The 114570-nt window shown below is 61.5% G+C and carries 104 protein-coding genes, 4 tRNA genes and 1 pseudogene (2 of these 109 cut by a window edge); 52 read left to right on the plus strand and 57 right to left on the minus strand.

The window, feature by feature from the left end; genetic code table 11:
• A protein-coding gene (locus CAF80_RS15495; RefSeq protein ID WP_085667514.1) for an MFS transporter crosses the window boundary here: on the plus strand, window positions 1–1004 show its 3' portion. 205 nt of this gene lie to the left of the window's left edge; the window shows 1004 of its 1209 coding nt (coding positions 206–1209); its start codon lies off the left edge, out of view; the stop codon is at window positions 1002–1004.
• 7 nt (window positions 1005–1011) lie between these two features.
• On the opposite strand, the gene CAF80_RS15500 is transcribed toward CAF80_RS15495, so the two are convergent.
• On the minus strand, window positions 1012–1557 hold the full coding sequence (locus CAF80_RS15500; protein ID WP_011335009.1) for a cytochrome b: 546 nt from the start codon (window positions 1555–1557) through the stop codon (window positions 1012–1014).
• Window positions 1554–2648 (minus strand): catalase family peroxidase, encoded by a 1095-nt coding sequence (locus CAF80_RS15505; RefSeq protein WP_074689016.1) that lies wholly within the window; start codon window positions 2646–2648, stop codon window positions 1554–1556. The genes CAF80_RS15500 and CAF80_RS15505 overlap by 4 nt, the downstream gene beginning before the upstream one ends.
• 157 nt (window positions 2649–2805) lie before the next feature.
• On the opposite strand from CAF80_RS15505, the gene CAF80_RS15510 reads away from it, so the two are divergent.
• Window positions 2806–3312 carry an RNA polymerase sigma factor gene (locus tag CAF80_RS15510; protein ID WP_085667513.1) on the plus strand — a complete coding sequence of 169 codons (507 nt, stop codon included), beginning with the start codon at window positions 2806–2808 and terminating at the stop codon, window positions 3310–3312.
• Window positions 3309–4061: an anti-sigma factor gene (locus CAF80_RS15515; RefSeq protein WP_085667512.1), complete on the plus strand. Its 753-nt coding sequence runs from the start codon at window positions 3309–3311 to the stop codon at window positions 4059–4061. The genes CAF80_RS15510 and CAF80_RS15515 overlap by 4 nt, the downstream gene beginning before the upstream one ends.
• Window positions 4062–4066: 5 nt before the next feature.
• Here the strand turns inward: CAF80_RS15515 and CAF80_RS15520 are convergent, their stop codons facing one another.
• The 7 genes from CAF80_RS15520 to CAF80_RS15550 form a co-directional block, all read right to left on the minus strand.
• The gene (locus CAF80_RS15520) at window positions 4067–5038 is read right to left on the minus strand and encodes a spore coat U domain-containing protein (protein WP_085667511.1); all 972 of its coding nucleotides are present in this window, start codon (window positions 5036–5038) and stop codon (window positions 4067–4069) included.
• Window positions 5035–7392 (minus strand): fimbria/pilus outer membrane usher protein, encoded by a 2358-nt coding sequence (locus CAF80_RS15525; RefSeq protein WP_085667510.1) that lies wholly within the window; start codon window positions 7390–7392, stop codon window positions 5035–5037. Before CAF80_RS15525 ends, CAF80_RS15520 begins: the two co-directional genes overlap by 4 nt.
• Window positions 7393–7476: 84 nt before the next feature.
• Window positions 7477–8259: a molecular chaperone gene (locus CAF80_RS15530; RefSeq protein WP_039767533.1), complete on the minus strand. Its 783-nt coding sequence runs from the start codon at window positions 8257–8259 to the stop codon at window positions 7477–7479.
• Window positions 8260–8283: 24 nt separating this feature from the next.
• A complete protein-coding gene (locus tag CAF80_RS15535; RefSeq protein WP_074689022.1) occupies window positions 8284–8784 on the minus strand; it encodes a spore coat U domain-containing protein in 501 nt (166 codons plus the stop codon).
• A gap of 4 nt (window positions 8785–8788) precedes the next feature.
• Complete coding sequence (locus CAF80_RS15540; protein ID WP_039767536.1) at window positions 8789–9325, minus strand: spore coat protein U domain-containing protein; 537 nt, start codon at window positions 9323–9325, stop codon at window positions 8789–8791.
• A gap of 20 nt (window positions 9326–9345) precedes the next feature.
• Window positions 9346–9879, minus strand: coding sequence for a spore coat U domain-containing protein (locus tag CAF80_RS15545; protein WP_039767539.1), 534 nt, complete (start codon window positions 9877–9879; stop codon window positions 9346–9348).
• Window positions 9880–9980: 101 nt separating this feature from the next.
• Window positions 9981–10490: a spore coat U domain-containing protein gene (locus CAF80_RS15550; RefSeq protein ID WP_039767541.1), complete on the minus strand. Its 510-nt coding sequence runs from the start codon at window positions 10488–10490 to the stop codon at window positions 9981–9983.
• A gap of 287 nt (window positions 10491–10777) precedes the next feature.
• Between CAF80_RS15550 and zapE the strand changes: the two genes are divergently transcribed.
• Entirely contained in the window at window positions 10778–11911 is a 1134-nt protein-coding gene (gene zapE, locus CAF80_RS15555; RefSeq protein WP_085667509.1) for a cell division protein ZapE, read from the plus strand.
• A 62-nt stretch (window positions 11912–11973) separates the two neighbouring features.
• Window positions 11974–13287, plus strand: a complete 1314-nt coding sequence (locus CAF80_RS15560) for a leucine-rich repeat-containing protein kinase family protein (protein ID WP_085667508.1) — start codon at window positions 11974–11976, stop codon at window positions 13285–13287.
• A gap of 38 nt (window positions 13288–13325) precedes the next feature.
• Here CAF80_RS15560 and CAF80_RS15565 read toward each other — a convergent pair whose 3' ends face one another.
• Complete coding sequence (locus CAF80_RS15565) at window positions 13326–14030, minus strand: YebC/PmpR family DNA-binding transcriptional regulator (protein ID WP_011335021.1); 705 nt, start codon at window positions 14028–14030, stop codon at window positions 13326–13328.
• Between the two features lie 220 nt (window positions 14031–14250).
• On the opposite strand from CAF80_RS15565, the gene CAF80_RS15570 reads away from it, so the two are divergent.
• Window positions 14251–15657 carry a type VI secretion system Vgr family protein gene (locus tag CAF80_RS15570; protein ID WP_074689030.1) on the plus strand — a complete coding sequence of 469 codons (1407 nt, stop codon included), beginning with the start codon at window positions 14251–14253 and terminating at the stop codon, window positions 15655–15657.
• 3 nt (window positions 15658–15660) lie between these two features.
• Here CAF80_RS15570 and CAF80_RS15575 read toward each other — a convergent pair whose 3' ends face one another.
• A complete protein-coding gene (locus CAF80_RS15575; protein ID WP_170928287.1) occupies window positions 15661–17058 on the minus strand; it encodes an FAD-dependent oxidoreductase in 1398 nt (465 codons plus the stop codon).
• Between the two features lie 66 nt (window positions 17059–17124).
• Window positions 17125–18450: an MFS transporter gene (locus CAF80_RS15580; protein ID WP_039767549.1), complete on the minus strand. Its 1326-nt coding sequence runs from the start codon at window positions 18448–18450 to the stop codon at window positions 17125–17127.
• Window positions 18451–18720: 270 nt separating this feature from the next.
• Between CAF80_RS15580 and CAF80_RS15585 the strand changes: the two genes are divergently transcribed.
• Entirely contained in the window at window positions 18721–19593 is an 873-nt protein-coding gene (locus tag CAF80_RS15585; protein WP_074689036.1) for a LysR family transcriptional regulator, read from the plus strand.
• Window positions 19594–19742: 149 nt separating this feature from the next.
• Here CAF80_RS15585 and CAF80_RS15590 read toward each other — a convergent pair whose 3' ends face one another.
• Window positions 19743–20603: a LysR substrate-binding domain-containing protein gene (locus CAF80_RS15590; protein WP_085667506.1), complete on the minus strand. Its 861-nt coding sequence runs from the start codon at window positions 20601–20603 to the stop codon at window positions 19743–19745.
• Between the two features lie 113 nt (window positions 20604–20716).
• Between CAF80_RS15590 and CAF80_RS15595 the strand changes: the two genes are divergently transcribed.
• The 3 genes from CAF80_RS15595 (at window position 20717) to CAF80_RS15605 (ending at window position 23462) form a co-directional block, all read left to right on the plus strand.
• Window positions 20717–21826 carry a 2-aminoethylphosphonate--pyruvate transaminase gene (locus CAF80_RS15595; protein WP_039767555.1) on the plus strand — a complete coding sequence of 370 codons (1110 nt, stop codon included), beginning with the start codon at window positions 20717–20719 and terminating at the stop codon, window positions 21824–21826.
• A gap of 57 nt (window positions 21827–21883) precedes the next feature.
• Window positions 21884–22711, plus strand: a complete 828-nt coding sequence (gene phnX, locus CAF80_RS15600; protein WP_085667505.1) for a phosphonoacetaldehyde hydrolase — start codon at window positions 21884–21886, stop codon at window positions 22709–22711.
• A gap of 196 nt (window positions 22712–22907) precedes the next feature.
• Window positions 22908–23462 carry a cytochrome b gene (locus CAF80_RS15605; protein ID WP_085667504.1) on the plus strand — a complete coding sequence of 185 codons (555 nt, stop codon included), beginning with the start codon at window positions 22908–22910 and terminating at the stop codon, window positions 23460–23462.
• Here CAF80_RS15605 and CAF80_RS15610 read toward each other — a convergent pair.
• Window positions 23459–24367 carry a 1-aminocyclopropane-1-carboxylate deaminase/D-cysteine desulfhydrase gene (locus CAF80_RS15610; protein ID WP_085667503.1) on the minus strand — a complete coding sequence of 303 codons (909 nt, stop codon included), beginning with the start codon at window positions 24365–24367 and terminating at the stop codon, window positions 23459–23461. The two genes, CAF80_RS15605 and CAF80_RS15610, sit on opposite strands and share 4 nt — an antisense overlap.
• Window positions 24368–24408: 41 nt before the next feature.
• Window positions 24409–26448 carry an FAD-dependent oxidoreductase gene (locus CAF80_RS15615; protein WP_074689045.1) on the minus strand — a complete coding sequence of 680 codons (2040 nt, stop codon included), beginning with the start codon at window positions 26446–26448 and terminating at the stop codon, window positions 24409–24411.
• A gap of 205 nt (window positions 26449–26653) precedes the next feature.
• Between CAF80_RS15615 and CAF80_RS15620 the strand changes: the two genes are divergently transcribed.
• Together CAF80_RS15620 and CAF80_RS15625 are read left to right on the plus strand one after the other, a co-directional pair.
• A complete protein-coding gene (locus CAF80_RS15620) occupies window positions 26654–27784 on the plus strand; it encodes a nitrilase-related carbon-nitrogen hydrolase (RefSeq protein ID WP_074689314.1) in 1131 nt (376 codons plus the stop codon).
• Between the two features lie 3 nt (window positions 27785–27787).
• On the plus strand, window positions 27788–28828 hold the full coding sequence (locus tag CAF80_RS15625) for an AraC family transcriptional regulator (RefSeq protein WP_074689047.1): 1041 nt from the start codon (window positions 27788–27790) through the stop codon (window positions 28826–28828).
• 320 nt (window positions 28829–29148) lie between these two features.
• Here CAF80_RS15625 and CAF80_RS15630 read toward each other — a convergent pair whose 3' ends face one another.
• Window positions 29149–30006 carry a DUF2242 domain-containing protein gene (locus tag CAF80_RS15630; protein WP_039767568.1) on the minus strand — a complete coding sequence of 286 codons (858 nt, stop codon included), beginning with the start codon at window positions 30004–30006 and terminating at the stop codon, window positions 29149–29151.
• Window positions 30007–30098: 92 nt separating this feature from the next.
• A complete protein-coding gene (locus CAF80_RS15635; protein WP_074689049.1) occupies window positions 30099–30998 on the minus strand; it encodes a LysR family transcriptional regulator in 900 nt (299 codons plus the stop codon).
• Window positions 30999–31120: 122 nt separating this feature from the next.
• On the opposite strand from CAF80_RS15635, the gene CAF80_RS15640 reads away from it, so the two are divergent.
• A complete protein-coding gene (locus tag CAF80_RS15640) occupies window positions 31121–32326 on the plus strand; it encodes an MFS transporter (RefSeq protein WP_074689052.1) in 1206 nt (401 codons plus the stop codon).
• A 60-nt stretch (window positions 32327–32386) separates the two neighbouring features.
• On the opposite strand, the gene CAF80_RS15645 is transcribed toward CAF80_RS15640, so the two are convergent.
• From CAF80_RS15645 to CAF80_RS15690, 10 genes are all read right to left on the minus strand, one after another.
• Window positions 32387–34258 carry a SurA N-terminal domain-containing protein gene (locus tag CAF80_RS15645; RefSeq protein ID WP_074689054.1) on the minus strand — a complete coding sequence of 624 codons (1872 nt, stop codon included), beginning with the start codon at window positions 34256–34258 and terminating at the stop codon, window positions 32387–32389.
• A 231-nt stretch (window positions 34259–34489) separates the two neighbouring features.
• On the minus strand, window positions 34490–34762 hold the full coding sequence (locus CAF80_RS15650; protein ID WP_002552737.1) for an HU family DNA-binding protein: 273 nt from the start codon (window positions 34760–34762) through the stop codon (window positions 34490–34492).
• A 148-nt stretch (window positions 34763–34910) separates the two neighbouring features.
• Entirely contained in the window at window positions 34911–37307 is a 2397-nt protein-coding gene (gene lon / locus CAF80_RS15655; protein ID WP_039767614.1) for an endopeptidase La, read from the minus strand.
• Between the two features lie 162 nt (window positions 37308–37469).
• Window positions 37470–38753 carry an ATP-dependent Clp protease ATP-binding subunit ClpX gene (gene clpX, locus CAF80_RS15660; RefSeq protein ID WP_007951558.1) on the minus strand — a complete coding sequence of 428 codons (1284 nt, stop codon included), beginning with the start codon at window positions 38751–38753 and terminating at the stop codon, window positions 37470–37472.
• Window positions 38754–38866: 113 nt separating this feature from the next.
• Window positions 38867–39502, minus strand: coding sequence for an ATP-dependent Clp endopeptidase proteolytic subunit ClpP (gene clpP / locus CAF80_RS15665; protein WP_007951559.1), 636 nt, complete (start codon window positions 39500–39502; stop codon window positions 38867–38869).
• A 92-nt stretch (window positions 39503–39594) separates the two neighbouring features.
• Window positions 39595–40905: a trigger factor gene (gene tig, locus CAF80_RS15670; RefSeq protein ID WP_074689056.1), complete on the minus strand. Its 1311-nt coding sequence runs from the start codon at window positions 40903–40905 to the stop codon at window positions 39595–39597.
• Window positions 40906–41304: 399 nt separating this feature from the next.
• Window positions 41305–41380, minus strand: a tRNA-His gene (locus CAF80_RS15675).
• Window positions 41381–41456: 76 nt separating this feature from the next.
• Window positions 41457–41541 (minus strand) — tRNA-Leu (locus tag CAF80_RS15680).
• Between the two features lie 57 nt (window positions 41542–41598).
• Window positions 41599–41674: transfer RNA gene (locus tag CAF80_RS15685), tRNA-His, on the minus strand.
• A gap of 32 nt (window positions 41675–41706) precedes the next feature.
• Window positions 41707–41783, minus strand: a tRNA-Arg gene (locus tag CAF80_RS15690).
• A gap of 274 nt (window positions 41784–42057) precedes the next feature.
• Here CAF80_RS15690 and folD point away from each other — a divergent pair.
• Window positions 42058–42912, plus strand: coding sequence for a bifunctional methylenetetrahydrofolate dehydrogenase/methenyltetrahydrofolate cyclohydrolase FolD (gene folD, locus CAF80_RS15695; RefSeq protein ID WP_085667502.1), 855 nt, complete (start codon window positions 42058–42060; stop codon window positions 42910–42912).
• Between the two features lie 229 nt (window positions 42913–43141).
• A complete protein-coding gene (gene pbpG / locus CAF80_RS15700) occupies window positions 43142–44080 on the plus strand; it encodes a D-alanyl-D-alanine endopeptidase (RefSeq protein WP_011335039.1) in 939 nt (312 codons plus the stop codon).
• Window positions 44081–44132: 52 nt separating this feature from the next.
• Here pbpG and CAF80_RS15705 read toward each other — a convergent pair whose 3' ends face one another.
• The 3 genes from CAF80_RS15705 to CAF80_RS15715 all read right to left on the minus strand — a co-directional run bounded on the left by CAF80_RS15705 (window position 44133) and on the right by CAF80_RS15715 (window position 45323).
• Window positions 44133–44339, minus strand: a complete 207-nt coding sequence (locus tag CAF80_RS15705) for a hypothetical protein (protein ID WP_085667501.1) — start codon at window positions 44337–44339, stop codon at window positions 44133–44135.
• 12 nt (window positions 44340–44351) lie between these two features.
• The gene (locus CAF80_RS15710; RefSeq protein ID WP_085667500.1) at window positions 44352–44558 is read right to left on the minus strand and encodes a DUF6021 family protein; all 207 of its coding nucleotides are present in this window, start codon (window positions 44556–44558) and stop codon (window positions 44352–44354) included.
• 93 nt (window positions 44559–44651) lie between these two features.
• On the minus strand, window positions 44652–45323 hold the full coding sequence (locus tag CAF80_RS15715) for a peptidase C39 family protein (protein WP_085667499.1): 672 nt from the start codon (window positions 45321–45323) through the stop codon (window positions 44652–44654).
• Between the two features lie 231 nt (window positions 45324–45554).
• On the opposite strand from CAF80_RS15715, the gene CAF80_RS28895 reads away from it, so the two are divergent.
• Window positions 45555–45722 (plus strand): hypothetical protein, encoded by a 168-nt coding sequence (locus CAF80_RS28895; RefSeq protein WP_170928285.1) that lies wholly within the window; start codon window positions 45555–45557, stop codon window positions 45720–45722.
• 74 nt (window positions 45723–45796) lie between these two features.
• On the opposite strand, the gene CAF80_RS15720 is transcribed toward CAF80_RS28895, so the two are convergent.
• Complete coding sequence (locus CAF80_RS15720; protein ID WP_039767626.1) at window positions 45797–46546, minus strand: TerC family protein; 750 nt, start codon at window positions 46544–46546, stop codon at window positions 45797–45799.
• A gap of 29 nt (window positions 46547–46575) precedes the next feature.
• The gene (locus CAF80_RS15725; protein ID WP_039767627.1) at window positions 46576–46815 is read right to left on the minus strand and encodes a hypothetical protein; all 240 of its coding nucleotides are present in this window, start codon (window positions 46813–46815) and stop codon (window positions 46576–46578) included.
• Window positions 46816–46961: 146 nt separating this feature from the next.
• On the opposite strand from CAF80_RS15725, the gene nhaR reads away from it, so the two are divergent.
• Window positions 46962–47861 (plus strand): transcriptional activator NhaR, encoded by a 900-nt coding sequence (gene nhaR, locus CAF80_RS15730; protein ID WP_007951569.1) that lies wholly within the window; start codon window positions 46962–46964, stop codon window positions 47859–47861.
• On the opposite strand, the gene CAF80_RS15735 is transcribed toward nhaR, so the two are convergent.
• The gene (locus tag CAF80_RS15735) at window positions 47858–49018 is read right to left on the minus strand and encodes an MFS transporter (protein ID WP_007951570.1); all 1161 of its coding nucleotides are present in this window, start codon (window positions 49016–49018) and stop codon (window positions 47858–47860) included. The genes nhaR and CAF80_RS15735 overlap by 4 nt on opposite strands.
• Window positions 49019–49355: 337 nt before the next feature.
• Here CAF80_RS15735 and sstT point away from each other — a divergent pair, with 337 nt between their 5' ends.
• Window positions 49356–50588 carry a serine/threonine transporter SstT gene (gene sstT, locus CAF80_RS15740; RefSeq protein ID WP_064600897.1) on the plus strand — a complete coding sequence of 411 codons (1233 nt, stop codon included), beginning with the start codon at window positions 49356–49358 and terminating at the stop codon, window positions 50586–50588.
• Window positions 50589–50653: 65 nt separating this feature from the next.
• Here sstT and CAF80_RS15745 read toward each other — a convergent pair whose 3' ends face one another.
• Window positions 50654–51163 carry a DUF1993 family protein gene (locus tag CAF80_RS15745; RefSeq protein WP_007951572.1) on the minus strand — a complete coding sequence of 170 codons (510 nt, stop codon included), beginning with the start codon at window positions 51161–51163 and terminating at the stop codon, window positions 50654–50656.
• A gap of 126 nt (window positions 51164–51289) precedes the next feature.
• Here CAF80_RS15745 and CAF80_RS15750 point away from each other — a divergent pair, with 126 nt between their 5' ends.
• Window positions 51290–51940 (plus strand): YceH family protein, encoded by a 651-nt coding sequence (locus tag CAF80_RS15750; RefSeq protein WP_085667498.1) that lies wholly within the window; start codon window positions 51290–51292, stop codon window positions 51938–51940.
• Window positions 51941–51957: 17 nt separating this feature from the next.
• On the opposite strand, the gene CAF80_RS15755 is transcribed toward CAF80_RS15750, so the two are convergent.
• Both CAF80_RS15755 and CAF80_RS15760 read right to left on the minus strand, forming a co-directional pair.
• Entirely contained in the window at window positions 51958–52476 is a 519-nt protein-coding gene (locus tag CAF80_RS15755; protein ID WP_085667497.1) for a cupin domain-containing protein, read from the minus strand.
• Window positions 52477–52572: 96 nt separating this feature from the next.
• Window positions 52573–53391 carry a shikimate 5-dehydrogenase gene (locus tag CAF80_RS15760; RefSeq protein ID WP_039767633.1) on the minus strand — a complete coding sequence of 273 codons (819 nt, stop codon included), beginning with the start codon at window positions 53389–53391 and terminating at the stop codon, window positions 52573–52575.
• Between the two features lie 254 nt (window positions 53392–53645).
• On the opposite strand from CAF80_RS15760, the gene CAF80_RS15765 reads away from it, so the two are divergent.
• The 3 genes from CAF80_RS15765 to CAF80_RS15775 all read left to right on the plus strand — a co-directional run bounded on the left by CAF80_RS15765 (window position 53646) and on the right by CAF80_RS15775 (window position 54720).
• Window positions 53646–53996: a hypothetical protein gene (locus CAF80_RS15765; protein WP_007951578.1), complete on the plus strand. Its 351-nt coding sequence runs from the start codon at window positions 53646–53648 to the stop codon at window positions 53994–53996.
• Window positions 53997–54240: 244 nt separating this feature from the next.
• Window positions 54241–54435, plus strand: coding sequence for a hypothetical protein (locus tag CAF80_RS15770; RefSeq protein WP_007951579.1), 195 nt, complete (start codon window positions 54241–54243; stop codon window positions 54433–54435).
• A gap of 102 nt (window positions 54436–54537) precedes the next feature.
• A complete protein-coding gene (locus CAF80_RS15775; RefSeq protein WP_007951581.1) occupies window positions 54538–54720 on the plus strand; it encodes a hypothetical protein in 183 nt (60 codons plus the stop codon).
• Here CAF80_RS15775 and CAF80_RS15780 read toward each other — a convergent pair.
• Complete coding sequence (locus tag CAF80_RS15780) at window positions 54717–55778, minus strand: AI-2E family transporter (RefSeq protein ID WP_085667496.1); 1062 nt, start codon at window positions 55776–55778, stop codon at window positions 54717–54719. The two genes, CAF80_RS15775 and CAF80_RS15780, sit on opposite strands and share 4 nt — an antisense overlap.
• 156 nt (window positions 55779–55934) lie before the next feature.
• Here CAF80_RS15780 and yegQ point away from each other — a divergent pair, with 156 nt between their 5' ends.
• Window positions 55935–57263, plus strand: coding sequence for a tRNA 5-hydroxyuridine modification protein YegQ (yegQ, locus tag CAF80_RS15785; protein ID WP_074689066.1), 1329 nt, complete (start codon window positions 55935–55937; stop codon window positions 57261–57263).
• Between the two features lie 38 nt (window positions 57264–57301).
• On the opposite strand, the gene CAF80_RS15790 is transcribed toward yegQ, so the two are convergent.
• Both CAF80_RS15790 and CAF80_RS15795 read right to left on the minus strand, forming a co-directional pair.
• Window positions 57302–57532: a hypothetical protein gene (locus tag CAF80_RS15790; RefSeq protein ID WP_039767638.1), complete on the minus strand. Its 231-nt coding sequence runs from the start codon at window positions 57530–57532 to the stop codon at window positions 57302–57304.
• Between the two features lie 94 nt (window positions 57533–57626).
• Window positions 57627–58340 (minus strand): FadR/GntR family transcriptional regulator, encoded by a 714-nt coding sequence (locus CAF80_RS15795; protein ID WP_074689068.1) that lies wholly within the window; start codon window positions 58338–58340, stop codon window positions 57627–57629.
• Window positions 58341–58705: 365 nt separating this feature from the next.
• Between CAF80_RS15795 and CAF80_RS15805 the strand changes: the two genes are divergently transcribed.
• Window positions 58706–60052 carry an MFS transporter gene (locus CAF80_RS15805; RefSeq protein ID WP_011335053.1) on the plus strand — a complete coding sequence of 449 codons (1347 nt, stop codon included), beginning with the start codon at window positions 58706–58708 and terminating at the stop codon, window positions 60050–60052.
• Between the two features lie 24 nt (window positions 60053–60076).
• Window positions 60077–61420, plus strand: a complete 1344-nt coding sequence (gudD, locus tag CAF80_RS15810) for a glucarate dehydratase (RefSeq protein WP_085667495.1) — start codon at window positions 60077–60079, stop codon at window positions 61418–61420.
• Here gudD and CAF80_RS15815 read toward each other — a convergent pair.
• Window positions 61417–62292, minus strand: coding sequence for a LysR family transcriptional regulator (locus CAF80_RS15815; RefSeq protein WP_074689074.1), 876 nt, complete (start codon window positions 62290–62292; stop codon window positions 61417–61419). The two genes, gudD and CAF80_RS15815, sit on opposite strands and share 4 nt — an antisense overlap.
• 160 nt (window positions 62293–62452) lie before the next feature.
• Between CAF80_RS15815 and ampC the strand changes: the two genes are divergently transcribed.
• Window positions 62453–63619 (plus strand): class C beta-lactamase, encoded by a 1167-nt coding sequence (ampC, locus tag CAF80_RS15820; protein WP_085667494.1) that lies wholly within the window; start codon window positions 62453–62455, stop codon window positions 63617–63619.
• 73 nt (window positions 63620–63692) lie between these two features.
• Here ampC and CAF80_RS15825 read toward each other — a convergent pair whose 3' ends face one another.
• The 3 genes from CAF80_RS15825 to CAF80_RS15835 form a co-directional block, all read right to left on the minus strand.
• A complete protein-coding gene (locus CAF80_RS15825) occupies window positions 63693–64259 on the minus strand; it encodes a DUF4174 domain-containing protein (RefSeq protein ID WP_039767647.1) in 567 nt (188 codons plus the stop codon).
• Between the two features lie 210 nt (window positions 64260–64469).
• Window positions 64470–65255, minus strand: coding sequence for a sulfite exporter TauE/SafE family protein (locus tag CAF80_RS15830; RefSeq protein WP_039767649.1), 786 nt, complete (start codon window positions 65253–65255; stop codon window positions 64470–64472).
• A gap of 96 nt (window positions 65256–65351) precedes the next feature.
• A complete protein-coding gene (locus CAF80_RS15835; RefSeq protein WP_085667615.1) occupies window positions 65352–66101 on the minus strand; it encodes a hypothetical protein in 750 nt (249 codons plus the stop codon).
• A 247-nt stretch (window positions 66102–66348) separates the two neighbouring features.
• On the opposite strand from CAF80_RS15835, the gene CAF80_RS15840 reads away from it, so the two are divergent.
• The 3 genes from CAF80_RS15840 to CAF80_RS15850 all read left to right on the plus strand — a co-directional run bounded on the left by CAF80_RS15840 (window position 66349) and on the right by CAF80_RS15850 (window position 68909).
• Window positions 66349–67497, plus strand: a complete 1149-nt coding sequence (locus CAF80_RS15840; protein ID WP_085667493.1) for an aldose epimerase family protein — start codon at window positions 66349–66351, stop codon at window positions 67495–67497.
• A gap of 90 nt (window positions 67498–67587) precedes the next feature.
• Window positions 67588–68409, plus strand: a complete 822-nt coding sequence (locus CAF80_RS15845) for an aldo/keto reductase (protein ID WP_085667492.1) — start codon at window positions 67588–67590, stop codon at window positions 68407–68409.
• Window positions 68410–68438: 29 nt separating this feature from the next.
• Window positions 68439–68909 carry a DUF1810 domain-containing protein gene (locus CAF80_RS15850; protein WP_085667491.1) on the plus strand — a complete coding sequence of 157 codons (471 nt, stop codon included), beginning with the start codon at window positions 68439–68441 and terminating at the stop codon, window positions 68907–68909.
• Here the strand turns inward: CAF80_RS15850 and CAF80_RS15855 are convergent.
• The gene (locus CAF80_RS15855; RefSeq protein ID WP_166742323.1) at window positions 68874–71234 is read right to left on the minus strand and encodes a DNA polymerase II; all 2361 of its coding nucleotides are present in this window, start codon (window positions 71232–71234) and stop codon (window positions 68874–68876) included. The genes CAF80_RS15850 and CAF80_RS15855 overlap by 36 nt on opposite strands.
• Window positions 71235–71423: 189 nt before the next feature.
• Here CAF80_RS15855 and CAF80_RS15860 point away from each other — a divergent pair, with 189 nt between their 5' ends.
• Window positions 71424–71864: a CBS domain-containing protein gene (locus tag CAF80_RS15860; protein ID WP_011335068.1), complete on the plus strand. Its 441-nt coding sequence runs from the start codon at window positions 71424–71426 to the stop codon at window positions 71862–71864.
• A 141-nt stretch (window positions 71865–72005) separates the two neighbouring features.
• On the opposite strand, the gene CAF80_RS15865 is transcribed toward CAF80_RS15860, so the two are convergent.
• Window positions 72006–72629, minus strand: a complete 624-nt coding sequence (locus CAF80_RS15865; protein WP_011335069.1) for a glutathione S-transferase N-terminal domain-containing protein — start codon at window positions 72627–72629, stop codon at window positions 72006–72008.
• A gap of 1090 nt (window positions 72630–73719) precedes the next feature.
• On the opposite strand from CAF80_RS15865, the gene CAF80_RS15870 reads away from it, so the two are divergent.
• The 12 genes and pseudogenes from CAF80_RS15870 to CAF80_RS15925 form a co-directional block, all read left to right on the plus strand.
• Window positions 73720–74538, plus strand: coding sequence for a TonB family protein (locus tag CAF80_RS15870; protein ID WP_085667489.1), 819 nt, complete (start codon window positions 73720–73722; stop codon window positions 74536–74538).
• A gap of 49 nt (window positions 74539–74587) precedes the next feature.
• Window positions 74588–75292, plus strand: a complete 705-nt coding sequence (locus CAF80_RS15875) for a MotA/TolQ/ExbB proton channel family protein (protein WP_085667488.1) — start codon at window positions 74588–74590, stop codon at window positions 75290–75292.
• Window positions 75292–75693 (plus strand): biopolymer transporter ExbD, encoded by a 402-nt coding sequence (locus CAF80_RS15880; RefSeq protein WP_011335072.1) that lies wholly within the window; start codon window positions 75292–75294, stop codon window positions 75691–75693. The genes CAF80_RS15875 and CAF80_RS15880 overlap by 1 nt, the downstream gene beginning before the upstream one ends.
• A 208-nt stretch (window positions 75694–75901) precedes the next feature.
• Window positions 75902–78607 carry a TonB-dependent receptor gene (locus tag CAF80_RS15885; RefSeq protein WP_085667487.1) on the plus strand — a complete coding sequence of 902 codons (2706 nt, stop codon included), beginning with the start codon at window positions 75902–75904 and terminating at the stop codon, window positions 78605–78607.
• 110 nt (window positions 78608–78717) lie between these two features.
• Window positions 78718–80589: an extracellular solute-binding protein gene (locus CAF80_RS15890; RefSeq protein ID WP_085667486.1), complete on the plus strand. Its 1872-nt coding sequence runs from the start codon at window positions 78718–78720 to the stop codon at window positions 80587–80589.
• Between the two features lies 1 nt (window position 80590).
• Window positions 80591–81655, plus strand: coding sequence for a microcin C ABC transporter permease YejB (locus CAF80_RS15895; protein ID WP_085667485.1), 1065 nt, complete (start codon window positions 80591–80593; stop codon window positions 81653–81655).
• Window positions 81655–82677: an ABC transporter permease gene (locus CAF80_RS15900; protein ID WP_039770214.1), complete on the plus strand. Its 1023-nt coding sequence runs from the start codon at window positions 81655–81657 to the stop codon at window positions 82675–82677. The genes CAF80_RS15895 and CAF80_RS15900 overlap by 1 nt, the downstream gene beginning before the upstream one ends.
• Before the next feature lie 14 nt (window positions 82678–82691).
• On the plus strand, window positions 82692–84305 hold the full coding sequence (locus CAF80_RS15905) for an ABC transporter ATP-binding protein (protein ID WP_085667484.1): 1614 nt from the start codon (window positions 82692–82694) through the stop codon (window positions 84303–84305).
• 119 nt (window positions 84306–84424) lie between these two features.
• The gene (locus CAF80_RS15910; RefSeq protein WP_085667483.1) at window positions 84425–84946 is read left to right on the plus strand and encodes a DUF3455 domain-containing protein; all 522 of its coding nucleotides are present in this window, start codon (window positions 84425–84427) and stop codon (window positions 84944–84946) included.
• 42 nt (window positions 84947–84988) lie between these two features.
• A complete protein-coding gene (locus CAF80_RS15915; protein WP_170844904.1) occupies window positions 84989–85522 on the plus strand; it encodes a sigma-70 family RNA polymerase sigma factor in 534 nt (177 codons plus the stop codon).
• On the plus strand, window positions 85519–86214 hold the full coding sequence (locus tag CAF80_RS15920; RefSeq protein WP_074689111.1) for an anti-sigma factor domain-containing protein: 696 nt from the start codon (window positions 85519–85521) through the stop codon (window positions 86212–86214). The genes CAF80_RS15915 and CAF80_RS15920 overlap by 4 nt, the downstream gene beginning before the upstream one ends.
• 113 nt (window positions 86215–86327) lie before the next feature.
• Window positions 86328–86765 (plus strand): annotated as a pseudogene (locus CAF80_RS15925) (phage infection protein); the annotation flags it as partial.
• A 276-nt stretch (window positions 86766–87041) separates the two neighbouring features.
• On the opposite strand, the gene CAF80_RS15930 reads toward CAF80_RS15925, so the two are convergent.
• Complete coding sequence (locus tag CAF80_RS15930) at window positions 87042–88130, minus strand: DUF1615 domain-containing protein (protein WP_074689115.1); 1089 nt, start codon at window positions 88128–88130, stop codon at window positions 87042–87044.
• A gap of 194 nt (window positions 88131–88324) precedes the next feature.
• Here CAF80_RS15930 and CAF80_RS15935 point away from each other — a divergent pair, with 194 nt between their 5' ends.
• From CAF80_RS15935 to CAF80_RS15950, 4 genes are all read left to right on the plus strand, one after another.
• The gene (locus CAF80_RS15935; RefSeq protein WP_085667481.1) at window positions 88325–89860 is read left to right on the plus strand and encodes an FAD-dependent oxidoreductase; all 1536 of its coding nucleotides are present in this window, start codon (window positions 88325–88327) and stop codon (window positions 89858–89860) included.
• A 108-nt stretch (window positions 89861–89968) separates the two neighbouring features.
• Window positions 89969–90580, plus strand: a complete 612-nt coding sequence (locus tag CAF80_RS28650; RefSeq protein ID WP_134333863.1) for a DUF5343 domain-containing protein — start codon at window positions 89969–89971, stop codon at window positions 90578–90580.
• The gene (locus CAF80_RS15945; RefSeq protein WP_092163884.1) at window positions 90577–91158 is read left to right on the plus strand and encodes a Swt1 family HEPN domain-containing protein; all 582 of its coding nucleotides are present in this window, start codon (window positions 90577–90579) and stop codon (window positions 91156–91158) included. The genes CAF80_RS28650 and CAF80_RS15945 overlap by 4 nt, the downstream gene beginning before the upstream one ends.
• Before the next feature lie 39 nt (window positions 91159–91197).
• Complete coding sequence (locus CAF80_RS15950) at window positions 91198–92040, plus strand: putative phage abortive infection protein (RefSeq protein WP_166742322.1); 843 nt, start codon at window positions 91198–91200, stop codon at window positions 92038–92040.
• An 86-nt stretch (window positions 92041–92126) separates the two neighbouring features.
• Here the strand turns inward: CAF80_RS15950 and hemB are convergent, their stop codons facing one another.
• Window positions 92127–93101: a porphobilinogen synthase gene (gene hemB / locus CAF80_RS15955; protein WP_039770229.1), complete on the minus strand. Its 975-nt coding sequence runs from the start codon at window positions 93099–93101 to the stop codon at window positions 92127–92129.
• Between the two features lie 142 nt (window positions 93102–93243).
• Window positions 93244–93942 (minus strand): glutathione S-transferase family protein, encoded by a 699-nt coding sequence (locus tag CAF80_RS15960; protein WP_039770231.1) that lies wholly within the window; start codon window positions 93940–93942, stop codon window positions 93244–93246.
• A 295-nt stretch (window positions 93943–94237) separates the two neighbouring features.
• Between CAF80_RS15960 and CAF80_RS15965 the strand changes: the two genes are divergently transcribed.
• Window positions 94238–94912 carry a histidine phosphatase family protein gene (locus CAF80_RS15965; RefSeq protein WP_074689123.1) on the plus strand — a complete coding sequence of 225 codons (675 nt, stop codon included), beginning with the start codon at window positions 94238–94240 and terminating at the stop codon, window positions 94910–94912.
• A 27-nt stretch (window positions 94913–94939) separates the two neighbouring features.
• On the opposite strand, the gene mnmH is transcribed toward CAF80_RS15965, so the two are convergent.
• From mnmH to CAF80_RS15980, 3 genes are all read right to left on the minus strand, one after another.
• Window positions 94940–96043 (minus strand): tRNA 2-selenouridine(34) synthase MnmH, encoded by a 1104-nt coding sequence (gene mnmH / locus CAF80_RS15970; protein WP_074689125.1) that lies wholly within the window; start codon window positions 96041–96043, stop codon window positions 94940–94942.
• Complete coding sequence (selD, locus tag CAF80_RS15975) at window positions 96043–97077, minus strand: selenide, water dikinase SelD (protein ID WP_085667480.1); 1035 nt, start codon at window positions 97075–97077, stop codon at window positions 96043–96045. The genes mnmH and selD overlap by 1 nt, the downstream gene beginning before the upstream one ends.
• Window positions 97078–97183: 106 nt before the next feature.
• Window positions 97184–107707 (minus strand): autotransporter-associated beta strand repeat-containing protein, encoded by a 10524-nt coding sequence (locus CAF80_RS15980; RefSeq protein ID WP_085667479.1) that lies wholly within the window; start codon window positions 107705–107707, stop codon window positions 97184–97186.
• Between the two features lie 409 nt (window positions 107708–108116).
• On the opposite strand from CAF80_RS15980, the gene CAF80_RS15985 reads away from it, so the two are divergent.
• Together CAF80_RS15985 and CAF80_RS15990 are read left to right on the plus strand one after the other, a co-directional pair.
• Window positions 108117–109076, plus strand: coding sequence for a nucleoside-specific channel-forming protein Tsx (locus CAF80_RS15985; protein WP_074689137.1), 960 nt, complete (start codon window positions 108117–108119; stop codon window positions 109074–109076).
• A 487-nt stretch (window positions 109077–109563) separates the two neighbouring features.
• Window positions 109564–109941 (plus strand): DUF6124 family protein, encoded by a 378-nt coding sequence (locus CAF80_RS15990; RefSeq protein WP_039770242.1) that lies wholly within the window; start codon window positions 109564–109566, stop codon window positions 109939–109941.
• Between the two features lie 139 nt (window positions 109942–110080).
• Here CAF80_RS15990 and CAF80_RS15995 read toward each other — a convergent pair whose 3' ends face one another.
• The 3 genes from CAF80_RS15995 to CAF80_RS16005 form a co-directional block, all read right to left on the minus strand.
• Window positions 110081–111037 carry a zinc-binding alcohol dehydrogenase family protein gene (locus CAF80_RS15995; protein WP_085667478.1) on the minus strand — a complete coding sequence of 319 codons (957 nt, stop codon included), beginning with the start codon at window positions 111035–111037 and terminating at the stop codon, window positions 110081–110083.
• Window positions 111038–111068: 31 nt separating this feature from the next.
• On the minus strand, window positions 111069–111242 hold the full coding sequence (locus CAF80_RS16000; protein ID WP_074689141.1) for a DUF1427 family protein: 174 nt from the start codon (window positions 111240–111242) through the stop codon (window positions 111069–111071).
• An 88-nt stretch (window positions 111243–111330) separates the two neighbouring features.
• Window positions 111331–112110, minus strand: coding sequence for a helix-turn-helix domain-containing protein (locus CAF80_RS16005; RefSeq protein ID WP_170928286.1), 780 nt, complete (start codon window positions 112108–112110; stop codon window positions 111331–111333).
• A 145-nt stretch (window positions 112111–112255) separates the two neighbouring features.
• Here CAF80_RS16005 and CAF80_RS16010 point away from each other — a divergent pair, with 145 nt between their 5' ends.
• The gene (locus CAF80_RS16010) at window positions 112256–112483 is read left to right on the plus strand and encodes a DUF6555 family protein (RefSeq protein ID WP_011335095.1); all 228 of its coding nucleotides are present in this window, start codon (window positions 112256–112258) and stop codon (window positions 112481–112483) included.
• A gap of 39 nt (window positions 112484–112522) precedes the next feature.
• The gene (locus CAF80_RS16015) at window positions 112523–112795 is read left to right on the plus strand and encodes a hypothetical protein (RefSeq protein WP_085667477.1); all 273 of its coding nucleotides are present in this window, start codon (window positions 112523–112525) and stop codon (window positions 112793–112795) included.
• 24 nt (window positions 112796–112819) lie between these two features.
• On the opposite strand, the gene CAF80_RS16020 is transcribed toward CAF80_RS16015, so the two are convergent.
• The 3 genes from CAF80_RS16020 to CAF80_RS16030 all read right to left on the minus strand — a co-directional run bounded on the left by CAF80_RS16020 (window position 112820) and on the right by CAF80_RS16030 (window position 114426).
• Window positions 112820–112987 carry a metallothionein gene (locus CAF80_RS16020; protein ID WP_074689145.1) on the minus strand — a complete coding sequence of 56 codons (168 nt, stop codon included), beginning with the start codon at window positions 112985–112987 and terminating at the stop codon, window positions 112820–112822.
• Window positions 112988–113478: 491 nt separating this feature from the next.
• Window positions 113479–113937 (minus strand): DMT family transporter, encoded by a 459-nt coding sequence (locus tag CAF80_RS16025; RefSeq protein WP_170844903.1) that lies wholly within the window; start codon window positions 113935–113937, stop codon window positions 113479–113481.
• Complete coding sequence (locus tag CAF80_RS16030) at window positions 113938–114426, minus strand: DMT family transporter (RefSeq protein WP_039770247.1); 489 nt, start codon at window positions 114424–114426, stop codon at window positions 113938–113940. It lies immediately after the preceding gene.
• Between the two features lie 111 nt (window positions 114427–114537).
• Here CAF80_RS16030 and CAF80_RS16035 point away from each other — a divergent pair, with 111 nt between their 5' ends.
• Window positions 114538–114570: the 5' portion of a LysR family transcriptional regulator gene (locus CAF80_RS16035; RefSeq protein WP_085667476.1), read on the plus strand. The gene runs 903 nt beyond the window's last position; 33 of the gene's 936 nt are visible here — the first part of the coding sequence; the start codon lies at window positions 114538–114540; the stop codon falls past the right edge of the window.

Here is a 114570-nt window from a genome sequence, read left to right on the forward strand (position 1 = left end):
ACCTGCTCAACCGCCGCCGGCTGATCGTCATGCAAACACTGTTGTCCGCCGCGGCCCTGCTGATGATCGCCTTGGCCTCGAACAGCGCCTGGCTGCTGATCGGCGTCACTTTGACCGGCCTGCTGGCCGTGGTCACCCAGGTGCTGGTCGCCTACGCCGCGACTCTGGCCGTCCCGGCACAACGGGGAAAGGTTGTGGGCGTGATCACCAGCGGCATCGTCGTCGGCATTCTGCTGGCGCGCACGGTGGCCGGCGGCATGGCTGATCTGGCCGGCTGGCGCTCGATCTATCTGCTGTCGGCGGGGTTGACGCTGGTGATGGCCGCGCTGCTGTTTCGGGTGTTGCCCAAAGATGAAGACGCACGGCCGACCACACGTTACGTGGCATTGATCGCCTCAGTGTTCAGCCTCTTTCGTGAGGAACCGGTGTTGCGCCAACGAGCAATCCTCGCCCTGCTCACCTTCGCCAGCGCCATGGTGCTGTGGACGCCGATGGTGTTGCCGCTGGCCGCCCCGCCGCTGTCGCTTTCCCACAGGGAGATCGGATTGTTCGGACTCGCCGGCGCGGCGGGTGCACTCGCCGCCGCCAGAGCCGGACATCTGGCGGATCGAGGATGGGGGCAATGGGTCAGCGGTCTGTCGCTGCTGCTGATGCTGGGCTCGTGGCTGCCGATCGCACTGACCCAGTCTTCGTTGTGGGCGCTGCTGCTTGGCGTCATCACCCTGGATCTGGGCTTGCAGGCCGTGCACGTCACCAGCCAGAGCATGATCTACATCGTCCGCCCGGAGGCGCAGAGCCGACTGACCGCCGGCTACATGCTGTTTTATTCAATTGGCAGCGCTTTGGGCTCAATCGCCTCGACGGCCATGTACGCCTGGGCAGGATGGCCGGGCGTCTGCTGGCTGGGTGCCGCAATCAACATGGTCGCGTTGCTGTACTGGTGGCGAACGCTGGCCACCCGGAAACGTGGCGAGGCGGCTTGCGCCCTCGCCACGTCGGACTGACACACGATCAACCGCGATTGCGTCCCCGCAGCATGCTGTCGAGCACCTCGTCGCGGCGCACCCAGCCATGGAACAGCGCCGCCGCCAGGTGCAGCAGCACGGTGAGGAACAGCAGATACGCCAGATACCCGTGAGCCTTGCGCAGCAACGCGAACACCTGCGCATCCGCCGGCACGATCGACGGCAATTGCAGGGACGTGCCGAGCATCACCGGATCCCCCGCCGCGCTGATCATCGCCCAGCCGAGCAGCGGCAATACCAGCATCAGCGCGTACAGCAACAGATGAGAGGCCTTGGCCGCCATCACTTGCCAGCCCGGCAGATCCGCCGGCAGCGGCGGCTGACGGGTGCCCAGTCGCACCAGAATGCGCACGATCACCAAAGCGAGTATCGCGATGCCCAACGGTTTATGCAGGTTGATCAACCATTCATGCCGCGCCGACACCGAGGTCACCATACCGGCGCCGATGAACAACATCGCGATGATCATCAACGCCATCAACCAGTGCAGCAACCGCGCCAGCGGATTGAAATGAGTCGGTTGCGTGCTCATGGGCGAGCCTCCTTTTTGCCGGTTGGCAGTTGGCTGACTTCGCTGGTGCGACGCAGGTAGGAATCGGCGTAACCGGCCGAGCGCGCGGCCAGCAGCGGATCGTCGGAACCCTGAATGCCGGCCGGCAGCACCAGCGGATCGTAGTTGATGTCACGGCATTCGCCGCTGAGCTGCGGCTGGGTCTTTTCCAGCACCAGGGTGCCGGCGTTCAACATCTTGCGGCCGGCGGGCCAGGTCTTGCTCGCATCGTTCACCGGATCGTCGGCGTTGGCCAAGGTGATGTTCAACTGAAAGCGCAACGGCCCTTCCGCCAGGCGCTGCACCAGGTCTTTTTCAAGGAAATCGCTACCTTCAGGCGCGGTCGCACCGGCAGCGTCCTGGGCCAGAGGCGTCATGCTCCAGCGCACCGCCTGCTTCTTGCCGCTGGCATCCACCAGATAGAACGCGTTGACGCTGTTGTAGGTTTCCGTCGCGTAACTGGCCGAGGGTTTGGCGGTTTTTATCCAGGTCAGAAACGGCACGGCCTCCGGGTGTGCGGCAAAAAATGCCGGCACCTTGGTCGGGTCCGGTTTACCGGTGGCGGGATCCGGCGATTGCGCCTGCTGCAACTGATAGAACGCCTCGGGCGTGCCAACCGGGAACACCGGCATGCTGTTCATCCCGGTGCGCCACTGCTGGCCGTTGGCCTGAGTGAAACGCAGCGCCAGACTGCGGATCGGTACGGCGCTGTCCGGCGCATACGGACTGCCGGCTGGCAACGCAAAGCGCCCGACCACCGGAGTGCGCGGCTCGTTGAACACTTGCGCGACAGAATACGAGCGAGCCTCGCCGCTGCTCTCGAAATGTCCGATCACGCACACACCTTTGGCGTGATTGCGGCGAAAGCCCGGATGCACGCCGTTGTTCTTTTCCAGCACATCGACCAGCGCTTTTGGCGTCAGGCGTTGTGGGTCAAATGAACCATGAACGTAGGCAAACGCCCCGGCCAGGGCTGCGACTACCACGGCGATTCCGCCAAGACGCAACACCAGGCTCGCGGCACTCAGTGGCGGGCGTTGTGGCCCGCCGGGCGATGAACTGCGATCAACCATGAAGCACTCCAGGGCCATCGGCCACAAGTAGGAAGAATCAGCAAGACGCACGCCATCGGGATTTATTCCACGGCCCGGTATTTATTTTTCAGAACGTGGAATAACCTCCAATGCCGGGCGTCTTCCTAGTCCACAGCGTAGCGACTAGCAGAACTTCATGAGCGAATTCGACGAACAACTGCGAGAAATAATCCCCAGATTGCGGCGTTTTGCCGTGTCGCTGACACGCAACAGCAGCAGCGCCGACGACCTGGTACAGGCCAGTCTGGAGCGCGCGCTGTCGGGTTGGGGCGACAAACGCGCCGACGGCGATCTGCGCGCCTGGCTGTTTTCGATCCTGTACCGGCAGTTTCTCGATGCGCATCGGCGTTCGCGGCGGTATGCGCGGATGCTCGAATTCTTCACCGGCCGCGATGACGCCGAGCCCTCGGTGGAACGCACCGTGATTGCCCAATCGACCTTGCAGGCCTTTGACCGACTGCCCACCGAACAGCGCGCGCTGCTGCTGATGGTGTCGGTCGAAGGCCTGACTTATAAGGAGGTCGCCGAGATTCTCGACGTCCCCACCGGCACCGTGATGTCGCGCCTGTCCCGTGCTCGCCAGGCCCTGCGCCAGCTCAGCGACGGGGAAATCAGCAGCCCTTCCTTGCGGATACTCAAATGATCAGTCTGCCCCCCAACGAACGTGACCTGCACGCCTACGTCGACCACCAGCTCAGCGAGGCCGACCGGCATGTGCTGGAAACCTGGCTCGCCAGTCACCCGGACGAAGCGGCGCAGGTTCGCGCCTGGCAACAGGGCGCCCAGCACCTGCGTGCCGCCCTCGGCGGCGCCTTGCAACAGCCGGCCAATCCCGACCTTGATCCGGCGCTGATCCGTCAGCGCCTCAAACGCCAATCGCGCCGCCAGTGGGCCAGCGCGGCGGTGTTGCTGATTGCCGTCAGCCTCGGCGGTGTCGGTGGCTGGAAGGCCCGGGACATGACCGTGTTTCATCCTCCGGCGCCGATGACGGATGCCTTGCAGGCGTACCGTTTGATCGCCCAGCAAGGGCTTCTGCCGGCGGACTACAAGGTCGATGGCGACGGTGACATCCAGCGCTGGCTCGACCGTTATTTCACTCAGGCCAATCGTCTGCCGGACCTGACGGCAGCCGGGTTTGCACCGGTCAGCGGTCGTCTGCTGAGCACCGATGAAGGCCCGGCGGCGATGGTGATGTATGAAGACCAGAGCGGGCACAAGGTCAGTTTCTATGTGCGTCCACCGGGACCGAAAAATACCTTCCTGCCACGGGGCAGCCGCCAGGACGGGGATCTGCAGGCCGAGTACTGGTCCGGCAAGGGCTACAACTACGCGATGGTCAGCCCGACCGATACCCCGGCGGCGAAAATGCTCAAGCAATCGCTGAGCTTCTAGCCGGTTCAGAACCCGACATCCAGCACCACATTGTCCAGGTAGGTTCCGGCGGGCGGCGTGGTCTGGTCGGTGTAGATTTTCGCGTTGTAATTGAAGATCTGGCTACCGGTGCCCAGGCCGTTGCCGGGATTGACCTCGGCATCGCTGCTGGCCCGACGAGCCGCGCCGACACTGCCCCAACGGGTGGTCCCGGCACTCTTGAAAATGTCGTAGGCCAGATAGTTGCTGCCGGAAATCATCCGCCGTCGTCCGCCGACGCTCAGCGCATTCTGCCCGTCATTCAGCCCTACGGTATAGGCACTGCCCTTGGTGCAGGCGAGGTTGATGGTTTGCCCCGTAACCTGGGTGAACGCACTGACCACCGGCGCGCTGCCGAAAGCGATGTTCGGCGCGGTGATGGTGCAATCGTTGGACACCGTCAGGTTGACCGTCAGTGTCGTGGTACCGCTGTTGATGTCGCGGCCCAGGCAAAGCCCGCCGACACCGATGCCCGAACAATAATTCCAGTTCCAGAAAATGCTCAGGGTCTCGGTATACACCCCGGCCGCCACGTTGCTGCCGATGGTGGTGCCGAAGTAGAGCGGAACGGTTTTCGGCACCGTACCGCTGAGCAAACCGAGGGCGTCGATGATGCCGTTGCGGGCGAAGTCATAGGCGGTGCCTCGGGTCAGCGGGTAACTGGTACTGTTGTTGGCGTAGATCGTGTAACCGATCACGTCGCCGGAGGGCCCGAGCAAACCGCTCTGGGTCGAGGTGACGGTGGCCCAGAAATGATCATTGTTGGTCAACAGCGACAGCAGCGAACCGGTGCAACTCAAGCCTCCGTTCAGGGTAGAACTGGGTTGCGAGGTGGTGCGCACGGCGATCGAACTGATGTTCCCGAACCCGGCCGGTGTGGTGGTGACCACCGAACACAACGCCTGCGCCAGTCCCGGCAACAGCAACAGCAGCCACAAAACAAACCGCGCCCGGATCATTGGCACACCAACGGGCCGATCAGCGGCACTTCGTTCTGCTGCAGATCGACGCTGAATTGCGCCTGGCAGCTCTTGCCATCCGCGAGAGTCACCCGCAGCGAATTCTGTGCCTGGAGATTTTCCAGATAGACCAGCCCGTCCCAGCCGACCACCGTTCGCGTGCCGCTCTGCTCGTGCTGCACGCCACTGCCCAGCGGCAACTCCTTCTGCTGCGCATCCACCAGCACGATGCTCGCGGCGATCACCCGACTCAGCGGAAACTCCAGCAGATAGCCACTGCCCCGGCGTACGGCGACACGTTGCTCGACATTCGGGCTGCGCACGTTGGCCGGCAGGTTCAGCGGATCGATTTCGTACTTGCCGCGGTAATAGGCGCTGCTCCACGGCACCAGCAAGTGGCCGTTGCGGTCGGTCTGGCCGACTTGCTGGTTCTCGTAACGCACCGGAATGTCCGCGTAGCCGTCGGTGCTGACCACCACGAACGCATCGTCGATGCGGTTGGCGGCGAACACTTGATCATCCATCCACACCAGCGAGCCGCTGGCATCGGCCCAACGGGTTTCGGCGTCGGACGTCCCGTAGACGCCGGCCTGCAGTTGCACCGATTGCAGGCGCCAGGTCACATCGGCCTGGCGGTAATCGGCGCCGTCGCCCTTGGCGTAGCCGAGATTGAAGCCCACTCCGCCCTCGGACGGCACAGCGCGGCTGTAGTTGACCCGCTGCTGCGTCTGCCCGGTCTTGCTGCGTTCGCTGCTGATGGCCAGGCTGCCGCGCAGGTCGAACGGAATCACCAGTTGCGCCTGCACCGCCCAGTTGCTGTCACCGATTTCGCGGTTGGCCGACAGGTAGAAACTGCTGTTGCGCCACAGCGGTTTGCTCCAGCTCAGGTTGAGCAGCCGCGTACGGGTTTCGTCCGCCGCACGAATATCGAAATACCCGACGCCGAGACTGCCCCAGCGTTCAAGGTTGAGGCTCAGGGTCGCCTGTTCACTGCGCCGGCTCAGTGTGGTGTAGGGACTGTCCACGACCGTCAGGTCGGCATAGCGATTGCGGCGTTGCAGACGCTGATAGGAAAAGCTGTAGCGCTGGCCGCTGTATTGATAACCGAGGCTGAGTTGCTGACCGCCGTCGCCGTCGAAACGACTCTGGCTGATCGCACTGTTGAGAACCCCGAAATTGCCCAGCCGCAGGTTGCCACCCAGTCCCCCTAGGGTCAGGGAATCCGCCGCTTCGGCGTGACTCTCCAGGGTAAAGGTGTCGCTGACGCCGTAGCGCAGACTGCCCGAAGTCACGCCCGGCCCGTAGCTGAAATCCTTCAGGCCGTAATCCCGGCGCAACGTACCGGCAGCCACCGAAAAATCGCTCAGACCCTTTTGCAACAGGCTGCTGGTGACGTAGAACGGCACCGTGGTCGACACCTGCCGGCCCAGCGCATCGGTAGTCACCACCACCGCTTCGCCAGCGCCGTTGATGAACGGAATGTTGGTCAGGGTGTACGGGCCCGGCTGCAGGTCGGTGCTGCTGGACTTGTAGCCGTTGATGAACAGATCCACCGAGGACGGCACCGCCGCTTCCCCGGCGAACTGCGGCAGCGGATAGGTCACCAGATCCGGACGCACCGCAAAATCCCGTGAGAACTGCACGCCGCCCAGCCGCACCGAACTGCTCCAGGGCAAGGCGCCGCTGACCACGTCCCCGGCCTCGTAGGTCAACATCCGTTCATCATCGGAGTAGCGCCAGGTGGTGTCGTAACGCAGATAGCCGTTGTCCAGCGTGCTGACCGCATCTCCCGACAACGTACGGCGATATTGTCCGGTGTTCGATAACGTGCCCCAACTGTCGAACAGCCGCACCTCGTTCCACGCCGCCAGGTAAGTGCCGGCGTCGTCGGTGTCATTAAGGTAAAGGTCATAGTTGAACAACGCGCCGAAACTGCTCAGCGCCGGGGTGCGCGGATAGACTTCGCGGTTGCCGATAAACTGCTCCGGCAGCCAGTCCGGCGGCACGTCGAGCAGCAAGCGTTGGCTGACGCTGTCGTAATCGCTGTGCAGGCCCGGCAGGCCGTCTAGATCGACTTCGGCACCGGCCTCTTCCGGCAGCTTCATGCCGGTGTCGCGCAATACGCTGGCCGGCAGGAACAGGCGCCCGCCGCGCTGCTCCACCGCCACCACCCGACCGGTATTCATCTGGTTGACCACCAGTTCCAGAAACAACTGTGCATCACTCACGGCCTCCATGCCGCTGGGAGGCGGCGGCAGTTCACCGGCCCCGGATGGATGAATGAACATCAGGCACCACGCGCCGGTCATGAGCCACAACGGACGCTGAATACGGCGAGCCCATCCCGGACTCATTAGCGTGTTACGTCCGTCAATGGACTGATTCCTCCTGAAACCGCTGGCGCCGAAGCCTGAACACTTCGACATGGCTCACTACGGCTATCGCGCCGGCGGAATGCTCTGCACCTTGGCCGCGCCATTGATACGTCCCGCCAGCTCTCCCGCCACCGGCCCCGGTGCCGGCCAGCGCATCACCGCGCCGGGCAATACGTAACCGAGCAGACCCTCGGCCAACGGTTTGCTTTGGCCACCCTGCTTGATGGCGACATCGGTCAGCCGCGCATGAACCGCGCCCTGATTGCGCACTTCCACATAAGGACGGCCCTCCACCGCCACCGTGCGCCAGCTCAATTGCGGCAGGCCGATGCCCTTGGGATCACGCTGGCGGGCGCTGTCCTCCTTGCTCCACAAACCCGCGCCATAGGCGAACAGCGGTACCGAGTAGCGCATCTGGAAGCGGATCGCCGCAGCGGTCTTGCCGTCTTCGGCGACGGGCGGCTGGGCCGAGGGGATTTCATCGATGATGATCCGGTACGCCAGCTCCTGGCCTGGCGGCACGTCCTTGGTACGGGTCAGGCGCACCAGTTGCTTCTGACCCGGCTCGATCTTCGCCACCGGCGGACTGCCGATCACCTCGCGTTGATTGCGGTATTGCTCTTCGAAACCGCTCTGGCTCCAGCCAAACACGCGGATCTGCAGGTTGGCGGTTTCCGTGCCGCGATTTTCCAGCCACAGCGCACTGGCCTGCTGATCGGCCTCCAACACCGGATCGATCGGCCAGATCAGCACCGAACTGGCGGCCTGGGCCTTGAGCGTCCCGAACATGACCAGCGCCAGCACGGCGCAACACGCGAACGAATAGCGTGACGTGAAAAACCCCATAAACCTGCTCCTTGTCATTTCACATCACCACGACAGCTGCACCTGCAACACATCGCTGTATGTCCCCCCGGGTTGATTGCCCGGCAATTGCACCTGCCCGTAGATCGGCAGACTGATGTTGTTCGCGTCGCTGTAGGCCACCGCCACACTCTGGCCGATGCCCAGGCTCTGGCTGTACGCCGCATCGCGAAACAGCGCATACGCTACCTTCGCGCTGCCTCCGCTGATCTGCATGCGTCGTCCGCCGCTGTTGTATTGGCCGCCATCGACCGTCATGTTCAGCGCCACCCCCGGCGTGCATTGCAGAGTCACGCCACCGGTCAACGCGACCTGTACCGTGCCGGTAGCCAGCGCCGACCGCGAACCGAAATTCAGCCCGCCATAGTTCGATACGCCCCCCACCACCAGACAGCCCGGCGTCACCGTGGCACTGACCTGAAAACTCTGACTGGTGACCGCCGCCAACGGCAGCGGCAAGCTGCCCGCACACAGCAGGAGCAGCGAAGCACAGCCATGCCGGCCCATGGCGCTAGAACGTCAGTTCAACGGAAATCGTGTCGGTATAAGTACCCGCCGGCAGCCCGGCCTTGCCCACCGCCTGACCGTAGATGTTCACGGTCTGCGCCACACCGGTGCTGGCCGCGAGGTTGATCACCCCGTCGATGGCGAGCAATTGCGAGTGCCCGGCGTCGGTGTACAGGTCATACGGCACGTAATTGGCCACTCCGTCATACAACGCGCGAGTGCCACCCGGCGAGAGCCCGTCATGGGCGCCGGCCCGGACCTTGACCGTCGGCGTGGTGCCGGCCGAGCACAGGATCGACAGGGCCCCGCCCCCGCCGCCCAACACCTGCCCGGTGGCCGTGGTGAACAGGCTGTTGGCGGTGCCGAAGTTCAACGCACCGAAGTTCAGCCCGGTAGAACCGCCGGAACCGTTGACCTGGCAACTGCTGATCAGGGTCAGGCTGGAAGTGATCTGGCCGGTGACCGTGGTGGCGGCATTGACGCTGGAAGCGAGCGTCAGGCCGAGCAACGACAAACCTATCCTTGATGCAATCGTACGCATGGTGTCCGTCCTCTACGGGGTTACCAGTCGAGCGTCACCGTCAGGGTGTCGGTATAGACACCGGCCGGTACCGCACGGGTGTTCGCCACCACCGAACCAAATACCGGAATGGGTATCTGTGCGCCGCTGGTGACAGCGAAATTGTGTTGTTGACCAATGCTGTAGCTCTGGCTGCCGGAGGCATCGAGAAACAGCTGATAGGGAAGTGTCTGGCGCCCGTTGCTCAGGCGGCGTGTGGTGCCGTCGCCATGGGTGCCGCCGTCGATGGTCACGGTGAACCCGGTGACCGAAGGGTTGCAGGCGACATTCAGCTGGCCACTGCCTGCTTCACTGAGGCTGGCCTTGATCGGTGCGTTCCAGGTCGGGCCCTGCTGGCCGAAATCGAGAGAGCCCAGCCCATCCACCGGGCTGGCGGGGCTGGAGGCGTTGGTCACTTCGCAGCCGGCGATCAACGTCAGCCGCGCGACGATCTGCCCACTGACTGCCGCTGGCGCGACCTCGGCGAACATAAGCAGCGTGGCTATGGCGATGACCCGCCCGTGTCTGCCCATCATTGAGCGCCTACTCCTTCAGGATCACTCGAACATTGCGCTCATCACTGAACGCCCTTCCCTGCGCCACCCGGATCCAGCGGATGGCTGAAAAAACGCCGCGATCACCAAGTGACCGTCACCTTCACCAGATCCGAATACCGGCTGACCCGTGGCACTTCTGCCATCCGTTCGATCCGCCCGTATAGCGGCAAGTCCACCGTGCCGCTGTCCGGCACCCGGCCACTGACCGGCACATCCACCACCAGCGGCACCCGCCGCGCAGCGTCCTGATACAGGCGATAAGGAATCGGCTTGCTGCCGGCCTCCCCCACCATATAGCGCACCTCACCGACGCCACCGTGCAGGCCGCCATCGACACGCAACTGGTACGGGGTGTCCGGGTTGCATTCCAGACGCGGCAGGCGCGAATTCGTCAGCGCCGCTCCGAGTGGCCCGTCCCGGTCGCCGAGCCGCGCCGTGGTGCCGAAGTCGAGTACGCCCAGTTGTTCGATACCGGCTTCACGTTGCTGGCCAACCAACTGGCAACCGCGCTGCACATCGACCCGCACCTCGACCTGAAGATCGGCGGCGTGGACCGGTGCCGCGAGCCCGCCCAGCAATGCCCAGACCATCCCTGCTTTCACCGCCCGCTCCCTGATCGCGACGGCGTATCTGCCGTTACAGTGTTTCAGGTTAGCAACGGACACCGATTGCGCCAGTCGATTGGATCCAGTCACCCGCCGGGAATTGTTTCGAAAGGTTGGCAACAGGTCGATTCATAATGTTGAAAAAACCTGTACACACCGCAGATTACTGTCTGGAAAAACGATAAAGCGCAGTGGAAGCAAAACTACCCGTCTGGTTACACTACGCCGCCGCGCTCGCGGGGAGCCGGCCCGATGATGACGGAGTGATTGCAGTGCCCGCCCGACCGACCGAACGTTCGCGTCTGACCCATCGCTGGTCAGCCTTGCGCCGCCTCTTCGGCAAACGCTCCAGTACCGCGGCGGGCCAATGCGCTGCCAGCGCGCAATCGGTGCGTGACTATTTCCGGCAAAAGGCCCACGGCCAGGGCTACACCCTCAGCCACAGCCAGCAGCGGGTCATCGACTGCATGGCGCAGCAGGCCGGCCTGTTGTTCGGCACCCCTGCGCAAACCCCGCCCAGCCTGTATCTGCACGGGGCGGTCGGGCGCGGCAAAAGCTGGCTGCTGGACGGATTCTTCGAGGCGTTGCCGATCGCGCAAAAGCGCCGTCTGCACTTCCATGGGTTCTTCGCCCAGTTGCACCAAGGCATGTTCGAGCATCGTGACTGCGACGATGCCTTGGCCGTTACTCTCGATGCGTTGCTGATGGACTGTCGGGTGCTGTGTTTCGATGAATTTCATGTGCATGACATCGGCGATGCAATGCTCATCACCCGCTTGTTCAAGGCGCTGTCCAGGCGCGGAATCCTGCTGTTGGTGACCTCCAACTACCCGCCCGAAGGCTTGCTGCCCAACCCGCTGTACCACGCGCGGTTCAAACCGGTGATCGACCTGATCAACGCGCGCATGCAGGTCATGGAAGTCGGCGGCCCGCACGATTACCGCAGCCAGGCGCGTCGGCATGCGCATCAGGTGTTCACCCAAGGCTATTACGTCTGGCCGGCCACCCCGGCCCAGCGCCAGGCTTTGAAGCTGCCGCCACTCGGCACCACGCCGTTGCCATTGGCAGTCGGCAGCCGCCATTTGCAGGCGCGACTGTGCGAAGACCGACGCGTCGGTTTCACTTTCAGCGACCTCTGCGAACAGCCCACCGCCGTGATGGATTATCTGGAACTGTGCCGGCGCTTCGACCACTGGATCATCGATGAGCTGCCGGAGTTGGGCGAATGTTCGATCGCAGCCCAGCAGCGCTTCATCAACCTGATCGACGTGCTCTACGATCAGGACAAGCACCTGACCCTGCTCGGCCGGCTCCCGTTGCGTGAAAGCCTCGGCGGCCAGGCGATCGATCTGGCCCGCACCCGCAGCCGGCTCGGGCAATTGCGCGAAGTGCACGAACCGGGCTGATTTGCCGTTATCATGCCGCCCATTTCCGGCGCTCGGGCGCCTTCCAGATAGCGATCCTTTTCATGCACACCCTTGCACAACTGCGCGCCGGCGAACTGTCGGGCATCACCCGGCTGGATCTGGCTGAAGGCTTGAGCGAATTTCCACCGGAGATTTTCAACCTGGCCGACACGCTGGAAGTGCTCAACCTCAGCGGCAATGCCCTGAGCAGTCTGCCGGACGACTTGCATCGTCTGACGCGCCTGCGCGTGCTGTTCTGCTCGGACAATCAGTTCACCCGGTTGCCGGCGTGCCTGGGCCAGTGTCAGACGCTGACGATGATCGGTTTCAAGGCCAACCGGATCACTCAGGTGCCCGGCGCGGCGCTGCCGCCGCAGTTGCGCTGGCTGATCCTGACCGACAACGCCATCGAAACCCTGCCCACGGAACTGGGCGAGCGTCCGCTGTTGCAAAAGCTCATGCTCGCCGGCAATCGCCTGCGCACGCTGCCGCCGTCACTGAGCCAGTGCCATCGGCTGGAACTGATCCGTATTGCCGCCAACCAGTTGACCGAGCTGCCGCAATGGCTGCTGACCTTGCCGAGCCTGACCTGGCTGGCCTACGCCGGCAATCCGCTGGAAACCGAAGCCGATGCCGACGCGCTCAACAACGCGCCCCTGATCGACTGGTCGGCGCTGCAGCTGGAGCAACGGCTGGGCGAAGGCGCTTCCGGGGTGATTTACCGGGCACAGTGGCAGCCTGCGAATCAGCCGGCCACGCCCGTGGCGGTCAAGTTGTACAAGGGCGAGATGACCAGCGACGGCTCGCCGCTGCATGAAATGAACGCGTGCATCACCGCCGGGCTGCACCCGAACCTGATCCGCGTTGAAGGCCGAATCGACCAGCATCCCGATGGCCAGCAAGGTCTGGTGATGCAGTTGATTGATCCGAGCTACCGCAACCTGGCCGGGCTGCCGAGCCTGGCGTCCTGTTCACGGGATGTGTATGCCGAGGATTGCCGCTTCAGTGCCGACGTCGCCCTGCGTATTGCCCGGGGCATCGCCTCGGTCGCCGGGCATCTGCACCGTCACGGCATCACCCATGGCGATCTCTACGGACACAACATTCTGTTGAACGATCAGGGCGATTGTCTGCTGGGGGATTTTGGCGCGGCGTCATTCCATGCCACGGCGGACACGCCTGAAACCCGTGCGCTGCAACGCCTCGAAGTGCGGGCATTCGGGATTCTGCTGGGGGAACTGCTGGCGCGCATCGACTCGGGGTTGAGTGATGAACAACGTCAGGCGCTGGAGGCCCTGGAACAGCAGTGCTGTCAGCCGGACGTGCTGGCGCGGCCGGGGTTCGGCGAGATCAGCCAGGCGTTACAGCACGCCTGAAAAAAATCGCAGCCCGAGGGCTGCGATTTTTTGGGTTGTCAGCCGGCCAGACCGACGAACATGTCCTGCACGTCGTCATGGTTGTCCAGGCCTTCGAGGAACGCCTCGACTTCAGCCATCTGCTCGTCGCTCAGACCGCTGACCGGGTTCTTCGGCTGGTAGCCGAGTTTGGCCGACAGCACGGTGAAGCCTTGTTCCGGCAGGGCTTTCTGCACGGCATCGAGGTCGGTCGGATCGGTCAGGAACAGGGTCGCACCCTCTTCGCCCGCTTCGAAATCCTGCGCGCCGGCTTCGATCGCGGCCATTTCCGGATCGGCGTCCGGGGTGTCCGGCGACGCTTCGATCATGCCGACATGGTTGAAGTCCCAGGCAACGGAACCGGAAGCACCCAGTTGACCCTTGCGGAACGCCACGCGGATTTCCGCCACGGTGCGGTTGATGTTGTCGGTGACGCACTCGACAATCAGCGGCACCTGATGCGGCGCGAAGCCTTCGTAGGTCACGCGATGGTACTGAACGGTTTCGCCCAGCAGGCCTGCGCCCTTCTTGATGGCGCGGTCCAGGGTTTCCTTGGGCATCGAGGCTTTCTTGGCCTGTTCGACCACCAGACGCAGGTGTGCGTTGGTGGCGGTATCGGCACCGTTACGCGCAGCAATGGTGATTTCCTTCACCAGTTTGCCGAAGATCTTGCCCTTGGCATTGGCTGCCGCTTCTTTGTGTTTAACCTTCCACTGTGCGCCCATTACTCACTCTCTTGATCTGTGGCGCCGAGACATCTATTGGCCGACGCATGGCGGCAAGTTTATACGGCCTAAAGTCGGCAATCGACCAAAAAATCCGCTGCGGATCGACATCTTCTACGCGCCTTGTAGGGCGATTCTGAAAAACCGGTTTGCCACGTCCAATCAACGTCGCGTTTTCGTACCCTCTTTCGCCCGTATTGCCTGACAGAGCCCGACCCACATGCTCAATGACAAGGAAAGTCCGTTTTCGCTGACCCTGGCCGAAGGCGGAATTAGCCTGCCGGTCCTGCGCTTCAGCGGTCATGAAGCGTTGAATCAGCCCTATCGGTTCGAGATCGAGGTCATGGGCCTGGCGCCCGCCTGGTCACCCGGCACGTTGCTGCATCAGACGGCGTTTCTGCATCTGGACGACGACCACGGAGTTCACGGCATCATTCAAAGTGCCAGCTGCGAACATCGCGCAACGCACCGGATCGCCTACCAACTGGTGCTGATGCCGCATCTGCAAACGCTGGAGCAACATCCCGTACGCCGGGTATTCACGCAACTGAGCGTGCCGGCCATCCTTGAGCAACTGCTCAGCGAACATCACCTGCCTGCCCACAGCTACCGGATCGAGATGACCGTCGGCCACTATCCGCCGCGTCCGTTCTGCATTCAGTACGACGAAACCGATTTGGCCCTGTTGCAACGGCTTTGCGAAGAGGAAGGCATTCACTACCACTTCGAACATCAGCCGGACGGCCATGTGGTGGTGTTCGCCGATGACAGCCTGAGCCTGCCACAGCAACTGACGGCGATTCCTTTCAACACCCAACTCGATGCGCCAACCAGCGGCCTCAGCAGCCTGTCCCAGCGGCATGAGGCGATATTGCCTCCGATGCCTGCCGGCGTACGAGAGCGAGGGCAACCGATCAAGGGTCAGGAGGCCGCCAATCACACGCTGGGCAGTGCCGTCGCCCCACAGGAGTCTCTGCCAACTGCGCAACGTCACGCCACCCAGCGCAGTCGCCGTCTACTCGAGCGCCAACGCTGCCGGTCGCGCTCGATTCAGGGCCGCAGCGATTGTCTGCGCCTGCTCAGCGGACGCCTGTTGCAAGTCACGGAGCACCCGGTGAACGCCTTCAACGAGCAGTGGCTGATCACCGAATTGCGTCATCAGGGCCAGCAACCTTCGATTCTCGATCCGGTACCCACGGTTCGCCGGTATCACAACGACTTCTCGGCGCTGCCCTGGTCGACCCCGTTTCGCCCGCCGCCGAAACAACCGCGTCCGCGCATTCCGGGGTATCACCCGGCGCAATTGCTTGGTGCACCGGGGCAACCGGCGCAGGTGGACGATCAGGGACGCATGGCCGTCCGGTTATGGCCGGAACATTCACCTGACGGCGCAAGCGAAGGGTTGTGGCTGCCGTTGGTCATGCCCCATGCCGACGCCTGCGTACCTCGGGAAAATCTTCCCTGCGCCGGCAGCGAAGTCTGGGTCAGTTTTCTCGACAGCGATCCCGACCGACCGATCCTCTGCCTCGACGCCTGCCGCCCCCGAGCGTCGCAGCCCACGGAAGCCGAGCCCGACGACGACCTCTTGCTCGACTGGCTGCTCAACCGCTCCGCCCCACCGCGCTGACGCTCAAGCCTTGTCGGCCTTGCCCGCCGCCGCTGCGAATTTCGCCAGACGCACATCAAGATGCCGGGGCCGCCGACCGTGATCCTCGGCGCGCTCCTTGCGGCGAATGGCGTTGCGCACCATCAGCGAGCCGAGGTAGCGGATCGGCTCCGGCGGAAAGTAACCCAGCGGCCCGTTGACCAGTGGCGAACGCGTCCACGGGTTGTCGAGGCCCTGCACCAGCGAGGCGAGAATCTGCCCGCCCATGTGGCACGGCCCGACACCGCTGCCGGAATAACCGAAACCGTAGAACACATTCCCGCTGGCACTCATCCGGCCGAAGAACGGCAGGCCGGTGACCGAGCGATCCGAGGGGCCGTTCCAGGTTGCGTCGACTTTCACATCGGCAAAGGCCGGGAAGAAGTCGTCGAGGCTGCGCTTGAGCAACCCGGTATAGGGCGAGGGCTGGTCGAAAACCGGCAACATCCGCCCGCCGTAAGCGAAGGTATTGCCGCCCTTGCCGAGCATGATCCGACCGTCCGGGGTGTTGTGGTAGTAGTGCACGAAAATCCGCGAATCGAGCACGGTCACGCCGCTGGTCAAACCGATTTCCTGCAACAGATCCGGACGCGGTTCGGTGATCAACATGTCGCTGGAGACGATCGCCACACTGCGCTCGAACTGCGGGAACGCGCGGGCCATCCACGCGTTCATCGCCAGCACCACGCGGTCGGCGGTCACCCGGCCGCTCGCCGTGTGAAGGCGCGCCGGCCGGCCCTCCTCCAGCCCGGTCATCGCCGTGCCTTCATGAATCCGCACGCCCAGTTGCAACGCCACCCGGCGCAAGCCGCGCACCAGTTTGCCCGGCTGCACGCTGGCGGCGGCCGGCGAGAACCAGCCTTCCAGATGTTTTTCCGATCCGGCCATGCGCTGTACATCGGCGACCGGCCGCTGGGTAAACGAGTTGATGCCATTGCGCTCCAGCGCCGCAATCACCGCATCGGTCGAGCCGCATTGTGCGCGGTTGGTGGCGGTGTAAAGCGTGCCGTCGAGGCGGTAATCGGCGTCGATGCCGTACTGCTCGCAGAACTCGCCGATGGCGTGGATGCTGCGCTCGGATTCCTTGACCAGCCGCACCGCCTCCTCGACGCCGAACAGTCGTTCCAGAGTGAAGTACTTCGCCGACCACGACAGCGCACAACCGCCGTTGCGCCCACTGGCGCCGGCGCCGCAAATGTCGGCTTCGATCAGCAACACATCGAGCTCGGGGTTCTGCTGCTTGAGCATGATCGCCGTCCACAACCCGGTGTAACCGCCGCCGACGATACACACGTCGGTGCGCACCTCGCCTTGCAGCGGCGGGCATGGTTCGGACGTGTCGAGCTGCAAAGCCTGCTCCAGCCAAAACGGTCTCATGAAAATTCTCCAGTCAGTCGGCCACGGCACAGCCTGCCGCGAGTGCCGCAGCAGGCCGCGAGGCGAGGGTTTTCAGTTACGCAGGGGTTTGATCGTCAGGGCGCGGTTGGGCACGTAGGCACGTGGTTCCATGACGCCGACCGGGCGGCTGTTCCAGTGCGGAATCAGCACCAGCGCCGAAAACAGCGCGCAACCGGCGAACACGATGAACACCGTCACCGAGTCGAAGTAACCCGGCAGCAAACCACCGAGCACAGCACCGACCGAGCCGCAGCCGTTGACGAATCCCGCCGCCGTGGCACCAGCCTTGGCCTTGCCGAAATCGATGGCGGCCGCGCCGCTGATCATCGAGTCCGGGCCGTACAGGGTCAGGCCCATCACGAACAACAATGCGACCACCAGCATCACGCTGCCGGTGTGCAAGGCGCCCATGAACAGCGCGAGGGTCACGGTCAGCGCCAGCAGACTCAACACGCAGGCCGGCATGCGGCGGGCGCCGAACAGTTTGTCCGAGGCCAGGCCGATCATGATCGGACCCAGCAGGCCCGCCAGTTCAAATGCCGTTGGAATGATCGCCGCACCGACCTTGCCGACCGAAGGCATCTGCTCGAACACAATCACCGGGCCCCACAGCAGAATCGCGTAACGCGCCGGTTTCAGCAGGAAATACGCCAGACCCAGCACCAGCACCGTGCGGTTACGGAGGATTTCCTTGAGCGGCTCCCAGACGCTGAGTTTGCTGTTGGCCTCGGCTTCTTCGGTGCTGATCACCGGCTCCGGTTCCACGGCGGGCAGGCCGACGTCTTCCGGTTTGTCGCGCTGGAAGATAAAGAACAAAACCGCCACCACCGCGACCACCGCCGCGCTGGAAATGAACGCCGCGTGCCACGAACCGATCAGCGTGTACGCCCACCAACCGGCGAACGGCGAGGCCACCAGACCGCCAAATGCATAACAGGAACTCCACAACCCGAGCACACGCCCGCGTTGTTCGGAAGGGAAGAAACTGCCGAGGTTCTTGCACAACCCCGACCAACCGGTGGACTGCGCCAGCCCCTGAATGAGCATGCAGGTGGCGAAAATCGGCAAGGTCGCAAAACTGCCCATCACCAGCGCCGCCGCAGCGGAAATCAGCAACCCGCCAAGCACCACGACCCGTGGGCCGAAGCGGTCGGCGAGCATGCCCCAGGTGAACTGGCCGATGGCGTAGGCCGCCAGGTAAATCGCGTCGAGGTTGGCCATGGCCATTTTGTCGAGGGTGAAACTCGGGTCTTCGGCGATGCCCAGTTTGGCCACCGAAAAGGCTTTTCGGGTGAAATAGAACGCGGCGTAAGCGAGCCAGGTGACAGCGAAGATCTGCATGCGCCAACGCGCAATGGTGCCGATGTGCTTGTTCATTGTGGTTCTGACCTCAGGGTGTGAGTGTGCCGGCAGAATCGATGAGTAAACGCCTGTGTTTTTATTGTTGAGCACTGCGATATCACCCCGTCCCTTTGGCGACACCGGTCAGATGAGTCCTGGTTTTGCACGCACAGGCTCATGGCCAGCATCGCTGCCCGACCGGGCAGTCAGCGTTGGCGTGAGCCGATCAAAGCAATTACTGTTTAATAAATAAAATCGATTTATCGTATTTCACACATAAGCTCAGCTTGTTACTGGAGTCAGAACATGTCGGTTTCACACGCACAGCTCAAAGCCTTTCACGCCGTGGCCGTGCACGGAAGCTTCACCAAGGCCGCCGAGCGGCTTTATCTGACGCAGCCGGCGATTTCCGACCAGGTGCGCAAGCTGGAAGAACGCTTCGGTGTGTTGCTGTTCCATCGCAACAAACGCTCGGTGCGCCTGACCGATTTGGGCGAACGCTTGCTGGCGATCACCCAGCGTCTGTTTGTGGTCGAGGCCGAAGCTCAGGAGTTGTTGCAGGAGTCTCAGGCCTTGCGGACCGGCAGCCTGATTCTGGCGGTGGATGCGCCGGTGCATGTGTTGCCGCAGATCGCCCGGTTCTGCGAACGCTACCCGGGGATCAGCGTAAAGATCGAGACCGGTAACACCGATGAATCGCTGTTCCGACTGTTCAACTATCAGGCCGATCTGGCGTTGCTGGGTCGCGATGTCAGCGATGAACGCCTGCTGTGTGTGCCGCTGCGCAACGACCCGATGGTGGCGTTCGTCTCGCGCCATCATCCGTGGGCCGAGCGTGAATCGATCTGCCTGGAAGATCTGGACGACACGCCGCTGGTGCTGCGCGAACACGGCTCGGTGACCCGCCAGACCCTGGAAGAAGAAATGGCCCGCGCCGGCTTCCGCATCCGCCCGGCGATTCAGGTCGAGGGCCGGGAAGCGGCGCGAGAGGCGGTGGTGGTGGGGATTGGCGTGGGGGTGGTGTCGGCGGCGGAGTTTGGTGCGGACTCACGGGTTTGCGCGCTGCCGATCACCGATTGCACCCGGCGGTTGACCGAGACACTGGTGTGCCTGCGCGAGCAGAGTTCGCGGCGGGTGGTGGCGACGTTTCTCGAAATGGTGCGCGAAAGCCTCCTGTAGATCGTTCCTACGTCGATCGTTCCCACGTCGAGGCGTCGAACCGTCCGCGTGGGAATGCAGCCCGGGACGCTCCGCGTCCCTTCCAAAGCCGAACGCGGAGCGTCCGTTGAGGCATTCCCACGCAGAGCGTGGGAACGATCTGGTGGGTATCAGGTGGGGGCCAATCCGAAAAACGCCTGAATCAAGCGCAACTCCCGCCGTCGCTCCACGCAGCCAATCATGTGCCGGTTCACCAACCCTTCTCCCGCAATGGGAATCGCGACGACACGGGGGTCATGGCTGACCTCAACCGACGACACCACCCCTACCCCCAACTCAGCCGCCACCGCCTCTGTCACCGCCTCGCGGCTGTCCAGTTCCAGCAACACCCGTGGGCTGACCGACGCCTGGGCACAGGCCTGATCAAAGGTGCGCCGGGTAATCGAACTGGGCTCGCGCAAGACCATTATCACCTGATCCAGCTCCTTGAGCCTGACCTCACCGCTGCGAGCCGCCCACGGATGTCCCGCCGGCACCAGCGCGCAGATCCGCGATTCACTCAATGCTTGCAGATGCAGCCCTTTGCGCGGTTCCACCTCGGTCAGCACCGCCACATCGGCATGCTCGGACAACAACGCCGCCAACGTTTCCTGAGCATTGCCCAACCGCAGATTCACCGTGATCCCCGGATAGCGCGCCCTCAGGCTGGCGAGCATCGGCATGACCATGTGCGGGCCGTCCGCCGCCACCTCAAGGCGTCCGGTCAGCAACTGCCGATTGGCTTCGAGCAGCGCCTGCGCCTCTTCGGCCAGGCCGAACATCGCCCGGGTGATCGCCGCCAGTTTGGTGCCCTCCTCGGTCAACTCGACCCGGCGCGCCGTGCGTCGCAACAGGGTGATCTGGTAATGCTCCTCCAGCGCCTTGATGTGCCCGGTGACCGCCGGCTGGCTGATGAACAACCGGGCAGCGGCACGGGTAAAGCTGCCTTCCCGGGCCACGGCGTCGAAGGCGCGGAGCTGGAACAGGTTCATGAATAACCCTCACTGATGGCTGGCATAACAACAAACAATTTGATTGATGATCCGGCGAATTGCAACGTAGGCCCCGTAGCTTCATCCCACAGCGCTATCGCGAGGACACACGAATGAGTACTGCCGCACCCATCCTGCTCACTCCCGGCCCGTTGACCACCTCGGCCCGCACCCGCCAGGCGATGATGGTCGACTGGGGTTCATGGGATGACCGCTTCAACCAATTGACCGCCAGCCTGTGCGAGCAACTGCTGGCCATCCTCAACGGCGCCGACAGCCACCACTGCGTACCGTTGCAGGGCAGCGGCACCTTCGCCGTCGAAGCCGCGATCGGCACCCTCGTCCCCCGCGACGGCAAGGTGCTGGTGCTGATCAACGGCGCCTACGGCAAGCGTCTGGCGAAAATCTGCGAAGTGCTCGGCCGCTCGTTCAGCACCTTTGAAACCGCTGAAGACGAACCGACCACCGCCGCCGACGTCGACCGCCTGCTGCGCGCCGACGGCGACATTACCCACGTCGCGCTGATCCACTGCGAAACCAGCACCGGTATTCTCAATCCGCTGCCGGAAATCGCTCAGGTCGTCGAACAACACGGTAAACGCCTGATCATCGACGCCATGAGTTCCTTCGGCGCCTTACCGGTGGATGCACAAAAAATCCCGTTCGATGCGCTGATCGCCGCCTCCGGCAAATGCCTGGAAGGCGTGCCGGGCATGGGCTTCGTGTTTGCCCGCAAGGAATCTTTGGCCGCAGCCGCTGGCAATTCGCATTCGCTGGCGATGGACCTGTTCGACCAGCACAGCTACATGCAGAAGACCGGCCAATGGCGCTTCACCCCGCCGACCCACGTAGTCGCGGCGCTGCACGAAGCGCTGCTGCAATACAACGAAGAAGGCGGCCTGCCGGCACGGCATGCGCGTTACGCCGCCAACTGCCAGGCATTGATGGAAGAGATGGGCAAACTCGGCTTGCGCAGCTTCCTGCCTGCCGCGATTCAGGCGCCGATCATCGCGACCTTCCACGCACCGAAAGATCCGCGCTACCAGTTCAAGGACTTCTACGAACGGGTCAAAGCCAAGGGTTACATCCTCTACCCCGGCAAGCTGACCCAGGTCGAAACCTTCCGCGTCGGCTGCATCGGCCACGTCACCCCGGCGCAGATGCGCGAAGCCGTCGCGGCGGTGGGTGAAGTGCTGTGCGAGATGGAAGTGCTCGACATCTGATTCACCCGGCCCGCTCCCTTATTTGAATTGCATCGCCCACACAGGATTCTGACCAACATGAACTACAACAACCCAACCCAGCTGCAAGCCGCCATCCTCGACTGGGCCGGCACCGTGGTCGACTTCGGTTCTTTCGCTCCGACCCAGATCTTCGTCGAAGCCTTCGCCGAGTTCGACGTCCAGGTCTCCATCGAAGAGGCCCGTGGCCCGATGGGCATGGGCAAGTGGGATCACATCCGCACCCTGTGCGATCAGCCGCAGGTTGCCGAGCGCTATCGCAAGGTGTTCGGTCGCACCCCGACCGACGATGACGTCACCGCGATCTACAACCGCTTCATGCCGCTGCAGATCGAGAAAATCGCCGAGCATTCGGCGCTGATTCCCGGCGCGCTGGAGACCATCGCCCACCTGCGTCAGCAAGGCATCAAGATCGGCTCCTGCTCCGGTTATCCAAAGCAGGTGATGGACAAAGTCGTGGCACTGGCCGCCACCAACGGCTACATCGCCGACCACGTCGTCGCCACCGACGAAGTGCCGAACGGCCGCCCATGGCCGGCCCAAGCACTGGCCAACGTGATTGCACTGGGCATCGACGATGTCGCCGCCTGCGTCAAGATCGACGACACCGTGCCGGGGATTCTCGAAGGCCGTCGCGCCGGGATGTGGACCGTGGCGCTGATCTGCTCCGGCAATGCGCTGGGCCTGGATTACGCAGGCTACCGCGCACTGGGCAGCGATGCGCTGGCCAGCGAGCGCAAGCGCATTCATGCGCTGTTCGAAGGTTCGCGCCCGCACTACATGATCGACACCATCAGCGATCTGCCGGAAGTGATCGCCGACATCAACAAGCGCCTGGCCAACGGCGAGATGCCGCAAAGCAGCTGATTGCATCCATCGCGGCAAACAAAAACGCCAGTGTCTGCTCGACACTGGCGTTTTTTCATGGGCGTTTTCAGTCAAATCGCTGACTCAGCTCAGTGAAAGCTTTTTTAGCCTCGGGCAAACGCGCCAAAGGGGATTACAGTTAAGGCATGCCGTCGCAGAACGGCACGCTTGAGCCCTGAACCGTGAGGAACGCCGTATGCCGTGGACAAATTCCGAATCCCGTTACAGCACCGTGTCGATCCTGTTGCACTGGCTGATGCTGGTGCTGTTGGTGCTGGTGTACGCCAGCATGGAATTGCGCGGGCTGTTTCCCAAGGGCAGTGGCGGTCGCACGCTGATCCGAGAAGTGCATTACATGCTCGGGCTGACCGTGTTCGTGCTGGTCTGGTTTCGCCTGTTCGCCCGCAGCCTGGGCCCTGCGCCGAAAATCTTCCCGGCTTCGCCACAGTGGCAAACCATCCTCGCACGCTTGATGCACTGGGCCTTGTACCTGTTCATGATCAGCATGCCGATCCTCGGCTGGCTGATCACCAGCGCCGAAGGTCATCAGGTGATGTTCTACGGTTTCGACCTGCCGTTGCTGGTGAGTGAAGACAAGGTGTTCGCCAAAGACGTTGAACACTGGCATGTGCTGATCAGCACCATCGGCTACTGGCTGATCGGTCTGCATGCGCTGGCGGGGATCTATCACCATTACGTGGTGCGCGATAACACGTTGCTGCGGATGATGCCCAAGCGCAGCCAGGGTTAACCGTCGAATCCGCGCCGGCCCTGCAAGCCGCCGGTGTGGATGAAGATCAAGCATGAACCCCGGGCAAAGCGACCCGCCTCGATCTGTTGTTTGAGCGCCAGCAAGGCTTTGCCGGTGTACAGCGGTTCGAGGGGAATGCCGCTGGCCTGTTCGGTTTGCGCGATAAATTCAAGCAACGCCGGATCGACCTTGGCGAAACCGCCACGGCTGGCGTCGATCAGCTCGTAGCCTCCCATCTCACCGACAACTGCCTCGACATTGGCCGCGACGCCGTGATCATCGGGCACGGCCATTGCGCCGTACACCGCATGTTGTCCTGCCTCGGCCAACACCAATCCCGCGAGCGTGGTGCCCGTGCCACAGGCCAGCCACCAACCGTGGTAGTCGTCCCAGCCAAGTTTGCCGAGTTGTTCACTGACCTGATCCTTCAGCGCCTCGCACCCCAGCGCCCCCGGCAAACCGCCGCCCCCTTCGGGCACCGGATGCAGCGTCGGATATTGCGCCAGCCACGGTTGCCAGAACCCCGGCTCGTGTCGCGCCCGATAGCCGCCGTAACCAAGCCAGTGCAGTTGCATGCCGAAATCCTGCAGATCCCTGACCGTCGGCGTGTCCTGCGGATGCCCGCGCAATAACCCGACGGTTGTGAATCCCAGGCGTTTGCCCGCAGCCGCCAGCGCATGCAGATGATTGGAGTGCGCACCGCCCAGGCTGATGATGCCTTCGGCACCCGCACGGTCGGCGGCGTTGAGATGTTCGACAAGTTTGAACCACTTGTTGCCGCTGATCAGCGGATCGATACGGTCCAGGCGCAGGACCGCGACTTCAATGCCGGCGGCGGTGAGCCAGTCCAGATGAAAGGGATCGAGGGGGGCTTGAGGTAGCCAGTCGGTGGGAGGCAGAAACATGAAGGCCGGCTCTGTGCAAAGAGCCGGCATTCTAGGGTGGATCAGAGCTCGGCGGCCAGACGCGAGCCCTGATTGATCGCACGTTTGGCATCCAGCTCGGCCGCCACATCGGCGCCGCCGATCAGGTGCACGTTCTGCCCGGCTTCGACCAGACCGTCGTGCAGCTCGCGCAGCGGATCCTGGCCGGCGCAGATGACGATGTTGTCCACCGGCAGCACTTGCGGCTCGCCGGTTTCGCCGATGCGGATGTGCAGGCCTTCGTCGTCGATTTTCAGGTATTCGACGCTGTTGAGCATCTGCACCTGCTTGTTCTTCAGACCGGTGCGGTGAATCCAGCCGGTGGTCTTGCCCAGACCGTCGCCGACCTTGGATTTCTTGCGTTGCAGCAGGAACACGTCGCGCGCCGGTGCGTGCGGTGCAGCCTTGATCCCGGCCACGCCACCACGGGCTTCCAGATGCGTGTCGATGCCCCACTCTTTCCAGAAAGCGGCGCGATCCTGACTGGTGGCCACGCCTTCATGGACGAGGAATTCCGACACGTCGAAACCGATACCGCCGGCGCCGATCACCGCCACACGCTTGCCGACCGGTTTGCGCTCGAGCAGCACATCCAGGTAGCTCAGCACTTTGGCGTTCTCGACACCCGGAATCGCCGGAAGACGCGGCGCAATGCCGGTCGCCAGAATGACTTCGTCGTAACCGCCCTCGACCAGTTTTGCCACGTCGACGCGGGTGTTCAGGCACACCTCGACGTTGGTGGTCTGCAGTTTACGTTTGAAGTAACGCAGGGTTTCGTAAAACTCTTCCTTGCCCGGCACACGTTTGGCGACGTTGAACTGGCCACCGATTTCGCTGGCCGAATCGAACAAGGTCACTTGATGCCCACGCTCGGCGGCCACGGTGGCGGCGGACAGACCGGCAGGACCGGCACCGACCACGGCGATCTTCTTGATCTGCTTGACCGGCAGGTAGTTGAGTTCGGTCTCGTGGCAGGCACGCGGGTTGACCAGGCAACTGGTGAGCTTGCCGCCGAAGGTGTGATCGAGGCAGGCCTGGTTGCAACCAATGCAGGTGTTGATTTCGTCGGCGCGGCCTTCAGCTGCCTTGTTGACGAAGTCCGGATCGGCGAGGAACGGCCGCGCCATCGAGACCATGTCGGCATCGCCTTCAGCAAGGATCTGCTCGGCAATTTCCGGGGTGTTGATGCGGTTGGTGGTGATCAGCGGAATTTTCACCGAGCCACGCAGCTTGGCCGTGACCTTGCTGAACGCCGCACGCGGCACTTTGGTGGCGATGGTCGGAATCCGCGCTTCGTGCCAGCCGATGCCGGTGTTGATGAGGGTCGCACCGGCCTGCTCGATGGCTTTGGCCAGGGTGACGATTTCTTCCCATGTGCTACCGCCTTCCACCAGATCGAGCATCGACAGACGGAAGATGATGATGAAGTTCGGGCCGACCGCTTCACGTACGCGGCGTACGATTTCCACCGGCAGGCGCATGCGGTTTTCGTAGCTGCCGCCCCAACGGTCGGTGCGGTGGTTGGTGTGGGCGGCGAGGAACTGGTTAATGAAATAACCTTCCGAGCCCATGATTTCCACGCCATCGTACTCGGCGGTCTGGGCCAGTACCGAACAGGTGACGAAATCGCTGATCTGCTTCTCGATGCCTTCCTCGTCCAGCTCTTTGGGCTTGAATGGGTTGATCGGCGCCTGAATGGCGCTCGGTGCGACCTGTTTCGGGCTGTAGGCATAACGGCCGGCGTGGAGGATCTGCATGCAGATCTTGCCGCCCGCATCATGCACGGCACGGGTGACGATGCGGTGCTTGAGCGCTTCTTCCTCGGTGGTCAGCTTGGCCGCGCCGGAATACACACCGCCCTCGTCGTTCGGGCCGATGCCGCCGGTGACCATCAGGCCGACGCCGCCGCGGGCACGCTCGGCGAAATACGCCGCCATGCGTTCGAAACCACCCGGCTTCTCTTCAAGGCCGGTGTGCATCGAACCCATCAGGGTGCGGTTGCGCAACGTGGTGAATCCCAGGTCCAGCGGGGCCAACAGGTGCGGGTATTGAGTGGCGGTCATCGTTAACTCCACAGCAAGCAATCACGGAAAATGCGGGAGCTCTGCGTCCCCCGTCAGTCATGCTCGACAGATTAGGAGTCGCATCGCTGTCACTCAATGACCGTAACTGACAAGTTATTGATCCAAATGCGCAGCGCCCCTTGGCAAGCCGGGGCTGGCGCCCTACCCTGTCCGCACACCCTGTACCCGGTTGCTGTTGGATTTCATGCGCAAACTTCTGTACCTGACTTTTTCCATGGCGCTCATCGCCGCGCTCACCTTCTACGCCATGTGGGCGGCTGACCGTCCGGCCGGTCATTACCTGTCAGACCTGCGGATCAAACTCGCGGTCGATCAGGGCACCCCAGCCGATCGCGGCAACCTGCTGGGCATCCAGCCCGAGCTGTTCCCCACCGACTACCAAAGCCCCGAACGCCTGCACCGCAAGCTCGCCGCCTATTTGCAGCAGGCGCAGGATCAAGGCCTGTTGAATGAAAAAACCGTGGTCATCCTGCCGGAGCATGTCGGCACCTGGCTGATGATCAGCGGCGAGAAAGATGAGCTGTACCAGGCCGCCACCCTCGCCGAAGCAATGAACTGGCTGGCGGCGAGCAACCCGGTGCAGTTTGCTCGCGCCTGGCTCACCGCCAAGGGCAGCAGCCGTCTAGATGACGCGCACCTGCGCATGAAGTCCCGGGACATGGCCAAGGACTATCAGGCACTGTTCGGTGGCCTGGCCAAGGAATTCCACGTCACCCTGGTGGCCGGCTCGATCGTGCTGCCTGAACCGAATATCACCAACGGCCGACTCAAGGCCGGCAGTGGCGCGCTGTACAACAGCACGGTGGTCTTCGGTCGCGATGGCGCCCCGCTCGGCCAGCCACAGCGGCAGATGCGCCCGATCTTCGATCAGGACGAACCATCCGGCACTCGCGCAGCTTCCCGAATCAATGTGATCGACACCCCGGCCGGACGCCTCGGCGTGTTGATCGGCAGCGACAGTTGGTATCCGGACAACTACCGCAAACTCGACGAGCAAGGCGCGCAGCTGATCGCGGTGCCCGCGTTCGTCGTCGGTCATGGCGTCTGGGATCAACCGTGGAAGGGTTACAAGGGCTTGAGCGTGCCGGACTCGGTCAGCCTGAAACCGGGAGCCGTCAGTGAAGGCCAGGCCTGGCACCAACTGACCCTGAGCGCGCAACCGCCGGCCAGCAAGGCACTGGCCGGCATGAGTGTGTTCCTGCGCGGGCAGTTCTGGGACAAACCGAGTTCCGGGCAAAGCTTCCTCAGCAGCAACGGCCAGCAATTCGCCGACAGCGAAGCCCGCGGCGCGCGCCTGCTGAACCTCTGGTTGTAACCCGTGAAACCGCTGCCGATGCGCCTCGGGGATCTGTCGGTGGGCTTCGTCCACAGCCTGGCCGACGCCGTGCGCAGCCATGACGTCGATCCGCTGCCATTGCTCGAACAGTACGGTTTGGACACCGCACGACTGGCCGAAGCCGGCGCCCGCCTGTCGATCCCGCGCTACATGCGCCTGGGGCATGGCGCGATCCAGCTGACCGGCGATCCGGCATTGGGTTTGCGCATGGGCCGGCTCAGTCGCCTGAGTCAGGCCGGGCTGGCCGGTGTGACCGCCGCGCAGGCGCCGACGGTGCGCGAAGCCGCTCGCTGCCTGACTCGCTTCGAACCGTTGTACGGCTCCAACTATCGTGGCCAGTCGAGTTTCCACGAGGACGCCAGCGGTGCGTGGCTGCGCTTCTACTCGATCAGCCCGTACAACGCCTACAACCGCTTTGTGGTGGATTCGATCATTGCCGGCTGGCTGCATCAGCTGTCGAGCGTCAGCCCCGAGCCCATGCGCGCCGAACGGATCGAGATCGAATTCGACAGCCCGGATTATCGCGACGCCTATGCGGTGCTCGGCGAATGCCCGATCCAGTTCGGCGCTGAACACAATCAACTGCGCCTGAGCCTCACCAGCCTGGCCCAACGCAACCCGGAGCATTGCCCCAGCACCTGGAAACATTTGCTCGGTCTGTGTGAACGGGAACTCGAGCAATTGACCCGCACCCGCAGCCTGCGCGAACGCATCACGCAATTGCTCGGGCCGTTGCTCAATGGTGGCCGGGAACCCGACCTGGAAGAAGTGGCGGCACGCCTGAAGCTGCCGACCTGGACGTTACGGCGAAAGCTGGCCGAGGAAGGCACGCAGTTTCGCGCGATCCTCAATGACACCCGCCGTGATCTGGCAATGACCTACATCCGCGACACCGAACTGGCATTCGGTGAAATTGCCTACCTGCTGGGCTTTGCCTCGGCCGAAGCTTTCCAGCGCGCCTTCAAGCGCTGGAACGGCCAGACACCGGGCGAATTTCGCCGCAGTCACCGCAAGACAGGCTGACGCCTTACAGCTCGGTGGCGTCTTCCGCAGGCTCTGGTGAATCCAGCTCAAAGGCCTGGAATTCAAGCAGTTCTTCTTGATAGTCATCCATTGCGTAATCCCCCTACTACTTGCTTGAAATGGCCTGGAACAAATGACCAGTGCCTCGAGCATAAAGTGCCCGTGTGAAGGAAAAATGAAACACGGCCTTCATGAAATAAACGTAGCAGGCGGTCAGGAATTTATCGCGGGAAATTTTTCGACGGGGCTTGCAGGAAGAAGCTCAAGGGAGACAACAAAACGCCACGCGTCCGACAGGGGTCGGAGGCGTGGCGTGAAGTTCACTGCCCGGAGGCAGGCATGGCCGGGATCGGCTCGGAGGGCGGCGGTATATCCGTCGGATTGGCCGGTGGCGTGATGGTTTCCGTGGCGGGCGCAGGCTCGGTAACCGGTGCCGGGGTAATCGGCGCCGCTTCCGCTGGCGGCGCTACCGGCTCGGAACTGGCAGGGGTCGCTTCTGCAGGCGCTGGCGTCGGTGCTGCAGCGGGCTCGGCGGCCGGTGCTGGGGCCGGTTCAGCCGCTGGGGCTGGAGCCAACGGAGCCGGTGCCGCTTTAGCCTCCGGCACACCCAGGTCGGTCTTCGGTTTTTCGGTGATGTGCGCGGCCTTCTTCGCGTCAGCCGGCAGGAACAGCTCGACCAGCGTGAAGAAACGCTCGTAGAACTTCTGCGACGACACGGTTTCGCTGGCCACCTTGACCATCGAATCGTCAGACGAGCCGATCGGCATCGAGACCGAGCCCAACACGCCAACCCCGAGGCTGGCCGAGTTGTTGGTCTTCTTCAGCGCGTAGCGGTCCTGCAGGGCGTTGGCGAACACGGTGGCGTGATGGCCGGCGCTGCCATCATCGGCGCATACCACGTTGAAGCTGATCTCCAGGTGGGTTTCACCGGTCTGCTGGAAGCTCTTGTGCCCACTGACCAGTTTCGGGTCATTGCTGGTAATGATGTAGCCCTGGCTGAGCAACGCTCGGCGGGCCGCTTCGCAACTGGCGGTGTCGGTCACCGGGTAATTGCGCGAAAAGGTGCCGGAGTCGTCGAAATTCTCATGCTCGTAGATGGGCTTGTCCTTGGAGCAGCCGGCAGCGGCGGTCAGCAACAACGCCAACCCGATGAAACGCACGGGAATAGAATTCAACATTAAACATCCTGAGGGAAAACGGTCCGGGGCGTATTGTGCAACAGATCGCTGCCCCGCGGCGTATGGATTAGTGTCTTAAAACAGTTACAACTCTATCGACCTTCAGTGGCAGGAAAAAGTCGCGCCGATAAATGATCGATGAACACCCGCAACTTGGCGGTTGCATGCCGGCTCGACGGCCACAGCACCCAGAACTGTCCGACGTGCTCCAGATGCTCATCCAGCACGCGCTGCAGGCGGCCTTGCTGCTGCGCCTCGAAGATCATGAAGTCCGGCAGACAAGCGATGCCCATGCCCGCCAGCGCTGCATGCCGCACGGCTTCGATCGACGTACTGACCAGGCGTGTCGGCAAGGTCGGTTCGGGCGCGCCCTCCTCGCGTTTGAGCGGCCAGGGCTCCAGTTTGCCGGTGGCGTGAAACGTATGGCGCAGGCAGGCGTGCTCCGCCAGATCGGCCGGGGTCAGCGGTTCGCCGCGCTCGCGCAGGTACGCGGGGCAGGCCACCAGCACCATATGAAACTCGCCCAACGGTCGTGCCATCAGTCGCGAGTCTCGCGGTTTCCCCGTTCGAATCACTGCGTCGAAACCTTCTTCAACCACATCAACCATGCGATCGGTCAGGTCCAGATCCAGTTCGATCTGCGGGTACAGCGCCATGAACTCGTTCATGACCGGCATCACCAGGTCATGCACCTGGGGCAGGCTGACCCGTAACTTGCCGTGAGGCGCCGCTGCGGCATCGCACAGTTCAAATTCCGCCGCCTCCACTTCGGCGAGGATCTTGCGGCAACGTTCAAGAAACAGCGCGCCTTCACTGGTCAGCGTGATGCTGCGAGTGGTGCGGTGAAACAACCGCACATTGAGTCGTGCCTCCAGTCGGGCAATGCTTTTGCCGACCGCCGACGAAGACACGCCCTGCAGGCGGCCGGCCTCGGTAAAGCTGCGGGTTTCCGCCACCTGCACAAACACTGAAATACTGCCCAGGCTGTCCATTCATCCCTCCCTGATTCACGACATTCTTGTCCGAGATGTTCGGAACCCTAACCTGTTTTTCCCGAATGTGCAGCGCCCTACCCTATGGCCTTCGTCTCCTTTGGCAAAATGGAAACCCGCCCATGAACGATGCGCCACTCACTTCCTCCACGCTCGCCGGCACCGTCGAACCCGCAGAACGATTACCGCTGGGCGCACTGCTCGCACTGGCCACCGCCGGGTTCATCACCGTGTTGACCGAGGCGATGCCTGCCGGCCTGCTGCCGCAGATGAGCGCAGGGCTCGATGTTTCTCAGGCACTGATCGGGCAACTGGTCACGCTGTACGCGATCGGTTCGATGCTGGCGGCGATTCCGCTCACCATTGCCACCCGAGGGTGGCGTCGACGCCCGCTGCTGCTGGCGGCCATTGGTGGGTTTGCCATCGCCAACAGCATCACCGCGCTGTCGGAGCTGTACTGGCTGACACTGATTGCACGTTTGATCGCAGGCGTGTTCGCCGGGCTGCTGTGGGCTTTGCTGGCGGGGTACGCGAGTCGGATGGTGGCACCCCACTTACAAGGCCGGGCGATTACGGTGGCCATGCTCGGGGCGCCGCTTGCGCTGTCGCTGGGCATTCCGGCCGGGACGCTGCTGGGTACGGCAGTCGGCTGGCGCCTGAGCTTCGCGATCATGACCGGGCTGACCGTGCTGCTGGTGATCTGGGTGCGCTGGCAAGTGCCGGACTTTGCCGGTGAGCGCGCCGGTAAACGCCTGCCACTGCGTCAGGTGTTTACCTTGCCGGGCGTGCGATCCGTGCTGTTCGTGACCCTGTCCTACGTCGTCGCGCACAACCTGTTGTATACCTATATCGCACCCTTTCTGCAGCCTTCGGGGCTTGGCGGAGAAATCGACCGAGTGTTGTTGGTGTTTGGCTTGGCGTCGGTACTGAGCCTATGGATCGTCGGCAGCCTGATTGATCGCTGGCTGCGTCAGCTGGTATTGGTCAGCGGCTTGTTGTTCCTGCTGTCGGCGATCGTACTGGGCTTGTGGCGCGAATGGCCGGGCGTGGTCTACACCGCCACCGCCGTCTGGGGGCTGGCATTCGGCGCGATGCCCTCGCTGTTGCAGACGGCCCTGGCGAAAACCGCCAGGGAGGCTGCCGACACCGCGCAATCAATGCTGGTGACGCTGTGGAATGTCGGCATTGCCGGTGGCGGACTTGTCGGAGGCCTGCTGCTGAACAACCTGGGCGTCGGAAGTTACCCATGGATTGTCGCGGGTCTGTTGCTGCTGACCCTTTATGCGACCGTCAATGCCCGAAGCCATGGTTTCCCGAACGCCGGATAACGCGCACAAAAAAGCCCCGGATTTTCATCCGGGGCTCGGGTCTTGCGGCTCAGCCAGGCATCAGAAACGCTTGATGTCGGCTTCGGCTTCCAGCTGCTTGCGATACGCCGCGAAGTCCTGCTGCCCCACACGCGAGGCGAGGAAGCGACGATATTGCGCTTTCTCTTCATCGGTCGGAGCCGCCGCTTCGTTCACGCCATTAAGGCGCACGATGGTCAGGCTACCGTCCGCCAGCGTCACGCTGGTGAAGGTCGGCTTGTCCTTGGCGGCCGGTTTCGGCATGCGGAACAACGCTTGCAGCACCGCTGGATCAACGCCTTCCTGAGCGCGGTTCGCCGCTTCAGTGACTTTCCAGCTCTGACCGTCCACCGCCTTGTCCAGCGGGGTCTTGCCATCACGCAGACTGGCGATCAGTTGCTCCGCCTTGGTTTTGGCAGCCGCGCTGGCGTGCTCTTTGGTCAACTGGGTGCGAATGGCAGCGGCCACGCTTTCCAGCGGCAATTGAGTCGGCTTGAGGTGCTCCTTGGCGCGCAGCACGATCACGGTTTCCGGATCCAGCTCGATGGCGGTGCTGTTGGCACCCTCTTCCAGCACCTCAGTGCTGAACGCGGCAGTCACCACGGCACGGTTGGCTGCAACGCCTTCGCCACCTTCACGGCCGAACGGCTTGGAGGTGTGCACGGTCAGCTTCAGATCCTGCGCCGGCTGGGCCAGGTCGGATGCTTCGAACGAAGAGTCTTCCAGTTGCTTGGTCGCCTCGACGAAACGCTGCTCGACTTGCTGGGTTTTCAGCTCGCGGGTCAGCTTGTCCTTCAGGCTGGCCAGAGTCGGCACTTCAGGCGCCTCGACACCCAGCAGCTTGATCAGATGGAAACCGAAGTCGGTGCGAACCGGCTCGGAAACCTGATCCTTGTTCAGCGAATACAGGGCTTTCTCAAAGGCTGGATCGTAAACGCCAGGACCGGCATAACCGAGGTCACCGCCGTTGTTGGCCGAACCCGGATCCTGCGAGAACTCCTTGGCCAGCGCTTCGAATTTCTCGCCCTTGGCCAGACGCGCCTGGACTTCTTCGATCTTCGCCTTGGCCTGGGCTTCGGTGGTTTTGTCGTTGACTTCGATCAAAATGTGCGCCGCACGACGCTGTTCCGACAGGTTGGCGATCTCTTTCTGATACGCCGCCTGCAGGTCTTCGTCCTTTACGGCGACCTGATCGAAGAACGATGCCTTCTTCAACTCCAGGTAATCGATGACCACTTGATCCGGGGTCATGAACTCCTTGGCGTGCTCGTCGTAGTAAGCCTTGACCTCGTCATCGGTCAGCTTCACGGCCGAAGGGTCAGCCTTGATGTTCAGCGTGGCGAAGTCGCGGGTCTGTTTTTCCAGACGGGCGAAGGCCAGCACCTGAGCATCGGTCACGAAACCGCTGCCCGCCACACCGGCGCGCAGTTGGCCGATCAGCATTTCCTGAGCCAGCATCTGGCGGAACTGCATGCGGCTGTAGCCCAGTTGACGGATCACCTGATCGAAACGGTCGGAGCTGAACTTGCCGTCGACCTGGAATTCAGGCGTCTGCAGGATCACTTGGTCCAGGGCCGCTTCGGAGAAAGCGAATTTCGATTGTTCCGCGCCTTGCAGCAGCAGCTTGCGATCGATCAGACCCTTGAGGGCCGATTCGCGCAGCATTTTTTCGTCCAGCAAGGAAGCGTCGAAGTCCTTGCCCAGTTGTTGCATCAGCTGACGGCGTTGCATATCCACCGCCTGGCTCAGCTCGTTCTGGCTGATTTCTTCACCGTTGACCTTGGCCGCCTCATTCTTGTGAGTCGTGGCCTGGAAAATGGCGTCGAAACCGGTCAGAGCCATCAGTGCAACGATGACCCCGATAATGGTCTTGGCAATCCAGCCTTGTGAATTGTCCCTGATATTCTGCAGCATGCGTCCCCCAGAAACGGTTGAACTTCAAAATTAGGCAACCGTGGAGCGTGGGTAGAATCCGGATAGAAGAAAGGCGCATCCGAGGATGCGCCTTCTCGTAACTGGCGGAGCGGACAGGGCTCGAACCCTCGATCCCGGTGTGACAGGCAGCTATTCCCACCGCCTGCTCTACCGCTCCGCTGCCAAGTCAGGCATAACCCCGACCCGGATGGGTAAAAACCTGAATCAAACTTAGTTGACGGCTTCTTTCAGGGCTTTACCGGCTTTGAAACCTGGTTTTTTGGCTGCCGCGATTTCCAGAGTCTTGCCGGTCTGTGGGTTACGACCGATGCGAGCTGGACGATCAGTCACGGAGAAAGTACCGAAACCAACCAGAACAACGGAGTCGCCAGCCTTGAGAGCGCCAGTGACGGATTCGATTACAGCGTCCAGCGCACGGCCAGCAGCAGCTTTCGGGATATCAGCGGATGCAGCGATAGCATCAATCAGTTCCGACTTGTTCACTCTAAGTCCCCTTATATCTATTTGAGTATGATTCTAAGTTTTTTGGTGAAAGCAAAAACGAGTGCTGAATGGCCTACAGACACTTAAGAGCCGCTTTATAACAAGGGCTCTAAAAAGCTGTCAAGGAAGCCCCCCAGGCAAAAGCGTATTAATGCGTGCTAATTCTTTCCTTAGAGTCAGACTCACGTTTTTCGTCCTTGGCAACTATCTCCGGAGCCACATCCGGCAAGGGCTCCGGCGCGTATTGCAGCGCAATTTGCAGGACTTCGTCAATCCATTTAACCGGTTTGATCTGCAGATCCTGCTTGATATTGTCAGGAATCTCCTTCAGATCACGCACGTTCTCTTCCGGAATAATCACTGTCTTGATTCCGCCACGGTGAGCGGCCAGCAGTTTTTCCTTCAGACCGCCAATGGCGAGAACTTGACCACGCAGGGTGATCTCGCCGGTCATGGCGACATCGGCGCGCACAGGAATACCCGTCAAAGCCGACACCAGTGCGGTACACATGCCTACACCAGCGCTCGGGCCGTCTTTCGGCGTAGCGCCTTCCGGCATGTGGATGTGCGTGTCGCGCTTCTCGTGGAAGTCCAGGGGGATGCCCAGACTCTTGGCACGGCTGCGCACAACGGTCAGGGCCGCAGTGATCGATTCGACCATTACGTCACCCAGCGAACCGGTCTTGATCAGTTGACCTTTGCCCGGCACCACAGCGGCTTCGATGGTCAGCAGTTCGCCGCCCACCTGAGTCCAGGCCAGGCCGGTGACTTGTCCGATCTGATCCTGCTGCTCGGCCAGACCGTAGCGGAACTTGCGAACGCCGAGAAAATGTTCCAGCAGATCAGCTGTCACTTTTACCGAGAAGCGTTTTTCCAGCGCGTGCTCTTTGACCGCCTTGCGGCAGACCTTGGCAATCTGCCGCTCGAGGCCACGCACACCGGCTTCGCGGGTGTAGTAACGGATGATGTCGCGGATCGCTTCTTCGTCGAATTCCAGCTCGCCCTTCTTCAGGCCGTTGGCTGCAACCTGTTTGGGCGACAGGTACTTGACCGCAATGTTGATCTTCTCGTCTTCGGTGTAGCCCGGCAGACGGATGACTTCCATCCGGTCCAGCAGCGCCGGTGGAATGTTCATCGAGTTCGAGGTGCACAGGAACATCACATCCGAGAGGTCGTAATCGACTTCCAGATAGTGATCGTTGAAGTTGTGGTTCTGTTCTGGATCAAGCACTTCCAGCAATGCCGACGCCGGGTCGCCACGCATGTCGCTGCCCATTTTGTCGATTTCATCGAGCAGGAACAGCGGGTTGCGGACACCCACTTTTGTCATCTTTTGAATCAATCTTCCTGGCATCGAACCGATGTAGGTCCGACGGTGACCACGGATTTCCGCTTCGTCACGCACGCCACCGAGGGCCATACGCACGAATTTGCGGTTGGTGGCATGGGCGATCGACTCGGCCAGCGAGGTTTTACCCACGCCCGGAGGACCGACCAGGCACAACACCGGGCCACGGATTTTCTTCACGCGCTTTTGCACGGCGAGGTATTCAAGGATGCGTTCCTTGACCTCTTCGAGGCCGTAGTGATCGGCGTCGAGAATGTCTTCGGCACGGGCCAGGTCCAGACGTACCTTGCTCTGGGCCTTCCACGGCACTTGAACCAGCCAGTCGATGTACGAGCGCACCACGGTGGCTTCAGCGGACATCGGCGACATTTGCTTGAGCTTGTTCAGCTCGGCAGTGGCCTTGGCCAGCGCGTCTTTCGGCAGACCGGCAGCGTCGATGCGCTTCTTCAGGTCTTCGATTTCGTTGTGGCCTTCGTCGCTGTCGCCGAGTTCTTTCTGAATGGCCTTCATCTGCTCATTCAGGTAGTACTCGCGCTGACTGCGCTCCATTTGCTTTTTGACGCGGCCACGAATGCGTTTTTCGACTTGCAGCAGGTCGATCTCGGCGTCCAGCAAGGCCAGAACGTGCTCGACCCGGGCCGACAAATCGATGATTTCGAGGATTTCCTGCTTCTGCTCGATCTTCAGCGCCATGTGCGCAGCCATGGTGTCTACCAGGCGGCCAGGCTCGTCGATGCTGTTGAGAGACGACAGGACTTCAGCCGGGACTTTTTTGCCCAACTGCACATATTGTTCGAACTGCGACAGCAGGCTGCGCACAAACACTTCGGATTCGCGCTCGGCGGCGTCGACTTCGTCGATCAGCGACACTTCGGCACGGCAGTGGCCATCGACTTCGCTGAAGCGCTCGACAGCGCCACGCTGCTCGCCTTCGACCAGAACCTTGACGGTGCCGTCCGGCAGCTTCAGCAGCTGCAGAACGGTGGCGATAGTACCTACGCGATAGAGAGCTTCTTCACCGGGATCGTCGTCAGCCGGGTTTCTCTGGGCCAGCAGCAGGATCTGCTTGTCACCCGTCATCGCGGCCTCGAGGGCTTCGATGGATTTCTCGCGCCCCACGAACAGCGGGATAACCATGTGCGGATACACAACGACATCACGCAATGGCAGGAGAGGCAATTCGATGGTGGTCTTCATGATTTCGCCTCTACGGCGGCCATATGGCCGTAATCAGATGGAATTAAGCTTGAAACCAAGATGGGGGTTGCCTTGAAAAAAAACAAGCGCAAAGCGGATGTAAAAAACGACATAAAAAAAAGAGGCCCGAAGGCCCCTTCCTTGTTCCGGCAGGCTGGGCGCTTACGCGTCCGGCGCCGCCTTGGCAGCCGGCTCACTGTTTTCGTAGATATACAGTGGCTTGGACTTGCCTTCGATCACGCTTTCATCGATCACGACTTTGCTCACCTCGGACTGCGAGGGGATTTCATACATCGTGTCGAGCAGTACACCTTCGAGAATCGAACGCAGGCCACGGGCACCGGTTTTACGCTCCAGGGCACGCTTGGCGACCGATTTCAGCGCGTCGGAACGGAATTCCAGATCCACGCCTTCCATCTCGAACAGCTTGGCATACTGTTTGGTCAGGGCATTTTTCGGCTCGGTGAGAATCTGCATCAAAGCAGCCTCATCCAGCTCGTCCAGCGTCGCAAGAACCGGCAGACGACCGACGAATTCCGGGATCAGACCGAACTTGACCAGATCGTCAGGCTCGACTTCACGCAGGGATTCACCGACTTTCTTGCCTTCTTCCTTGCTGCGCACTTCTGCGTTGAATCCGATACCACCCTTGGTGGAACGGTTCTGAATGACCTTCTCCAGACCGGAGAACGCACCACCGCAGATGAACAGAATGTTACGGGTATCAACCTGAAGAAATTCCTGCTGCGGATGCTTGCGGCCACCTTGCGGCGGAACGGAAGCGACCGTGCCTTCGATCAGTTTGAGCAAGGCCTGCTGCACGCCTTCACCGGAAACGTCCCGGGTGATCGACGGGTTGTCGGACTTGCGCGAAATCTTGTCGATTTCGTCGATGTAGACAATACCCATCTGGGCTTTCTCTACGTCGTAATCGCACTTCTGCAGCAGCTTCTGAATGATGTTCTCGACGTCCTCACCCACATAACCGGCCTCGGTGAGGGTGGTTGCGTCGGCGATGGTGAACGGAACGTTCAGCAAGCGGGCCAGGGTTTCGGCCAGCAGGGTTTTACCGGAGCCTGTCGGGCCGATCAGCAGGATGTTGCTCTTGCCGAGTTCGACGTCGTCAGCCTTTTTGTCACGCTGGTTCAGACGCTTGTAGTGGTTGTACACCGCTACTGCCAGAACCTTCTTGGCACGTTCCTGACCAATGACATATTGATCAAGGATGCCGCTGATTTCTTTAGGCGAAGGCAATTTATGCGCGCTGCTTTCGGCCTGTGCTTCCTGCACCTCCTCACGGATGATGTCATTGCACAGGTCGACGCACTCGTCGCAGATAAAGACCGAGGGGCCGGCAATCAATTTGCGTACTTCATGCTGGCTTTTGCCACAGAAGGAGCAATAGAGCAGCTTGCCGTTGTCCTCGCCGTTGCGGGTGTCAGTCATTCGTTCGATCCAAATCCGATAGGCTTGCAACACAAGATGAAGGCTATTGCGGGCTTTTTCAAGCCCGCCGCTGATCAGACGCGCCGACCAAGCCTATTTTGAGCTGCTTATTTTTAAGCTGGGCGCTGGTTGATCACTTCGTCGATCAGACCGTATTCCTTCGCAGCTTCTGCACTCATGAAGTTGTCGCGGTTGGTGTCGCGCTCGATTTCTTCAAGCGTACGGCCGCTGTGCTTGGCCATCAGCGTGTTCAGACGCTCGCGGATGAAGAGGATTTCCTTGGCATGGATTTCGATGTCCGATGCCTGGCCCTGGAAACCGCCCAGTGGCTGGTGAATCATCACGCGCGAGTTCGGCAGGCAGAAACGCTTGCCAGGTGCACCGGCCGTCAGCAGGAATGCGCCCATGCTGCACGCCTGACCGATACAGGTAGTCGATACGTTTGGCTTGATGAACTGCATGGTGTCGTAGATCGACATGCCCGCTGTCACCGAACCGCCCGGGGAGTTGATATAAAGATGGATGTCCTTGTCCGGGTTTTCCGCTTCAAGGAACAGCAATTGCGCGCAAATCAGGTTGGCCATGTAGTCCTCTACCGGACCCACCAGAAAGATCACTCGTTCCTTGAGAAGACGCGAGTAGATGTCATAGGCGCGCTCGCCACGAGCAGATTGCTCGACAACCATCGGGACCAGGCCGCCGGCGGCCTGGATATCAGAGTTCTGCTGAATATAGGAATTACGGAACATGCTCTGCAGTCACTCCCAAATAGTCATGTCTTGAATACGCATAAGCCAGCTCGAAGGCTGGCTTATGGTGTGTGCTTCTAACGCAAAAACAATCAGTCGGCTTTTGGAGCTTCTACCGGCTTGACCGCTTCTTCGTAAGAGACCGATTTGTCGGTCACGCTAGCTTTCTGCAGAACAGTATCCACAACTTGTTCTTCCAGCACAACCGAACGAACTTCGTTCAGTTGCTGGTCGTTCTTGTAGTACCAGGACACGACCTGCTCAGGCTCTTGGTAAGCCGAAGCCATTTCCTGAATCATTTCGCGAACGCGGGCTTCGTCTGGCTTCAGGTCGAACTGCTTGACCACTTCAGCCACGATCAGACCCAGGACAACGCGACGCTTGGCTTGTTCTTCGAACAGCTCGGCCGGCAGTTGGTCTGGCTTGATGTTGCCACCGAACTGCTGAACAGCCTGCACGCGCAGACGGTCAACTTCGTTGGACAGCAGAGCCTTGGGCACTTCGATCGGGTTGGTGGCCAGCAGACCGTCCATGACCTGATTCTTGACCTTGGATTTGATCGCCTGACGCAGTTCACGCTCCATGTTCTTGCGAACTTCGGTGCGGAAACCGTCGATGCCGCTTTCCTTGATGCCGAATTGAGCGAAGAACTCTTCGTTCAGCTCTGGCAGCTTTGGCTCGGAAACGGTGTTTACAGTCACGGTGAACTCGGCGGTTTTGCCAGCCAGGTCCAGGTTCTGATAGTCCTCTGGGAAGGTCAGGTTCAGAACGCGCTCTTCGCCGGCTTTAGCGCCTACCAGGCCTTCTTCGAAGCCAGGGATCATGCGACCGGAACCCAGTACCAGCTGAGTGCCCTTGGCGGAACCGCCAGCGAACACTTCGCCGTCAACCTTGCCAACGAAATCGATGTTCAGCTGGTCTTCGTTCTGGGCAGCGCGATCGGCCACTTCGAAACGGGTGTTCTGCTTGCGCAGGATGTCCAGCATCTTGTCCAGATCGGCGTCAGCCACGTCAGCGCTCAGGCGCTCGACGGTGATGCCTTCGAAGCCGGCAACGGTGAACTCAGGGAACACTTCGAATACGGCTACGTATTCCAGGTCCTTGCCAGCCTCGAGCGATTTTGGCTCGATCGATGGCGAACCGGCCGGGTTCAGCTTCTGCTCAACCACAGCTTCGTAGAAGGAGGACTGGATCACGTCGCCGATTGCTTCCTGGCGCGCATCAGCACCGAAACGGCGCTTGATTTCGCTCATTGGCACCTTGCCAACACGGAAGCCAGCAATCTTGGCCTTTTTGGCAGTCTGCTGCAGACGCTTGTTGACCTGAGTCTCGATGCGCTCAGCCGGCACGGTGATGCTCATGCGGCGCTCAAGAGCAGTAGTATTTTCAACAGAAACTTGCATGGATATTCCTCGTTGCACAGACGTTAGCCGGCCGTTTCCGACCCAAGAATCAAGGGCAAGCATTCTAGTAGGTCAAACTCAAGAAGTCACCCTACTGAAAACGGGTAAAAAACAGCAGGCCATTTGAAGGCGGGGACAAACGGTTGCGCCTCGCCCTGTTAGCAAATACAGCCAATTCAAGCCAGGGCTCTGCGCCAACCTCTTCTATATATAGAGGCGGTTGAATCATCTCCCTGACAGCCGACCTCGCAAGCAAGGACGGCGGGCAGCGCAGCATCATCGAGCAACATTAATACGACGAAGCACCCTGCCCTGCGACCCGAAACCTGCAGCCGCGAAAATCCGAAACCGTAAAACAAAAAAGGCGCCAGACTGTTAAATCTGGCGCCTTTCGGAATATGGGGTGGACGATGGGGATCGAACCCACGACAACGGGAGTCACAATCCCGTGCTCTACCAACTGAGCTACGCCCACCATATTGCGTGTCAAAGAAGCCAAACAACTTCTTTGTAGAACTTCACCCGGCCAACGGCATGAATGAAGCTTTGATTGGTGCGGATGAAGAGACTCGAACTCTTACGCCTCGCGGCGCTGGAACCTAAATCCAGTGTGTCTACCAATTCCACCACATCCGCAGATGAAGCTTTTAAAGCAAAGGCGCCAGACTGTTACATCTGGCGCCTTTCGAAATATGGGGTGGACGATGGGGATCGAACCCACGACAACGGGAGTCACAATCCCGTGCTCTACCAACTGAGCTACGCCCACCATATCGCGCTACTTGTGCCAATGCTGCCTAATGGCGCACCCGGCAGGACTCGAACCTGCGACCATCCGCTTAGAAGGCGGATGCTCTATCCAGCTGAGCTACGGGCGCCTTGTTAGCTGTACCCTTGGAGGACTACAAACTAAGTGCTTTCCAGTCTCGCAAAACGTTGATTTAGCTCGACCTTCTTAACCAGTGCTAGGCTGTGCCCGACAAGTGCGACGAATAGTATAGAGCGACCCGAAGGTCGTCAAATCCTTTTTAAAAAAAATTCATTTAATTAAAGGGCTTAGGGGAATTTGCTGACCAAGCGCCTTTGCCCTCACCGTTTGACATGCGAGAATGCGTTCTCTTTTTTTCCCCTCTCGATGGTTAATCACGCGCAATGACTGCACAACTAATCGACGGCAAATCGATCGCCGCCAGCCTGCGCCAGCAGATCGCCCAACGGGTTGCCGAACGTCGCCAGCAAGGTCTGCGCACGCCAGGCCTCGCGGTGATCCTGGTCGGCAGCGATCCTGCCTCTCAGGTTTATGTCTCGCACAAGCGTAAAGACTGTGAAGAGGTCGGCTTCCTCTCTCAAGCGTACGACCTGCCTTCCGAAACCACTCAGGAAGCACTGACCGATCTGATCGATCGACTGAACGACGACCCGGCAATCGACGGCGTTCTGCTTCAACTTCCTCTGCCAGAGCACCTGGACGCCTCCAAATTGCTGGAACGCATCCGCCCGGACAAGGACGTCGACGGTTTCCATCCTTATAACGTCGGCCGTCTGGCCCAGCGCATTCCGCTGCTGCGTCCGTGCACCCCGAAAGGCATCATGACCCTGCTGGAAAGCACCGGTGCCAATCTGTACGGGATGGACGCGGTGGTTGTTGGCGCATCCAACATCGTCGGTCGTCCGATGGCGATGGAGCTGCTGCTGGCCGGTTGCACCGTAACCGTTACCCACCGCTTCACCAAGGATCTGGCCGGCCACGTCGGCCGCGCCGATCTGGTGGTCGTGGCCGCCGGCAAGCCGGGCCTGGTCAAGGGCGAGTGGATCAAGGAAGGCGCGATCGTGATCGACGTCGGCATCAACCGCCAGGAAGACGGCAAACTGGTGGGTGATGTGGTCTACGAGACCGCCCTGCCCCGCGCCGGCTGGATTACTCCGGTACCCGGCGGCGTCGGCCCGATGACCCGCGCCTGCCTGCTTGAGAACACGCTCTACGCGGCAGAAACCCTGCACGCCTGAGTCGCGTTTTCCGCGCTCCGAGAACCCCGCCTTGCGCGGGGTTTTTCATGCCCTCGAAAAAACCTTTACCGTTCGCCGGAAACCCCTATTTTTACAGGGCTTTTCACGACTTTTTCATGCCTTGCGGACAACCATCGACAGTTCTTCAACCATACTCCTACAATGCGTCGTTTTTACGACACAGGCCGTTACAAAGAACGGCATTTCCAACCTTCATGAGTTCGCCCGCGTGAATATTCGTCTGTCCATCCTGAGCCTGGTTTTTGCATTTTCAGGCACGCTCCTCACGCCAACGGTCAACGCCGCCGAAACCACCGCTGCCCCTCGAGACGCCTCGCAATTGAAGATTGCCTCCGGCAGCGCCCTGCTGATGGATCTGCAGACCAACAAAGTCATTTATTCCAGCAACCCGGACGTGGTGGTGCCCATCGCTTCCGTGAGCAAATTGATGACCGGTTTGGTAGTGGTCGAAGCGCACCAGAACATGGACGAATGGATTGACGTCGACATCAGCCACACGCCGGAAATGAAAGGCGTGTTTTCCCGCGTCAAGCTGCGCAGCGAACTGCCCCGCCGGGAGATGCTGCTGATTGCCCTGATGTCCTCGGAAAACCGCGCCGCCGCCAGCCTGGCCCACCACTATCCGGGTGGTTACGCGGCATTCATCGCCGCAATGAACGCCAAGGCCAAGGCGCTGGGCATGACCAGCACGCACTTTGTCGAACCCACCGGCCTGTCCGAGCGCAACGTCTCCACCGCCCGCGACCTGAGCAAGTTGCTGGTGGCCGCGCACAAACAGCCGCTGCTCATCGAGCTGACCACCACCAAGGAAAAGACCGTTTCGTTCCGTAAACCCAATTACACCCTGGGTTTCCGTAACACCGATCACCTGGTCAACAAGGCCGACTGGGATATCCGCATCACCAAAACCGGTTTCACCAACCCTGCCGGTCACTGCCTGGTACTGGTGACCCGCATGGCCAACCGCCCGGTCGCCCTGGTGATTCTCGACGCGTTCGGCAAATACACTCACTTCGCCGATGCCAGCCGCATCCGCAGTTGGGTGGAAACCGGCAAGAGTGCCAACGTCCCCGCCGTGGCTCAGCAATACAAGGCCGACAAAAACCTCAAGAGTCGCCAGAGCGGCGTGATCGAAGCGTCCAAGTAATCCGTCCCCCATGAAAAAGCCCCGAATCGTCGGGGCTTTTTCATTTATGCACTCAGTCGTTGGGCAACGGCATCTTGTCGTCATCGGGAATGCCGTCACCGGCGCTTGGGTCGCGGGAATCCTCCGGCGTGACCACCGCCGGACGCGCCAGCGGATCGCGCAGCGGGCTCTCAGGATCCAGCACCGGATCAACTTCCGGCTCAGGCGTGGTGGGCACACTGTCAGGTTTGTGGTCGTCGAAACTCGAATCGGTACTCATACGCACCTCGCTTCAAGGCTTGAGATCAGCCAAGGGATCGTAAGGCTTGGCCGGACGCTTGGGATCATCGCCCGGCTGCACATCCTTCGGCGCCTTCGCCGGGCCAATGGGATCGACTTGCGGATCGTCCAGATCAGGCGAGTCCGGATCAAACCCCAGATCGTCGCCACTGCCATATTCGGAAGAATGCGGCCCACTGGGTGAATTTGGAATTGCCATGTTCGCCTCCTGATACTGGCCCGTAAAACACGGGACGCTACAGTTCAGAAGCGCATCCTCCATCAGGGTGCCCGACAGGCGACGAACGGAACCTCAATGCGCCGCCAGCGCCTTCCTCGCCTGCGCCGCTTCCCGCTCCTGCCCGGCTTGCGCCAGTGCGTCGGCAGCCTTGAGCCAGCGCTGTTGATCGACCGCCGCCGGAATCTGCGTCGGTTTCTGGATCAACACCGCCCAGCCTCCGGATTTTTCCAGGGCCGACTCGAACGAGCTGAAGCTCATCAATTCACGGCGATTCATCCCGGCGCGCAGCAGCACCTTCTGCTTCAAGCGATCGTAGCCGGACAGGATCGCGTAACGCGGCTCCGCCCAAAACGCCGAACCCTCGCTGAAACGCACCATCACCGGATACCCGGCCGCCACCTGAGCCAGCAGCGCCGGCAGATTGCTATCCAGCGGATACACGACCATGCCGTATTCACGGGCAAGGTTTTGCAGATTCTGTTGCAGCTTGTCCTCGGCACCGGGCAAATGCAGCGGCTTTTCCAGCAGACCCGGCGTGATCACGATGCCCTGCTGCGACAGCAGACTGGCCAGCACTTGCGGCCCGCTTTGATAGGCCTCACCGCGATAGAAGGTGCCACTGAGTTCGACCCGTTCAGGCAGGCGCTTGACCTCCGGCGCCACACTGCCCGCACACCCCACCAATGCTGTCACGCAACCGGCCACCAGCAGCGCCGCGCGAATCCGGGAAAAAAGCTGCACCATCATCACTCTCTTGATCAGTTACCGGTCATCGTGTTCCGGCTTGGTCGAGGATCATAGGACGGCGTCACGCTGCGGTATAGCCCAAAACGGCAGATCCATCGGCTGCATAGAGCGAACTGATTGATCACCACCGACCTTTGGTCAATAGCCTGAAACACACCAGCGACTAGACTGTCATTCAGAGAAGAGCCAAAGAGCGTTAGCCCGACGCAGGGCAAAGAGGAGGCGCAGATGAGCCTGACCATGACCATCGTAATGCTGATTGCCGGCTGGCTGGCCGTTGCCGCCGCCATGTTGTGGGGCGTACTGCGGATTTCCCGCCGCCATCACCACCCGGTTCAACCTGCACCGACCAGGAAGATCGGGAAACACGACGCCCGTCACGCCACCGCGCACTGACTTTCCGTAACCGACACAAACAAAAAGGCCGCCTGGACTCTCGCGAGTTCAGGCGGCCTTTGCTTTTCCAACGATTACGCTTCGGCAGTCAGTTTCTTCTGCTTGGCGCGGCGCGACATCATGTTCAGCACTTCAATCGCAGCCGAGAATGCCATGGCGGCATACACATAACCTTTTGGTACGTGGGCGCCGAAGCCTTCGGCGATCAGCGTCATGCCGATCATGATCAGGAAGCCCAGAGCCAGCATGACCACCGTCGGGTTGTCGTTGATGAACTTGGCCAGCGGATCAGCCGCAAACAGCATCACCAATACCGAGACAACAACCGCGATCACCATGATCGGCAAGTGTTCGGTCATGCCGACAGCCGTAATGATGCTGTCGATCGAGAACACCATATCCAGCATCAGGATCTGCCCGATGGCGGCGGCGAAGCCCAGGGTCACCTTCGACGTCGCGGTCTTCGGATCTTCCGGTGCCGGGTCCATGCTGTGATGGATCTCGGTCGTCGCTTTCCACAACAGGAACAGGCCGCCGGCGATCAGGATCATGTCCTTCCAGGAGAACGCGTGGCCGAGGATCTCGATGACCGGCGCGGTCAGCTGAACGATGAACGCGATGGTGCTCAACAAGGCCAGACGCATGATCAGCGCCATGCCGATCCCCAGACGACGGGCTTTCTGCCGGTACTGCTCGGGCAGCTTGTTGGTCAGGATCGAGATGAAGATCAGGTTATCGATGCCGAGCACGATTTCCATCACCACCAGTGTGGCCAAGGCAATCCATGCGGTCGGGCTGGAAGCGAGTTCTAACAGGTATTCCATGGGTCAGTCCTGACTCTGTGTAAGACGGTTTAGATTTCCTGGGAGGACGATTCGGATTTTTCTTCGTCGTCTTTCGGTTCTTTCTTGCTGATCAGATTGCCGGTGGCATCGCTGAGCGCCTGCTCGGCGGCTTTGTGCGTGTCATCGATGGCTTGCTTGGCCGCTTCAGCCGCCTGCCCCATCAGTTGCTGGGCGCTCTTTTCGGCCTGGTCGCAACCGGCCAGTACCAGTAAAGACGCGATCAGTAACGCCGTAGTTTTTAGTTTCATGATGCTTCCCTCGATAGAACAGACAGCGCCGTACAGACCGGCCGTCGATGGCTGGGCATTCTAGGGAGACAAACACTTCAGGAAAATTCGTATTTTTAGCGGCTATACTTCGATTTATACGAACTGTATTTGACGGATCGAACCCCATGCTCAATTACCGACAACTGCATTACTTCTGGGTGGTGGCCAAGACCGGCAGCATCGTGCGCGCCTGCGAGCAACTGAACCTGACGCCGCAAACCATCAGCGGGCAGATTTCCCTGCTCGAACAGACCTACGGCATCGAGCTGTTTCAACGAGTCGGCCGGCAATTAGAGCTCACCGAAGCCGGACGTCAGGCCCTGCCCTACGCCGAGCAGATGTTCCAGCTCGGCGGCGAGCTGGAGCTGATGCTGCGCGCCCAGCCCAACGAACAGCAGATCCTGTTCCGGGTCGGCGTGGCGGACGTGGTGCCCAAATCCATCGTCTATCGCCTGATCGCGCCGACCATGGAATTGAGCGAACCGCTGCGCATCACCTGCCGCGAGGACAAACTCGAGCGCCTGCTGGCGGATCTGGCAATCCAGCGTCTGGACCTGGTGATCTCCGACAGCCCGATGCCCTCGCACCTGGACATCAAGGGCTACAGCCAGAAGCTAGGCGAATGCGGGATCAGTTTTTTCGCCACCGCCGAACTGGCAGCGCAATACGGTCAGGATTTCCCGCGCAGCCTGCACGGTGCGCCGCTGTTGATCCCCGGCGCGGAAACCGTAGTGCGCAGCCGTTTGCAGCGCTGGTTCGCCGAGCAGCAAATTCAGCCGAGGATTGTCGGGGAGTTCGATGACAGCGCCTTGATGCAGGCGTTCGGCCAGTCCGGCAGCGGGATTTTCATCGGCCCGAGCGTGATTGCCGATGAGGTGAAGCGCCAGTACGGCGTCGAGTTGATCGGCCAGACCGATGCGGTGAGCGAGTCGTTTTACGCGATCTCGGTGGAGCGCAAGGTCAAGCACCCCGGCATCAAAGCGATTACCGAAGGTGCCCGACGCGAGCTATTTACAGCGTTTTAAGCCGGCGCGCAGACGTCGCGCGGCTTGAGCACCATCAGCACCATGGCGAGGAAAATCGACAGCAGAATGAACCCGGCAGCGGCGAAACCCACGAAGCCCAGGCCGGCGCTGTCGATCACTCGACCGCCAATGATCGCGCCCAAACCAATCCCGAGGTTGGCCCCGGCAATGTTCAGCGACGCGGCGAAGGCTGGGGCCTCAGGTGCGGCTTTCATCAAGCGCACATGGCTGACCAGAAACAGCGCCGCCTGAGTCACGCCCCAGATGCCCATCGCCGCCGCCAGACCCAGCGACGAATTGATGTTCGGTACCAGCGCCACCATCCCCGGGATCATGAACGCGCAGAACATCACCGAAGCCATCAGTGGATGGCGATCCACCGCACGACCGCCCAGCGAGTTGCCGATCAGACCGACCGCGCCAAAGCCCATCAGGCACCAGCCGACCACGGTGCCATTGAAGCCGGCCAGACGTTCGAGGATGTCCGCCAGATAGGTGTAGGCGGTGAACATGCCGCTGAACACCAGGATCGACAGCAGCACATGACCGAGCATCAACGGGCTGCGCAGGATCTTGAACTGCGAAGCGAAACTGACCTGATGCTGGTGCAGGCTGGTTTTCGGCAGATAGACAAACAGCAGCAGCGCCTTGGCGAACGCGATCACCGCCAGAATGGCGAACGCGCTGCGCCAGCCGAACGCATCGGAAATCAGCGTGCCGACCGGAATGCCGAACACGGTGGCGCAGACGATGCCGAAGCCGATCTTGGCGATGGCGCGACCGGCGAAGTCCGGGCCGACGATATCCACCGCCGTTTCACTGGCCAGCGCCCAGAACACCGGCAACCCCAGCGCCGGGATCAGCCGGGCGATGGCCATGACCCAGATGTTCGGCGCCAATGCCGCCACGGTATTGGCCAGGCCGAACATGATCAGGATGGTGATGAACAGTTTGCGGCGCTCGAAGCGGGCGAAATAGGCGGTCAAGAATGGACCGAACATCGCCACGGTGAACGCGAACAGAGTCACCAGCAGCCCGGCCTGCGGGATGGTGACAGCAAGATCGCGGGCAATCGCCGGCAGCAGGCCGACGATGACGAACTCCGTGGTCAGCACCGTAAACCCGGCGGCGGACAACAGAAGGATGGGCAACAGCATGAGGAACTCCAGCAAAACGACGACACCAGCGTTGACCCGAGGGGCCCGCTGGCAGAACTTGAAAATAAGGATGCGCAATCTTAACAGAGTGTTTCCCGGGTGACTTGCACAAACCTGTCTAAGTTACAGAGGGATCGGGTGGCAGATCGTCACAGGTCTGAAGGATCCGGACGACGCTGTGATAAAGTCCGCGCCCTGCAAAACGTACACCCTGTTCAGCCACCCGTTTAACGGCGTGTCTGGCGCGTCAGTCCTTTCGGTTTGTGTCCGTGGCCTGCCCCCGATCAATCGCCCGGATCACGCAACCTTGCACCCTATAAAAACAGAGATGCCGTTCATGACCGCTTCATCCCCTTCTCTATTGCAACGTCTTAAAAGCCTCAGCCTGGTCACCCAGATCCTGATCGGCCTGATTGCCGGCATCGCCCTCGCGCTGTTCGCGCCGGAAGCGGCCAAAGGCACGGCCTTCATCGGCAAAGTGTTCGTCTCGGCGCTGAAAGCCGTGGCGCCGATCCTGGTGTTCGTGCTGGTCATGGCCTCGATCGCCAACCACAAGCACGGCCAGGAAACCCACATCCGGCCGATTCTGTTCCTGTATCTGCTGGGCACCTTCGCCGCTGCCGTGGTCGCGGTGATTGCCAGCATGATGTTCCCGTCGCATCTGGTACTGTCCACTGACAACATCGCCGTAAGCGCGCCGGGCGGCATCAGTGAAGTGCTGCAAAGCCTGTTGCTGAGCGTGGTCGACAACCCGGTGAGCGCACTGATGAACGCCAACTTCATCGGCATTCTGGCCTGGGCCATCGGCATGGGCGTGGCGATCCGGCACGCCGGCGACACCACCCGCGAAGTGCTGGGCGATCTGTCCAATGGCGTGACGCTGATTGTCCGGGTCGTGATTCGCTTCGCACCGCTGGGCATTTTCGGTCTGGTAGCGTCGACCCTGGCCACCTCCGGGTTTGGCGCATTGATCGGTTATGCGCACCTGCTGGCGGTACTGCTCGGCTGCATGCTGTTCGTGGCGCTGGTGATGAACCCGCTGATCGTGTTCTGGAAGCTGCGCCGCAACCCGTACCCGCTGACGCTCCAGTGCCTGCGTGAAAGCGGCATCACTGCGTTTTTCACCCGCAGCTCGGCGGCGAACATTCCGGTCAATCTGGAACTGAGCAAGCGCCTGGGCCTGCATGAAGACACCTATTCGGTATCGATCCCGCTCGGCGCCACCATCAACATGGCCGGCGCGGCGATCACCATCACCGTGCTGACCCTCGCCGCCGTGCACACCCTGGGCATTGCCGTGGACATCCCGACCGCGATCCTGCTCAGCGTCGTCGCTGCGATCTGCGCCTGCGGTGCCTCGGGCGTGGCCGGTGGTTCGCTGCTGTTGATCCCGCTGGCGTGCAGCCTGTTCGGCATTCCGAGCGAAATCGCCATGCAGGTGGTCGCGGTCGGTTTCATCATCGGCGTGCTGCAGGATTCGGCCGAAACGGCGCTGAACTCCTCCACCGACGTACTGTTCACCGCCGCCGCGTGCCTGGGCGAAGAGCAGAAAGCCCAACGTCCGGCGTAAAAAACCAGCGCAATAAAAAGCCCGCCAAGGCGCAAACCTTGGCGGGCTTTTTGTTGCAGAACGTTTTAGAACGCGCCCATGTAATCGCGCTTGCCCACTTCCACACCGTTGTGACGCAGCAGTGCGTAGGTGGTGGTGACGTGGAAGAAGAACTGCGGCAGGCCGTAACTCAGCAGATAAGCCTGGCCGCTGAAGCGCTTCTCTTTCGGGGTGCCCGGACGGGTCACGATCTCGATGCCTTCCTTGCCATTGATCTGCTCTGGCTTGATCTCGCCGATGAAGGCCAGAACCTTGGCGATCAGCGCTTGCAGCTCGGCGAAGGTGGTTTCGGTGTCGTCATATTTCGGAATTTCGATTTCGGCCAGACGCGAGGAAACGCCTTTGGCGAAGTCCACGGCGATCTGCACCTGACGCACCAGCGGGAACATGTCCGGGTACAGACGCGCTTGCAGGAAGGCGTTCGGGTCGATGTTTTTCTCGGTGGCGTGGGCTTCAGCCTTTTTCAGCACATCGCTCACGGCGTTGAGCATTTGTTGGAAAACCGGGACGGATGCGGCGTATAGGGAAATGGTCATGGCTGTCTCACGTGGTGGCTGGTTGAATCGTGGGGGCGATTATAGCCATGCTCGCATGGCGGCGCGGCTTGTCTTTTATCCAGCAAGGATTAGGCTAGGCGCCTTCGACTGCAGAGGGAACGCGCGATGACCACAGAATTTGAAACCCGCTCCGACGAACCACGGCTCAACGCTACGGAAATCCGCATTCTGGGCTCGTTGATCGAGAAACAGGCCACCAGCCCGGAAACCTACCCGTTGACCCTCAACGCGCTGGTGCTGGCCTGCAACCAGAAAACCAGCCGGGAGCCAGTGATGAACCTGACTCAGGGCCAGGTCGGCCAGAGCCTGCGCGCCCTCGAAAGCCGCGGCTTCACCAAACTGGTGATGGGCAGCCGCGCGGACCGCTGGGAGCATAAGGTCGACAAGGCACTGGAGCTGGTGCCGGCGCAATTGATCCTGACCGGGTTGATGTTCCTGCGCGGCCCGCAGACCGTCAACGAACTGCTGACCCGCAGCGGTCGAATGCATGAGTTTGAAGACGCCGAACAAGTGGTGCATCAGCTGGAACGCCTGATCGCCCGGGAGCTGGCGGTGTTGATTCCGCGTCAGCCCGGTCAGCGTGAAGATCGTTACACCCACGCGCTGGGCGATCCGGCGGACATCGAGGCGATTATCGCGGCGCGGCAGAACCCGAGCGATCGCGGCGCTGCCAGCGGCGTGTCACTGGAGCGCATCGAAGAGCTGGAAGCGCGGATTGCGGCGCTGGAAGAGCGTCTGGCCCGTCTCGAAGAATAAGTGCACCGGGGACGGTGTTATTCGCCGTCCCAGTAATCCAGCCCGTCCGCCTGCCGCGCCACCGCCACGAATCCTGAGGCGTTGCCCTCGGCATCGATGCTGAAGTTGTCCATCACCGCGTATTTGTTCGAGTCCGGGTACTCGCAGATTTCCGGTTGCTGCTGAGTGCTGACCGCCAGATAGCGCAGTTCCGCAGCACTGGTGTTGATGATCTGGTGCGCCGCTTCCGGGCCGCCCGGCGGACAAGCGATCACATCCCCGGCGCGTATCGGGAAACGTTCGGCACCGAGGCGCACTTCCCCTTCCCCGGCCACCACGTAAAACATTTCCTCATTGACCCGATGACTGTGAAACGGACTGCCGCGCATGCCTGGCGGCAACGCATACAGCCGATAACCGAGTTTCTGCGCACCCAGTTGCTGGCCGACCCGGGCGAAGCGTTGCTGATAACGCCCAGCGGTTTCGCCTTCGGGGGCCAATGATTCGGGAAGCGGTTCGAGTTCGACGTCATTCAGGTTGAGAATGGGCGGATGCATGCAAACCTCGGCTTTTGTGTAGGCAAGTCTGTGCTTGCTGATCCGGCAGTATAGGCAACGGCAAATCCGGGTGGGTTCGCCGTTGCTCAGGCTCCATCAACTACGGGCAAACGCCACCGCCGCATCGAACTGCTCGACCGTCGGCCGCACGCCGGTGTACAGCACGAACTGCTCCAGCGCCTGGATCGCGATCACTTCCAGCCCGGTGATCACCTTTTTGCCTTCGGCACGACCGCGCACGATCAGCGGGGTTTCCGAGGGGATCGCCACCACATCGAACACGGTGTCGGCAGACTTGATCACATCCACCTCAAAAGACAGCTGACCTGCTTCTGGCCCACCGTCCATCCCCACCGGGGTCACGTTGATCAGCATCTGCGGGCGCTCGTCGCCCAGTTCCGCCTGCCAGCGATACCCCAGCGAGTCCGCCAGCGCACGACCGGCGCGCTCATTGCGGGCGACGATCAAACCGTTCTTGTAACCGCCATCGCGCAAGGCACTGGCCACAGCCTTGGCCATGCCGCCGCTGCCGCGCAGGGCGAAAGTCGAGTCCTTCGGCACCGCGTGGGTTTCCAGCAACTGAGCGATGGCGATGTAATCGGTGTTGTAGGCCTTGAGATGACCGTTGGTGTTGACGATGGTGTTGATCGACTGGATCGCCGCCGCCGAGGCGTCCAGTTCATCAACCAGCGCAATGCTCGCCTCCTTGAACGGCATCGATACCCCGCAACCGCGAATCCCCAGCGCGCGGATCCCGCCGACCGCACCGGGCAGATCCTGGCTGCTGAAGGCCTTGTAGTAGAAATTCAGGCCCAGTTGTTCATACAAATGGTTATGAAACCGCAGACCGAAATTCCCGGGACGCCCAGACAGGGACATGCACAATTGGGTGTCTTTATTGGGGTGCATCTGCATGGGAGGCTCCTTCGTATGCACTTTCGGATGGACGGGATTAGCCAGGCCATCGGGTTCTGAACGATCATAAGGCGGTGTGTTCCGGGCATCACGGTCGATGCCGCAAGCTCGGTAAACAAACCGGTACAGACCTTACACAAAATTTACCTGGCGGCCGTGCTGTTTTTCAAAATGTTGCTGTCTTAGAAGTATCCCCGCGCCATTCCGGGCCTGTTGCAGGTTCGGACGCCGGGTCGAAGAACCGAGGAATTATCATGATTCGTAAACTCCCCATCGTGGCCTTGTTGATTGGTGCATTCGCGATCACGGGTCAGGCAGAAGCCCACGGCGGTGGCTGGCAGGGCCCGGCGGTATTTGGTGCGATCGTCGGCTCGGCCATCATCGGCTCGGCGCTCATCAACCAGGATCGGCCGGTGTACGTCCAGCAGCCTGTTTACGCTCAACCGGCGCCGGTCTATGTCCAGCAACCGCCGCCACCGGTTTATTACCAGCCGGCCCCGGTCTATGTGCAGCAACCGGTCTACGTCCAACCGGCCCCGGTGTATTACGGCCCACCGCGCGGTTATTACGGCCGGCCACACTACTACGGTGGCCCGCGCTGGTAACCGGTCCCCAGAGCCCCGCCTGATCGCGGGGCTTTTTATTGCCTTCGGGAAAGCCGACCGTTCGTCGGCCAGGGTCTGAAAAAATCTCGCCAAGGTCGCTGTGAGGACAGTTTGAACCGCTAAAGTCGGCATGATGGACTCGACCGTTAAGGGCAAAACACAAACGGTCATCTATTTGTCATGACGGAACCGCACTCTGAATCCGTCCGCAAACAACAGGTTGATAACAACAAGGACGACTTGAATGCCTACACAGAATCCGCACCGCATCGTCGGTTTATGCACCTCGAGCAAGGTCTACAACGCCCTGACCGAACTCAAGCACCTGGAAGGCCACCGCACGGCGAAATTTCTCTCGTTGCTGGCGGAAAACCTGGTGCGCAAGGGTTTTCTCAACGAACACGAGATCGTGCACATGCTCGATCAAGTGGTGGATTGAGCCAGCCCTCAGCGGCGTCAATGACCACTATCGAAAGCGTTGATTGTCCCTGAAACGGCCAATTCCCTAAGGTAGCTCCACAGATTGATGGAGGTACTTTTCATGGCTCAGGTTCAAATCATGTCCGTTGTCGGCAGCGCCGTTCCCGCATCGCTCAGAGAGCTGGGGCTGCTCGCCTGCTGGTATCTGGTGCGCGACGGCGAGCCGGTCAGCGGCCCGCTCACGTCCTTGCCGGCGGCGCAGGCACTGTCGCAACAATTGCTCAACGGCCCGTTCAAGGCTTAAGGCAGCTGCACTTTCGGTTTGCTCTCGATGAACAACGCCCAGCTCGACATGAACAGGGCCGCGATCAGCGGCCCGATCACAAAGCCGTTCAGCCCGAACACCGCCAGCCCGCCCAGGGTCGAGATCAGGATCATGTAGTCCGGCATCCGGGTGTCCTTGCCCACCAGAATCGGGCGCAGCAGGTTGTCTACCAGACCGATCACGAACACCCCGAACAGCCCCAGCACCACGCCCTGCCAGATCATCCCGCTGAGCAGGAAGTAAATCGCGACCGGCACCCAGACAATCCCCGCGCCCACCGCCGGCAGCAACGACAGAAACGCCATCAATACCGCCCAGAGCAACGCACTGGGAATGTCGAGAAACCAGAAAATCGCCCCGCCCAGCGCACCCTGCGTGATCGCCACCAGCAGATTGCCTTTCACGGTGGCGCGCACCACGCGATTGAACTTCAACTGCAAGCGACGCTTGTGATGCTCCTCCAGCGGTATCGCTGTGCGCACCTTGCGCGCCAGTTCGGCGCCGTCGCGCAGGAAGAAAAACAGCAAGTACAGCATGATGAAAAAACTCACCACGAACTCGAACGTGCCCTGGCCGAAACTGAACGCCTGGCTCGCCAGCGCCTGACTGCCCTGCATGGCGGCCTTGACGATCTTCTCGCGCAAGGCATTCAGCTCGCCCATGCCGAAGCGGTCGAGCAGGTGCTGAAAGTAAGGCGGCAGACTGTGCTTGAATTGCGCCAGATAGGCGCCGATATCGAGCTTGCCGCTTTCGATATTGTCGTAAAGCGTCGCCCCTTCCTGCACCAGCAGCACACTGAGGACGATCACCGGCAAGATCGCAATCACCAGGCAGATGCTCAAGGTACACAGTGATGTGAGGTTGCGTTGCCAGCCGAATTTCAGTTGCAACTGGCGCTGCATCGGTGCGAACAGGATGCCGAGGATCACCGCCCAGAACACCGCACCATAGAACGGCAGCAGGATCCAGATGAAGGCGACCGTCACCAGAAACAGCAGCACGGTGAGGGATTTGAATTGCAGACTCTTTTGGTTCATGTCCGGTCCAGGTCAGTCAGGCGCCACCCGCGCCCGTCCCGTTTAGTCAGCCAGTGTCAGCGCGAGTGCCCTGTTTCTTCATTGAGCATAGATCCAGATCAATAAACCCTCGGCGCAACTGCTCTACCCTGCCGCGCTTTTGCGACCGACGCCGCCATGACGACCTCCTTCACCCCTGAACTGCTCGCCCCCGCCGGCACCCTGAAAAACATGCGTTACGCCTTCGCCTACGGCGCCGATGCGGTGTACGCCGGCCAGCCACGCTACAGCCTGCGGGTGCGCAACAACGAGTTCGATCATGCCAACCTCGCGCTCGGCATTCGTGAAGCCCAGGCCCAGGGCAAGCGTTTCTACGTGGTGGTCAACATCGCGCCGCACAACGCCAAACTGAAGACCTTCCTCAAGGACCTGGCGCCAGTGATCGAGATGGCGCCGGACGCGCTGATCATGTCCGACCCCGGCCTGATCATGCTGGTGCGCCGCCACTTCCCGCAGATGCCGATCCACCTCTCGGTGCAGGCCAACACGGTGAACTGGGCGAGTGTCGAATTCTGGCAACAGCAGGGCTTGAGTCGGATCATCCTGTCCCGTGAATTGTCGCTGGAAGAGATCGGCGAAATCCGCGAGCAAGTGCCCGGCATGGAACTGGAAGTGTTCGTCCACGGCGCGCTGTGCATGGCCTATTCCGGCCGCTGCCTGCTCTCGGGTTACATGAACAAACGCGACGCCAATCAGGGCACCTGCACCAACGCCTGCCGCTGGAAATACTCGGCGCAGGAGGCCAGCGAAAACCAGCTCGGCGAAATCGTGCAGACCTTCGAACCGCAACCGACCCTCGGCCTCGGCGCCCCCACCGATCAGGTGTTCCTGTTGCAGGAAGCCAACCGGCCCGGCGAGCTGATGCCGGCCTTCGAAGACGAGCACGGCACCTACATCATGAACGCCAAGGACCTGCGCGCGGTGCAGCACGTCGAGCGCCTGACCCGCATGGGCGTGCACTCACTGAAGATCGAAGGCCGGACCAAATCGCACTTCTATTGCGCGCGCACCACCCAGGTCTATCGCCGGGCCATCGACGACGCGGTGGCCGGCCGCGAATTCGACCGCAGCCTGATGACCGATCTGGAATCCCTCGCCCAGCGCGGCTACACCGAAGGCTTCCTGCGCCGGCATGTGCATGACGAATACCAGAACTATCAGAACGGCAGCTCGGTGTCGGAGCGTCAGCAGTTTGTGGGCGAGTTGACCGGCGAACGTCGGGATCGTCTGGCCGAGGTCAAGGTTAAGAACCGTTTTGCACTGGGCGATCACCTGGAACTGATGACGCCCAAGGGCAATTTCCACTTTGATCTGCATGAATTGCAGAACCTGAAAGGTGAAGCCATCGACGTGGCGCTGGGGGACGGGCACACGGTGTATCTGCCGATTCCGGATGCGGTGGATTTGCGGTTCGGGTTGTTGATGCGCGATCTCGGCGCTGTTTAGAAGCAGCAAAAAAACCCGGCCAATCAGCCGGGTTTTGTTCAGCGCCTGTCATCGGACAGCGGTGTCGGCTCATCAGCCGGCGGTATGTCTTCATCGGACGTCGGATCCTTCCAGTCTTCTGGCCGGTCGGCATCGCTCAACGGGTCGCGCCCGGGCATGACGCCCGGCGGCATCTCGTGATCGGCCAGCGTCGGCTCATCCGTACCGGGGACTTTGCGGGTAGGGTCGGTTGGAGCCGTGCCTCCCTGAAACAGCGTATCGTCAGCCATGATTGCACCTCAATGAATGAGGCCCGGAATATCCGGGTCGTACTCGTTGGAAGTGCCGCCGCACCGGGCGTGCTATCGAACAGACCAGCGGCATTCAGCTCGTGGCGGAAAACCGGTCACGGCTGTTGGTCAGGTGCAGCCACATCGCCGCGCGCGCCGCGTCCGCGTCCTGACGTTTGATGGCGTTGAGGATCGCCTCATGCTCCAGATTCGCCAGTTGCCCGAGCTTGCTCAAATCCACCGCGCCGCGCTCGGCCGCGTTGACCCGGGTGCGCGGGATCATCGCGCTGCCCAGGTGCTGCATGATTTCGGTGAAGCAGACATTGCCGGTGGCTTCGGCAATCAGCAAGTGGAAGCGCCGGTCGGCCTCGACGCAACTGTCGTTGTTGGCCAATAGACGCTGATAGTCGTCCAGCGCCTGACGCATCTGCACCAGTTGTTGCTCGGTGCGACGCTGCGCGGCCAGCGCCGCCGCTTGCGTCTCCAGGCCCATGCGCAATTCGAGAATGCTGCGCACGCCCAGCGCTGTGTCGACATTCAGCCGTAGCCCCTGCTCCGGCGCACGTTCGATCACGAAGGTGCCGATACCGTGCCGCGTCTCCACCAGCCCTGACGCCTGCAATTTGGAAATTGCCTCACGCACGACGGTGCGGCTGACGCCGTGTTCCTGAACGATCGAGTTTTCCGACGGCAACTTGTCACCGGGCAGCATCTGACCGAGCAGGATGCTCTGGGTCAGTTTTTCCACCAGGTCGTGGGCCAGGTTGTGCGCGCGTTTACGGGCGGGGGCGTCGAGGTCGTCTTGCATGGTCGGTTCCGGTGATCGGGGCAAACCGATCGTAGCACTGGCGGCAATGACTTGTATGAGCTCCTATGAATTCCGGGATCTAACTTGTATGACAACACTCAATTTTAGCTAGAAAATCTTCCACTGCGCCGAGCAGTCGCCCCACTTGCACTGGAACAAAAACGCTCTACTACGCGTGCCAAAACCCCTACAAAAGCCAATAAACACGGCGCATAAAATCTGAAAAAGCATAAAAACCCTTTCCCGTAGACAAATTTGATTGAGCACTCCCGCTTGTAGGACAAAAAAATCTAGTTGTATGATGTCTATCAACAACGCAACACCAGCCACACCCCGCATAAAAATAACGAGTGGGAGAAAACCAAGTGAAATCATCCATCGCCGGGATGAACGAGGGCGCCGATTCGGTGCTGTCCTCCGCCATTGCCAAAGTCAAACGCCACGTCCTGCCGCTGTTCGTCATCATGTTCATCGTCAATTACATTGACCGGGTGAACATCGGTTTCGTCCGTACCCACATGGAACACGACCTCGGCATCGGTGCCGCGGCCTACGGTTTCGGTGCCGGTCTGTTCTTCATCGGTTACGCGCTGTTCGAAGTCCCTTCCAACATGTTGCTGCAAAAGGTCGGCGCGCGAATCTGGCTGACCCGCATCATGCTCACCTGGGGGCTGGTGGCCGCCGGCATGGCGTTCATCCAGAACGAAACCCACTTCTACATTCTGCGCTTCCTGCTCGGCGTGGCCGAGGCCGGGTTCTTTCCCGGGGTGATCTACTACTTCACCCGCTGGTTGCCGGGGGCCGAGCGCGGCAAGGCGATTGCGATTTTCTTGAGCGGTTCGGCCGTGGCCTCGCTGATTTCCGGCCCGTTGTCCGGTCTGCTGTTGCAGATCGAAGGTCTGGGCATGCACGGCTGGCAGTGGATGTATTTCATTGAAGGGATGTTCTCGGTTGGCCTGTGCGTATTCGTCTGGTTCTGGCTCGACGCCAAGCCCCACGACGCCAAGTGGCTGACCCGCGCCGAGCAGGATGCGCTGGTCAAAGCCATCGACGATGAACAGAAGGCACGCGAAGCTGCGACCCCGATCCGGCCGTCGCTGGGCAAACTGCTCAAGGATCGCCAGATCATCCTGTTCTGCCTGATCTACTTCTTCATTCAATTGACCATCTACGCCGCGACGTTCTGGCTGCCGAGCATCATCAAGAAAATGGGCGAGATGAGCGATTTCCAGGTCGGCCTGTTCAACTCGATTCCGTGGCTGCTGTCGATCATCGGCATGTATGCATTCGCCTCGTTCTCGGCCAAATGGAAACACCAGCAGGCGTGGGTCGCCACGGCGCTGTTGATCGCCGCGGCGGGGATGTTCATGTCCACCACCGGCGGGCCGATCTTCGCTTTCGTTGCGATCTGCTTTGCCGCACTGGGTTTCAAATCCGCGTCGTCGCTGTTCTGGCCGATTCCGCAGGCTTATCTCGACGCACGGATCGCCGCCGCCGTGATCGCGTTGATCAACTCAGTGGGCAACCTCGGCGGTTTCGTCGCTCCCACCACCTTCGGCTTGCTGGAGCAACACACCGGTTCGATCCAGGGCGGCCTCTATGGCCTGGCCGCGACCTCGATCATCGCCGCGATCATTGTGTTTGCCGCCCGCATGACACCTAAATCCGCACCTGACGTCGCCGTGGCCGATGCCGCGCCGAAACACGCCTGAATCCGCTTGAAAGGACAACGCCAAATGACCGCACACGACATCGCCAAAGCTCCAATCATCACCGAGATGCAAGTCATCCCGGTGGCCGGCCACGACGGCATGCTGCTCAACCTGAGCGGCGCCCACGGGCCTTTTTTCACCCGCAACATCGTCATTCTCAAGGACAACGCCGGCCACACCGGCGTCGGCGAAGTGCCCGGCGGCGAACGCATCCGCCAGACCCTCGAAGACGCCCGCAACCTGGTGGTCGGCAGCCCGATCGGCACGTATCAGAAGATCCTCAACCAGGTTCGCCAGACGTTCGCTGACCGTGATGCCGGCGGCCGTGGCCTGCAGACCTTCGACCTGCGCATCACCATTCACGCCGTCACCGGGCTCGAAGCCGCCCTGCTCGACCTGCTCGGCCAGCACCTCGACGTGCCGGTGGCGGCATTGCTCGGCGAAGGTCAGCAACGTGATGAAGTGAAGATGCTTGGCTACCTGTTCTACGTGGGCGATCGCCGGGAAACCGACCTCGCCTACCGCAGCGAACCGGATGCCGACAACGACTGGTTCCGCGTGCGTCACGAGAAAGCCATGACCGCCGACGCCGTGGTGCGCCTGGCCGAGGCTGCCCACGCACGCTATGGCTTCAAGGACTTCAAGCTCAAGGGCGGCGTACTCAGCGGCGATGCCGAAATCGAAGCGGTGACCGCCCTGGCCGAGCGCTTCCCCGATGCGCGAATTACCCTTGATCCGAACGGCGCATGGTCACTGAAAGAAGCGATCCGTCTGTGCCGCGACCAGCATAATGTGCTGGCTTACGCCGAAGACCCGTGCGGTGCGGAAAACGGTTACTCGGGCCGTGAAGTGATGGCTGAATTCCGTCGCGCCACCGGGCTGAAAACCGCCACCAACATGATCGCCACCGACTGGCGCGAGATGGGCCACGCGATTCAGCTGCAGTCGGTGGACATTCCGTTGGCCGATCCGCATTTCTGGACCATGCAGGGTTCGGTGCGCGTGGCGCAGATGTGCCACGAATGGGGCCTGACCTGGGGCTCGCACTCCAACAACCACTTCGACATTTCCCTGGCGATGTTCACCCACGTCGCGGCTGCCGCGCCGGGCGACATCACCGCCATCGACACTCACTGGATCTGGCAGGACGGCCAGCGCCTGACCAAGGCGCCGCTGCAAATCGTCGACGGCTGCGTGCAAGTGCCGAAGAAGCCTGGGCTCGGTGTGGAGCTGGACATGGATCAGGTGGCCAAGGCCCACGAACTCTATAAAGGCATGGGGCTCGGCGCGCGGGATGACAGCGTGGCGATGCAGTTTCTGATTCCGGGCTGGACGTTCGATAACAAGAAGCCGTGCCTGGTGCGCTAGGCCTGGGCAGCCTCCAGCAACCAGTGTCTGAACGCTGCCATCGCCGACGTCTCCGGCCGTGACTGCAAGCGCGTCAGCCAATAGCTGCCGGTGGTGATTTCGATGGCAAAGGGTTGGCGGATCAGGTCCGCCGCCAGTTGTCGGGCAAACATCAACGGCGGCGCCAGTGCCACCCCGCCGCCCTGCAACGCCGCTTCCATCATCGCCAGCGACGAGTCGAACACGATGCTCTGGGGCGGCGCGGCATGGGTCGCCAGACCGGCCGCGTGAAACCATTCCGGCCACTCATCGGTGCGATAGGAGCGCAACAAACGCTGCTGCAGAAGATCCCCCGGCGCGTGCAACTGTCGGGCGATTTCCGGCACGCACAGCACCGACAACGGTGCCTCCAGCAAACGGGTCGCCTCGATGCCGTGCCACGCCCCGGCACCGAAGCGGATCGCGTAATCCAGCCCTTCGGCGGCGACGTCCACCCGGTTGTTGTTGGTCGACAGTCGCAAATCTATGAGCGGATGTTTCGCCTGAAAGTCCGCCAGCCTCGGCAACAACCAGCCCACCGCGAAGGTGCCCACCGCGCCGACCGTGAGCATTTCCCGATATTGCCCACCCGCCAGACGCTCGAGCATCTGCGCGATATGATCGAACGACGTGGTCAGCACCGGCAGCAGGGTTTCGCCCTCGCCGGTCAGCATCAGCCCACGGGGCAGGCGTTTGAACAGGATCACGCCGAGTTGCGCCTCCAGGATTTTCACTTGATGGCTGACGGCCGCCTGGGTCACGCACAACTCCACGGCGGCGCGCGTAAAGCTCAAGTGACGCGCAGAGGCTTCGAAGGCACGTAACGCATTCAAGGGCAATTGAGGTCGAATCATGCCAAGTCCCAAATTTTTCTAATGGCTCGTCCGAGTTTTCATCGTTTGTCGAAAGACGCCGGACTGCCTAGATTTGGCGGCGCCGATCAGCCGGCCCGACGGAAAACGCTCGCAGTGTAGCGGGATAACACCATCAACACTCATGGAGAGTGGTTCAAGCATGTCTTCGATCAACCTGAATAAACTCAAGTCCTACAGCGCTTTCGGACTTTTCTTCAGCGCCGCCGCCTGCCTGGCCGCCCCGCCAACCGACGATCAGTTGCAGGCGCTGGTCAAAGCCGCCGTGACTCCGGTCATGCAGCAACAGGACATCGCCGGTCTGGCCGTGGCCGTGACAGTCGATGGCAAGGCGCATTACTTTAATTACGGTGTCGCCGACAAAAGCACCGGGCAAGCGGTAAGTGAAAACACCCTGTTCGAAATCGGTTCGGTGAGCAAAACCTTCACCGCGACCCTCGCCGCCTACGCCCAGGCCAGCGGCAAACTGCAATTCTCCGACAAGGCCAGCCAGCACTGGCCCGAACTCAAAGGCAGCGCCTTCGACCACATCAGCCTGCTGCAACTGGGCACTTACAGCGCGGGCGGCCTGCCGCTGCAATTCCCGGATGCCGCGGATTCTGCCGACAAGATGCTCGGCTATTACCAACAGTGGAAACCGACCTTTGCGGCCGGCAGCCAGCGCCTGTATTCCAATCCAAGCATTGGTCTGTTCGGTTATCTGGCCGCAAAAAGCCTCGGCCAGCCGTTCAATCAGGTCATGACCGAAACCCTGCTGCCGAAACTCGGACTCAAGCACACCTTCCTGTCGGTGCCGGCGTCTGAACAAAAGCTCTACGCCCAAGGCTATGACAAGAACAACAAACCGGTTCGAGTCAGCCCCGGCGCCCTCGACTCCGAAGCCTACGGCGTGAAAACCAGCGCCGCCGACCTGCTGCAATACGTCCAGGCCAACCTCGACACCGACAAACTCGAAACACCTCTGCAAACAGCCATCGCCCTCACCCACACCGGCTACTACACCGTCGGCGACATGACCCAGGGCCTGGGCTGGGAACGCTACGCCTACCCGATCAGCCTCGACCGCCTGCTGGACGGCAACTCGACGCCAATGGCCATGGAACCGCACAAGGTCAAATGGCTGAATCCGCCACAGCCTGAACCGGCGAACGTGCTGCTGAACAAGACCGGCTCCACCGCTGGCTACGGCGCGTATGTCGCGTTCGTGCCGTCGAAGAAAGTCGGGATCGTGATTCTGGCGAACCGCAATTACCCGAATGGAGAGCGAGTGAAGATTGCGCACAGGATTCTGGGTGAGTTGACCCGGTAATCACGCCATAAAAAACGGGCGACCTGAGAAGGTCGCCCGTTTTTTCGTTTCTGATCAGCCCTGAATCAAAACATCAATCATCCGGCATTTCCGGCGGCTTAGCCGGTTTGGTTGGCTTCGCCGGTTTGGTCCCTTTTGCGCCTTTGGCCGGTGCGGGTTCTGCAGCAGCCGGGGCAGTCACCACGGTGGAAGTAGCTTCTTTCTCGGCGGCTGGCATTGCATCGATGGTTTCGAAAATCTTCTTCAAATCGACCGCCGCGGTTTCCTCCCCCGAAGCCGTCAGTTTGGTCTCGCCATCCTTGCCGACCAGGAAGACCTTCGGATACGCCCCGGCGCCCAGCTTCAGCGAGCGCAGCAACGCCATGGTTTGCTGCTGCTCCAGGCTTTTGCCATCGACCTGACCGCTCATGCTCAGGATGGTGTAAACCTTGATCTTGCGGTCGGCGATGCCTTGTTTGTTGGCCGGGTCGTCCAGCGCTTTTTTCAGGCTGACCCAATAAGAATCGACCGTACTGGAAGCGATCACGATCAATGGGCGGTTAATGCCCTTGTCGACGTCCAGAGGGGAATCGCCGTCGGCGGCGAACAGGGGGCCGGCGATCGCCAGCAAGAGTGTCAGGGTCAGTGACCTGATGAGCATGCGCATCTCCTTTTGATATCCACGCTCTAATGATTGCGCATCGCGGCGATTGTTCCGGAGGCTGCCCGGCAAAAGTGTTTCGCCTTGCCCAAAGCTTAGGTCAGCACCGGTTTTGCGCAACAGGATGGGCGCGACCCTGCGCCCATTTGTTTACCTTTCATGCCCCGCCAGCCTGACGCTCGACCCTTCGGGGTCATGGATGCTCGCCGATCAGAACGCCAGCTTGTAACCGATCAACACCAGCATCGTCGCCAGGCACGGGCGCAGCAGTTCATCGGAGACGCGGCCGGTCAGGTGGCTGCCGAGCCAGATGCCCGGCAGCGAGCCGACCAGCAGAAAGCCCAGCACGCCCCAGTCCATGTTGCCCATGCTCGCGTGGCCGAGGCCGGCGACCAGGGTCAGCGGTACGGCGTGGGCGATTTCGGTGCCGACCAGACGGCGGGTCGGCAGCAGCGGATAGAGGATGAACAGCGCGACGGTGCCGAGGGCGCCGGCGCCGATGGACGTCAGGGCAACCATGGTGCCGAGGATCAGACCGGTGATCACGGTCATGCCATTCAGGCGCGCACCGCTGGGGTTGTAGTTGCCGCCGGCGCGTTTATGGGCGAATTCCAGCAGGCGCTTCTTGAACAGAATCGCCAGCGCCGTGGCGAACAGCACGAAGCCCAGCGCCTGCTTGATGATGGCGTTCATCGCGTCCGGTGCGGTGTGCAGGGTGCTGAGGAACCACAAGGTCATCGCCACCGCCGGAACACTGCCCAGGGTCAGCCAGCCGGTGATGGCCCAGTCGATGTTCTTGTTCTTCCTGTGCACCAGCACGCCACTGGATTTGGTGATGGCCGCGTACAGCAGATCCGTGCCCACCGCCGTGGCCGGATTGATGCCGAACCACAGCAGGATCGGCGTCATCAACGAACCGCCGCCGACACCGGTCATGCCGACGATGAACCCCACCACCAGCCCGGCAATCACCAGGCCGAAATTTGCCAATTCCATTAAGACGTCCAGACAAACCACAGGAAAAATCCGGCCCGCAGCATAACCAGTTTTCTTATAACGCCCTATATCGATCGGATCTATCGTTATGCCATTTCACTGCACTGGCAAAAAATTCAAAAACAGCAGGCTCTGGGCGTAATTCAGTCCGATGCGCCGGTAGCGCTCGTCGAGCATCTGGGTCAGCAGATCCAGACGCGCCACGACTTTGCCGAACTCCGTGGCGAAGCTCAGGTTGCTGCCCTCCTCGGAAATCTCGTTGGAAAACAGCAGCGGCTGGCCATCCTTGTTCTGCCGCTGGGCGAGGATCCAAGTGGCTTTCTCGATGTTGCGCGCGGCGTTGTTGACGAAGGTCGGGTTGATCGCATCGGTCATGTAGAACTCGGTGCGGTTGCCGTGGGCGGTGACCAGCATGCTGCCGATCGCATAGATGAACGCGCCGACCCGGTCGCCGAGGAATTCCGGGCTCATGGCATAGTTCAGTGCCGCCAGATCTTTCTTGCCGCCGAGAGTCGGCAAAGGTTGCTGTTGCTCGATGGCCAGCCGCACCTGTTTGACCGCCGTGCGAATGTCGAGGAAGCCGGATTTGCGCAGCTCTTCAGGGTTGCGCAAATACAGCTTGCCCATCAAGCGATAGAGGCTGTCGAGGTTGTCACGCATCGCCAGAGTTGCCATGCGGTCGACACTGGTCTGGAGAAATTCCTGAGGCCTGCCCTCGCGCATCTGGGTGATGAAATTGTTGCCGTCCTGATGGCTGCAACCGCCGAGCAACAGCGTCGACAGGCAGGCCAGTAGCAAGCACGGGCGATGAATGAATGCAGCGATGGGGTGCAAAACTCTCGGCATGAATTCTTTGACGGACACGTTCCTGTGCGGCGGAAGTCACCGCACCCTGGCCATGGATAGAGCCGGGGATTTCGCAAAAGTGCAGTGCCGGCGTGGATTCCCGACCTTCGGCGCCGTTGGCTTAATCAATTTAGTCCGACTTTATTTTTGCATTAACCGTTTAATCCGCTATAAATTCCCACTCACCCATTAATTAGCATGACTATTTAACGATTTTCAAAACAACAACAAAAAGGAAGGTCAACCCATGCTTCAATCCCGACACTCACTCTGCGGCCTCGGACTGTCCCTGATGATCGCCACCCTCTCCGCCCAGGCCGCCGGCCTGTCCAGCGAACACAAAGCCTTCGGCAAAACCAATGACGGCACGCCGGTCGAGCAATACATCCTGCGCAACAGCCACGGCATGCAAGCCACGGTCATCACCTACGGCGCGACCTTGCAGGCGCTGCAAGTGCCGGACAAGCACGGCAAGCTCGACGACATCGTCCTCGGTTTCGATGATGTGCAGGGTTATCAGAAAGGCACCGCGTACTTCGGCGCAACCATCGGCCGTTTCGGCAATCGCCTGGCCGACGGTGCGTTCGAGCTCGACGGCAAACGCTACCAGGTGCCGCAGAACGACAAGACCAACGCCTTGCACGGCGGCACTCAGGGCTTCGACAAAAAGGTCTGGAAGGCGAAGGAAACCAAGGACAAGGATTCGGTCGGTGTGACCCTGACCTATCTGTCGGCGGATGGTGAAATGGGTTTCCCCGGCAACCTCACCACCGAGGTGACCTACCGCCTTACCGACTCTAACGAGCTGCGCATCGACTACAAGGCCAGCACCGACAAACCCACTGTGCTCAACCTGACCAACCACAGCTACTTCAACCTTGCCGGCGCCGGCAATGGCGACATCCTCAAGCAAGTCGCCACCCTGCACGCCAGTCACTACACCCCGGTCACCGCCAAGCTGATCCCGACCGGCGAACTGGCGCCCGTGGCAGGCACACCGATGGATTTCACCAAACCGACCGCCATCGGCCAGCACATCAAGGCCGATCATCCGCAATTGAAATTCGCCGAAGAAAAACAGGGTGGCTTCGATTTCAACTGGGCGCTGGACACCAAGGGTGACGTCAGCAAACTCGCCGCCGAAGTCAGCGACCCGCAATCCGGTCGCCACTTGCAGCTGTTCACCAACGAACCGGGCGTGCAGTTCTACACCAGCAACTTCCTCGACGGCACGGTCAAGGGCAAGGGTGGCAAGGTCTATCCGCACTGGGGCGCGTTCACCCTGGAGACTCAGCACTACCCGGATTCGCCGAATCAGCCGAACTTCCCGAGCACCCGCCTCGATCCCGGCCAGACCTATACCCAGAGCGTGGTGTTGAAGTTCTCCGCCAGGTAAGCACCTGACCTCCTTTCTGGAACCGGACGGAACCCGTGGGCTATTCTGCTGCCCACCCAAGGTATCGACCGTTTCAGAAAGGAGGTTTGAATGCGTACCCTCGAATTGGCTGGCGTGCAGGTGCCGGTGATTGGCCAGGGCACCTGGCGCATGGGCGAAGACCGCTCGGCGCACAAGCGTGAAGTGGCGGCCTTGCGCAGTGGCATCGAACTGGGGATGACCCTGATCGACACTGCGGAAATGTACGGTGAAGGCGGTGCCGAAACCGTCGTCGGCGAAGCCATTGCCGGCCTGCGCGATCAAGTGTTCCTGGTGAGCAAGGTCTACCCGCACAACGCCAGTCGCAAGGGCATTCCCCAGGCCTGCGAGCGCAGTCTGCGCCGGCTCGACACCGATTACATCGACCTCTATCTGCTGCATTGGCGCGGCCAGTATCCGCTGGAAGAAACCGTCGAGGCGTTCGAGCGTCTGCGCGAGGACGGCAAGATCGGTCGCTGGGGCGTGTCGAATTTCGACGTCGATGATCTCGAGGAACTGTCGAGTTCGGCCTGCGCGACCAATCAGGTGCTGTACAACCTGGAGGAACGCGGCATCGAATTCGACCTGCTGCCGTGGTGCCAACAGCAGCGCATGCCGTTGATGGCGTACTGCCCGATCGGCCAGGGCGGCGCGATGCTGGTCGAGCCGGTGCTGAAACAGATTGCCGCTCGTCACGGCGTGACCCCGGCACAGGTTTCGCTGGCGTGGATTCTGCGTCAGGATGGGGTGATTGCGATTCCCAAGGCCGTGCGCCCGGAACACGTGCAGCTCAATGCACAAGCCGCGCAGCTGCAACTCGATGCCGGGGATCTGGCGGCGCTGGACCAGGCGTTTCACGCGCCAAAACGCAAGCAGCGGCTGGCCATGGTCTGAGCCACCGCCGACTGACAGAGGGCTTCGCCATGAGAAGCACTGATCAGGACGATCCATTCAACCTGCAACGCTTCGTGCTTGCCCAGGACCCGGTGTTCGAACGGGTCCAGCGCGAGCTCGGCGAGGGCCGCAAGCGCAGCCACTGGATGTGGTTCGTGTTCCCGCAGTTCGCCGGGCTCGGCGGCAGCGAGATGTCGCGACGGTTCGCGATCAACTCGGCGCCGGAAACCCGCGCCTATCTCGACCACCCTTTGCTCGGCGCCCGGCTGCGGACTTGCACGCAGCTTGTGCTGAATGTTCAGCAGCGTTCGATTGCCGAGATATTTGGCCATCCGGACGACCTGAAATTCCACTCATCAATGACCCTGTTCGCCCAGTTCGCTGTCGACGACAGCCCTTGGCATCAGGCGCTGGAGCGTTTCTTCCACGGCATTCAGGACGAGTGGACCCTGCAACTGCTGGACTCAAAACAGGCCCAGTTGTCCCCCGATCAGGGTTGAGAAATCGTCGTCGACAAACGGCAGGATCGCATCCGCCACCGGTTGCAACTGGCGGGTGATGTAGTGGTCGTAGTCGATGGCCGCGCGGCGCACTTCCAGCGGCTCGGGGCCGGCCAGGGTGATGACGTAGCTGATCCAGCCGCCATTCTGATACTGGCGCGGGCGACCGTGTTGCGCGTTGTAATCATCGGCCAGCCGCGCGGCGCGCACGTGGGGCGGCACGTTGCGTTCGTAATCGTCGAGGGTGCGGCGCAGGCGCTTGCGGTAGACCAGTCGCTCGTCGAACTCGCCGGCCAACGTCTTGCGCACATACTCGCGCACGTAATCCTGATACGGCTTGCGCTGGAAGATCCGCTCGTACAGTTCCTGCTGGAATTGCCGGGCCAGCAGCGACCAGTCGGTGCGCACGGTTTCCAGGCCTTTGTAGACCATTTCCTCGCTACCGTCGGCGCGGGTCACCAGACCGGCGTAGCGCTTTTTGCTGCCCTCCTCGGCGCCACGGATGGTCGGCATCAGGAAGCGCTTGTAGTGGGTCTCGAACTGCAATTCGAGGGCGCTTTCCAGCCCGTACTGCTCACGCACATGCTCGCGCCACCAGTCGTTGACGTGTTGCACCAGCGCCCGGCCGATGGTTGCCGCCTCTTCCTGACCATGGGGGCGACGCAGCCAGACGAACGTCGAGTCGGTATCGCCATAGATCACCGCGTGGCCCTGGGCTTCGATCAACTGCCGGGTACGCAACATGATTTCGTGGCCGCGCAGGGTGATCGATGACGCCAGCCGCGTATCGAAAAACCGGCAACCGCTGGAACCGAGCACGCCGTAGAAGGCGTTCATGATGATTTTCAGCGCCTGGGACAGCGGCGCGTTGTGCTCGCGTTTGGCGGTCTCGCGACCCTCGGCGACCCGGGCGACGATGGACGGCAGGCAATGCCGGGTACGGGAAAAGCGCGCACCGCGAAAGCCCGGCACCGAGTCGCTGTCGTCAGGATGCTGCAAGCCTTCGATCAGCCCCACCGGGTCGATCAGAAAGGTGCGGATGATCGACGGATAAAGGCTCTTGTAGTCGAGCACCAGCACCGATTCGTACAGCCCCGGTTGCGAGTCCATGACAAATCCGCCGGGGCTGGCCTGCGGTGGATTGGTGCCAAGGTTCGGCGCCACAAAACCCTGGCGGTGCATCAGCGGCATGTACAAATGGGTGAACGCAGCTACCGAACCACCGCTGCGATCCGCCGGCAGGCCGGTGACGCTGGCGCGCTCGAGCAAAAATTTCAGCAGCTCGGTCTTGGCAAAGATCCGCGTGACCAGCTCGCAGTCCTTGAGGTTGTACTTGGCCAGCGCCGGTTTGTCCTCGGCGAACATGCGGTTGATCTCGTCCATGCGCTGGTACGGATTGTCGATGGACTTGCCTTCGCCAAGCAAAGTCTGGGCGACGTTTTCCAGGCTGAACGAGGGAAAGCTCCAGGTCGCCGAACGCAGGGATTCGATGCCGTCGATGATCAGCCTTCCTGCCGCTGCCGCGAAGTAATGAGTGCGGCTGCCGTGTTCGCGCCACTGCATTTCCTCGCCGCCGCGCCCGAGCTTGAGCGGCACGCCGAGGCGCCGGGCATGTTCGTGGAGGATGCGCAGGTCGAACTGCACGAGATTCCAGCCGATGATCGCGTCGGGGTCGTGGCGGGCGAACCAGTCGTTGAGCTTCTTCAGGATCAGGGTGCGCGACTCGCAGTACTCGAGGTCGAAGTCGACGATGCTGTGATCGCCGTTCGGTGCGCCGAGCATGTACACCTGGCGCTCGCCGCAGCCCTCCAGCGCGATGGAATACAACTCGCCCTGCTCGGTGGTTTCGATATCCAGCGAGACCAGCCGCAGTTGCGGGCGATAGTCAGGTGAAAGTTTGAGGTGGGCGTCGAGCAACACGCCGTCGGCATCGGGCGTGCCGCTGAACCAGACGGGCGCGGTGATGAAACGCTCCATCAGGTAGCGCTCGGGTGGTCGCACGTCGGCTTCGAAGACATCGACACTGTGGCGGTTGAGCGCGGTTTCGAGGCGCATCAACTGACCATGCTGCTGGCAATACAGCCCGAGCACCGGGCGATGCTCGAAATCCTGCAAAGCCAGGGGACGCAGCTCGACGCTCCTTTCGTCCGCCAGCACCCGCTCGGCCTGCTCGCGCTGCGCCGCCGGGATGAACGCCACCGACGGCTGATGCGGCAGGCGCACACGGCGCGGCCCGGCGTCGGTCGCCAGCCAGAACTCGACTTCGGTGCCGGCCGGGGTGTCGCGCCAATGCCGGGTCAGGACGAAGCCCTGCTGTAAATCCACCACTGCAACCTCAGGAATTGATTCAGACAGGCATTCTACGCGGCATTGCCGCAAGCGGTGACACAGGCCTCGCCATGAAAAACCCGGTCAAATGACGTTTTTTGCGTGTTATCTGCCGTTTTGCGGCCTTGCCCTGCGCGCCTGCGTCTACGATGCTTGGAGAACAACGACAACACCTGAGTAACCGCCATGAAAACCGTCGCCCAGCTGCTCAAGCTCAAAGATCCGAAAAATCAGGAAGTGCACCAGATCAAACCCGATCACATGGTGCTCGAAGCTCTGATGAAAATGGCCGAGAAGAACGTCGGCGCCTTGCTCGTGGTGGAAGACGACAACGTAGTGGGCATCATCAGCGAGCGCGATTACGCACGCAAACTGGTGCTGCACGGACGCTCCTCGGTGGGCACGCCGGTGCGCGACATCATGGTGGCGAACGTGATCACGGTGGACACCCACCAGACCGTCGACACTTGCCTCGGCATCATGTCCGACAAACGCCTGCGTCACTTGCCCGTGGTGGAGAACGGCAAGCTGATCGGCCTGCTGTCGATCGGCGACCTGGTCAAGGAAGCGATTGCCGAACAGGCGGAGCTGATCAAACAGCTGGAGCAGTACATTCGCGGGGAATAATTCCTGTTTGATCGTTCCCACGCTCTGCGTGGGAACGCCTCTTGTGACGCTCTGCGTCACGCTTTGGGACGCGGAGCGTCCCGGGCTGCATTCCCACGCGGAGCGTGGGAACAATCAACGATCACCATCTGATTCGATTTCTTAACCGGGCCAATGCCGCGCAAAGACCGGCGCCAGCACCGGGTGCCGGTCGATTCGCTGCAGCCACGCATGGAAACCGGGTCGGGCCTGGCGCAGGTGTTCGCGGGCACCGGCCCAGCGCGTGACCACCGCCGCCAGCACATCCAGTGCGCCCGGTGTTTCATCGTCCAGGTACAGCTCGGCCGAGAACTGATCGGCAAACACCTCCCAGCTCCAGTGCAGTCGTTCCCGCGCACCCGCCATCAGATTCTGTCGCGAGGCCTCGTCCGGCATCACCAGCCAGCGTTCCGGGTAATCAATGATCCCGATGGCCGCATAACAATTGCTGACGATGTACACCAGGCCCCGAATCGCCTGATCGCGGTCAGCGCCGTTGGCCGGCAGCAGGCCGGATTGCGCAAAGCTTTGCCCCAGATGAATCAGGATCGCCGCACTTTCGGTGATGACACTGCCGTCCGGCAGTTGCAGGGTCGGGATCTGTTTGAGCGGATTGAGCCGCGCCAGCTCCTGCGCCGCTTCCGCACTGGCCTCGATATCGATGAAGCGGTAAGCCACCTGGCACAGCTCGAGCGCCGCCTCGATGGCCGCTGCTCCTGAGTTGCGGTGTCCGTAGAGCTGATACATATCCCCTCCTCCACTGCGAAAGGCATCCCGCCTGGCCCTATTTATAGCCGTTGTATCGAATTTGGCACGGATTGCGCATTCATCGGCAGCTTGCGAATCCCTGATTTCGCAAAACAGCGCTGGCGGTGCCCATCCCGCACCAAGAGCAATCAGCGAACGCTATCCGCGTTCTTGTAAGGTGCGATACCGAACCAAAAGTTCGCGTATCCGAGCTGGCAACAAGGAGTTCACCGCGTGAATCTTCATCTGCTGCGCCACCCTCTTCTCTCCGTGCCCGTTTACCTGCGCCGCGCTCGCCCGCCGAACAGTCCGTGCATTCCTTTTATTACCTGAACACCCGCACTATTTATTTTTTAAATAGCACGCAAGCAGTCATTGCGTGCGCGCTGCATTAATGAATGCCAGAACAGATTGTTCGACAATAACTTTCAGACAGCACACCCGTACAACTTTTGCTGTTCGGAGTTGATGCTCGAAGCGCACCAAAACTGCACTTCCAGTCATTACATCGTTCATGCGGAACGACCGACTTTACTTGAACAAGAACAAGGAACATCGCCTGTGACCCGCTAAAACCCTGACCCGCACCAAATCAGTCCGCCACGCACCATCACGCGCCCTGGCCGACACGAGAACAGCCGCTCTATCTCGCTGAACAGCGCGATACCGCGCCAGAGCTGTCTCGCCCTGAAAAAAGCCCTGCAAACAGGGCCATCGGGAGGTTATGCGCCCAGGAAAACCGGCCTGGTTAATGAAACTTATATAAATGCGACATACGTATCACCCATGAAATAACCGATACACATTTGGTCACTCTTTGGCACAGCGGTTGCTATTGCATCAACCATGAGGGCACGAATGATGTTCGCCACTCAATTGCACACTCACTTATAAAAGAACAGCCACGGACCGGATCAATGAACCATCGAAGTCGACATTACTGAAGCAATAAGCTGCACAAGCCCTGTTCAATAGATAGTTCAACTATCGGCTTCTGCACACCTGTATGAAAGTTGCGACCACTCACTCGAACAACGCCCTGTTGTTCGAACGGCACCTTATTGCCCTTCATCCACCCGAGGGAGCTTTAATGAACGATGCGGTAAAGCACAGAAGTCCGCCGGGGCCCTTGCGGGAAGCGCCGCTCCCGTCGGTTGCGGGCCGGCCCGTGTTTAAGGCCAACACTTCGCAGCCCGGCGGCCTGAACAAACAGCAGATGCTGTTGCTGGTGGCGGTGTCGGCCTTGATACACGGCGGCGCCTGGTGGTTTTTCCAGCAGGCGCGGGCCGAGCCGCTGCCCACGCCGCCGGAAATTCCGGAAATGACCGTCGAGCTGACCAGCCCGACACCTCCGGCCCCGCCGACACCGGAGCCGCCGCCCCCACCACCGCCTCCTCCCGAACCGGAACAGCCGGTGGAAGACGAAGACGCGGTCAAGCCGCCGCCCAAACCGGTGGAGAAACCCAAGCCGATCGAAAAACCGAAGCCGGTCGAGAAACCCAAACCGGTGAAAAAGGCCGAGCCGCCGAAAGCGCCGCCCGCCCCTGCGCAACCAGCCGCGCCTTCCGCTCCGGCCACCCCGAACGCGCCACCGGCACCTGCGGCGGCGCCGGGTCCGGTGAAAGAGTCGGCGGCGATTTCCGGCCTCGCCAGCCTCGGCAACCCGCCGCCGGAATACCCGTCGCTGGCCCTGCGGCGCAACTGGGAAGGCAGCGTGGTGCTGCGGATTCAGGTGCTGGCCAACGGTCGCGCCGGTTCGGTGACGGTGACCAAGTCCAGCGGCAAGCCGCAACTGGATGACGCGGCGGTCGCGGCGGTGAAGGCCTGGAAGTTTATTCCTGCCAAGCGCGGCGATACACCGATCGACGGCTTCGCCACCCAGACCATCGATTTCAAATTGCCGCAATGACGGCACAACAACCGAACTCACAAACGATTAACGCAAGCGAGGTGTAGCCATGAACGATTCCCTGTCTTCGATGATTGTCCCCGGCGTGCTCTGGGGGCTGGTGCTGTTTTCCGTGGTCAGTTGGGCGATCCTGCTGGTCAAGTCGGCGCAATACCTGCGCCAGAAAACCCAGAACAAGCAATTCAGCAAAGCCTTCTGGGGCGCGCCGGACCTGCTGACCGCCGCCGAACACGCCAGCCAGTATCCGGGCTCCCTGGCGCGGATCGCCAGCAGCGGTTTCGAAGCCCTGCTGGTGGAAGAATCCCCGCGCACCACCCAGCAACTGGCGCACACCATCAACCGTGCCGACCGCCTGGAACGCAACCTGCGCCAGCAGATCCAGAAGGAACGTCGCTCGCTGGAAAACGGCCAGGCGATCCTCGCCAGTATCGGCAGCACCGCGCCGTTCATTGGTCTGTTCGGCACCGTGTGGGGAATCATGGAAGCCCTGCAAAGCATCGGCGCCAGCGGTTCGGCCAGTCTGGAAACCGTGGCCGGGCCGATCGGCCACGCGCTGATCGCCACCGGTGTGGGGATTGCCGTCGCGGTGCCGGCAGTGCTGATTTACAACTTCTTCCTGCGGCGCCTGAAGCTGGCCTCGGCGGACATGGATGACTTCGCCCACGACTTCGACGCCCTCGCCTCGCGCAGCGCTTTCTCCATCAGCCGCCAGGCCATCGCCAAATCCACGGCCGCCGTGCGGGAGGCCAGCTGATGTCCTTTTCCACTCAAGACAGCGATGAAGTGCTCAGCGAAATGAACGTCACGCCGCTGGTGGACGTGATGCTCGTGCTGCTGGTGGTGTTCATCGTCACTGCGCCGCTGATGACCAACGCGATCAAGGTCAACCTGCCAAAAACCGACGCCGTCGCTCCCGCCGAAAAGAAGGATCCGGTGGTGGTCAGCGTCGATCAGGACGGCAAGTTCTTCCTGGCCAAGACCGAGCTGGCGCCGGAATCACTGGAGGCCAGCCTCAAGGAGGTCAAGGCCAAGGATGCTGACGTGCGCGTGCAGCTGCAGGCCGACTCCGCCGTGAATTACGGCCAGGTCGCCAAAGCCATGGCGTCCATCGAGCGCTCGGGCATCACCAAGATATCGGTGATGACCACCCGCTGACGGCGGTGCCGGGCGCGCAGTGAGGGACGCGCCCGGCACCGCTCGTTGAATCCCGTCGCAATCGGCCGACCGAAAAAACGCAGCGCGTCTTCGGAGGGGATCGGCTTGCTTGAAGAAAGTGGTTTTCGCGGCGCGGCACCACCGTGCTCCGTGCAAAGAGGGCTCACAAGGCCATTTCGATAAACGTCTAACAAAGTCGGAAACAACCATGCTGATGAACACTCCACGCTTCACGCTCAAACCCTTGGTGGCGACGATTTCCCGCCACCGTTTCGTTCCGTTGTACCTGGTGGCCATGGGGATGGGCGCCGGGGTTCAGGCTGCCGAGGACGACAACAGCGTCCCGGCCGCTGCGGCGGTGGTCGCGCCGACCACGCAACTGCAACGGGTCGAAGTGACCGGTTCGGCGATCCGTCGGGTCGATGCGGAAACCGCGGTGCCGATCACCGTGCTCAAGGCCGATGAACTGCGTAAACAGGGCGTGACCACCACCGCCGAACTGGTGCAGCGCATCACCGGCAGCCAGTCGATCAACAACAGCGCAGGCTCGGTCGGCGCGGCCACCGGCGGCGCCTCGTTCGCCGACATGCGCGGCATCGGCGCGAACAAGACGCTGGTGCTGCTCAACGGTCGCCGACTGGCCAACAACGCCCTGTCGGGCACCAACTCGGCCGGCGGCGCGGTGGATCTGAACATGATCCCGTTTGCCGCGCTCGAGCGCGTGGAAGTGCTGCGCGACGGCGCCTCGGCCCTGTACGGCACCGACGCCATCGGTGGCGTGATCAACTTCATCACCAAGAAATCCATGACCGACGGCCAGCTCACCCTCGGCGGCGAAACCCCGACCCACAGCGGCGGCGGTGCGACCAAGGACATGAGCGCCAGCTGGGGCTACGGCGACCTGGAGCAGGACCGCTTCAACGTGCTCGGCGTGTTCAACTACAACAAGCAGCAGAACCTCGACGCCAACGATCGCTCCTTCGCCCGTGACTACGTGCCCGGCCGAGGTCTGGACCAGACCTCCGGCACCGCGTTCCCCGGCAACTACAGCCAGAACGGCAATGCCACCAACCCGCTGGCCAACAGCAATTGCAACGGCCCCAACCTGGTGGCCCGCGACGGCCTCTGCCGCTTCAGCACCCGGGAATTCATCGACCTGGTGCCGCAGACCGAGAAAACGTCGTTCTTCGGCAAGACCACCGGCAAACTGGCCGACGACCACAACGTCAACCTTGAATACTTCTGGTCGCGCAACAACAACGCCACCGCTGTCGGCCCGGCGCCATTGACCGGCCTGAGCCTGGATTCGTCCTCGCCCTACTATCCCGGCAACGGCATCACCCCGGCGCCCACCGGTTTCGCCCTCGACCCGACGCAACCGGTGGACGTGAACTGGCGCGAAACCGCCGCGGGCCCGCGCGAATCGAAAGACCAGAACACCAGCCAGCGCTTCTTGCTGAGCTTCGACGGTCTGGTCGGCGGCTGGGACTACAACGTCGGCGCCTCGTACAACCAGAACAAGATCGTCTCCAGCGTCACCAGCGGCTACGTCAGCGATCAGGCGATGATCGACGGTTTGGCCAGCGGCCTGCTCAACCCGTTCGGCCCGCAGACCAGCGCCGGCCAGCAGTACATCGATCAGGCGATGTACCACGGCGCCTACTCCACGGCGGTAGGGCGGGTCGCCGGTTTCGACGGGCGGATCAGCCGCGAAATCGGTGACTGGTTCGGTGCCGGTCCGTCCGGCCTGGCCCTGGGCGGCGAGTACCGCAAAGAGAAATTCCACCAGGACTTCGAAGCCTTCGCCGGCGACATCCAGAGCCTGGGCATCGACCCGGCCGGCAGCGTCGAGGGCGACCGCAGCGTGAAAGCCGCCTACGCGGAAATCAACGTGCCGGTGCTCGACAGCCTGGAATTGTCCGCCGCCGTGCGTCACGACAAATACAGCGACTTCGGCAGCACTACCAACCCGAAATACTCGTTCCGTTATCAGCCGCTCAAGGAGCTGGTGGTGCGCGGCGCGTACAGTGAAGGCTTCCGCGCGCCGTCGCTCTATGAGCTGTATTCGCCGCGCAGCATCACCTACACCCAGGGCTACTACAACGACCCGGTACTGTGTACCGGCGGCGTGGTGCAACCGGGCGGCAACGGCGGGCGCGATTGCGGTCAGCAGTTCCTCAACCAGATCGGCGGCAACGAAGACCTGGCCCCGGAGAAGGCGCGCAACGTGACGCTGGGCTTTGTCTATCAGCCGGTCAGCAACCTGTCCGTGGGCCTGGATTTCTGGTGGATTCACATCTCCAACCAGATCCAGCCGTTCCCGGAATCCACGGTGTTCGATCAGGCCGGCAGCTACCCTGACCGCTTCGTGCGCAACGCCGACGGCACGCTCAACTACATCGTCACCGGCAACGCCAACCTGGGCATCGTTGAAACCAACGGCGTCGATGTGTCGCTGGACTATCGCTTCCCGAACACGCCGTACGGTCAGTTCGGTCTGGGCCTGCAAGGCACCTATGTCGACGAGTACGACTTCCAGAGCACCATCAAGGGCCCGTTCACCGACAAGGTCGGCGACTTCAGGGGCGACGGTGTGATTGCCCGCTGGAAACACAACCTGACCGGTTCCTGGACCTTCGGTGCAGCCCGCGCGGCACTGACCAACCGCTTCACCACCGGCTACAACGACTACGACCGCGAGACCAACGCGCGGGTCGCGTCGTATTCGGTGTGGGACCTGTCGGCCGGTTACACCTTCGACAAGGTGCTGGACGTCGATGCCGGGGTGAAGAACCTGTTCGACCGCGATCCGCCGTTCTCCAACCAGGCCTACAACTTCCAGAGCGGTTATGACCCGCGCTACACCGATCCGCTGGGCCGCACGCTGTTTGCGCGCATGACGTACCACTTCTGAGTCCCGGTCGGGGCCGCGCAAGACTCCGGCCGGCCCCTTCCCCTTGCGAATTCGCATCCCGCAGCGGCCTGCCGCCGCTTCGGGTTTTTCCGGCTCAGAGGAACGACTTCATGACATTCATGCGCAACATGGCCGGCCTGCTGCTCGGCAGCGCGCTGCTGTGCAACGCGGCATCTGCGCTGGCCGGCGGCAGCTACGCGATGACGGTGTACGGCGAGGCGCCGAAATACCCCGCCGGTTTCCAGCACTTTGATTTCGTCAATCCCGACGCCCCGAAGGGCGGCTCGCTCAGCCGCGCTTCGATGGAGATCGGTCAGTACAACTACATCACCCCGTATGCCGATCAGGGCATTTCCGTGGTGCAGGTCAACGACTGGGTGTATTCGCCGCTGGCGTTCCGCTCGCTGGACGAGCCCTACACCGTCTACGGTCTGGTGGCGCAAACCATGGAGCGCGATCCCGACGGTCTGTGGGTGCGTTTCAACCTGAATCCCGAGGCGCGTTTCGCCGACGGCACGCCAATCACCGCCGAGGATGTGCGCTACACCTTCGAGCTGTTGATGACCAAGGGCAGCCTGAGTTATCGCCAGCAATACGCCGACGTGCAGGACGTGCTGATCGAAGGCCCGCGGCAGATTCGCTTCACCTTCAAGAACAACCTCAACCGCACCCTGGCGCTGGATCTGGCGTCGCTGCGACCGGTGCCCGAGCACTGGTGGAAAACCCGCGACTTCGCCAACGGCGGCGGTTTCGAACCACCATTGGGCAGCGGCCCGTACCAGGTAAGCAAGGTCGACGCGGGACGCAGCATCAGTTTTCAGAGAGATCCGCACTGGTGGGGCAAGGACCTGCCGGTCAGTCGCGGGATGTACAACTTCGACAGCCTGACCGTGAATTTCTACGGCGACACCGATGTCGCCCGACAATTGCTGCAGGCCGGCGCATTCGACTACAACCGCGAGTTTTCCTCGTCCGGTTACGTGGTCGGCTACGACAGCCCGGCCCTGCGTGACGGTCGCCTGCAACAGGCGATTCTCGCCCCGGACAAACCGACCAGCGCCCAGGGTTTCGTGTTCAACCTGCAGAACCCGCTGTTCAAGGATCGCCGCGTGCGTCAGGCGCTGAGCCTGCTGTGGGATTTCGAGTGGACCAACAAGCAGATGATGCGCGGCTTCTACGTGCGCCAGAACAGCTACTGGCCGAAGAGTGAAATGGCCGCTACCGCACTGCCCGACGCCGAAGAACTGGCGATCCTCGAACCGTTGCGCGGACAGATTCCGGACGAGGTTTTCAGCCGCGTCTATCAGGCGCCGAAAACCGATGGCAGCGGCTACATCCGCGATAAGCAATTGCAGGCACTGAAGCTGTTGGCCGAGGCCGGATGGACGCCGAAAAACAACCGGCTGGTGAACGCCGCCGGCGAGCCCTTCGAATTCACCTTCCTCGACGGCCAGGGCGGTTTCGACCGCATGCTGCTGCCGTACAAACGCACCCTGGCGCAGATCGGCATCACCCTGAATCTGCGGCGTATCGATTCGGCGCAGTACATCAACCGGCTCAACGCCCGGGACTACGACATGATCGTTACCAGTTTCCCGCGCAGCGGCGATCCGATCGTCTCGCCGGGCCGCGAGTTGTACAGCCTGTATGCCTCGCAGAGCGCCACGCAGGTCGGCAGCTCCAATTCGATGGTGCTGGCCAACCCTGCGGTGGACCGGCTGATCGACGGCCTGGTCCAGGCCAATACCCGCGACGCCATGGTGCGTTACGCCCGCGCCCTCGACCGGGTGCTGCAATGGGGTGACTACATGATTCCCAACTACTACTCCAAAGGCACGCCGACGGTGTTTCAGAACCGCTTCGGCAGGCCACCGGTGCAGCCGATTTACAGCGAAGGCCTCGACACCTGGTGGGAGGTCTCGGCCAAGCCGCTGACCAATCAGCAGATGAGTGCCCTGCACCAGCTCGCGGGGGGCCAGTGACATGTGGCGTTATCTGAGTCGACGTCTGTTGCTGATCATTCCGACGCTGCTGTGCATTCTGGTGGTCAACTTCGTCATCGTGCAGGCCGCGCCCGGAGGCCCGGTGGAACAGGCCATCGCCCGCCTGCAAGGCTTCGGCGGGCACAGCATGGGCGGCGCCAGCGAGGTCACCGCCATCGGCGGTGCCGGGCGCAGCAGCCGTGGTCTGGACCCGGCACTGATCGAAGAGATCAAACACCACTACGGCTTCGACAAACCGATGCACGAACGCCTGTGGCTGATGCTGAAAAACTACGCGCAACTGGACCTGGGCAGCAGTTTCTTTCGCGGTGCCAAGGTCACCGATCTGATCGTGCAGAAGCTGCCGGTGTCGCTGTCCCTCGGCCTGTGGGCGACCTTGATCACCTACCTGATCTCGATCCCGCTGGGCATTCGCAAGGCAATCAAAAACGGCAGCGCTTTCGATGTCTGGAGCAGCACGGCGATCATCGTCGGCTACGCGATGCCGGCGTTTCTGTTCGCGATTCTGTTGATCGTGGTGTTCGCCGGGGGCAGCTACGTCAACTGGTTTCCGGTACAGGGGCTGGTCTCGGACAATTTCGACAGCCTGAGTCTGTGGGGCAAGCTCGGCGACTACCTCTGGCACCTGGTGTTGCCGGTGACGGCGCTGGTGATCGGCGGTTTTGCGACGCTGACGATCCTGACCAAAAACAGCTTCCTCAACGAGATCAGCCGCCAGTACGTGATCACCGCGCGCGCCAAGGGCCTGACCGAAAGACGCGTGCTCTACGGCCATGTGTTTCGCAACGCGATGCTGCTGGTGGTGGCCGGTGTGCCGTCGGCGTTGATCGAGGTGTTTTTCGCCGGCTCCCTGCTGATCGAAACCATCTTCAACCTCGACGGCCTCGGGCGCATGAGCTACGAAGCGGCGGTGTCGCGGGACTACCCGGTGGTGTTCGGCACGCTGTTCCTGTTCACCCTGTTCGGCCTGTTGATCAAGCTGATCGGCGACCTCTGCTACACCCTGCTCGACCCGCGCATCGACTTCTCGGCGAGGACTGCCTGATGTTCACACTCTCCCCTCTGGGCCGGCGGCGCATCGCCCAATTCAAGGCCAACCGTCGCGGGCGCTGGTCGCTGTGGCTGTTCATCGGGCTGTGCCTGATCTGCCTCGGCGGCGAACTGATCGCCAACGACAAGCCGCTGGTGATCCGCTACCACAACGCCTTTTACTTCCCGATCCTCAGCGAGTATCAGGAAACCGATTTCGGCGGCGAACTGCCGTTCCAGCCGGATTACGCCAGCAATTACGTACACAAACTGATCGAGGATCAGGGCGGCTGGATGCTGTTCCCGCCGATCCCTTTCAGCTACGACACGGTCAACTACGACCTCACGGAACCGGCGCCAAGCCCGCCGTCCTCCAGCAACTGGCTGGGCACCGACGATCAGGCCCGGGACGTGTTGGCGCGGGTGATTTTCGGCACGCGGATTTCGATTCTGTTCGCGCTGATCCTCACCGCCGTCAGTGCGCTGGTCGGCATCGTGGCCGGGGCGTTGCAGGGTTATTACGGCGGCTGGGTCGACTTGCTCGGGCAGCGGGTGCTGGAGATCTGGTCGGGGCTGCCGGTGCTGTACCTGCTGATCATTCTGTCGGGGTTCGTCTCGCCGAGCTTCTGGTGGCTGCTGGGGATCATGGCGCTGTTTTCCTGGCTGGCACTGGTGGACGTGGTGCGCGCCGAGTTCCTGCGCGGGCGCAGCCTGGAATACGTCAAGGCCGCGCGGGCCCTGGGCCTGACGGACAGCGAGCTGATGCGTCGGCACATTCTGCCCAACGCCATGACCTCCACCCTGACCTACCTGCCGTTCATTCTGACCGGCGCCATCGCCACCCTCACCGCGCTGGATTTTCTCGGCTTCGGCATGCCCGCCGGCACCGCGTCGCTGGGGGAACTGATCGGCCAGGCCAAGCGCAATCTGCAAGCGCCGTGGCTGGGGCTGACGGCGTTTTTTGCCCTGGCGCTGATTCTGTCCCTGCTGGTGTTTATCGGCGAAGCCTGCCGTGACGCGTTCGATCCGCGATCCTGATCCCCGGAGCTGAAATGACCGATAACCTGATTGAAATCCGCGACCTGCGCGTCGCCTTCGCCGGGCATGAAGTGGTGCACGGCGTGAACCTCGACATCCGCCGTGGCGAGTGCCTGGCACTGGTCGGCGAGTCCGGCTCGGGCAAGTCGGTGACGGCCCACTCGATCCTGCGCTTGCTGCCAGGCAAAACCGTCAGCAGCACGGGCAGCATCCGCTACAACGGCGTGGACTTGCTGCACGCCAGCGAACAGCAGATGCGCAGCTTGCGCGGCAACCGCATCGCAATGATTTTCCAGGAGCCGATGACCTCGCTGAACCCGTTGCACACGGTGGAAAAACAGATCAGCGAAGTTCTGGAGATCCACAAGGGGCTCAAGGGCCGCGCCGCGCGCCAGCGCACGCTGGAGCTGCTGGAACTGGTCGGCATTCGCCAGCCGTTGCAGCGCTTGAAGGCCTATCCGCACCAGCTCTCCGGCGGCCAGCGGCAACGGGTGATGATCGCCATGGCGCTGGCTAACGAACCGGAATTGCTGATCGCCGACGAACCGACCACAGCGCTGGATGTGACTGTGCAGCAGAAGATTCTCGAGCTGTTGATCGAGTTGCAGCAACGCCTCGGCATGTCGCTGCTGCTGATCACTCACGACCTCAATCTGGTGCGACGCATCGCCCAGCGGGTGTGCGTGATGCGCCACGGGGAAATCGTCGAACAGGCCGATTGCGCAACGCTGTTCCGCACGCCGCAGCATCCTTACAGCCGCCTGCTGATCGAGGCGGAACCGTCGGGCGCGCCGGTGCCGAGTCGCTACGATCACAACCTGCTGGAGGTGGACGATCTGAAAGTCTGGTTCCCGCTGCCCAAAGCGTTGTTCAGCCGCACTCAGGAGTACATCAAGGCCGTGGACGGCGTGAGTTTCCGACTGCAACGGGGCAAGACCCTGGGGATTGTCGGCGAGTCCGGTTCGGGCAAGTCGACGTTGGGACAGGCGATTTTGCGACTGGTGGAATCCGAGGGCGATATCCGCTTCGGCAACAAGCATTTGAGCCTGCTCAATCAGCGCTTGATGCGCCCGTTGCGCCGGCAGATCCAGGTGGTGTTCCAGGACCCGTTCGGCAGCCTCAGCCCGCGAATGTCGGTACAGCAGATCATCGCCGAAGGCCTGCTGACCCACGGCATCGGCACGGCTGAGGAACGTGAGGCAGCGGTGATCCGCGTGCTGGAGGAAGTCGGCCTCGACCCGCAGAGCCGCCATCGCTATCCCCACGAATTCTCCGGCGGCCAGCGCCAACGCATTTCCATCGCCCGGGCGCTGGTGCTGGAACCGGCGCTGATTCTGCTCGACGAACCGACCTCGGCGCTGGATCGCACGGTGCAGAAACAGGTGGTGGAATTGTTGCGGCAATTGCAGATCCGCCATGGCTTGACGTACCTGTTCATCAGCCATGACCTGGCGGTGGTGCATGCGCTGGCGCACGACTTGATGGTGATCAAGGACGGCAAGGTGGTCGAACAGGGATCGTCCCAGGAGATTTTTGCGGCGCCGCAGCATGCGTATACCCAGGAACTGCTTAAAGCCTCCGGCCTGGCCTTGGTAAAAACCGGGCGCGAGCGGGTTACAGCCATCTGACCGTCAGTGCTTTCAGATTTATTTTCCGGCCACTGCATCCAAACCGCTCCGTCACGGGTAGTCCCTGTAACAGCCCTCTTTCGGCTGTCAGCGGTTTACCCTTTTTCGGAGAAACACTGATGAACATCACCCAACTGATCGGCTTCACCGGTTTACTCGCCGTCGCCTCGACAAGCTTTGCCCAAAGCAGTTATCCCGACGCGATCAAAGTGCCGGACGGCCACAAGATCGCGATGGAAACCACCGGGATCGGCGAGATCACCTACGAATGCCGGGACAAGGCCAATGCCGCCGGCCAGACCGAGTGGGTGTTCGTCGGCCCGAAAGCGGTGCTCAACGATCGCAGCGGCAAACAGGTCGGCACCTACTTCGGCCCACCCGCCACCTGGCAGGCCAAGGACGGTTCGAAAGTCACCGGCACGCAACTGGCCGTAGCGCCGTCGAGCCCGGGCAACCTGCCCTATCAACTGGTCAAGGCCAACCCCGCCGAAGGCAAAGGCGCGATGAGCGGCGTGAGCTACATCCAGCGCGTCGCGCTCAAGGGCGGCGTGGCGCCGGGCAGCGAATGCACGGCAGCGAACAAGGGCAAACAGGAAGTGGTGAAGTACCAGGCCGACTACATATTCTGGGCGGCGAACTGAGCCTGACTGGACGTTTGCTCGATGCTTGCTAGATTGCAGGACATGCCATTACCCGAAACCGCGTTCGATTACGAAGCCCGCCTCGCCGCCTGTGCCCGCGGCGAGCGCGGGGCCCTGCGCGAATTGTATGTGCAGGAAAGTCCGCGGCTGCTGGGTGTGGCCCGGCGTCTGGTGCGTGACACGGCGCTGGCCGAAGACATCGTTCACGACGCATTCATCAAAATCTGGGCTGGCGCGGCGGGTTTCGATCCGGCGCGCGGTTCGGCCCGGGGCTGGATGTTCAGCGTGACCCGGCATCTGGCGCTGAATGTGCTGCGCAATCACGACCGGGAAACGCCGCTGAACGACAGCAACGAATTTCCGGCGATTGATGACGGGTTCGAGGCGCTGGCGCAATCGACCCGCATCCATCGCTGCCTGCATCAACTGGAACCGCAACGCCGCCGCTGCATCCTTCACGCCTACGTCGACGGTTACAGCCACGCGCAGATCGCCCAACGCCTCGACACGCCGCTGGGCACCGTCAAAGCCTGGATCAAGCGCAGCCTCAATGCGTTGCGGGAGTGCATGGGATGACCACCGAATCGGCGCAGGAACGCGATGAACTGGCCAGCGAATACGTGCTCGGCACCCTCTCGGCCGAAGCGCGCGCCGAAGTGCAACGACGCTTGCCCAACGAGCCCGAGCTGCAAGCGGCGGTGGATGCCTGGGAGCGGCGGCTGCTGGAGCTGACCGACCTCGCCCCGGCGCATCAGCCTTCGTTGCAGCTGTGGCAGCGCATCGAACGCAGTGTCGGGCAACTCACCCACAAGAGGGCGCCAGAGATTTCCTGGTGGAACCGTCTGTCGCTGTGGCGCGGCTTGAGCGCTGCCGGGCTGGCCGCGACCTTGTTGCTGGGCTCGATCCTCCTGACTCAAACCACACCGAAACCGAGCTTTCTGGTGGTGCTGGTCGCCCCGCAGGACAAGGCGCCGGGCTGGGTGATCCAGGCCAGCAGTCCACGGGAGATTCAATTGATTCCGCTGGGCGTGGTCGAAGTGCCGGCCGACAAGGCGCTGGAGTTCTGGACCAAGGCCGACGGCTGGCAGGGGCCGGTGTCGCTGGGGCTGGTCAAACCGGGCCAGGCGCTGTCGATCCCGCTGGACAAGCTGCCGCCGCTGCAACCGAACCAGTTGTTCGAGCTGACGCTGGAGGGCGCCAACGGTTCGCCGATCGGCAAACCCACCGGGCCGATCCAGGCAATTGGCCGCGCAGTGAAGGTGCTTTGACAAACCATCATCGGCGTCGATGTTCACCATCACGTCAATGAAGTTCTCTTAAAAAATCCCGGGCGTAACATCGGCTCCATACCAAACAAACAACACCCCCGGAGCACAAAATCATGAAACGCCAAGTCATCCTCAGCATTGCCCTCTCGGTTCTGGCCTTCAACGCATTTGCCGCCAAACCGGCCCACACCATGATCGCCGAAGGCGGTTCGGATCGTCTGATTGAACGTCGCGTTGCTGAAGGTGGTTCGGATCGTCTGATCGAACGCCGCGTTGCCGAAGGTGGCTCGGATCGTCTGATTGAACGCCGCGTCGCTGAAGGTGGTTCGGATCGTCTGATTGAACGTCGCGTTGCTGAAGGTGGTTCGGATCGTCTGATCGAACGCCGCGTTGCCGAAGGTGGCTCGGATCGTCTGATTGAACGCCGCGTCGCTGAAGGTGGTTCGGATCATCTGATTGAAGGTCGCGGTCCTGAAGGTGGTTCGGATCGTCTGATCGAACGCCGCGTTGCCGAAGGTGGCTCGGATCGTCTGATTGAACGCCGCGTCGCTGAAGGTGGTTCGGATCGTCTGATTGAACGTCGCGTTGCTGAAGGTGGTTCGGATCGTCTGATCGAACGCCGCGTTGCCGAAGGTGGCTCGGATCGTCTGATTGAACGCCGCGTCGCTGAAGGTGGCTCGGATCGTCTGATTGAACGTCGCGTTGCCGAAGGTGGCTCGGATCGTCTGATCGAACGTCGCGTTGCCTGAATGAATGGCTTGACCGCAACAACCCAGAAAAAACCCGGCTCCCGTCAGCCGGGTTTTTTTATACCCTTTTGATCGTCCTCAGCCTTTGGCCATGCAGCGCCGATAACGCTCGTCGACCCGTTTGGCAAACCACGCCGTGGTCAGTTTGCGGGTGATCTTCGGGCTCTGCAGCACGATGCCCGGCAGCACCGCACGGGGCAATGTCTTGCCTTCCGCACGCTCCGCCAGTTCGAAGACCCGTTGATACAGTTTGGTCTCCTCGAAAGCCAGGCTATCGCCCTTCTCCAGTTGATCGCGGATCACCGGATTGCGCATGCCCAGGGATTTGCCGAGGGCGCGCACCGCCAGTTCGGTGCTGCCCGGCATGATCGCGCCCGGGCGGATCAAGTCGCCATCCAGCGCCAGCGGAATGCCCGACGCCCGGCTGACCGCGTTTTGAAACGCCGCGTTGCGACTGGCGTACCAGCCGGCATTGAAATCAGCGAAGCGGTACAGCGGCTCGCGATAACTCACCGGATAACCCAGCAAATGGGCGATGCCGAAATACATGCCGCCGCGACGGCTGAACACTTCGCGACGAATGGTCCCGTCCACCGGGTACGGATAGTCCTTGGCGTGCTGCTCGGCGAATTCGATGCTGACCTGCATCGGCCCGCCGGTGTGCACCGGGTTGAAACCGCTGAACAGCGTACGGCCCATCGGCACTGAGCCGATGAAGTCGTCGAAAATCGCGCTCAATTCCTTTTCGCTGCGGGCGGCGCTCAGGCGTTCGCTGTAGGTCTTGCCGTTCGGCGAGCGCACCTGCAAGGCACCGCTGACCAACAGGCTCGGGATGTGCACCTTGGCGGCGCGGCGGTCGATTTCGTCACGGGCGATCTTGCCCAGGCCGGGCACCGGCGGATCGACCTGGAAAGTGGATTCCTGCTCGGCGACGGCCAGCACCGAACACAGGTTTTGCGTGGTCGGGCTGATGCCCTGGGCAGCGAACGCGGCGTAGATGTCGGTGGCCCAGCCTTGGCGGTCGACGGTTTTGGCCGGCAGCAGGCGCACGATCTGTGCCTTGACCTCGGCGGGCGGGCGCGGCGCCGGTTCTTCGCTGCGTTGACCGGCGCAACCGGCCAGTACCAGCAGCGCGGCGAGGCTGACGAATAATCGAGGGGTGTGCATAACGCTTCATCCAGTCCGTTGAGCCGGGTTAACCCTACGCTCAATCGCAGGGTGCAGGATAGGACTGCGGGCCGACGGCGCTGTTCCATCGTCCCGTCTGGCAGGCCGACTGGCCGCCCTCGCCGTCTGATCCATACTTGCTGCTGCACACTCAGTGGCAAGCCTGGGGTCAGGACACGCGAGGAGGACAGACCATGAACCGCAGTGATGTTCTGATCATCGGCGCAGGCCCCACCGGACTGGTGCTGGCCCTGTGGCTGAGCAAACTGGGCGTGCGCGTGCGCATCATCGACAAGACCTCTGCTCCCGGCACCACTTCGCGGGCGCTGGCGGTGCAGGCGCGCACCCTTGAGCTGTACCGGCAACTGGATCTGGCCGACACTGTGGTGCGCAACGGTCATCGGGTGGCCGCGGCGAATTTCTGGGTCAAGGGCAAACCGGTGGCGCAGCTGCCGCTGAACCGGATCGGCGAAGGCCTGACGCCCTATGCCTTTCTGGAAATGTACCCGCAGGACGAACACGAGCGGCTGTTGATCGACCGCCTGGAAGACTACGACGTGACCGTCGAGCGCAACACGACGCTGGAGAGTTTCACGGAAAACGGTGACGGCCTCACCGCACATTTGCGCCTGCCGGATGGCGAGCAGGAAATCTGCCAGGCCTGCTATCTGGCCGGGTGCGACGGCGCCCGTTCGGTCGTGCGCAAAACCCTCGACACCGGTTTTCCCGGCGGCACCTATCAGCAGATTTTCTATGTCGCCGATGTGCGGGCCAGCGGTCCGGCGCTCAATGGCGAGTTGCATCTGGATCTGGATGAAACGGATTTTCTGGCGGTGTTCCCGCTGGCCGGCGAAGGCCGCGCGCGGTTGATTGGCACCGTGCGCGACGAGCGTGCGGAGCGTGCCGAAACCCTGGAATTTTCCGATGTCAGCAATCGCGCCATCGAACACCTGAACGTGCACATCGAGGACGTCAACTGGTTCTCCACCTACCGCGTGCATCACCGGGTGGCGGATCACTTTCGCAAGGGCCGGGCGTTTCTGCTCGGCGACGCGGCGCATGTGCACAGCCCGGCTGGCGGTCAGGGCATGAACACCGGCATCGGCGATGCGATCAACCTGGCGTGGAAACTCGCGGCAGTGCTCGGCGGCGCGGCCACGCCCGGGCTGCTCGACAGCTACGAAACCGAACGCATCGCCTTCGCCCGGCGACTGGTGTCGACCACCGACAAGGTCTTCAGCTTCGTCACCGCCGAAGGCCGCATGGCCGATTTGTTGCGCACACGGCTGGCGCCGTTCCTGATTCCGAAAATGGCCTCATTCGAAACCAGCCGCGAATTCCTGTTTCGCACCGTCTCGCAAATCACCGTCAACTATCGAGGCATGGCGTTGAGTGAAGGCATGGCCGGGCACGTCCACGGCGGTGACCGCTTGCCGTGGGCCCATGATGGCGAGGGGGATAATTACGAGCCGTTGCGCCATCCATGCTGGCAGGTGCATGTGTACGGCGACACCAGCGACGAGATGATCGCCTGGTGCAATGAACATCACTTGCCGCTGCACGTGTTCGACTGGCGTCCGGCGTTTGAAACGGCGGGCCTGGGGCGCAACGGCTTTTACCTGCTGCGCCCCGATACCTACGTGGCGATTGCCGACAACAGCGCGGATCCGAAGGTGATCGAGCGGTACTTCCGTGATCACGGGATCCGGCCGTTTTTTGGCCTGATCTAATAATCTTTTTTTCGTATTTTCTTCGTTTCCTACAGCAGAGTGGAAAACATAAAAAACCCAACTACTATCCTGAGAGTCAACAGCGAGCGACTATAGTCGAGGAAAGTAATGGCCTTAACAAATGCCTATACCGAAGCTTATGGAAAACTAGGCGAGTTTTTTAACAGAATACGAGATGGACAAGCGCCTCCGCTATTCACTCACCAATTTCTGATAGATCTTGGCTTCAAATCAAACAAACAGCGCGCTTACATTCCTCTACTAAAGGCTTTGGGCTTTTTAACTCCAGACGGAAAACCAACCGCTCGATATAAGGACTACCGGGACCACTCTCAATCAAAAGCAATCATGGGTGAAGCACTAAAAGAAGCCTACGCCGATATATTCCTCATCAAAGAGCACCCAACTTCCGCCGACAGCGCCGCAATTGAAGGAAAATTCAAAAGCTATCACAATGCGAGCGACAATGTTGCTACCAACATGCGACGCACATTTATGTCGCTTTTAGAGCTCGCAGACACCAAACATACCAGCGCAAAAACTCGGACCACCGAAGACACGCAGGAGAAATCTTCTGTTACGGTGGAACAAACACAACCCCCGCCACAGCTTATAAAAACTCCTGGCTTACACTACAACATTCAAATTCACTTACCCGCCACAAAAGACATAGAAGTGTACAACGCAATTTTCAAATCACTAAAAGAGCATTTATTTTGAAATACAAAGAACTGCGAGATTTTATGTTTAGGGGACTGCTATTTGAAGCAGAGGCTTCTGTATTTCAGAGAGCGGGGATAAAAATAGGTGCCGATCAAACTGAAACAGAAGAAAGGCTTCTAGCGGAGGCACTTGCCCCTTTTCCTGTCAGTTTGAGAAACAATTCGCTTGAGATGGCAAGACTGTATGCAGTGCTGTTCGCATTCGAGAATCACGTCCGCGACTTTATAAGACAAACGCTCCAAGAAACTGAAGGAGTCGGATGGGTGGAAAAGATACCGGAAAAAATAAAGACCCATGCCCATAACAGACAGACGACTGCAAATTTAGATTCATGGCTTGAGGGAGAAAAAACGGACATCCTAGGTTTTCTGGACTTCGGACACCTTGCACAAATAATACTCAACAAGTGGGTTCATTTTGAATCGATAATCCCATCTCAACATTGGTTAAAACAACGCATGGACGAACTAGAAAAAAGCAGAAATTTCATCGCTCACAACAGAATGTTACTACCAAGTGAATTCCAAAGAATGTATATGTACATTTCCGACTGGAATAGGGTCGTAGGCCTTTAACAACGAACAAAGCTTGTTTAGGGCAAGAGGATCTCTCCATTGAAAAATCAAGAAACCAACACAGAAAACGAATTACTATTGGCCGAAAAACACTTCACTCAACTCAACAGACTAATCTACATAGGCATCACACTTTCCTTAGTGTTTATCTGCGCTTACGCGATCAATTTCTACGGACCCTTATCGCCAAACCCAGAACACTGGGGGCAATTTGGTGATTTTCTTGGAGGCGTACTGAACCCAACTTTTAGTTTTTTAGCATTAATCGCTTTGCTTGCAACTTTTAGTTTACAAATTAAAGAACTAAAGATATCAACAAAGGAGCTAAAAAACTCGGCATCGGCGTTAACCAAGCAAAATGAAACACTCCGTCAACAAAAATTTGAGGGGTCATTCTTTCAGTTACTCAACCTACACAACACGATAGTAAACTCTATCGATCTCGATTCCGCAAAAAAAACAACAAAAGGTAGAGATTGCTTCAGAGTCTTTCTAAAACGGCTCGAAGGCGAAATCTCAAAAATCAAAAACTGCAACGAACAAGAGTTCAAAGCAATATACTCAGTTTATTTCATAGAACACGAACCCGAACTCGGACACTACTTTAGACTCTTGTACAACATAATAAAACTAATCAAGACCACTCCTGACATTGATAAAAAGTTTTACACAAATATTGTACGAGCCCAATTATCAAGCGCAGAGTTAATGTTGATTTTTTACAACTGCATTTCTGATTTTGGAAACGAAAAGTTCAAACCACTGGTAGAAGAATTTGCACTTCTTAAGACAATCCCACGGACAGTTCTTCCGAACCAGAACTTACTCCATCTTTATCGCGAATCTGCTTTTGGAGGGACCTACCCTATCGCGTCCCTTTAAACAACAACCCCTTCAACCGAAATAGATACTCAACTTGGTATATGAGCATCTATATCAGCTGAAATTTCAGTTGAAGACTTTTATTTTTATATCCCGGCCAGTGCCAGATCCATCGCAAAGTAGGTGAAGATCAGATCCGCACCCGCGCGCTTGATCGCGCCGAGGCTTTCGCGCACCACGCGATCTTCGTCGATGGCCCCGGCCTGGGCGCCGAACTTGATCATCGCGTACTCGCCGCTGACCTGATACGCCGCCAGCGGCAGGTTCGAGGCTTCGCGGATGTCGCGGATGATGTCCAGGTACGCGCCGGCCGGTTTGACCATCAGCGCGTCGGCGCCTTCCTGCTCGTCGAGCAGCGATTCGCGCAGGGCTTCGCGGCGGTTCATCGGGTTCATCTGATAGCTTTTGCGATCGCCCTTCAGCGCGCTGCCACCAGCCTCGCGGAACGGGCCGTAGAGCGCCGAGGCGAATTTGGTCGAGTAGGCCATGATCGGAATCTGCGTGAAGCCGGCATCGTCCAGCGCCCGGCGAATCGCCCGCACCTGGCCGTCCATCGCTGCCGATGGCGCGATCACGTCGGCACCGGCACGCGCCGCCGCCACCGCTTGTTTGCCGAGGTTGATCAGGGTCTGGTCGTTGTCGACTTCATGGTTGTGCATCACGCCGCAGTGGCCGTGGTCGGTGTACTCGCAGAAGCAGGTGTCGGACATCACGATCATTTCCGGCACGGCGTCCTTGGCAATCCGCGACATGCGCGACACCAGGCCGTTTTCGCGCCAGGTATCGCTGCCGTTGGCGTCCAGGTGATGGGACACGCCGAAGGTCATCACCGACTTGATTCCGGCCCGGGCGTAACGCTCGATCTCGCCGGCCAGTTTGCGCTCGGGAATGCGCATCACGCCGGGCATGCTCTTGATCGGCACAAAATCGTCGATCTCTTCTTCGATGAAGATCGGCAGCACCAGATCGTTGAGGGAAAACTCGGTTTCCTGGAACAGGCTGCGCAGGCTCGCATTGCGGCGCAGGCGGCGTGGACGTGCTTCGGGGAACTGACTGGACATGGGGCCTTTCCTGAAAACAGCGGATGAGACGAAAGTCGTAGGGGGCGAAGCTTATGCCTTGCGGGGATCGGGGTACAAACCTGGATCAATCAACAGTGCGTTACCGGGCGCGCAATAATCGGCGCACCCGGTTCCCGCAGGGTCAGGAAGGGATGGTCAGGCCGCGCACCACCGCCGGCCGCGCCAGGAAGCGCTCCAGCACTCGGGTGACGTTCGGGAAGTTGTTGATGCCCACCAGATCGCCCGCCTCGTAGAAGCCGATCAGGTTGCGCACCCACGGGAACGTGGCGATGTCGGCGATGGTGTAGCGCTCGCCCATGATCCAGTCGCGCCCTTCCAGGCGGGTGTTGAGGACGCTGAGCAGGCGGCGGCTTTCTTCGACGTAGCGGTCACGGGGACGCTTGTCTTCGTAGTCCTTGCCGGCGAATTTGTTGAAGAAACCGAGCTGGCCGAACATCGGGCCGATACCGCCCATCTGGAACATCAGCCACTGAATGGTTTCGTAGCGCAGCGCGCCTTCCTGGGCCAGCAACTGGCCGCTCTTGTCGGCGAGGTAGATCAGGATCGCGCCGGATTCGAACAACGGCAGCGGTTTGTCCTCGGGGCCGTGAGGGTCGAGGATCGCCGGGATCTTGTTGTTCGGGTTCAGCGAGAGGAATTCCGGAGACATCTGGTCATTGGTGTCGAAGCCCACGCGATGCGGCTCGTAGGGCAGGCCGATCTCTTCAAGCATGATCGAGACCTTGACGCCGTTGGGGGTCGGCAGGGAATAGAGCTGAATCCAGTCAGGGTACTGCGCCGGCCATTTCTGGGTGATCGGGAACGCGGACAGATCAGTCATGTGTAGCATCCAGTCACAAAATGAAAGGCCTGAGCATAATCCACGAACAGCGCTCTGGCTCGGGTTCTTTACACCCTCGCCCGCCGGCTTACTTAAATCCGCAACATCCTGTGGTTAACCTTCCCTCCAACCGCACAGCCTCAACGGTAAAGTGCGGCGCACTCAAGCGGATCGAACCAAACGGGCCTCAGGGGGCTCCAAGCAAGCCAGTGATGACAGGGAAAACAGCCGGCGCGCATGCACCGGTGCAGAGGTTTGTCAGCCTTAACCGAACAGACTGAAGACGCCTTATCCCATGACGAACTTGATGAAAGTCGCCAACCGCTTCAAACATCGCGCGTATGTGGCCCTGCCCACCCTGCTGGCAGTCAGCGCGCTGTTCCTGTCGCTGGAATCCAGCGAAAGCCGTGCGCAACCGGTGGACGGCACCCAGACCCTGGTGTTCCTGCGCCATGCGGAGAAACCGGCCGGTGGTCTCGGCCAGCTCAACTGCCAGGGCCTGAACCGGGCCATCGACCTGTCGACCCTGCTGCCGGAAAAATTCGGCAAGGCCGACTACGTGTTCGCCGCCAATCCGACGCGCAATGTCGAGGAAGGCGAGCTGGACAACTCCTACAGCTATATCCGCCCGTTGATGACCATCAGCCCCGCCGCGATCAAGCTCGGCCTGCCGGTGAACATCGAATTCTCGGCCAATGACACCAGCGATCTGGCCCGGGAACTGATCGAAGACAAGTATCACAACTCGACCATCTACACCGCGTGGTCCCATGGCTACCTGCCGGAGCTGATCAACAAGGTGGCGGACAAGGCGGTCGGCGGGAAGCAGAAGATCACCGAGGATTGGGAATCCAGCGATTACGACTCGCTGTATGTGCTGACCCTGACCTGGCACAACGGCAAGGCCAGCCTGCAGAGCCACAGCTACAAACAGGGACTGGATAACGGCCAGGAAAGCTGTCCGACCTGAGTTTGTCCGGGGCCCGCTCGGGCCCCGTCAGGCCTTGGGTTTGACCCGCTCACGCAGGTACTCGATAACGGCCTGCCGCTCCCCCGCAAACTCGATCCGCCCGCCCTTCTTCTCGCGCTGAAACACATACATCGGGTCGTAATACTCACGCAGCAAACCTTCGATCCACGCGCGATGCAACTCCACCGCCCCGCTGCGGCCCTGCTCCGCCAGCGCCTCTTCCATCAACACCCGCATCCGTCGATGCCGCTCGCCGCCCAAGCGCTTGTGCACGTTGTCGAGGCTTTCCAGCAAGCGCTCGCAAAACCGACCGAAACCTTCCTCCCCATGCACGGCCTGAAACTCGGCAGACAAATCCACCACGTAATCGCGCAGGATCCGCTCGACGCGCTGCTCGAAACGATCTTCGAGCCAGACCATCGGGTACTGCTGCATGCCCTGATACAACGGCAAGGGCAGCGCGCAGCTGCCGACCACCCGGCTCTCATCCTCCAGCACAAATTGATCGATGCCGGCCGCACGCTTTTTCAGCAAGTCGATGGCCAGCCGGTTCTCGAAATCGATGTTCGACGGCTGACCGGTGGCGCGCTTGCCGAAACTCGAGCCCCGGTGATTGGCATGGCCTTCCAGATCCACACTGTTGCGCAGTTGCACCAGCACTTCGGTCTTGCCGGTGCCGGTCATGCCGCCCAGCAGCACGAAATCACACTCGTCCATAGCCGATTCGAGGGTGTCGATCAGAAAACCTCGCAGCGCCTTGTAGCCACCGCCGATACGCGGGTAGTCGATGCCGGCTTCCGACTTCAGCCACTGCTGGACGATTTGCGAACGCAGGCCGCCACGAAAGCAATACAGATAACCCTCGGGATGCGTCCGGGCAAACTCCGCCCAGGCCTGGAGACGCTCGGCCTTCACCGCGCCGGAGACCAGTTGATGGCCCAGTTCGATGGCGGCCTGCTGACCGTGATGTTTGTAGCAAGTGCCGACCCGCTGCCGTTCGATGTCGTTCATCAGCGGCAGATTGACCGCCCCGGGAAACGCGCCCTTGTGAAACTCGACCGGCGCACGGGCGTCCATCAGCGGCCGGTCGTTGAGGAAGATGTCGCGGTAGTCGGTGAAGTCGGCGGCCATCAATTCACCTCGACCGCGTGGCTCTGTCGCGCGATCAATTCACCGACCGGCTCAAGCGCGAGGCCGAGTTCGGCAGCGACGGCGAGAAATTCGGCATTGCCTTCGGGGGTCACGGCCACCAGCAGCCCGCCGCTGGTCTGCGGGTCGCACAGAACCCGTTTGTGCAATTCCTGCACTCGCCCGACGCGGCTCGAATAACTGTCGAAGTTGCGCAAGGTGCCGCCGGGCACGCAGCCCTGTTCGAGGTAGTACTCAATGCTCGAAAGCCGCGGCACCCGGTCATAAAAAACCCGCGCCGTCAGGTGACTGCCGTCGGCCATTTCCACCAGATGCCCGAGCAGGCCAAACCCGGTGACGTCGGTCATGGCGGTGACCCCGGCCAGTTTGCCGAAACGGCTGCCGGGCTTGTTCAGCGTACACATCCAGTCCCGGGCCACGCCGATGTCGTCGGGGCGCAGCTTGCCCTTCTTCTCGGCGGTGGTGAGGATGCCGATGCCCAACGGTTTGGTCAGGTACAGCAGGCAACCGGCGGTGGCCGTGTCGTTTCGTTTCATGAAGCGCTTTTCCACCAGTCCCGTGACGGCCAGACCGAAGATCGGCTCCGGCGCATCGATCGAATGCCCGCCGGCCAGCGGAATCCCCGCCGCATCGCACACCGCGCGCCCGCCACGAATCACCTCCCGAGCGACTTCCGGCGCCAGCACGTTGACCGGCCAGCCGAGAATCGCAATCGCCATCAACGGATCGCCGCCCATGGCGTAGATGTCGCTGATGGCATTGGTGGCGGCGATGCGGCCGAAGTCGAACGGGTCGTCGACGATCGGCATGAAGAAATCCGTGGTCGAGACCACCCCGCGCTCGGCATCGATTTCATACACCGCCGCATCATCGCGCGACGCGTTGCCGACCCACAGTTTCGGATCAAGGTTCTGCGCCCCGCTGCCGGCCAGAATCACCTCCAGCACCTTGGGCGAAATCTTGCAGCCACAACCGGCGCCGTGGCTGTATTGGGTCAGACGGATGGGCTCGGTCATGGGGGCAGTCTCCGGGAGGCAGTGGGAGGGATTTTAGCAGAGGGGTCGGCGGGCAAAAAAAAGCCGCCCTTGCGGGCGGCTGAAGTGCTTCGCTCCTGAATCAGAATCAGAATCCGAGGCTGAAGCTGATGGTCATCGCATGGTCGTTGCTCTCGTTCGACAACTGCCCCGAGTAACCAATACCGAGTTTGCCGGTCTGGCTGATCTGGAAGTCCACGCCCACTTCGACCACCGCACTGTCCTTGGCAATCGGCACGCCCTGGGTGTTGAACGAGGCGCCGCCATCGATGAAGGTCAGGTCGGCGTCAGGCTTGGTATCACCGAAGGCATGCCGCCAGCCGAGGGCCGCACGCGGAGTGAATTGCCCGCCGTTGGCCAAGGTGATGACCTTGCCGGCGCGCACGCCCAGGGTCGAGAAGGTGATGTCCTGATCGGACTCGGCGCGCAGGCGCCCTACTCCGCCTTTCTCCTTGGCCTTGTCGCTGTCGTAGTTGACGTACGCCAGGCCGGCGAACGGTTCCAGGGCAATCCCGGCCGCTTCGATGGCATAGCCGACTTCACCGAACACCTGGGCGCTGCGCGCGTCGTAATTGGCCTTCAATCGGTCGTTGTAGGCACCGACACTGACGTCGCGCTTGGTTTCGATGTCGTGCCAGCTGTAGGCCGCGCCGAGGCGTACTGCCAGGGCATCGAATTGCGAGTTGAGGTACGCCGCCAGGTGGTAGCTCTCGACCGTGGCATCCGAGCGACGATCATGGGCATCCAGATCGCTGCGGGTGTAGCCGGCGGCCATGCCGACGCGCCATTGGTCGTCGAGCTGCTTGTCGGTGCCGAGCATGAAACCGCTCAGGTTGCGATCCAGCTTCGCACTGTTGCTGTTGCCATCCGACTCGCCCCAGGCGCCGAGTGCGCGGGCCCAACCGACCATTTCGCCGTGGCAGCCGTTGCTGCTCAGTTGGTTGTCGCTCGGGGCAAGGGCGCGGCGTGGATCGTCCGGTGCGCTGCACGAAGGCTGGCGCATGCGGTCGTTGACCGCGTCCCGCACGTAGCGCGAATCCTCGAGGACTGCGCTGGCGGTGCTGGCATGGATTTCCCCCGACAGACTGTCGAAGGCGTTACGTGCCCCGGCCACGCTGAGGTTGACGATTTCGTTCTGCAACGCACTGCCCGCCGCGCCGTTGCGCATCAACGCCGAAGCGGTGTTGCGCTGGTTGCGAGTAGCAGCGACGTCGACGAACGAGTTGCCGTTGCGGCTGACCAACAGGTTCACCGCGTTCGGGTCATACACCAACGCCGTGTCGAGGAAGGCATATTGCGGCAGGTCGGCGGCGCTGAAGGTGCCGGTCACCCCGCCACCGGCGGTGATCAGCGAGTACACGGTGTTGCCGGTGAACGGTGCCAGGCTGTTGACCTGCAGACCGCCGCTCAAGGTCGCGGTACCACCGACGGCCAGCGGAGTAGCCGTCGGCGAGCTGACGGTCAGGGCCAACACACCGTCAGCGGCGTTGGTCAGGTTGCCGGCGACACTCAAGGTGCCGTCCTCGCCACCGGAAGCCACCACGCCATGGTTGACCACCGAACCGACGCTGCCATTACCGCTCAGGCCCGCGCCATTGGCCACGGTGACCTGCCCGGCGAGGGACGCTCGCGCCGCACGGCTGCCGACTTGCAGCACGCCCTGATCCACCGCCACGGTGCCGCTGAAGGGCTGATCACCGGTCAGCAGCAAGCGCGCGGCACCGCGTTTGGCCAAGGCGCCGACACCGCTGAGGCGACCGTTGAACTGGCCGTTGGCGTTCTGCTGGAACACCAGCAATGCGTTGTTGAGGATGTTGCCCTGCAGGCTGGTGGTATTACCGATCAGCGTACCGCCGCTGACCGTGGTCCCGCCGCTGTAGGTGTTGGCGCCGCTGAGGACCAGGATGCCGGAATCGAGCTTCTCGATGCCGCCACTGCCCACCAGCGGTGCGGAGATTTCCGCACTGCCACCGGCATTCACCCGCACCGGCGCGAGGCTGCCGCCCGGGCCGTTGACCGGGGTCAGCGTACCGCCAACGCCTGGAACCAGGCTGTAACCGCTGGAGAGGAACTGCAACCCGGTGAAGTTCTGGTTGCCTTGCACCGTGACTGTGCCGCTCTGCCCGCCGAACACGGCGAACTGACCGTTCGACGCCAACGCCTGGGTACCGCTCGGATCGGTCCAGTTGGTGCCCGGCCCCCACACGCCGCTGCCGCCACCGATGCTGCCGTCCGGATTGGTGGTGCCGCCGTTCCAGAACTGCACTTCACCCGGTGTGTTCTGCACCAGCAGGTTGACCTGATTGGCCAGCGCGGTCTGCAGGGTCAGGTTGGCCGCCGACACCGGCAGGCTGCCGTAGACCAGACCGTTGTCGGTCAGGCTGCCGCCGTAGCTGAACAGTTGATAGACCCCGGTGCCGAAGCCGCCGGCATTGCTGATGTTCAGCGTGCCGTCGAGGGTCAGGTTGCCGGCGACGTTGACCACGGTTGTGGAACTGGCGGCCGAGCCGAGGGTGAAGTCCAGGTTGGTGCCCGAAGACAACGCCAGCGAACCGACCGACAACGGCGTTGCAGTGCCGCCGCCGGTCAGCGTCGCACCGTTGGCCAATTGCACGGCGCCGGCGAACACGCCGCTGCCGCCGATTTTCGCCCCGCTCGCAACGTTGACGTTGGCACTGTTGAGCACACCGTTGACGTTCAGCGCACCGGCCTGCACCGCGGTGTTGCCGGTGAAGGTGTTGTTGCCGGTCAGCAGCAAGGCGCCAGTGCCGGTTTTGTTGAGTGTGCCGGCGCCCGTCAGGTTGCCGGTGTAGCTGCCGTCGCTGTTCTGCTCGAAGGTCAGCGTCGCGTTGTTGGCGATGGCGCCTTGCAGGCTGCTGGTGTCGCCACGGGTGCTGCCGCCGTTCAGCGTCGTGCCGCCGTTGTAAGTGTTGGCGCCGCTAAGGACGAGGTCGCCACTGCCGTTTTTCACCAGGCTGCCGCTGCCGGTGATCGCACCGATCAGGGTGGTGTTCTGGTTGCCGGCCAGGGTCAGTTCCGCACCCAGGTTGATGGCGTTGGCCAGTTGCAGCGCAGAGGTGCTGTCGAGGGTGCCATTGCCCAGCACGCTGAGGGCGCCGCTGCTGATCGCGCTGTTGTTGCCCAGGATCAGCGAACCGCCGGACAGCTGAGTACCACCGCTGTAAGTGTTGCTGCCGTTGAGAGTCAGACTTGAGGCGCCGGTCTTGATCAGACTGCCGTTGCCGCTGACCACACCGCCGAGGGTCAACGCGTTGGAGCCGGCGACGGTGAGTCCGCCATTGAGCACCACGGCGTTGGCCAGGCTGACCGCCGTATTGCTGTCCAGCGCCGTGCCATTGGCGGCGGTCAACACGCCGGTGCCGAGGGCCGCGTTGTTGCCGACCACAATCTTGCCGCCATTGAGCGCGGTGCCACCGGTGTAGCCGTTGGCGGCGTTGAGCACCAGGGTGCCGGTGTCGTATTTGCCCAGTGTGCCGGCGCCATTGAGCGCCACGCCCACGGTCGCGGTGACGTTCGGATCGACCCGCACAGTCGCATTGCCCAGCGAACCGTTGACCAGATTCAGCGACCCGGCCGTGCCGTTCTGCAGGCTGTAGCCATCGGTGACGAATTGCATGCCAGTGATGGTTTGCGCGCCGTTGACGGTGACAGTGCCCGCCGTGCCTTGGAACACCGCGAAGTTGTTGGTCCAGGCCTGATTGGTGGTGCCGTTGACGTCGGTCCAGTTGGTGGTGCCGGTGCCCCAGGTGCCACTGCCGCCATCCACCGCTCCGTTGGCGACCAGTTGGTTGCCGTCCCAGAACTGCACGGTGACGCCGGGTGCGGTGACCAAAAGGTTGATCTGGTTGGCCAGTGCGGTTTGCAGGGTCAGGTCGCCCGGGGTGACGCTGCCCGGCACGGTGCCGATCAGCATGCCGTTGTCGGTCAGGCCGCCGGTGTAGTTGATCAACCGGTACACGCCGCTGCCGAAACCGCCGATGTCGCTGACGTTGAGCGTGCCGTCCAGGGTCAGGTTGCCGCCGACGTTGACCAGCGCGTTGCCGCCACCGGAGACCGGTGTGCCGAGGCCGACGTCGAAGTTGGAGTTGGCGTTGAACACCAGCGAATTCACCGACAGGGTGCTGCCGGTGGCGCCGGCCAGATGACCGCCATCCGCCACGGTCACGGCCCCGCCGAGCGAGCCGCCGCCGGTCAGGGTGCCGCCGCTGTTGACCAGCACACTGGCGCTGTCCAGCGAGCCGCTGACATTCAAGGTGCCGGCGTTGACCGTGGTGTTGCCGGTCAGGCTGTTGAGGCCGGTCAGGGTCAGCGTGCCGGTGCCGAGTTTGCTCAACTCGCCGGTGCCGGTGAGCACACCGCCGAAAATGCTGCTGGCGTTGTTGCCGCCGATGCTCAGCGTGTTGCCGCCGCCGATCAGTGCAGTGCCGCTGCCGGTCAGGCTGGCGAGGCTGCCGGAGCCGCCAAGGTTGAGGGTCGCCGCAGCGCCGAGATTAACCCCGGCGTTGCTGCCCAGTGCCGAGTTGCCCAGGGTGGTCAGGCTGCCGGATTGCACGTCGAAGGTGCCGCTGAAGGTGTTGTTACCGGACAGCGTCAGGTCGGCCAGACCGTTCTTGGTCAGGGTGCCCGCCCCGGCGATCACGCCGCCGAGCGTCAGGTTGTTGTTGCCGGCCACGCTCAGGTTGGCATTGACGTTGAGGTTGTTGGCCAGCACCAGCGGCGCCGTGGTGTCGAGGGTCGACGCGCCTGCCACGGTCACCGCGCCGGAACCCAGGCCCGACGCGGTGCCGAGGGTCACGGTGCCGGCGTTCAGGGTGGTGCCGCCGCTGTAGGTGTTGATGCCGTTGAGGGTCAGGTTGGAGGCGCCGTTCTTGATCAAACCGCCAGTGCCGCTGACCACGCCGCTGAGGGCCACGTCGCTGTTGCCGGTGTTGGTCAGGTTGGCGTTGAGCACCACGTTGTTGCCCAGCGACACCGAGGTGTTGCTGTCCAGCGCCGAAACACCGGCCACCGTCAGGTTGCCCAGACCGAGGGCGCCGTTGCTGCCGGCGGTCAGGGTGCCGGCGTTGAGGGTGACGCCGCCGAGGAAGTTGTTGGCCCCGCTCAGGATCAGGTTGGCCGCGCCGTTCTTGGTCAGGCTGCCGGCGCCGTTGATCGCACCGCTGAGTGTCAGATCGTTGCTGCCGACGATGCCGAGGTTGCCCGCCAGGTTGATCGCGTTACCCGCCGTGACAGCACTGCCGGCATCCAGAGTAGTGCCGTTCGCCGCGTTCAGAGTGGCCGAACCCAGCGCGCTGTTCGACGCCAGAACCAGTCCGCCCGCGTTCAATGCCACCGGGCCGAGGAAGGCGTTGTTGCCGCCAAGGGTCAGGTTGGCCGAGCCGTTCTTGATCAGCCCGCCGGTGCCGTTGATCACACCGTTGAGGGTCAGCGCATTGCTGCCAACGATCGTGAGGTTACCGTTGAGCGTGGCCGCATTGGCCAGGGTCACGGCGGTGTTGCTGTCCAGTTGCGTGCCGGCATTGGCGATCAACGCACCGCTGCCCAGCGCGGTGTTGCTGCCGACCACGATTTTGCCGCCATCGAGTTGCGTGCCGCCGGTGTAGCTGTTGGCGCCATTGAGCACCAGGGTGCCGCTGTCGAGTTTATTGAGAATGCCGCTGCCGTTGATGTTCACGCCGACTGTGGCGGTCACGCCCGGATCAACGCGCATCGCCGTGGTGCCGCCGGCACCGTTGACGGCGGTCAGCAGTCCCGAGGTGCCGTTGACCACGTTGTAGCCATCGGTGAGGAACTGCATGCCGGTGAACAGTTGCGTGCCGTTGACCGATACCGTGCCGGCCGTGCCCTGGAAGACCGCGAAGTCGCCGGCCCAGGTCTGATTGACCAGACCATTGGCGTCGGTCCAGTTGGTGCCGGCGCCGTTCCAGGTACCGCTGCCGCCATCGACAGTGCCGTTGGCGATGGTCTGGCTGCCGTCCCAGTAACGAATGTCCGAATTCGGCGCCGAGACCTGAATGTTGATCTGATTGGCGACCCCGATCTGCACCACCAGATCGCCCAGCCCATAACCGACCGGCACACTGGCAACGTCCAGGCCCAGATTGGTCAGGGCACCGGTGTAGTTGAACAGACGATACACACCGACGCCGAAACCACCGGCATCGGTGACGTTGAGATTACCGTCGAGGGTGAGGTTGCCGCCGACGTTCATCAGCGACGTGGTCGAAGGTGCCCCCAGCGCCGCATCGACATTGCTGCCGGCCGCGAGCGTCAACGATCCGGCCGAAAGTGTATTACCCGACGACAGGGCCAGGTGACCGCCGCTGTTGATGGTCATCGCGCCGAGTGCCGAACCGTTACCGGTGAGGGTGCCGCCGGTATTGACGTTGACCTGGGCACTGGCCAGCGAACCGCTGAGGTTCAGGGTGCCGCCGTTGACGGCGGTGTTGCCGACGATGCCGTTGATCCCGGTCAGGTTCAGGGTGCCGGTGCCAACCTTGGTCAGACCGCCGTTGCCGCTGAGGTCACCGTCGAAGGTGCTGGTGCTGCTCACCCCGCCCACGGTGAGGGTATTGCCGCCACCGATCTGCACGCTGCCGCTGCCGCTCAGGCCGTCGAGGCTGGCGTTGCTGCCGAGGTTGAGGCTGGCGCCGGCGCTGATGTTGGCGCCGGAGGTGTTGCCCAGCGCCCCGCTGCTCAGGGTGGTGACGCTGCCGGCGGCAATGTTCAGCGCGCCGGTGAAGGTGTTGGTGCCGCTGAGGGCCAGGTCGTCCAGACCGGTTTTGGTCAGGCTGCCGGCGCCGTCGATCACGCCGCTGAGGGTCAGGCCGTTGTTGCCGGCCACCGTCAACCCGGCATCGAGGGTGATGTTGTTGCCGAGGGTGAAAGCGCTGCTGTTGTCCAGCGTCGCGGCGCCACCGACGGTGAGCGTGCCGCTGCCCAATGCGCCGGGCGCGCCGAGGGTCAGGGTGCCGGCGTTGAGGGTGGTGCCGCCGCTGAAGGTGTTGGTGCCGTTGACGGTCAGGTTGGCCGCCCCGTCCTTCACCAGTTGGCCGGTGCCGCTGAGCACGCCGCCGAGGGTCAGGTTCTGCGTGCCGCCGACGCTCAATGCCGCATTCAGCACGACCGCGTTGGCCAGGCTGACCAGCGGCGAACTGCTGTCGAGGGTTGCCGCACCGCCCACCGTCAAGGCGCCGGTGCCGAGCGCCGAGCTGTTGCCAACGGTCAGGGTGCCAGCATTCAGTGTGGTGCCGCCGGCGTAGGTGTTGGTGCCATTGAGATTCAGATTGGCCCCGCCGTTTTTCACCAGGCTGCCGGCGCCAGCGACGGTTCCGGTGAGGGTCAGATCGGCGCTGCCACCGATGTTCATCGCACCGGCCAGGTTGACCTGATTGCCCAGAGTGACGGCGGTGTTGGTGTCCAGCGTGGTGCCGGCCGCTGCGTTCAGTGCACCGCTGCCCAGCGCGGTGTTGCTGCCGACGATCAGTTTGCCGACGTTCAGCGCGGTGTTGCCGAAGTAGGTGTTGGCGCCGTTGAGGACCAGGTCGGCCGGGCCGCTCTTGATCAGGCCACCGACACCTGAGACCACGCCCGCGAGGGTCAGCGCGTTACTGCCGCCAATGGTCACGTTGCCGCCAAGGTTGACGTTGTTGGCCAGGCTCGCCGCCGTGCTGGCATCCAGCGTGGTGCCGTTGGCGGCGTTGAGTACGCCAGTGCCGAGGGCAGTGTTGGAGCCGACGACCAGGGTCCCGGCGTTCAGCGACGTAGCGCCGGTGTAGGTGTTGTTGCCGGTCAGGGTCAGGGTCGAAGCACCGGTCTTGATCAGGTTGCTGCCGCCGCTGATCACACCGCCCAGAGTCAGCGGGTTGGCGCCGCCGGTGGTGAGGTTGGCGTTCAGCGCGATGGCGTTGTTCAGCGTCACGTTGGCGCTGCTGTTGAGCGTGCCGCCCGCCCCGCCCACGGACAGCGTGCCGGTGCCGAGCGCCGCGCCGTTGCCGACGGTCAGGCTGCCGGCGTTGAGCGCGGTGCCGCCGGTGAAGGTGTTGGCGCCGTTGAGGGTCAGGTTGGCCGTGCCGTTCTTGATCAATTGACTGGCGCCGCTGATCACCCCGCCAAGGGTCAGTGCATTGCTGCCGCCGATCCCCAGATTGTTGTTGAGAATGACGTTGTTGTTCAGCGTCACCGCGGTATTGCTGTCGAGAGTCGCCGCGCCGCCGACAGTGATATTGCCACTGCCGAGCGCAGCGTTGGCGCCCGCCGTAATGGTGCCTGCGTTCAACGCAATAGCACCGAGGAACGTATTGGTGCCGTTGAGAATCAGGTTCGCCGCGCCGTTCTTGGTCAGCCCGCCGCTGCCGCTGACCACGCCGCCGAGGGTCAGGTTGGCGCTGCCGCCAATGTTCAGGTTGCCGCCGAGGGCGACGGCGTTGCTCAGTGCCACAGTGGTGCTGGCATCGAGGGTGGTGCCCGCCGCCGTGGTCAGCGCGCCGGTGCCCAGCGCGGTGTTGGAGCCGACGATCAGCGTCCCGGCATTCAGTGCCGTGCCGCCGGAGAAGGTGTTGTTGCCGCTGAGGGTCAGGTTTGCGGTGCCGTTCTTGATCAGATTGCCGGCGCCGCTGATGACCCCGCTCAAGCCCAGCGCCTGAGTACCGCCGATGGTCAGATCCGCCGCCAGCGCCACCGCGTTGGCCAGGGTCACGGCGGTGGTCGCATCCAGCGTAGTGCCGGCCGCTGCGTTCAACGCGCCCGTGCCGAGGGCGGTGTTGCTGCCGACGAGCAAGCTGCCGCCATTGAGCGCGGTGGTGCCGCTGTTGGTGTTGTTGCCGGTCAGGGTCAGGCTGGCGCTGCCGCTTTTGGTGATCGCGCCGGTGCCGGAGACGATGCCGGCCAGGGTCAGGGCATTGCTGCCGAGCACGTTTAACGCACCGGTGATGCCGACGTTATTGGCCAGGGTCACGTTGCCGGTGCTGTCGAGGCTGGTGCCGTTGCTGGTGTTGAGGACACCGGTGCCCAGCGCGTTGTTGTCGCCGACGCGCAAGGTGCCGGCGCTGAGGCTGGTGTTCCCGGTGTAGGTGTTGATGCCGTTGAGGGTCAGGCTGCCGCTGCCGGTCTTGGTCAGGTTGCTGGTACCGCTGATCACCCCGCCCAGGGTCAGCGCTCCGGTGCCGGTTGCGGTCAGGGTGCTGTTGAGCGTGATCGCGTTGGCCAGCGAAATCGGCGTCGTTGCCGAGATGCTCGAAGCGCCGTCAACGGTGATGCCGCCGGTGCTGAACGCCTGGTTGTTGCCCACCAGCACCACCCCGCCGTTGAGCACGGTGTTGCCGGTGTAGGTATTGATGCCGTTGAGGTTGAGCTGACCGCTGCCGATCTTGGTCAGGCCGCCAGTACCGGAAATCACGCCGTTGAGGGTCGTGCCGTTGATGCCCTGCAGGGTCAGGCCACCGGCGCCCAGACTGATCTGGTTGGCCAGCGACAAACCGGCATTGCTGGCCTGAAGAATCCCGCCGTTGGACGTCAGCACACCGCTGCCGAACGCGGCGTTGTCGTTGAACTGCGCGACACCGCCATTGAGGGTGGTCGCCCCGCTGACCAACGGCCCCTGCAAGGTCCAGGTGCCGCTGTTGAGGGTCAGGTTGTTGAAGTTGACGTAGGTCGCGCTGGACGCGGTGCCGGTCCCGGTGACGCCACCACCGACGCCGATCGGGTTTTGCAGGATCAGCGTGTTGGTGCCCCCCGCGCCGCCATCGATGGTGCCGGTCGGGGCGAAGGTCAGGTTGATGCCGACCAGGCCACCGAGGCCGACGGACACTTGCACACCGTCACCGACGTTAACGCTGGACCCGGTGATCGCGTAGAAGGTGTTGGTGCTGCCCGCCCCCATCGACACACCGCCGGTGATGTTACCGGCGTTGGTGAAGGTGTTGCCTGCTGCCGACGTCTCGAAAGCAATCCGGCCGTTGATCGTGCCGCTGGCACTGTTGGTCATGTTGACTTGCGAACCGCCATACACCCCGACCACCGGGGTATCGGCCAGGGTGATGCCGCCGACCGACAGCCCGGTGGACGTAATGGTGCCGTTGTTGGTGATGGTCGTGGTACCCGCCGCCGCGTTGTTCACGCCGATAGCCAGGCCGTCAATGCTGGTCAGGTTGAGGCCGAGCAACATCCCCGTGCCACGCATGATCCCGCTGGCATTGTTGACCACGCTGACCGTGCTGGTCGCGCCGGTGCCGATGAATGCACCGCCACTGAGGATCGACACCAGGCCCAGCAAGGCCGGGTCGACGGTGCCGGAGTTGTTCAGGGTGATATTGGCCCCGGTCAGGTTGATGACCTTGCCGCCCAGCGTCGCATTCATCTGCGCGCCCGAGTTGACGTTGACCGTCAGGCCGCTGGTCGCACTGCTGTAGTCATTGAGAAACAGCGGCAGGCTCGGAACGCCCGAACAGGTAATCGTGGAGCCCGCCGCCGAGCAGGTGGCGAACGCCTGCTCGCTGACACCACCGAACAGCAGTCCGGCGACACTCAGATGCACAGCAAGGGACAGTGGGGAAAAACGCGAAACGAGGGCGACACCAAACCTTGCTTCCACGGGCTACTCCTTTCGTGGCCGATTTCGTCCTTGAAGGCGTGTAACAGCGGCAAGATCCAACACGCGTATCAAGCGTATGACGGTCATCAGATAAACCGTCCCATTCCAGACACACGCTAGTTGATGCCCTGCGATGGAGCACCGGTTAAATAGTGTTAATACTTTTGTGCGATAAGGCCCTGCGTCGATACTTCCGGCCGTTCTGAGCAAGGGCTTGAGGACGATTGCAGGCGCTTTGAGGGGGCGTTGATCGAGTCGCCAGGTTAACCCGCGAATCAATCGATTTTTCAGCGGCTTGGGAAACTGGTACGGCTTGTGCAAACGTTTGCGAGTCGCTGTTGACCGCATTTTCGTTACAAAACCGTACAGGCCCGTGATTCCGGGCCTTGATCCGCAAAAAGGACTTTGAATGCACGCTTCCTCCTGCCACCGCCTTCGCGGTGCGCGCACTTTTGCTGTTTCCCTGCTACTGGCCGGCGTTACCGGAGTTCTCAGCCACACCGCGCTGGCGCAACCGGTCTTGCCCGATGAATCCGCCCAGGGTGAAGCCCTCAGCCCCGAAGCCAGCCCGCCAAAAAAAGGTGCGTACCTGTCGGACTGGTACAACCAGGACCTGATGCTGATCGGCAGCAAGGACATCAGCTTCGGCCCGCAACCGGCCGATGACATCTACCTGGAATACGAGTACTTCGGGCGCAAGGGCCCGTTCGAGCTGTACGGCTACATCGACATTCCGAAGATCTTCAACATCGGCAACAGCCACGACAAAGGCGTGTGGGATCACGGCTCGCCGGTGTTCATGGAGCACGAGCCGCGCATCTCCATCGACTACCTCGCCGGGCGCAGCCTGGCCATCGGGCCGTTCAAGGAATGGTACGTGGCGTTCGACTGGATCTACGATCACGGCAGCCGCAAAGAGAACCGCGCCAACACGCTGTACAGCGGTTTCGGCACCGACATCGACACCCATTCGCGGGTCAATCTGTCGGCCAACCTGTACGGGCGCTACCAGTGGGAAAACTACGGCGCCAGCAACGAATATTCGTGGGACGGCTACCGCGCGCAGCTCAAGTACATCGTGCCGATCGACACATTCAGCAACGGTGCCTCGCTGACCTACATCGGCTTCACCAACTTCGATTTCGGCTCGGACCTGCACAAGGACAATCCGGCGCGCACCGCCAATGCCACGGTGGCGACCAACGTGTTGCTGTACTCGTTCACCCACTTGCGCTTCACCCTGGTCGGCCGTTATTTCCACAACGGCGGCAACTGGGAGGATGGCAGCGAGCTGAATTTTGGCGACGGCAACTTCCGGGCGCGTTCCAATGGCTGGGGTTACTACGCCGGCGTCGGTTATCAGTTCTGATCCCGCCCCTTTCAAGGCTGAACATACTGGCGAGACTGCTCGCGTTGACGCCTACAGAACAATACAGCGCATCAGGTATACAAACCCGCCGCCCCGTTCGATCGGGACGGCGGGTTTTGTCGTTTCGGGCACAAATCAACGCAGTGTTGAAGAGTGTTGAAGATTATGTCCGCAAAGCCACGCGACCTTGCGCCTTTGCCTACGCATCCGCCAGAATCCGCCGGCTTGTGCGCCTTGGGGGCGGGTTCTATTGTTTGGCGGTCGCTGAAAAACAGCGATCGGGTTTAGCGACTCGAATCATAAATAGGTGCATCAGCGCTCCATGCTTTGTCGCAGGCTCAACGTCTGCAACTCCGCTATGGTGGCTGTATGCGGGAGACCCTCGGGTCTGCCGGGTGCCTATAACCGGTTCGCTAACCTGCGTACAGCCGCCACCTTCCTGTTTAGCGACAGCTCCGGGCGGCTCCACTCTTATAGGAGCTTCACCATGATCAAACCCACACCCAATCCACCCGAAACCGACCCCACCTCGCCCTACGAAACCCTCGACTCCAAGAAATTCCACGAAGCCGCCGAACGCGCCCTCGATCACTATCTCAATCCACTGCTCCCCCGAAAACCCCTGCTCAAACACAACACCCGCTACCTCATCGCCCCCGGCATCGACAACGAAGAACTGCTGGCCGACGCCTGCGAAACTCTGACCTCGGCCAAGGTGATGGCCAATGACTTCGCCGGGCTGGTGGATGGCCCGCAGCGGCATGTGCTGTTGGGGATTGCGCAACTGATCATGCTGGGTGAGCTGGCGGTGAATCGGGTGCTGGATAATCTGGAAGTGAAGACTGAGGCGTCCGCTGCAGCCTGATCGATTGATCGACTGATCGTTCCCACGCTCTGCGTGGGAATGCAGCCCGGGACGCTCCGCGTCCCAAAGAGCGGACGCAGAGCGTCCATTGAGGCATTCCCACGCAGAGCGTGGGAACGATCTAATGCATTGGTGTCGCTCAGGGAATCAGGATGACCTTGTCACCGCTGCCCTGATTCACATCGGCATACCGCGCCAGCCCGTCGGCCAGCGGCGCTTCCACCAGCCCTTGCGGCAGTGGCAGCAGATCCTCGTCGAAGAACCGGCCGAACTGTTCCAGCATCGCCGCGCAGGCTTCAACGCCATACAGCAACGAGTTGATGCCGACCACCGAACCGCCCTTGCGATACAGCGCCAGCGCCGGCAGTTGCACATGCCCATCGACTGGCGCGGCGATGATCGCGATCCGGCCGAAGGTCGCCAATGCCGCCACCGAGGCCGGCAGCCAGAAACCGGTGGTGTCGAAGATCACGTCGGCACCGCCGCGATACACCGCGTTGACTTGCGCGCCCAGATCCTCGGGTTTATCCAGCTGAATCGTCTGATAACCCTGCGCCTGCAAATCCTTGACCTGCTCCGGCCGCCGCGCCGCCGCCAGCAACTGCGCGCCGCGCACTTTGGCCAGCGCCAGCGCCGCCGTCGCCACCGCCCCGCCGCCGATCACCAGCAAACGGGTTTCGGCACTGACCAGGCTGCGCTCGAGCGCATCCCACGCCGTGGTATAAGGCACCCCAAGACTGGCGGCCTGGGTGAAACTCAAATGCGAAGGCTTGTGCGCCACGCCGTTGGCCGGCAATTTGACGAACTGCGCATGGGAGCCATCGGCGAAAAAGCCCAGCTCACGCCCGGTGCCCCAGACCTCCTGGCCGATCAACGCCTGCGGCCCTTCGACCACCACACCGGCAAAATCCCGACCGGGAATACGCGGCAGCGTGGTGTACGGAAAACGCCCGAGCACATTCTTCACGTCGCTGGGATTGAGGCCCGCGGCCTTGATCTGCACCAGCACCTCGTCAGTGCCCGGCACCGGCGTCGGCACCTCGACGAAGCGCAGGGACGACAGGTCGCCGGTTTTATCGAATTGCAATGCTTTCATGGAAATCTCCACCGAAGGGAAAAGACAGAATTCAGGACAGCCAGCCACTGACCAGTTGCCGGCCCATCGGCCACAACTGCTCGCCCGCGAGCATGCCCAACAGGCCCACCAGCGCGATGGCCGGCGGCGCCGGAGAACGGACATCCAGCGCGCCATAAAGCAGGCCTACACCCAGACCGACGGCCAGTGAAATCAGGTAATTCATGGGATCACTCCGCCACAAAAAGGAATGGGCAAAGTCTAGGGAAAGGCGGCGACCGGCATCGGCCAAGGACTTCTGAATTTCTGCCAAATCAGGCTGGAAGCTGCCCCACACCGAACTGCGAAGGGGCGACACCCAGCTCCCGGCGGAACATGTCGCTGAAACTGCTCGGCGAATAACCCAGCTCACGGGCAATCGCACTGACCGGCACGCCCTGGATCAACTCCGCCACCGCCGTCGCCAATTGCACCTGACGCCGCCATTCGGCAAAGCCCATGCCCAGCCCTTCCTTGAACAACCGCGCCAGGGTGCGCACGCTGGCCCCGGCGTTTTCGGCATGTTGTTCAAAAGGAATGTCCAGCGACGGCGCGGCCATCACCGCCTGACACAGACTCATCAGCCGCCGGTCGGCATCGTCCGGCAACGGGATCTTCAGCTGTGAACGCCTTGCGCGTTTCAGCTCCAGCAGCGCCAGCCCGACCAGTGCCTCGTAGTACTCGGCATCGCCGCTGTCGCCCTGCGCCACCAGTCCGACGATCAACTCGCGTAGCAAACCACCGACCTCAATCACCTGCACGGTCTCATCCAGCGTCGCCGCCAGCGCCGGGCGCAGGTAGATATTGCGCATCTGCAAATCCGACACCACCCGAATCCCGTGCGGCACCCCCGGCGGCAACCACACCGCCCGCTGCGGCGGCACCACCAGCGCCTCGTGCGGCGTCTCGACCCACATTACGCCGCTCATCGCGTACAGCAACTGCCCCCAGACATGCTCATGCGGCTCGATGAACAAACCACGCGGATACGTGCGCGCCAGCGGTTGCACCGGCACATCGGTATCACTCAGATCAGGGGGCGCAGCGAGGGCCATGGCGAACATTCATCGGGGTTGGCGAAGCGCCATGGTAACCAGTCCGACCGGGACCTCGCCATTGATAGATACCGTCGGACAATCCGAGTGAATTTTCCCGGAGCGCAGCGATCCTTCTATTACCACAGGGAGGAAGATGGGCTTTATGAACAACGCAAAACTGTACGTCATCGATTACACCCTTCACGGCGCGCCAAAGTCGTTCATTATCCGCTCGGACAAAATGGACAACACCGAGGCGTGGCACTGGGCAAGCTGCGACGCAGGGGTCGGCCGCATCCCGCGTTTCGGCCGGGAGAAGGTGCAAAAGACCAGCAAGCCGATGGCAGAAAAATTCGGCGTGGAAAACGTCACATGGCGACCGGCAAGCTAAGCTTGCGCGCAGGCGGGGACACTTTCGGGGGGAATACGCATGACAACCATCAACAGCCCGGCGCACCTGGACTACGGCCTGGACACCCTGTTCGGTCGCATCACCAAAAGCGTCGACTGCCCGGTTGGCCTGGAACCCGTCGAAAACGACCCCTACCGCTTCGCCCTGCGCGTCCCGGCCCCCTTGCCGGAAGACCTTGAAAAGGCCAAGACCATCGTCGTCAACGTCGGAGGCCGCCGCCTGCACGGCAACGTCCGCCATACCGAACGCCTGGACGACGACAGCCTGAAACTGGAAGTGGAGCCTGATTAGGCTCCACCTTTTCAATACCCGAGATTACTTGGGATGCGCACACTGACACCCCTTGCCCGAACATTCCTCACCACTCTTGTGATGATGCGCACAAGCCTCACAGCAATAATGCTTCCCGTGCGCCACATAAGAATGTTCACCCTCCTTGATCGTGCAACGACATCCCGGACAATCGCATTTTCTATCTGCCATGAAACAGACTCCTCTGGTGGTGGTTGTCTGAGGCCGAAAGAACAAGCCGTGCTACCAGTGTAGAACGTGAAAACCACCTAACCTCCCACCCCACCCCACACCACTCACCAGTCACCAGTCACCAGTCACAACGATGAGCGTTAGCTCGAGTACCGCTTTTGACGTGCCGGCCCCATCGGCAGGCTGAGTGGAGGGATTTATCCGGGGGTGGGCGCGTAGCGCCGTTCGACGAAGTCGAACACATCGAGAGGAGGTGCAGCGAAGCAAACCGGAGGCGATGCCCCCGGATGAATCCCGTAACGAAGGAACCCCGAGCCCCAGCGAGGGGCCGAACGCCGGGGCCCAGACCTTTGGTTACTTTGGGCTGGGCCGGCATTCCGGCGTTTGCCAAAGTGACTCGCTGTAAGAGCGAAACCGCCAGCGGCCGCACCCGAAGAAACGGATATGTACTCAATAATCCGAGAACCTGGTCGGCCCAAAGGCCGCCAAGTTCAAACAGCCTGCCGCACGCTACTGCGATACATGAAAACCAGCGCCAACCCGAGACAAACCATCGCCAAAACTCGACTAGAAGACAGCTCAATAGCGGGATTCCCCAACCAGCCAAAATTGTCGATCAACATCCCCATCCCAAGCTGCCCGACAATCACCGCCACCGTCGCCACAGCCGCACCAACGCGCGGCACCGCACCAACCATGACCATCATGTAAACCACACCAAACAGAGCACCGCTAAGCTGCCACTTCGGCACCTCCAGCAAACTCACCGCCTGAGCAGGCTCAAAAAACAAAATCAACAACCCCGTAGAAACAGCGCCGACGACAAACGTCAACAAACTGCTGCGCAGAACCCCAACGGTCTCCCCCAACCGCCCATTGATCGCCGCCTGAACACTCAACACCGCACCCGCCAACACCACCACCGCCAACAAAATAACCAGACTCATCATTCACCCCCGCGCAATCAAAACCAAAGCCGCCACAATCAACCCCAACGCCAGCCACCGCTCAGCATTGACCTTCTTGCGCGTAGCCCCAAACCACCCGAAATGGTCAATCAGCACACTCTTGCCAACCTGCCCCGACAGAATCGCAATCATCGTCATCGCAATCCCGATATGCGGTGTGGCCAGCGTCAACACCACCACATACATCGGCCCCAGAAACCCGCCGATCAACTGCCAGCGCGGCAGATCCGTCAGCGCCGGCCCCTTCTGCGGCCCCGCAAACAACAACAGCAAAAACAGAATCGCCGAGCCCACCCCGAAGATGCTCAAGGTCGCCCACAAATGCCCGACCTGCTCACCCAGCGGCCCGAGCAACCCCGCCTCCACCGACAACCCCATGCCGGCCAGAATCACCAACGGCAACAGCAACAAACGCAAACCTGGCCGCGCTACCGGGGCCGGCGCGGCACTCACTTCGTCAAACGACTGCATCTGAAAAACCTCTGAAGGAAACGATGGCGCGGATTATCGGCTGGCGCAGCTGTGCGATAAATGGGAGCATCCGGACAACACTTTTGCGTAACTCGCACAGCAGGACACACGATGCACGGGCTCAACGAACTGGGATTCAAAGCG

This window comes from Pseudomonas sp. B34(2017) (genome assembly GCF_002112915.1).
GTDB lineage: Bacteria > Pseudomonadota > Gammaproteobacteria > Pseudomonadales > Pseudomonadaceae > Aquipseudomonas > Aquipseudomonas pharyngis.

Excerpts from the sequence above, each read along its gene's own strand:
- CAF80_RS16030 (WP_039770247.1), bottom strand. The coding sequence starts at position 114,426 with ATGCAGTCGTTTGACGAAGTGAGTGCCGCGCCGGCCCCGGTAGCGCGG.
- tig (WP_074689056.1), bottom strand. The coding sequence starts at position 40,905 with ATGCAAGTTTCTGTTGAAAATACTACTGCTCTTGAGCGCCGCATGAGC.
- CAF80_RS15610 (WP_085667503.1), bottom strand. The coding sequence starts at position 24,367 with ATGTTTCTGCCTCCCACCGACTGGCTACCTCAAGCCCCCCTCGATCCC.
- CAF80_RS15585 (WP_074689036.1), top strand. The coding sequence starts at position 18,721 with ATGTCGGTTTCACACGCACAGCTCAAAGCCTTTCACGCCGTGGCCGTG.
- CAF80_RS15500 (WP_011335009.1), bottom strand. The coding sequence starts at position 1,557 with ATGAGCACGCAACCGACTCATTTCAATCCGCTGGCGCGGTTGCTGCAC.
- CAF80_RS15895 (WP_085667485.1), top strand. The coding sequence starts at position 80,591 with ATGTGGCGTTATCTGAGTCGACGTCTGTTGCTGATCATTCCGACGCTG.
- yegQ (WP_074689066.1), top strand. The coding sequence starts at position 55,935 with ATGACGACCTCCTTCACCCCTGAACTGCTCGCCCCCGCCGGCACCCTG.
- CAF80_RS15845 (WP_085667492.1), top strand. The coding sequence starts at position 67,588 with ATGCGTACCCTCGAATTGGCTGGCGTGCAGGTGCCGGTGATTGGCCAG.
- CAF80_RS15570 (WP_074689030.1), top strand. The coding sequence starts at position 14,251 with ATGCTCAATGACAAGGAAAGTCCGTTTTCGCTGACCCTGGCCGAAGGC.
- CAF80_RS15965 (WP_074689123.1), top strand. The coding sequence starts at position 94,238 with ATGACGAACTTGATGAAAGTCGCCAACCGCTTCAAACATCGCGCGTAT.
- CAF80_RS15535 (WP_074689022.1), bottom strand. The coding sequence starts at position 8,784 with ATGGGCCGGCATGGCTGTGCTTCGCTGCTCCTGCTGTGTGCGGGCAGC.
- CAF80_RS15525 (WP_085667510.1), bottom strand. The coding sequence starts at position 7,392 with ATGAGTCCGGGATGGGCTCGCCGTATTCAGCGTCCGTTGTGGCTCATG.
- CAF80_RS15920 (WP_074689111.1), top strand. The coding sequence starts at position 85,519 with ATGACCACCGAATCGGCGCAGGAACGCGATGAACTGGCCAGCGAATAC.
- CAF80_RS15880 (WP_011335072.1), top strand. The coding sequence starts at position 75,292 with ATGTCCTTTTCCACTCAAGACAGCGATGAAGTGCTCAGCGAAATGAAC.
- CAF80_RS15715 (WP_085667499.1), bottom strand. The coding sequence starts at position 45,323 with ATGGTGCAGCTTTTTTCCCGGATTCGCGCGGCGCTGCTGGTGGCCGGT.
- CAF80_RS15595 (WP_039767555.1), top strand. The coding sequence starts at position 20,717 with ATGAGTACTGCCGCACCCATCCTGCTCACTCCCGGCCCGTTGACCACC.
- CAF80_RS15505 (WP_074689016.1), bottom strand. The coding sequence starts at position 2,648 with ATGGTTGATCGCAGTTCATCGCCCGGCGGGCCACAACGCCCGCCACTG.
- sstT (WP_064600897.1), top strand. The coding sequence starts at position 49,356 with ATGACCGCTTCATCCCCTTCTCTATTGCAACGTCTTAAAAGCCTCAGC.
- hemB (WP_039770229.1), bottom strand. The coding sequence starts at position 93,101 with ATGTCCAGTCAGTTCCCCGAAGCACGTCCACGCCGCCTGCGCCGCAAT.
- CAF80_RS15630 (WP_039767568.1), bottom strand. The coding sequence starts at position 30,006 with ATGTTGAATTCTATTCCCGTGCGTTTCATCGGGTTGGCGTTGTTGCTG.
- CAF80_RS15915 (WP_170844904.1), top strand. The coding sequence starts at position 84,989 with ATGCCATTACCCGAAACCGCGTTCGATTACGAAGCCCGCCTCGCCGCC.
- CAF80_RS15905 (WP_085667484.1), top strand. The coding sequence starts at position 82,692 with ATGACCGATAACCTGATTGAAATCCGCGACCTGCGCGTCGCCTTCGCC.
- CAF80_RS15780 (WP_085667496.1), bottom strand. The coding sequence starts at position 55,778 with ATGAACCAAAAGAGTCTGCAATTCAAATCCCTCACCGTGCTGCTGTTT.
- CAF80_RS15830 (WP_039767649.1), bottom strand. The coding sequence starts at position 65,255 with ATGGAATTGGCAAATTTCGGCCTGGTGATTGCCGGGCTGGTGGTGGGG.
- CAF80_RS28895 (WP_170928285.1), top strand. The coding sequence starts at position 45,555 with ATGAGCCTGACCATGACCATCGTAATGCTGATTGCCGGCTGGCTGGCC.
- CAF80_RS15760 (WP_039767633.1), bottom strand. The coding sequence starts at position 53,391 with ATGCAGATGCACCCCAATAAAGACACCCAATTGTGCATGTCCCTGTCT.
- CAF80_RS15725 (WP_039767627.1), bottom strand. The coding sequence starts at position 46,815 with ATGAAACTAAAAACTACGGCGTTACTGATCGCGTCTTTACTGGTACTG.
- CAF80_RS15850 (WP_085667491.1), top strand. The coding sequence starts at position 68,439 with ATGAGAAGCACTGATCAGGACGATCCATTCAACCTGCAACGCTTCGTG.
- CAF80_RS15985 (WP_074689137.1), top strand. The coding sequence starts at position 108,117 with ATGCACGCTTCCTCCTGCCACCGCCTTCGCGGTGCGCGCACTTTTGCT.
- CAF80_RS15640 (WP_074689052.1), top strand. The coding sequence starts at position 31,121 with ATGAACGATGCGCCACTCACTTCCTCCACGCTCGCCGGCACCGTCGAA.
- CAF80_RS15510 (WP_085667513.1), top strand. The coding sequence starts at position 2,806 with ATGAGCGAATTCGACGAACAACTGCGAGAAATAATCCCCAGATTGCGG.
- lon (WP_039767614.1), bottom strand. The coding sequence starts at position 37,307 with ATGAAGACCACCATCGAATTGCCTCTCCTGCCATTGCGTGATGTCGTT.
- CAF80_RS15645 (WP_074689054.1), bottom strand. The coding sequence starts at position 34,258 with ATGCTGCAGAATATCAGGGACAATTCACAAGGCTGGATTGCCAAGACC.
- CAF80_RS15605 (WP_085667504.1), top strand. The coding sequence starts at position 22,908 with ATGCCGTGGACAAATTCCGAATCCCGTTACAGCACCGTGTCGATCCTG.
- CAF80_RS15720 (WP_039767626.1), bottom strand. The coding sequence starts at position 46,546 with ATGGAATACCTGTTAGAACTCGCTTCCAGCCCGACCGCATGGATTGCC.
- CAF80_RS15835 (WP_085667615.1), bottom strand. The coding sequence starts at position 66,101 with ATGCCGAGAGTTTTGCACCCCATCGCTGCATTCATTCATCGCCCGTGC.
- CAF80_RS15565 (WP_011335021.1), bottom strand. The coding sequence starts at position 14,030 with ATGGGCGCACAGTGGAAGGTTAAACACAAAGAAGCGGCAGCCAATGCC.
- folD (WP_085667502.1), top strand. The coding sequence starts at position 42,058 with ATGACTGCACAACTAATCGACGGCAAATCGATCGCCGCCAGCCTGCGC.
- CAF80_RS15890 (WP_085667486.1), top strand. The coding sequence starts at position 78,718 with ATGACATTCATGCGCAACATGGCCGGCCTGCTGCTCGGCAGCGCGCTG.
- CAF80_RS15705 (WP_085667501.1), bottom strand. The coding sequence starts at position 44,339 with ATGAGTACCGATTCGAGTTTCGACGACCACAAACCTGACAGTGTGCCC.
- CAF80_RS15825 (WP_039767647.1), bottom strand. The coding sequence starts at position 64,259 with ATGCTCATCAGGTCACTGACCCTGACACTCTTGCTGGCGATCGCCGGC.
- CAF80_RS15560 (WP_085667508.1), top strand. The coding sequence starts at position 11,974 with ATGCACACCCTTGCACAACTGCGCGCCGGCGAACTGTCGGGCATCACC.
- CAF80_RS15545 (WP_039767539.1), bottom strand. The coding sequence starts at position 9,879 with ATGATGGGCAGACACGGGCGGGTCATCGCCATAGCCACGCTGCTTATG.
- CAF80_RS15910 (WP_085667483.1), top strand. The coding sequence starts at position 84,425 with ATGAACATCACCCAACTGATCGGCTTCACCGGTTTACTCGCCGTCGCC.
- CAF80_RS15515 (WP_085667512.1), top strand. The coding sequence starts at position 3,309 with ATGATCAGTCTGCCCCCCAACGAACGTGACCTGCACGCCTACGTCGAC.
- CAF80_RS15865 (WP_011335069.1), bottom strand. The coding sequence starts at position 72,629 with ATGTATCAGCTCTACGGACACCGCAACTCAGGAGCAGCGGCCATCGAG.
- CAF80_RS28650 (WP_134333863.1), top strand. The coding sequence starts at position 89,969 with ATGGCCTTAACAAATGCCTATACCGAAGCTTATGGAAAACTAGGCGAG.
- CAF80_RS15580 (WP_039767549.1), bottom strand. The coding sequence starts at position 18,450 with ATGAACAAGCACATCGGCACCATTGCGCGTTGGCGCATGCAGATCTTC.
- CAF80_RS15990 (WP_039770242.1), top strand. The coding sequence starts at position 109,564 with ATGATCAAACCCACACCCAATCCACCCGAAACCGACCCCACCTCGCCC.
- CAF80_RS15935 (WP_085667481.1), top strand. The coding sequence starts at position 88,325 with ATGAACCGCAGTGATGTTCTGATCATCGGCGCAGGCCCCACCGGACTG.
- CAF80_RS16010 (WP_011335095.1), top strand. The coding sequence starts at position 112,256 with ATGAACAACGCAAAACTGTACGTCATCGATTACACCCTTCACGGCGCG.
- CAF80_RS15870 (WP_085667489.1), top strand. The coding sequence starts at position 73,720 with ATGAACGATGCGGTAAAGCACAGAAGTCCGCCGGGGCCCTTGCGGGAA.
- CAF80_RS15775 (WP_007951581.1), top strand. The coding sequence starts at position 54,538 with ATGGCTCAGGTTCAAATCATGTCCGTTGTCGGCAGCGCCGTTCCCGCA.
- nhaR (WP_007951569.1), top strand. The coding sequence starts at position 46,962 with ATGCTCAATTACCGACAACTGCATTACTTCTGGGTGGTGGCCAAGACC.
- CAF80_RS15615 (WP_074689045.1), bottom strand. The coding sequence starts at position 26,448 with ATGACCGCCACTCAATACCCGCACCTGTTGGCCCCGCTGGACCTGGGA.
- ampC (WP_085667494.1), top strand. The coding sequence starts at position 62,453 with ATGTCTTCGATCAACCTGAATAAACTCAAGTCCTACAGCGCTTTCGGA.
- CAF80_RS15995 (WP_085667478.1), bottom strand. The coding sequence starts at position 111,037 with ATGAAAGCATTGCAATTCGATAAAACCGGCGACCTGTCGTCCCTGCGC.
- CAF80_RS15875 (WP_085667488.1), top strand. The coding sequence starts at position 74,588 with ATGAACGATTCCCTGTCTTCGATGATTGTCCCCGGCGTGCTCTGGGGG.
- CAF80_RS15745 (WP_007951572.1), bottom strand. The coding sequence starts at position 51,163 with ATGACCATTTCCCTATACGCCGCATCCGTCCCGGTTTTCCAACAAATG.
- CAF80_RS15900 (WP_039770214.1), top strand. The coding sequence starts at position 81,655 with ATGTTCACACTCTCCCCTCTGGGCCGGCGGCGCATCGCCCAATTCAAG.
- CAF80_RS15765 (WP_007951578.1), top strand. The coding sequence starts at position 53,646 with ATGATTCGTAAACTCCCCATCGTGGCCTTGTTGATTGGTGCATTCGCG.
- CAF80_RS15840 (WP_085667493.1), top strand. The coding sequence starts at position 66,349 with ATGCTTCAATCCCGACACTCACTCTGCGGCCTCGGACTGTCCCTGATG.
- CAF80_RS16015 (WP_085667477.1), top strand. The coding sequence starts at position 112,523 with ATGACAACCATCAACAGCCCGGCGCACCTGGACTACGGCCTGGACACC.
- CAF80_RS15860 (WP_011335068.1), top strand. The coding sequence starts at position 71,424 with ATGAAAACCGTCGCCCAGCTGCTCAAGCTCAAAGATCCGAAAAATCAG.
- CAF80_RS15930 (WP_074689115.1), bottom strand. The coding sequence starts at position 88,130 with ATGCACACCCCTCGATTATTCGTCAGCCTCGCCGCGCTGCTGGTACTG.
- CAF80_RS16020 (WP_074689145.1), bottom strand. The coding sequence starts at position 112,987 with ATGGCAGATAGAAAATGCGATTGTCCGGGATGTCGTTGCACGATCAAG.
- CAF80_RS15755 (WP_085667497.1), bottom strand. The coding sequence starts at position 52,476 with ATGCATCCGCCCATTCTCAACCTGAATGACGTCGAACTCGAACCGCTT.
- CAF80_RS15750 (WP_085667498.1), top strand. The coding sequence starts at position 51,290 with ATGACCACAGAATTTGAAACCCGCTCCGACGAACCACGGCTCAACGCT.
- CAF80_RS15520 (WP_085667511.1), bottom strand. The coding sequence starts at position 5,038 with ATGATCCGGGCGCGGTTTGTTTTGTGGCTGCTGTTGCTGTTGCCGGGA.
- CAF80_RS15815 (WP_074689074.1), bottom strand. The coding sequence starts at position 62,292 with ATGATTCGACCTCAATTGCCCTTGAATGCGTTACGTGCCTTCGAAGCC.
- CAF80_RS16025 (WP_170844903.1), bottom strand. The coding sequence starts at position 113,937 with ATGATGAGTCTGGTTATTTTGTTGGCGGTGGTGGTGTTGGCGGGTGCG.
- CAF80_RS15530 (WP_039767533.1), bottom strand. The coding sequence starts at position 8,259 with ATGGGGTTTTTCACGTCACGCTATTCGTTCGCGTGTTGCGCCGTGCTG.
- CAF80_RS16005 (WP_170928286.1), bottom strand. The coding sequence starts at position 112,110 with ATGGCCCTCGCTGCGCCCCCTGATCTGAGTGATACCGATGTGCCGGTG.
- CAF80_RS15550 (WP_039767541.1), bottom strand. The coding sequence starts at position 10,490 with ATGGTCTGGGCATTGCTGGGCGGGCTCGCGGCACCGGTCCACGCCGCC.
- CAF80_RS15620 (WP_074689314.1), top strand. The coding sequence starts at position 26,654 with ATGCGCAAACTTCTGTACCTGACTTTTTCCATGGCGCTCATCGCCGCG.
- CAF80_RS15710 (WP_085667500.1), bottom strand. The coding sequence starts at position 44,558 with ATGGCAATTCCAAATTCACCCAGTGGGCCGCATTCTTCCGAATATGGC.
- CAF80_RS15885 (WP_085667487.1), top strand. The coding sequence starts at position 75,902 with ATGCTGATGAACACTCCACGCTTCACGCTCAAACCCTTGGTGGCGACG.
- phnX (WP_085667505.1), top strand. The coding sequence starts at position 21,884 with ATGAACTACAACAACCCAACCCAGCTGCAAGCCGCCATCCTCGACTGG.
- CAF80_RS15770 (WP_007951579.1), top strand. The coding sequence starts at position 54,241 with ATGCCTACACAGAATCCGCACCGCATCGTCGGTTTATGCACCTCGAGC.
- selD (WP_085667480.1), bottom strand. The coding sequence starts at position 97,077 with ATGACCGAGCCCATCCGTCTGACCCAATACAGCCACGGCGCCGGTTGT.
- CAF80_RS15540 (WP_039767536.1), bottom strand. The coding sequence starts at position 9,325 with ATGCGTACGATTGCATCAAGGATAGGTTTGTCGTTGCTCGGCCTGACG.
- CAF80_RS15790 (WP_039767638.1), bottom strand. The coding sequence starts at position 57,532 with ATGGCTGACGATACGCTGTTTCAGGGAGGCACGGCTCCAACCGACCCT.
- CAF80_RS15635 (WP_074689049.1), bottom strand. The coding sequence starts at position 30,998 with ATGGACAGCCTGGGCAGTATTTCAGTGTTTGTGCAGGTGGCGGAAACC.
- CAF80_RS15735 (WP_007951570.1), bottom strand. The coding sequence starts at position 49,018 with ATGCTGTTGCCCATCCTTCTGTTGTCCGCCGCCGGGTTTACGGTGCTG.
- CAF80_RS16000 (WP_074689141.1), bottom strand. The coding sequence starts at position 111,242 with ATGAATTACCTGATTTCACTGGCCGTCGGTCTGGGTGTAGGCCTGCTT.
- mnmH (WP_074689125.1), bottom strand. The coding sequence starts at position 96,043 with ATGGCCGCCGACTTCACCGACTACCGCGACATCTTCCTCAACGACCGG.
- CAF80_RS15590 (WP_085667506.1), bottom strand. The coding sequence starts at position 20,603 with ATGAACCTGTTCCAGCTCCGCGCCTTCGACGCCGTGGCCCGGGAAGGC.
- clpP (WP_007951559.1), bottom strand. The coding sequence starts at position 39,502 with ATGTTCCGTAATTCCTATATTCAGCAGAACTCTGATATCCAGGCCGCC.
- gudD (WP_085667495.1), top strand. The coding sequence starts at position 60,077 with ATGACCGCACACGACATCGCCAAAGCTCCAATCATCACCGAGATGCAA.
- clpX (WP_007951558.1), bottom strand. The coding sequence starts at position 38,753 with ATGACTGACACCCGCAACGGCGAGGACAACGGCAAGCTGCTCTATTGC.
- CAF80_RS15960 (WP_039770231.1), bottom strand. The coding sequence starts at position 93,942 with ATGACTGATCTGTCCGCGTTCCCGATCACCCAGAAATGGCCGGCGCAG.
- CAF80_RS15795 (WP_074689068.1), bottom strand. The coding sequence starts at position 58,340 with ATGCAAGACGACCTCGACGCCCCCGCCCGTAAACGCGCGCACAACCTG.